The organism is Paenibacillus sp. JDR-2 (assembly GCF_000023585.1).
Taxonomy (GTDB): Bacteria; Bacillota; Bacilli; order Paenibacillales; family Paenibacillaceae; genus Pristimantibacillus.
In genome coordinates this window covers 6,290,542-6,405,884 of sequence record NC_012914.1, presented here as the reverse complement: position 1 = coordinate 6,405,884, position 115,343 = coordinate 6,290,542, and the positions used below count along the sequence as shown (strand labels likewise).

91 protein-coding genes and 1 pseudogene (2 of these 92 only partly in view) are annotated in these 115,343 nt (G+C 51.8%); 73 read left to right on the top strand and 19 right to left on the bottom strand.

From position 1 onward, the window contains the following. From PJDR2_RS28020 to PJDR2_RS27980, 9 genes are all read left to right on the top strand, one after another. Positions 1-1,528, top strand: partial view of a response regulator transcription factor gene (locus PJDR2_RS28020; protein WP_015847128.1) — the 3' portion only. The gene continues 14 nt to the left of window position 1, outside the view; only the last 1,528 of its 1,542 coding nucleotides appear in the window; its start codon lies beyond the left edge, outside the window; it ends in the stop codon at positions 1,526-1,528. A 151-nt stretch (positions 1,529-1,679) separates the two neighbouring features. Beyond that, complete coding sequence (locus PJDR2_RS28015; RefSeq protein WP_015847127.1) at positions 1,680-3,179, top strand: ABC transporter substrate-binding protein; 1,500 nt, start codon at positions 1,680-1,682, stop codon at positions 3,177-3,179. Positions 3,180-3,392: 213 nt separating this feature from the next. Continuing rightward, positions 3,393-4,328, top strand: a complete 936-nt coding sequence (locus tag PJDR2_RS28010; RefSeq protein WP_015847126.1) for an ABC transporter permease — start codon at positions 3,393-3,395, stop codon at positions 4,326-4,328. A gap of 18 nt (positions 4,329-4,346) precedes the next feature. Beyond that, positions 4,347-5,261: a carbohydrate ABC transporter permease gene (locus tag PJDR2_RS28005; protein ID WP_015847125.1), complete on the top strand. Its 915-nt coding sequence runs from the start codon at positions 4,347-4,349 to the stop codon at positions 5,259-5,261. Between the two features lie 162 nt (positions 5,262-5,423). Beyond that, positions 5,424-6,749, top strand: coding sequence for a glycoside hydrolase family 125 protein (locus PJDR2_RS28000; RefSeq protein WP_015847124.1), 1,326 nt, complete (start codon positions 5,424-5,426; stop codon positions 6,747-6,749). After that, positions 6,742-9,855, top strand: a complete 3,114-nt coding sequence (locus tag PJDR2_RS27995) for a beta-galactosidase (RefSeq protein ID WP_015847123.1) — start codon at positions 6,742-6,744, stop codon at positions 9,853-9,855. Before PJDR2_RS28000 ends, PJDR2_RS27995 begins: the two co-directional genes overlap by 8 nt. Before the next feature lie 28 nt (positions 9,856-9,883). Next, the gene (locus PJDR2_RS27990; protein ID WP_015847122.1) at positions 9,884-12,643 is read left to right on the top strand and encodes an alpha-mannosidase; all 2,760 of its coding nucleotides are present in this window, start codon (positions 9,884-9,886) and stop codon (positions 12,641-12,643) included. A 400-nt stretch (positions 12,644-13,043) separates the two neighbouring features. After that, positions 13,044-14,795 carry a methyl-accepting chemotaxis protein gene (locus PJDR2_RS27985; protein ID WP_015847121.1) on the top strand — a complete coding sequence of 584 codons (1,752 nt, stop codon included), beginning with the start codon at positions 13,044-13,046 and terminating at the stop codon, positions 14,793-14,795. Positions 14,796-14,867: 72 nt separating this feature from the next. Further along, on the top strand, positions 14,868-18,542 hold the full coding sequence (locus PJDR2_RS27980) for a non-ribosomal peptide synthetase (protein WP_015847120.1): 3,675 nt from the start codon (positions 14,868-14,870) through the stop codon (positions 18,540-18,542). Between the two features lie 265 nt (positions 18,543-18,807). Here PJDR2_RS27980 and PJDR2_RS27975 read toward each other — a convergent pair whose 3' ends face one another. Continuing rightward, positions 18,808-22,626 carry a fibronectin type III domain-containing protein gene (locus PJDR2_RS27975; RefSeq protein ID WP_015847119.1) on the bottom strand — a complete coding sequence of 1,273 codons (3,819 nt, stop codon included), beginning with the start codon at positions 22,624-22,626 and terminating at the stop codon, positions 18,808-18,810. 448 nt (positions 22,627-23,074) lie between these two features. On the opposite strand from PJDR2_RS27975, the gene PJDR2_RS32185 reads away from it, so the two are divergent. From PJDR2_RS32185 to PJDR2_RS27945, 6 genes are all read left to right on the top strand, one after another. Then, positions 23,075-27,613, top strand: coding sequence for an S-layer homology domain-containing protein (locus PJDR2_RS32185; protein WP_015847118.1), 4,539 nt, complete (start codon positions 23,075-23,077; stop codon positions 27,611-27,613). Positions 27,614-27,988: 375 nt separating this feature from the next. Then, positions 27,989-29,089 (top strand): Gfo/Idh/MocA family protein, encoded by a 1,101-nt coding sequence (locus PJDR2_RS27965; protein ID WP_015847117.1) that lies wholly within the window; start codon positions 27,989-27,991, stop codon positions 29,087-29,089. Positions 29,090-29,101: 12 nt separating this feature from the next. Beyond that, complete coding sequence (locus PJDR2_RS27960; RefSeq protein ID WP_015847116.1) at positions 29,102-29,995, top strand: carbohydrate ABC transporter permease; 894 nt, start codon at positions 29,102-29,104, stop codon at positions 29,993-29,995. A 14-nt stretch (positions 29,996-30,009) separates the two neighbouring features. Then, positions 30,010-30,849 carry a carbohydrate ABC transporter permease gene (locus PJDR2_RS27955; protein WP_015847115.1) on the top strand — a complete coding sequence of 280 codons (840 nt, stop codon included), beginning with the start codon at positions 30,010-30,012 and terminating at the stop codon, positions 30,847-30,849. Between the two features lie 80 nt (positions 30,850-30,929). Beyond that, positions 30,930-32,300, top strand: a complete 1,371-nt coding sequence (locus PJDR2_RS27950; protein ID WP_015847114.1) for an ABC transporter substrate-binding protein — start codon at positions 30,930-30,932, stop codon at positions 32,298-32,300. A 196-nt stretch (positions 32,301-32,496) separates the two neighbouring features. After that, the gene (locus PJDR2_RS27945; protein ID WP_015847113.1) at positions 32,497-33,546 is read left to right on the top strand and encodes a LacI family DNA-binding transcriptional regulator; all 1,050 of its coding nucleotides are present in this window, start codon (positions 32,497-32,499) and stop codon (positions 33,544-33,546) included. A gap of 434 nt (positions 33,547-33,980) precedes the next feature. On the opposite strand, the gene PJDR2_RS27940 is transcribed toward PJDR2_RS27945, so the two are convergent. Then, complete coding sequence (locus PJDR2_RS27940; RefSeq protein WP_015847112.1) at positions 33,981-34,880, bottom strand: helix-turn-helix domain-containing protein; 900 nt, start codon at positions 34,878-34,880, stop codon at positions 33,981-33,983. A 146-nt stretch (positions 34,881-35,026) separates the two neighbouring features. Here PJDR2_RS27940 and PJDR2_RS27935 point away from each other — a divergent pair, with 146 nt between their 5' ends. From PJDR2_RS27935 to PJDR2_RS27920, 4 genes are all read left to right on the top strand, one after another. Then, positions 35,027-35,875: a sugar phosphate isomerase/epimerase family protein gene (locus PJDR2_RS27935; protein ID WP_015847111.1), complete on the top strand. Its 849-nt coding sequence runs from the start codon at positions 35,027-35,029 to the stop codon at positions 35,873-35,875. Continuing rightward, positions 35,875-36,897 carry a Gfo/Idh/MocA family protein gene (locus PJDR2_RS27930; RefSeq protein ID WP_015847110.1) on the top strand — a complete coding sequence of 341 codons (1,023 nt, stop codon included), beginning with the start codon at positions 35,875-35,877 and terminating at the stop codon, positions 36,895-36,897. The genes PJDR2_RS27935 and PJDR2_RS27930 overlap by 1 nt, the downstream gene beginning before the upstream one ends. Positions 36,898-36,911: 14 nt before the next feature. Next, positions 36,912-37,559: a carbohydrate-binding family 9-like protein gene (locus PJDR2_RS27925; RefSeq protein WP_015847109.1), complete on the top strand. Its 648-nt coding sequence runs from the start codon at positions 36,912-36,914 to the stop codon at positions 37,557-37,559. Between the two features lie 656 nt (positions 37,560-38,215). Next, positions 38,216-39,163, top strand: coding sequence for a hypothetical protein (locus PJDR2_RS27920; protein ID WP_150106568.1), 948 nt, complete (start codon positions 38,216-38,218; stop codon positions 39,161-39,163). Between the two features lie 43 nt (positions 39,164-39,206). On the opposite strand, the gene PJDR2_RS27915 is transcribed toward PJDR2_RS27920, so the two are convergent. After that, positions 39,207-39,656, bottom strand: coding sequence for an SRPBCC family protein (locus PJDR2_RS27915; protein ID WP_015847107.1), 450 nt, complete (start codon positions 39,654-39,656; stop codon positions 39,207-39,209). 126 nt (positions 39,657-39,782) lie between these two features. On the opposite strand from PJDR2_RS27915, the gene PJDR2_RS27910 reads away from it, so the two are divergent. The 7 genes and pseudogenes from PJDR2_RS27910 to PJDR2_RS27885 all read left to right on the top strand — a co-directional run bounded on the left by PJDR2_RS27910 (position 39,783) and on the right by PJDR2_RS27885 (position 44,516). Continuing rightward, entirely contained in the window at positions 39,783-40,592 is an 810-nt protein-coding gene (locus tag PJDR2_RS27910) for an AraC family transcriptional regulator (RefSeq protein WP_015847106.1), read from the top strand. Between the two features lie 25 nt (positions 40,593-40,617). Continuing rightward, positions 40,618-42,042, top strand: a complete 1,425-nt coding sequence (locus PJDR2_RS27905) for an aldehyde dehydrogenase family protein (RefSeq protein ID WP_015847105.1) — start codon at positions 40,618-40,620, stop codon at positions 42,040-42,042. A gap of 265 nt (positions 42,043-42,307) precedes the next feature. Next, positions 42,308-42,442 (top strand): annotated as a pseudogene (locus tag PJDR2_RS32630) (zinc ribbon domain-containing protein); the annotation flags it as partial. A gap of 367 nt (positions 42,443-42,809) precedes the next feature. Then, positions 42,810-43,286: a DUF2975 domain-containing protein gene (locus tag PJDR2_RS27900; RefSeq protein ID WP_015847103.1), complete on the top strand. Its 477-nt coding sequence runs from the start codon at positions 42,810-42,812 to the stop codon at positions 43,284-43,286. 11 nt (positions 43,287-43,297) lie between these two features. After that, positions 43,298-43,531, top strand: a complete 234-nt coding sequence (locus PJDR2_RS27895; RefSeq protein ID WP_015847102.1) for a helix-turn-helix domain-containing protein — start codon at positions 43,298-43,300, stop codon at positions 43,529-43,531. A gap of 144 nt (positions 43,532-43,675) precedes the next feature. Next, positions 43,676-44,062 (top strand): hypothetical protein, encoded by a 387-nt coding sequence (locus PJDR2_RS27890; RefSeq protein WP_015847101.1) that lies wholly within the window; start codon positions 43,676-43,678, stop codon positions 44,060-44,062. A 4-nt stretch (positions 44,063-44,066) separates the two neighbouring features. Then, positions 44,067-44,516, top strand: a complete 450-nt coding sequence (locus tag PJDR2_RS27885; RefSeq protein ID WP_015847100.1) for a YdeI/OmpD-associated family protein — start codon at positions 44,067-44,069, stop codon at positions 44,514-44,516. A gap of 53 nt (positions 44,517-44,569) precedes the next feature. Here the strand turns inward: PJDR2_RS27885 and PJDR2_RS27880 are convergent, their stop codons facing one another. Further along, the gene (locus tag PJDR2_RS27880; protein ID WP_015847099.1) at positions 44,570-45,364 is read right to left on the bottom strand and encodes a hypothetical protein; all 795 of its coding nucleotides are present in this window, start codon (positions 45,362-45,364) and stop codon (positions 44,570-44,572) included. A gap of 140 nt (positions 45,365-45,504) precedes the next feature. Here PJDR2_RS27880 and PJDR2_RS27875 point away from each other — a divergent pair, with 140 nt between their 5' ends. Together PJDR2_RS27875 and PJDR2_RS27870 are read left to right on the top strand one after the other, a co-directional pair. Continuing rightward, positions 45,505-46,782, top strand: a complete 1,278-nt coding sequence (locus PJDR2_RS27875) for a hypothetical protein (RefSeq protein ID WP_015847098.1) — start codon at positions 45,505-45,507, stop codon at positions 46,780-46,782. Between the two features lie 81 nt (positions 46,783-46,863). Continuing rightward, positions 46,864-47,526 carry a copper amine oxidase N-terminal domain-containing protein gene (locus tag PJDR2_RS27870; protein WP_015847097.1) on the top strand — a complete coding sequence of 221 codons (663 nt, stop codon included), beginning with the start codon at positions 46,864-46,866 and terminating at the stop codon, positions 47,524-47,526. Between the two features lie 47 nt (positions 47,527-47,573). On the opposite strand, the gene PJDR2_RS27865 is transcribed toward PJDR2_RS27870, so the two are convergent. Further along, entirely contained in the window at positions 47,574-48,788 is a 1,215-nt protein-coding gene (locus PJDR2_RS27865) for a low temperature requirement protein A (RefSeq protein WP_015847096.1), read from the bottom strand. 148 nt (positions 48,789-48,936) lie between these two features. Here PJDR2_RS27865 and PJDR2_RS27860 point away from each other — a divergent pair, with 148 nt between their 5' ends. Together PJDR2_RS27860 and PJDR2_RS27855 are read left to right on the top strand one after the other, a co-directional pair. Continuing rightward, complete coding sequence (locus PJDR2_RS27860; RefSeq protein ID WP_041613672.1) at positions 48,937-49,629, top strand: hypothetical protein; 693 nt, start codon at positions 48,937-48,939, stop codon at positions 49,627-49,629. Positions 49,630-49,677: 48 nt separating this feature from the next. Beyond that, positions 49,678-50,097, top strand: coding sequence for an organic hydroperoxide resistance protein (locus PJDR2_RS27855; RefSeq protein WP_015847094.1), 420 nt, complete (start codon positions 49,678-49,680; stop codon positions 50,095-50,097). A 121-nt stretch (positions 50,098-50,218) separates the two neighbouring features. Here the strand turns inward: PJDR2_RS27855 and PJDR2_RS33675 are convergent, their stop codons facing one another. The 3 genes from PJDR2_RS33675 to PJDR2_RS27840 form a co-directional block, all read right to left on the bottom strand. Further along, positions 50,219-50,578, bottom strand: a complete 360-nt coding sequence (locus PJDR2_RS33675; protein ID WP_265525086.1) for a translation initiation factor 2 — start codon at positions 50,576-50,578, stop codon at positions 50,219-50,221. Positions 50,579-50,717: 139 nt separating this feature from the next. Continuing rightward, a complete protein-coding gene (locus PJDR2_RS27845) occupies positions 50,718-51,233 on the bottom strand; it encodes an SRPBCC family protein (protein WP_015847092.1) in 516 nt (171 codons plus the stop codon). Further along, the gene (locus tag PJDR2_RS27840; protein ID WP_015847091.1) at positions 51,230-51,610 is read right to left on the bottom strand and encodes an ArsR/SmtB family transcription factor; all 381 of its coding nucleotides are present in this window, start codon (positions 51,608-51,610) and stop codon (positions 51,230-51,232) included. Before PJDR2_RS27840 ends, PJDR2_RS27845 begins: the two co-directional genes overlap by 4 nt. A gap of 116 nt (positions 51,611-51,726) precedes the next feature. On the opposite strand from PJDR2_RS27840, the gene PJDR2_RS27835 reads away from it, so the two are divergent. From PJDR2_RS27835 to PJDR2_RS27825, 3 genes are all read left to right on the top strand, one after another. After that, the gene (locus PJDR2_RS27835; protein WP_015847090.1) at positions 51,727-52,068 is read left to right on the top strand and encodes a hypothetical protein; all 342 of its coding nucleotides are present in this window, start codon (positions 51,727-51,729) and stop codon (positions 52,066-52,068) included. Between the two features lie 428 nt (positions 52,069-52,496). After that, positions 52,497-58,427: a fibronectin type III domain-containing protein gene (locus PJDR2_RS33780; protein ID WP_322597429.1), complete on the top strand. Its 5,931-nt coding sequence runs from the start codon at positions 52,497-52,499 to the stop codon at positions 58,425-58,427. Positions 58,428-58,573: 146 nt separating this feature from the next. Next, the gene (locus PJDR2_RS27825; protein ID WP_015847088.1) at positions 58,574-59,281 is read left to right on the top strand and encodes a phosphatase PAP2 family protein; all 708 of its coding nucleotides are present in this window, start codon (positions 58,574-58,576) and stop codon (positions 59,279-59,281) included. Positions 59,282-59,310: 29 nt separating this feature from the next. Here PJDR2_RS27825 and PJDR2_RS27820 read toward each other — a convergent pair whose 3' ends face one another. After that, on the bottom strand, positions 59,311-59,499 hold the full coding sequence (locus PJDR2_RS27820; RefSeq protein ID WP_015847087.1) for a hypothetical protein: 189 nt from the start codon (positions 59,497-59,499) through the stop codon (positions 59,311-59,313). A 123-nt stretch (positions 59,500-59,622) separates the two neighbouring features. Between PJDR2_RS27820 and PJDR2_RS27815 the strand changes: the two genes are divergently transcribed. Continuing rightward, a complete protein-coding gene (locus PJDR2_RS27815; protein WP_015847086.1) occupies positions 59,623-61,407 on the top strand; it encodes an SgrR family transcriptional regulator in 1,785 nt (594 codons plus the stop codon). Positions 61,408-61,411: 4 nt separating this feature from the next. Here PJDR2_RS27815 and PJDR2_RS27810 read toward each other — a convergent pair whose 3' ends face one another. From PJDR2_RS27810 to PJDR2_RS27800, 3 genes are read right to left on the bottom strand one after another with little or no spacing between them, the layout of a single operon-like run. Further along, positions 61,412-61,870, bottom strand: a complete 459-nt coding sequence (locus tag PJDR2_RS27810) for a hypothetical protein (protein WP_015847085.1) — start codon at positions 61,868-61,870, stop codon at positions 61,412-61,414. After that, positions 61,867-62,640: a hypothetical protein gene (locus PJDR2_RS27805; protein WP_015847084.1), complete on the bottom strand. Its 774-nt coding sequence runs from the start codon at positions 62,638-62,640 to the stop codon at positions 61,867-61,869. The genes PJDR2_RS27810 and PJDR2_RS27805 overlap by 4 nt, the downstream gene beginning before the upstream one ends. A 4-nt stretch (positions 62,641-62,644) precedes the next feature. Then, entirely contained in the window at positions 62,645-63,457 is an 813-nt protein-coding gene (locus PJDR2_RS27800) for a hypothetical protein (protein WP_015847083.1), read from the bottom strand. A 247-nt stretch (positions 63,458-63,704) separates the two neighbouring features. Between PJDR2_RS27800 and PJDR2_RS27795 the strand changes: the two genes are divergently transcribed. The 31 genes from PJDR2_RS27795 to PJDR2_RS27645 all read left to right on the top strand — a co-directional run bounded on the left by PJDR2_RS27795 (position 63,705) and on the right by PJDR2_RS27645 (position 103,220). After that, a complete protein-coding gene (locus PJDR2_RS27795; RefSeq protein WP_015847082.1) occupies positions 63,705-65,357 on the top strand; it encodes a fibronectin type III domain-containing protein in 1,653 nt (550 codons plus the stop codon). 468 nt (positions 65,358-65,825) lie between these two features. Then, the gene (locus tag PJDR2_RS32180; protein WP_015847081.1) at positions 65,826-70,874 is read left to right on the top strand and encodes an S-layer homology domain-containing protein; all 5,049 of its coding nucleotides are present in this window, start codon (positions 65,826-65,828) and stop codon (positions 70,872-70,874) included. A gap of 611 nt (positions 70,875-71,485) precedes the next feature. Then, a complete protein-coding gene (locus PJDR2_RS27785) occupies positions 71,486-72,436 on the top strand; it encodes a carbohydrate ABC transporter permease (protein ID WP_015847080.1) in 951 nt (316 codons plus the stop codon). Beyond that, positions 72,436-73,284, top strand: a complete 849-nt coding sequence (locus PJDR2_RS27780; RefSeq protein WP_015847079.1) for a carbohydrate ABC transporter permease — start codon at positions 72,436-72,438, stop codon at positions 73,282-73,284. Before PJDR2_RS27785 ends, PJDR2_RS27780 begins: the two co-directional genes overlap by 1 nt. A gap of 74 nt (positions 73,285-73,358) precedes the next feature. After that, positions 73,359-75,113 (top strand): cache domain-containing sensor histidine kinase, encoded by a 1,755-nt coding sequence (locus tag PJDR2_RS27775; RefSeq protein ID WP_015847078.1) that lies wholly within the window; start codon positions 73,359-73,361, stop codon positions 75,111-75,113. After that, positions 75,088-76,353, top strand: coding sequence for a response regulator transcription factor (locus tag PJDR2_RS27770; RefSeq protein WP_015847077.1), 1,266 nt, complete (start codon positions 75,088-75,090; stop codon positions 76,351-76,353). Before PJDR2_RS27775 ends, PJDR2_RS27770 begins: the two co-directional genes overlap by 26 nt. A gap of 114 nt (positions 76,354-76,467) precedes the next feature. Continuing rightward, complete coding sequence (locus tag PJDR2_RS27765; RefSeq protein ID WP_015847076.1) at positions 76,468-77,817, top strand: ABC transporter substrate-binding protein; 1,350 nt, start codon at positions 76,468-76,470, stop codon at positions 77,815-77,817. Positions 77,818-77,921: 104 nt separating this feature from the next. Then, positions 77,922-79,997, top strand: a complete 2,076-nt coding sequence (locus PJDR2_RS27760; RefSeq protein ID WP_015847075.1) for a glycosyl hydrolase 115 family protein — start codon at positions 77,922-77,924, stop codon at positions 79,995-79,997. Between the two features lie 449 nt (positions 79,998-80,446). Then, complete coding sequence (ybaK, locus tag PJDR2_RS27755; RefSeq protein WP_015847074.1) at positions 80,447-80,920, top strand: Cys-tRNA(Pro) deacylase; 474 nt, start codon at positions 80,447-80,449, stop codon at positions 80,918-80,920. A 281-nt stretch (positions 80,921-81,201) separates the two neighbouring features. Next, the gene (locus PJDR2_RS27750; protein ID WP_015847073.1) at positions 81,202-82,008 is read left to right on the top strand and encodes an alpha/beta fold hydrolase; all 807 of its coding nucleotides are present in this window, start codon (positions 81,202-81,204) and stop codon (positions 82,006-82,008) included. Positions 82,009-82,079: 71 nt separating this feature from the next. Continuing rightward, a complete protein-coding gene (locus tag PJDR2_RS27745) occupies positions 82,080-82,514 on the top strand; it encodes a YciI family protein (RefSeq protein ID WP_015847072.1) in 435 nt (144 codons plus the stop codon). Then, a complete protein-coding gene (locus PJDR2_RS27740; RefSeq protein ID WP_015847071.1) occupies positions 82,511-83,779 on the top strand; it encodes an RNA polymerase sigma factor in 1,269 nt (422 codons plus the stop codon). The genes PJDR2_RS27745 and PJDR2_RS27740 overlap by 4 nt, the downstream gene beginning before the upstream one ends. Continuing rightward, complete coding sequence (locus PJDR2_RS27735; RefSeq protein ID WP_015847070.1) at positions 83,779-84,201, top strand: YciI family protein; 423 nt, start codon at positions 83,779-83,781, stop codon at positions 84,199-84,201. The genes PJDR2_RS27740 and PJDR2_RS27735 overlap by 1 nt, the downstream gene beginning before the upstream one ends. Positions 84,202-84,283: 82 nt before the next feature. Next, positions 84,284-84,658 (top strand): VOC family protein, encoded by a 375-nt coding sequence (locus PJDR2_RS27730; protein WP_015847069.1) that lies wholly within the window; start codon positions 84,284-84,286, stop codon positions 84,656-84,658. 115 nt (positions 84,659-84,773) lie between these two features. After that, the gene (locus PJDR2_RS27725; protein WP_015847068.1) at positions 84,774-85,211 is read left to right on the top strand and encodes a hypothetical protein; all 438 of its coding nucleotides are present in this window, start codon (positions 84,774-84,776) and stop codon (positions 85,209-85,211) included. Further along, on the top strand, positions 85,208-85,447 hold the full coding sequence (locus PJDR2_RS27720) for a hypothetical protein (RefSeq protein ID WP_015847067.1): 240 nt from the start codon (positions 85,208-85,210) through the stop codon (positions 85,445-85,447). Before PJDR2_RS27725 ends, PJDR2_RS27720 begins: the two co-directional genes overlap by 4 nt. A gap of 10 nt (positions 85,448-85,457) precedes the next feature. After that, positions 85,458-86,063 carry a hypothetical protein gene (locus PJDR2_RS27715; protein WP_015847066.1) on the top strand — a complete coding sequence of 202 codons (606 nt, stop codon included), beginning with the start codon at positions 85,458-85,460 and terminating at the stop codon, positions 86,061-86,063. A 103-nt stretch (positions 86,064-86,166) separates the two neighbouring features. Then, positions 86,167-87,717 (top strand): spore germination protein, encoded by a 1,551-nt coding sequence (locus tag PJDR2_RS27710; RefSeq protein ID WP_015847065.1) that lies wholly within the window; start codon positions 86,167-86,169, stop codon positions 87,715-87,717. 12 nt (positions 87,718-87,729) lie between these two features. Beyond that, positions 87,730-88,911, top strand: a complete 1,182-nt coding sequence (locus PJDR2_RS27705; RefSeq protein ID WP_015847064.1) for a Ger(x)C family spore germination protein — start codon at positions 87,730-87,732, stop codon at positions 88,909-88,911. 18 nt (positions 88,912-88,929) lie between these two features. Beyond that, a complete protein-coding gene (locus PJDR2_RS27700) occupies positions 88,930-89,154 on the top strand; it encodes a hypothetical protein (protein WP_015847063.1) in 225 nt (74 codons plus the stop codon). 28 nt (positions 89,155-89,182) lie between these two features. After that, a complete protein-coding gene (locus tag PJDR2_RS27695) occupies positions 89,183-90,361 on the top strand; it encodes a GerAB/ArcD/ProY family transporter (protein ID WP_015847062.1) in 1,179 nt (392 codons plus the stop codon). Between the two features lie 103 nt (positions 90,362-90,464). Further along, the gene (locus PJDR2_RS27690) at positions 90,465-91,256 is read left to right on the top strand and encodes an NUDIX domain-containing protein (protein WP_015847061.1); all 792 of its coding nucleotides are present in this window, start codon (positions 90,465-90,467) and stop codon (positions 91,254-91,256) included. A gap of 81 nt (positions 91,257-91,337) precedes the next feature. Further along, a complete protein-coding gene (locus PJDR2_RS27685) occupies positions 91,338-92,264 on the top strand; it encodes a hypothetical protein (protein ID WP_015847060.1) in 927 nt (308 codons plus the stop codon). Between the two features lie 26 nt (positions 92,265-92,290). Beyond that, positions 92,291-93,790 carry a nicotinate phosphoribosyltransferase gene (locus PJDR2_RS27680; protein ID WP_015847059.1) on the top strand — a complete coding sequence of 500 codons (1,500 nt, stop codon included), beginning with the start codon at positions 92,291-92,293 and terminating at the stop codon, positions 93,788-93,790. Beyond that, positions 93,787-94,413 carry a nicotinate-nucleotide adenylyltransferase gene (gene nadD / locus PJDR2_RS27675; protein ID WP_015847058.1) on the top strand — a complete coding sequence of 209 codons (627 nt, stop codon included), beginning with the start codon at positions 93,787-93,789 and terminating at the stop codon, positions 94,411-94,413. Before PJDR2_RS27680 ends, nadD begins: the two co-directional genes overlap by 4 nt. Positions 94,414-94,435: 22 nt before the next feature. Then, positions 94,436-95,275: an ammonia-dependent NAD(+) synthetase gene (gene nadE, locus PJDR2_RS27670; protein ID WP_015847057.1), complete on the top strand. Its 840-nt coding sequence runs from the start codon at positions 94,436-94,438 to the stop codon at positions 95,273-95,275. 187 nt (positions 95,276-95,462) lie between these two features. Then, positions 95,463-96,545: a LacI family DNA-binding transcriptional regulator gene (locus PJDR2_RS27665; protein WP_015847056.1), complete on the top strand. Its 1,083-nt coding sequence runs from the start codon at positions 95,463-95,465 to the stop codon at positions 96,543-96,545. 260 nt (positions 96,546-96,805) lie between these two features. After that, complete coding sequence (locus PJDR2_RS27660; protein ID WP_015847055.1) at positions 96,806-99,583, top strand: beta-galactosidase; 2,778 nt, start codon at positions 96,806-96,808, stop codon at positions 99,581-99,583. A gap of 52 nt (positions 99,584-99,635) precedes the next feature. Continuing rightward, positions 99,636-100,601 carry an ABC transporter permease gene (locus PJDR2_RS27655; RefSeq protein WP_015847054.1) on the top strand — a complete coding sequence of 322 codons (966 nt, stop codon included), beginning with the start codon at positions 99,636-99,638 and terminating at the stop codon, positions 100,599-100,601. Between the two features lie 11 nt (positions 100,602-100,612). After that, positions 100,613-101,527 carry a carbohydrate ABC transporter permease gene (locus tag PJDR2_RS27650; RefSeq protein WP_015847053.1) on the top strand — a complete coding sequence of 305 codons (915 nt, stop codon included), beginning with the start codon at positions 100,613-100,615 and terminating at the stop codon, positions 101,525-101,527. Between the two features lie 73 nt (positions 101,528-101,600). After that, entirely contained in the window at positions 101,601-103,220 is a 1,620-nt protein-coding gene (locus PJDR2_RS27645) for a DUF3502 domain-containing protein (RefSeq protein WP_015847052.1), read from the top strand. Positions 103,221-103,277: 57 nt separating this feature from the next. Here PJDR2_RS27645 and PJDR2_RS27640 read toward each other — a convergent pair whose 3' ends face one another. Continuing rightward, entirely contained in the window at positions 103,278-103,742 is a 465-nt protein-coding gene (locus tag PJDR2_RS27640; RefSeq protein ID WP_015847051.1) for a GyrI-like domain-containing protein, read from the bottom strand. Between the two features lie 206 nt (positions 103,743-103,948). Here PJDR2_RS27640 and PJDR2_RS27635 point away from each other — a divergent pair, with 206 nt between their 5' ends. Next, entirely contained in the window at positions 103,949-104,371 is a 423-nt protein-coding gene (locus PJDR2_RS27635; protein ID WP_015847050.1) for a universal stress protein, read from the top strand. 93 nt (positions 104,372-104,464) lie between these two features. Here PJDR2_RS27635 and PJDR2_RS27630 read toward each other — a convergent pair whose 3' ends face one another. Then, on the bottom strand, positions 104,465-105,259 hold the full coding sequence (locus PJDR2_RS27630) for a Nif3-like dinuclear metal center hexameric protein (RefSeq protein ID WP_015847049.1): 795 nt from the start codon (positions 105,257-105,259) through the stop codon (positions 104,465-104,467). A gap of 3 nt (positions 105,260-105,262) precedes the next feature. Then, positions 105,263-105,859: a YdeI/OmpD-associated family protein gene (locus PJDR2_RS27625; RefSeq protein ID WP_015847048.1), complete on the bottom strand. Its 597-nt coding sequence runs from the start codon at positions 105,857-105,859 to the stop codon at positions 105,263-105,265. A 146-nt stretch (positions 105,860-106,005) separates the two neighbouring features. Between PJDR2_RS27625 and PJDR2_RS27620 the strand changes: the two genes are divergently transcribed. Together PJDR2_RS27620 and PJDR2_RS27615 are read left to right on the top strand one after the other, a co-directional pair. After that, entirely contained in the window at positions 106,006-106,446 is a 441-nt protein-coding gene (locus PJDR2_RS27620) for a GNAT family N-acetyltransferase (RefSeq protein ID WP_015847047.1), read from the top strand. A 22-nt stretch (positions 106,447-106,468) separates the two neighbouring features. Beyond that, the gene (locus PJDR2_RS27615; protein WP_015847046.1) at positions 106,469-106,993 is read left to right on the top strand and encodes a hypothetical protein; all 525 of its coding nucleotides are present in this window, start codon (positions 106,469-106,471) and stop codon (positions 106,991-106,993) included. 89 nt (positions 106,994-107,082) lie between these two features. Here PJDR2_RS27615 and PJDR2_RS27610 read toward each other — a convergent pair whose 3' ends face one another. Next, positions 107,083-108,894 (bottom strand): DUF2201 family putative metallopeptidase, encoded by a 1,812-nt coding sequence (locus PJDR2_RS27610; protein ID WP_015847045.1) that lies wholly within the window; start codon positions 108,892-108,894, stop codon positions 107,083-107,085. A gap of 6 nt (positions 108,895-108,900) precedes the next feature. Beyond that, complete coding sequence (locus PJDR2_RS27605; protein WP_015847044.1) at positions 108,901-109,959, bottom strand: AAA family ATPase; 1,059 nt, start codon at positions 109,957-109,959, stop codon at positions 108,901-108,903. Between the two features lie 121 nt (positions 109,960-110,080). Here PJDR2_RS27605 and PJDR2_RS27600 point away from each other — a divergent pair, with 121 nt between their 5' ends. Beyond that, a complete protein-coding gene (locus PJDR2_RS27600; protein WP_015847043.1) occupies positions 110,081-110,491 on the top strand; it encodes a hypothetical protein in 411 nt (136 codons plus the stop codon). A 108-nt stretch (positions 110,492-110,599) separates the two neighbouring features. Beyond that, positions 110,600-111,838 (top strand): NO-inducible flavohemoprotein, encoded by a 1,239-nt coding sequence (gene hmpA, locus PJDR2_RS27595; RefSeq protein ID WP_015847042.1) that lies wholly within the window; start codon positions 110,600-110,602, stop codon positions 111,836-111,838. A gap of 14 nt (positions 111,839-111,852) precedes the next feature. Here the strand turns inward: hmpA and PJDR2_RS27590 are convergent, their stop codons facing one another. After that, the gene (locus PJDR2_RS27590) at positions 111,853-112,356 is read right to left on the bottom strand and encodes a Crp/Fnr family transcriptional regulator (protein WP_015847041.1); all 504 of its coding nucleotides are present in this window, start codon (positions 112,354-112,356) and stop codon (positions 111,853-111,855) included. A 153-nt stretch (positions 112,357-112,509) separates the two neighbouring features. On the opposite strand from PJDR2_RS27590, the gene PJDR2_RS32620 reads away from it, so the two are divergent. Further along, entirely contained in the window at positions 112,510-113,649 is a 1,140-nt protein-coding gene (locus tag PJDR2_RS32620) for a nucleotidyltransferase family protein (protein ID WP_015847040.1), read from the top strand. A 94-nt stretch (positions 113,650-113,743) separates the two neighbouring features. Then, positions 113,744-113,908 (top strand): hypothetical protein, encoded by a 165-nt coding sequence (locus PJDR2_RS33875; protein WP_416202252.1) that lies wholly within the window; start codon positions 113,744-113,746, stop codon positions 113,906-113,908. Positions 113,909-113,974: 66 nt separating this feature from the next. Here the strand turns inward: PJDR2_RS33875 and PJDR2_RS27575 are convergent, their stop codons facing one another. Beyond that, positions 113,975-114,424: a MarR family winged helix-turn-helix transcriptional regulator gene (locus PJDR2_RS27575; RefSeq protein WP_015847039.1), complete on the bottom strand. Its 450-nt coding sequence runs from the start codon at positions 114,422-114,424 to the stop codon at positions 113,975-113,977. Between the two features lie 122 nt (positions 114,425-114,546). On the opposite strand from PJDR2_RS27575, the gene PJDR2_RS27570 reads away from it, so the two are divergent. Beyond that, on the top strand, positions 114,547-115,343 hold the 5' portion of the coding sequence (locus PJDR2_RS27570) for a UDP-glucose dehydrogenase family protein (protein ID WP_015847038.1). The gene runs 562 nt beyond the window's last position; 797 of the gene's 1,359 nt are visible here — the first part of the coding sequence; its start codon is at positions 114,547-114,549; its stop codon lies beyond the right edge, outside the window.

The following is a 115,343-nucleotide window of genomic DNA, read 5'->3' as shown; positions in this document are numbered from 1 at the left end:
GCTTGTGGATGACGAACCGTTTATCACGGAAGGCTTAAGCGACGCCGTCGATTGGTCCGCCTTTGGCCTCGAGGTCGTCGGCAGCGCCGAAGACGGCGAGGAAGCGCTGGAGCGTCTGCGCGAGCTGCCGGTCGACTTGCTCATCACCGACATCTCGATGCCGATCATGACCGGGCTTGAACTGATCCGCAAAGCGCGGGAACTGCAGCCGCAATTGAAGGTGATCATCCTGAGCGGGTTCAACGAATTTAATTATCTCAAGGAAGGCATGCGCCTTGGCATCGAGAACTACCTGCTCAAGCCGATTAACTTCGGAGAGCTGGAGGCGACGCTGACGGATACGGTACGGAAGCTGGAGGCGGACAAGCCGGAAAAGCCGTTGGGGGAAGACGAGATCGGCATCCTGCGCGACAACGTCATGACCAGGTGGGTAAACGGGCGGATTGCATTGCCCGAGCTGACGGAACGGACGGCGCTCCTTGGCATCGATCTCTCGAAGCCGTTTGCGGCGCTGGCGATCATCCGTTTTCGCCCTGAACAGGGTGGTGTCGCGGGTTACGGCCTGGACAACTGTATCGCGGATCTCTTGTCCGAAGAGACGGACGGCTTGTCTCTTGTTCCCTTTATCAACGATGAAGGAGAGTTGGTCGCCGTCTGCTGCATAAACGAGGGCAAGCGGAATCAAGCTAAGGTAACGGAAGCTTTGGAAAGAGCAGCGGACAAATGGGAAAACAGGCAGCTTGGCCCGCAGATCGCACTCGGCGGGATCGTGGCAACGGCCGATGCCGACGCAAGCTACGCAGAGGCGCGTAAAGCGCAGCAATTTTTCCTGGTGCGGCATGACCGGCATTTGCTCGATTATGCGGACATTTCCGCGGAAACGGCGTCTCTTCCTTCGGGCTTGTTCGAATGGGAGGCGTATGCGAGGCCCATCCTCGCCAAGGACAAGGGTGAGCTGGCGGAGGTAATCGACCGTGATTTTGCGTCTATTCGGCTGGCGGAAGGCTTGCATCCCATCCGGGCGAGAGGGGCTGCCATTGAGCTCATGATCCTGATGAAGATCGAAGTCGACAAGCTCGGACGCGCGGATGCCGCGGAGGTGTTCCAAGACGCACTCGACCAAGCGGTAAGCGCGGCAACGCTCGAAGGCGTGGAAAATGCCGTACGGACGGCGGCTTTCTTCGCGGCCGATTCGTTCTCCGGGGAGGACATGAGTCCCGTCATCAAGCAGGCGTTGCGCTACATCCATGAGCATTATGCCGAGGCGCTGACGCTAAAGTCGCTTGGGCTGCAGTTCCACATTCACCCCAATTACCTCGGGCAGCTCTTCAACAAGCAGACGGGGGATACGTTCACGGATTACCTGAATAAATATCGTATCGACAAAGCGAAGGAACTGCTGGCGGACAGCCGGCTTAAGGTGAACGAGATCGCGAGACAGGTCGGGTACTGGGAGACAGGCTACTTCTACAAGCAGTTCAAGAAGCATGTCGGGATGGTGCCGGGCGATTTTAAGGAGCTGCTGTGACGCCTAGGCGCCATTAGCGGTTCCTTTCTTTATTTTGTACACTTAATCTTTGTTTTCTATTATTTTTGAAAATGTTTTCATCTTCTAAGATGAAGTAGCAAGAAGTCGCGACTACTGAATTTGCTACACAGACAAAAGGGAGGCAACACCAATGGGAATCCGTAAAAAGGCATCGATCGGCCTGACATCCGCGATGGCCGTCATGCTCTTGCTGAGCGCATGCGGAAGCAACGGCGGCAATACGGCCGCGAATAACAACACATCTTCGTCAGGCAACTCGGGCAGCAACGCAAAACCGGTTGAATTGAACTGGTACACAATCGGCACACCGCAAAAAGACGTCGACAAAGTCATGGAAGCGGTTAGCGAATACACGAAAGAAAAAATCGGCGCAACAGTAAAAATGACAATGATCGACTGGGGCGATTACAACCAGAAGATGCAGGTACTGACGGCTTCCGGCGCGGACATGGACATCATGTTCACCGCTGCATGGGCATTCGATTACGTGCAAAACGCGCGTAAAGGGGCTTTCGCTCCGATCGACGATCTGCTGACGCAATACGGCAAAGGCATTACCGATACGCTGAACCCTGCCTTCCTTAGCGGTTCCAAAGTCGACGGCAAAAACTACGGCGTACCGGCAAACAAAGAACTTCCGACATCCGAGGTATGGCGCTTCAACAAGAACATTCTTGACGAGAATAAGCTGAGCATCACGGACGTGCGTTCCCTGGAAAGCCTGGAGCCGCTGCTCAAGACAGTTAAACAAAACAACCCGGACGTGACTCCGCTGCAAGTGGACAAGACCTTCACGCCGTACATTCCATACGACTACCTGATCGAGAAATTCCCGCTGGCCGTGAAGCTCGACGACGCCAGCTACAAAATCGTAAACGTATTCGAAACGCCAGAAATGAAGCAAGCGCTCGAAACGATGCACAAATACTACCTGGCCGGCTACGTTCCGACGGAAGCCGCGACGCTGGAATCGTCCTCGGACGTGCAGGCGACGGGCAAATGGTTCGCCGACAAAGCGACAACGCAGCCGTTCGCGGACAACGTATGGTCGACCAGCTACGGCTATCCGATCGTATCGACGCCTATGAGCGACGCGCTGATCTACAACCAATCGGTTATGGGTTCCATGCAAGCGATCTCCGCGAACTCGAAGCATAAAGAGAAAGCGATGGAATTCCTGAACCTGCTGAACACCGATCCGGTTCTTCGCAACATGGTCGACTCCGGCATCGAAGGCACGCACTACAAAGTAACAGACGGCGACTACATGGAGAATCTTCCTGAGTCCAAGAACTACGACATGCCAACGTTCGCGCTTGGCAACATTATGATCACTCACCTGAACCCGGGCGATCCTGCAGACAAATGGGAGCAGTTCAAGAAATACAACGATGCAGGCAAACCTGCGGCTCTGCTCGGCTTCAACTTCGATCCGACGAAAGTGTCGAGCGAGATCGCAGCCGTGCAAAACGCGAAGGAATCCTTCTGGGCGCCGCTCATGACGGGTACCGTCGATCCGGAGAAATACTTGCCGCAAGCAATCAAGAAGCTGAACGACGCGGGTCTTGGCAAAATCATGGCCGAAGCGCAAACGCAGCTCGACGCTTGGAAAGCCGCTCAAGGCAAATAATCATTATAGCACCGAAGGGCGAATGCTCGGCATTCGCCCTTTTATGCAAAAAGAGAGAGACGAACGGGATAGGACATCCCGTACGTTGTTTCTCGTTCTAAGGGATGAAACTTGCGCCGCTGCCAATGGACGGCATCAGCCGTTTCACCTTGGGACGAATTGCCGCAGGCCCTTGGCGCTGCAAACCGACTTCTCTTGGAAAGGGTGAACCCCATGAAGGCCTTTGGGCGTTTCTTCAAAGACATCAACCGCAATAAAGCCCTGCTCCTGATGGTGCTTCCCGCAACCGTCTGGTTTCTTTTCTTCTCGTACCTGCCGATGCTCGGTACGGTCATTTCCTTCAAGGAATACCGCGTGCACGGCGGATTTCTATCCAGCATCATCCACAGCCGCTGGGTCGGCTTCGATAATTTCAAGTTCCTGTTCAGCACAAACGACGCGTACGTCATCACTCGCAATACTTTGCTGTACAATATCGTGTTCATTATCATTGGTCTAGTTCTGGCAGTGGCCTTGGCCATCGTCCTTTCCGAAATCGCAAACAAACGGCTGGCGAAATGGTACCAGACGGGCATGTTCCTGCCTTACTTCCTGTCCTGGGTCATCGTTGGTTATTTCGCATATAGCTTCCTCAGCTTCGACCGCGGCGTGATGAACAAGATCGTCTCGGCGTTCGGCATGGATCCGCAGCAATGGTATTCCGAGCCGAAATACTGGCCGTTCATCATCGTCATCGTGTTCCTATGGAAATCGCTCGGCTACAACAGCGTTGTCTATCTGGCCGCAATCATGGGCATCGACAAATCGCTGTACGAGGCGGCGATGATCGACGGCGCGAACAAATGGCAGCAGATCCGCAACGTTACGCTGCCGATGCTGGCGCCTCTCATGACCATTTTGACATTGCTGGCCATCGGCCGCATTTTCTACGCGGATTTCGGCTTGTTCTATCAAGTTACCCGCGATTCCGGCACGCTCTACAACGTCACGAACGTTATCGATACCTACGTGTACCGCGGTCTGAAGACGACCGGGGAGATCGGCATGAGCACAGCGGCCGGCCTGTACCAATCGTTCGTCGGCTTCGCGCTCGTCATCACGTCCAACTGGATCGTCCGTCGCTTCAATAAGGACAACGCGCTATTTTAGGAAGAAAGGAGCAACATCATGGCATCCCTTAGGAAAACCAAGGACTTTCACCGGCTGACGCCGGCCTGGAACGTCATCTTCAACCTCATTGCCGGACTGTTCGCGCTGGCTTGCGTGTTTCCGTTCCTGCTCGTCATGGTCATCTCTTTCACGGACGAGAAGACTCTTGCGCTGGACGGATACTCGTTGTTTCCGAAAAAATGGAGCACCGACGCCTACAGCTACCTGTTTAAGGCGGGCGACCAACTATTGCGCTCCTACGGCGTAACGATTCTCGTTACGGTTGTCGGCACGGTGATCAGTTTGATCTTCATCTCGCTCTTCGCGTACGCGATTTCCCGCAAAGGGTTCAAATACCGTAAATTTTTCTCGTTCCTTGCCTTCTTCACGATGCTGTTCAACGGCGGACTCGTGCCGACCTACATCGTGACGACGAAGCTGCTCGGCCTCGGGAATTCCCTGTGGGCGCTTATTCTGCCGCTCGCGGTTAATGCCTTCTACATCATGATCATGCGTACGTTCTTCTCGACCATGATCCCGGACGCAATCATCGAATCCGGCAAGATCGACGGCGCAGGAGAGTTCGGCATCTTCTTCCGGCTCATCGTTCCGCTCGCTCTGCCGGGTCTCGCGACAATCGCGCTGTTCAACGTGCTCGGCTACTGGAACGACTGGTTCAACGCCCTGCTGTACATCGAGAACCCCGACCTGGTGCCGCTGCAATCGATGCTGATGCGGATCGAGAACAGCATGCAGTTCATTCTCGCCAACAGCAACAATGCATCCTTGGGGACTTCCGTGCTGCAGTCGATGCCGCAGGATACGTCGCGGATGGCGATGGTCGTGCTCGCGACAGGGCCGATCGTGCTCGCTTATCCTTTCTTCCAGCGCTATTTCGTGCAAGGCCTGACTGTTGGCGCCGTGAAGGAGTAATACCCTTAAGCATCGAAGGTTAACGGAGCGAAAAATCAACAGCATGACGAACATTCACACCGCAAGCGGCCCGCGGCGCGGACATCCGCCGACGGGCCGTTTTTGCTGTGACGCATACGCAATAAGCAACGCGATAAAGTAACGACAAAGGGGAAAACTACCATGGAACAATTCAGATTGCCGAAAATTGAAATGCCGCACCTGCCGCTGCCGCAATCCGTGCAGGCCGTGCTGGCGGAGGCGGAGACGCGCCTCGCGCACCGTCCGAAGCTGCTGCAGCTGTTCAAGAACTGTTTCCCGAATACGCTGGAAACGACGACTAAGCTGCTGAACGACGGCACGACTTTTGTCATTACGGGAGATATCCCCGCGATGTGGCTGCGCGATTCCGTCGAGCAGGTTATGCACTACGTACCGTTCGCCAAGGACGACGCCGACCTGCAGCGCATTATCGGCGGCTTGATCAAGCTGCACATGCGCAACATCGTCATCGATCCGTACGCAAACGCGTTTAACGAGATGGCGAACGACTGGCACTGGAACACCGACGACAAGACGGATATGTCCCCTTGGGTATGGGAACGCAAATTCGAGCTCGACTCCATCTGCTTCTCGATGCGCCTTGCGTTCGCCTACTGGAAGGAAACTGGCCGCGCCGACATCTTTGACGCGGACTTCAAGGTTGCCATGCGTGCCGCGGTTGACCTGTGGAAGCGGGAGCAGCACCATTTCGAGCGTTCGCCGTACCGCTTCGAGCGGGACAACGGCATCATGACCGACTCGCTCATGAACGATGGCATCGGCATGCCGGTCAACTACACGGGCATGATCTGGTCCGGCTTCCGTCCGAGCGACGACGCCTGCGATTTCCATTACAACATCCCGGACAACATGTTCGCGGTCGTCACGCTGCGCCAGATGCGCGAAATTGCCGAATTCGTCTTCCGCGACCTGTCGTTCGAGAAGGAAATGGCGCAGCTGGAGCGCGAGATCAATCACGGCATCCAACTCTACGGCATCTACCGGCATCCGGAGTTCGGTCCGATCTACGCGTACGAGACGGATGGCTTCGGCAACTACTGCCTGATGGACGACGCAGGCACGCCGGGCTTGATCTCAATTCCGTATCTCGGCTATGTGGACGGAGACGATCCGATCTACCAGAATACGCGCCGTTTCGCGCTGAGCAAGGAAAACCCGTTCTATTACGAAGGCACGGCCGCCAAAGGCATCGGCAGCCCGCATACGCCGCCGGGGTATATCTGGCATATGGCCTTGTCCATGCAAGGGCTGACGGCCAAGACGGACGAGGAAATGCTGGATATGATCGCGGTTTTGGAAGCGACGGACGCCGACACCGGCTTCATGCATGAAGGCTTCCATTCGGACGATCCTGCCGTATTCACGCGCAAATGGTTCGCCTGGTCCAACAGCTTGTTCTCTCAGTTGGTCTATAAAGCGATGAAAGCGGGACTCCTCGATGCTTAATTCGACGATTATTTTCTATGATGGCGCCTTTCCGGGCGCCTCTGCCATTGACGGAGCGGAACTGGAACAGCTGCGGGGCGTCGGCGAGGTACACGGCGCCGATGCGCTGGCGGCAAGGCTGGAAGGGGCGGAAGGCGGCGTATTCGTGTCGCTGCACGCGCCTTATTTCCCGGTTGATGCATGGGAAGCGCTGCTCGGGTTTTTGAAACGGGGCGGCGGATTGATCAGCATGGGCGGCGCGCCGTTCCGCGTGCCGGTCCGCAAAGAAGCGGGCGAATGGCTTGCAGAGACGGAGCAAACCGCGTATCACCGGCAGCTGCGCGTTCACGAGATGCTGCCTGTAAAGGCGGAGCCCGTCCTGAAGCTGGCCGCTCTCGAAGAAATCCCTCTATTCGAGGGCAGAGAGGCGCTGCTTGACGTCGCCGATACGTGGAACCTCGTGCCGCATGTGACCAAATCAAGCGATCTGCCGCTGCAAATGGGGTCGGCGGGTCCGATGGACGCGCATATTTACCCCGTGCTGAAGGGCATCTCCGCCGAAGGGCGGGAAGTTGCCGCACCGGCCGTGCTGTGGGAGAACACGAAAGGCGATTTCGCCGGCGGACGATGGCTTTTCGTCAACCTGCCGATTGGCGCGGATTTCTTCGCGCGCGGCGGAGCCGAGGCGCTAGAGGCGTGGGCGGCGTTCTGCGCGGCCGGCGTAACCGAGCTGTGGCTGAAGCCGGCATATGCTTCCTACGAGCTGCATGAGCGGCCGTTGCTGACGCTCCAGGCGCAGAAGCTGGGCCGCGGTGCCGTAGGCAAGACGAACTGGTCGTTCGACGTTAAAGTCCGCCGCGCGGAAGGATCGGGCGACGTGTCCACCTACCGCCACGAAGCAGAAATCGGCCCCGGGCTGGAGCTGAAGCGCATTCCGCTGCTTGGCGACATCCAAGCGGGTTATTATCTTGTGGATTGCGTTGCCAAGTCCTCGGACGGCGAGACGCGCCTGCTTCGCCAAGGCTTCTGGGGCATGGACGCCGATTTGCTGAACACCGGCGGGCTGCTCGCGCGCGGCCGGGATTATTTCGAGAAGGATGGCCGGCCGATGCCTGTCGTCGGCATGACGTACATGACCTCGGACGTAGCGCGCAAGTTCCTGTTCCTGCCGAACGTATCGGTATGGGATCGCGATATGGCGCAGATGCGCAAAGCGGGCATTAACTGGATCCGCACCGGCATCTGGACGGCATACCGCAATATCATGCAGGTGGACGGGCATGCGTCCGAAGAAGTGCTGCGCTCGATCGACGCGTTCTTCATGACCGCGAAACGGCATGGCCTGCAAGTGACGTTTACGTTCTTCTCCTTTACGCCGGAGACGTGGGAAGGCACGAACCCGTACCTCGATCCGCGCAGCGTGGAAGCGCAGAAGCGGTTCATCCGTTCCATCGTCAGCCGTCACCGCGAGACGACAAACGTCGATTGGGACCTGATCAACGAGCCGTCGATGTTCGATCCGCCGCGGATCTTCTCCGACGGTCCGCGCTCGAGCCGCGACCGGTTCGAGAAGGCGGCTTACGCGGAATGGCTGGCTGAGCGACACGGTTCAATCGAAAAGCTGCAGGGGCGCTGGGGCATGACCCCGGGCGAGCTGCCGGATTTCGCGTCCGCTGTTATACCTGAGCCGGAGGACATCAACTTCGACGTGCAGGACATGCATCAAGGCAAAAGAGGTACGCGTTGGCTGGATTACGCGCTGTTCTCCATGGATATGCACAACCGCTGGGCGAAGCAGCTCGTCGATGCGATCAAGGAAAGCAATCCGTCGCAGCTCGTGACGGTCGGCCAGGACGAAGCGCTTGGCGCGCAGCGGCCTTCGCCGTTCTTTTACGGGGAAGCGGTTGATTACACGACCGTGCATTCCTGGTGGCTGAACGACCATCTGTTGTGGGATGGCATCTTTGCAAAGACGGCCGACAAGCCAAACGTCGTGCAGGAGACGGGGATCATGTACGTGGAAACGCCGGCCGGATTCGCCAAGCGGTCCGAGGAAGAATTGCGGGCGATGCTGGAGCGCAAGTACGCGTATGCCTTCGCGGCAGGCGGGGCTGGCGCCGTGCAGTGGATCTGGAACACCAACTTCTACATGGACAACGCGAATGAATCCCATATCGGCGCGCTGCGGGCTGACGGAACCGAGAAGCCGGAGGCGGACGTCTCCTACCGGTTCGGCAGCTTCATGGAACGGATCCGCGATCTGTTCCGGGACCGCGAGCTGGAAGAGGTCGCTGCCGTATTCCCTTACTCCAACGACTTCTCCAACCGCAAGCTGGCATTCGACGCGACGACGCGCCTGACGCGCGTGCTCGGCTACGAGCTTAAGACGCCGTTCCGCGGCGTGTCTGAATACCATATGGACGCGCTGGAGGCGGCGCCGGCCAAGCTGATCATCGTGCCGTCCGCGCATAACTTCGCCGACGAGGCGTTCACGCGACTGCTGGACATCGTGGACCGGACGGCTGCCACTCTCTTGTTCACGGGCCCGCTTGGGCTCGACGCTTACTGGCGGGAAGCAGACCGGCTGTCGGATACGTTCGGTCAGCGGAAGCCGGCCAACGTCGTTCGGGAAGAACGGCTCGCGATCGGGGACAAGGCGTATCCGGTATCGTACGGTCACCGGAGAATCGCCGAAGTGTTCAAGGAAGCCGGTTACGGCTCCGCTGCGGGAGCGGACCAGGTAATGGAGGCCGCTTACGGGCAAGGACGCCTGATCTGGTGTCCGCTGCCGGTGGAGCTGAACGAACGCGCCGAGCCGGTCGCGGCGCTTTATGCGCACGCGCTGGAGGCATCCGGCGCTCGCCGCGAAATCGAATGGCTGAGGGGCGGCGACCTGGCCGGCGTGTACGGCCGGAGCCTGCAATTCAAGGACGGCGAACTCTTCGTGTTCGTGTCCGAGTACGCGCATGACGCGCATATTGAAGTGAAGTCCGCCGCGACGGGAACGAGGTATTCGTTCGTTCTGGAACGGGAGCGAGCGGTGTTGTTTGCCGTCGACAGGACCGGCCGCGTAACGGAGGTTTATCGCCCGGACGAAGTGGAAGTGCTGGCGCAGCCGGCAGAATAAGGCTTGAAATCGAAAGGAGACGATCGCCATGGCGAACGCTGATCATAGAAAAACGGCGCATATCATCTCGCACACGCATTGGGACCGCGAATGGTATCTGCCTTACGAGAAACACCACGTGCGGCTTATCGCGCTTATGGATACGCTGATGGACACGCTGGAGAACGACACGGAATACCGCAGCTTTTATCTTGACGGACAGACGATCATTATCGAAGACTACCTGCAAGTTCGCCCGGACCAAAGGGAGCGCCTGGAGAAATGGATCCGCGAGGGCCGCATTCATATCGGTCCATGGTACGTGCTGCAGGATGCGTTCCTGACAAGCAGCGAAGCGAACGTCCGCAATCTGCAGATCGGGCATCAGGATGCCGCGCAGTACGGCACGATCGCGAAGGTCGGGTATTTCCCCGATACCTTCGGCAACATCGGCCAAGCGCCGCAGCTCATGAAGCAGGCGGGTATCGACAACGCGGTATTCGGCCGCGGCGTCAAGCCGACTGGCTTCAATAACATGGTTTCAGACTCCGCGTACGAGTCTTCCTTCTCGGAGCTCGTATGGGAAGGGCCGGACGGCTCGCAGGTGCTCGGCATTTTGTTTGCCAACTGGTACAGCAACGGCAACGAGGTTCCCGTGGATGAAGCGGAAGCCAAGGAATACTGGGACCGCAAACTGGCCGATGCGGGCAAATACGCATCGACGGGGCAGCTGCTCTTCATGAACGGCTGCGATCATCAGCCGATCCAGACGGATCTGGCCGAAGCCATTCGCGTTGCTCGCAAGCTATACCCGGATACGGATTTCGTTCATTCGAATTTCCCGGATTATCTGGCGTCGCTGAAGTCGTCGCTCGAAAACAAGCAACTGTCGGTTGTGCGCGGCGAGCTGCGCAGCCAGCGGACGGACGGCTGGTCGACGCTCGTGAATACGGCGTCCGCCCGCGTCTACCTGAAACAGATGAACCAGGTTGGCCAGACGATCCTCGAGAAGGTCGCCGAGCCGCTCGCCTCGTTCGCGCATATGACGGGCAAGGCCAAGTATCCGCATCATCTGCTGAAGTACGCTTGGAAAACGCTCATGCAGAACCATCCGCACGACAGCATCTGCGGCTGCAGCGTCGACGAGGTGCACCGCGAAATGGTCACCCGGTTCGATAAGAGCCGCCATGTGGCGGAGACGATCGTCGACGATAGCAAGCATGCGGTTGCCGGCGCCGTCGATACGAGCGCGTTCGCGGGCTGCGGCCAGGATGCGCTGCCGCTTGTCGCGTTTAATACGACGGGATGGACGCGAAGCGGCGTCGTGGAAATCGAGCTGGACGTTGCGCGCGTGTATTACCGCGAAGGCATTGCCCCGAATGACATGATGCGCATGATGAAGGAAATTTCTCTCGAGGGCCGCACGCTTGTGGATGCGGACGGCAATGCCGTCGAGCATACATTCGAGGATCTAGGCTTGCAGTTCGGCTACGACCTGCCGGATGACAAATTCCGTCAGCCGTATTGGACGCGCCGCGTGAAGCTGACGTTCGAAGCGACCGCCGTGCCGGCGCTTGGCTTGAAAACTTACGCTTGGGTGCTCGGAGCCGCAAGCGACGCTCCGTCGCAGTCGCTCGTGACCGGTGACCGTACGCTTGCGAACGAAAACCTGAGCATCGAGATCGCCGAGGACGGAACCTTGGCGGTAACGGATATCGCCAGCGGACGCACGTACCGCGATCTGCTCATCTATGAAGATGCCGGAGATATCGGCAACGAGTACATGTTCAAGCAGCCGGACGGCGAGCCGGCGCTCACGACTAAGGGTCTTAAAGCCGAAATCCGCGTCATCGAAGACAACGCGTACCGCGCATCGTTCGAGATCGTGCATCATTGGTCGATCCCGGCATCCGCCGACGAGCTGTTCGAGCAGGAGAAGCAGGAAGCCGTTTATTATCCCGAGCGCAAAGCCGGCCGTTCGACGGACTACGTGCCGTTCACGATCCGAACCGTTGTCAGCCTGGAGCGCTCCGGGCGCGGCGTAGGCATCCGTACGACGTTTAATAACCAAGCGAAGGACCATCGCGTACGCGCCTTGTTCCCGACAGACTTGGCCGCGTCCGTCCACCGGGCCGACGCGATCTTCGAAGTGGCGGTTCGGGACAACGACCCGGCCGCCGAATGGGAGAACCCAAGCAACGCGCAGCATCAGCAAGCTTTTGCCGATGTCAGCGACGGCACGCAGGGCCTCACCATCGCGAACCTTGGCTTAAACGAATACGAAGTGCTGCGCGACGGCCGCAATACGATTGCCGTTACGCTGCTTCGCTCCGTCTCCGAACTGGGCGACTGGGGCGTCTTCCCGACGCCGGAAGCGCAATGCCTCGGCGAGCAAACGGTCGAGCTTTTGATCCTTCCGCATGGCGGCGACGGCGCGGCAACGGGCGCGTATGCGTCCGCGTATCAGTTCCAAGCGCCGTGGACCATCGCGCAAACCGGCGTGCACGGCGGAACGCTTTCGCCGGTGCACACGTTCCTGGCATGGGAAGGCGAAGGCATCGCGTTCTCCTCGGTTAAGATTGCGGAAGCAACGGGCGACCTCATGCTGCGCTGGTTCAACATGCGGCCGGAAGCAGCGAATCTGCAGGCGCAGCCGAACGTCGGCTCTGCCGCGGCGGCTTACGCGAGCGATGTGCTTGAGCAGGCGGGCGAACGCCTGCAGCCGTCCGGCGAAGACGCGAACGGCTCGTTCGCGGCGGAACTCGGACCGTGCGAGATCTATACGGTAGGCATCAAGGCAGAGCAATAACGCCCTGACAAAAGAACAGAAAAAAAGCAGCATTTCCTTTATGGAAATGCTGCTTTTTTTAGTATCAAAAATAAGGACTGAAGGATACAGGAGTTGAAAGATCATCCTGATATTTCCTGTAAATTAGTTCAAAAGTACTATTAATGCGATTATTTTCACGAAATTATTACAAATTGTATAAAGTATTTACACAGTTTTTTTAATTTTGCTATTCAACTTATAGTTATTTAGTACGATACTATATAAATAGTCTATGTCGAAATTTGGCAGCATTACGAGATTGAATTTATTTTTTTCAGAAATTATTCCATATCATCATTCAAAAGAAGGGGGTTTATTACGCTTCGATTTGATAATGCAGCCAAATAGACAATTAAATCATAATAGGAGCGTTTTACAGATGTTGTTGATCAGACGGATGTCCTTTTTCACCAAGATGTTGCTGTTAGCCTTTATTAACATTATTTTAATCGGCACGATTCTAATCTCCTCCAGCTATATGACCCAAAAAGACATTCTGATTGAGCAGCTTCGCGGTCAGATTATTGCCATTACGCAGGAGTGGGCAAACGAAATCGAACCGGAGGTTGTTGCCCAAGCGATCGAGCAGAAGAGCTACAAGGGCTCGGCGCAAGCCCAGCTTCAGGTTCTATTCGATCAAATTCATAAATACAACCCGAATATTGCGCAAGCCTACATATTTGGCACCGAGCTTGCGGATGGCAATAAAACCTCGCTGGTCGCCATGCCTACGAGTCTCGTAGAAGCATTCTCGGCTGAAAACGTCAATATCGGCGACATGTACGAGCAGCCGGCCGCTATGGCTAACGCCGTTGCCAAGATGCTGAAGACCGGCAAGCCAACGTTTACAAGCTTCTATTCGGACAGCTTCGGAACATGGACGTCGGTTCTTTATCCGATCGTTGACAGCCAAGGCAACAGTCTAGGGTTCTTTGCCGCCGACGTGGATGCCAGCGCGGTTCCCGAGGGGCTGCATAAGCTTCTAGTAAACGGCATTACCATTATGGTTATTTTCATGCTGATCATTTTCCTGATCCAATTCTTTGTGTCTCGCCGTACGTTGAAGCCTATTCAAGAGCTGGTGCGCGGCATTGAAGAGGTCAGCAAAGGCAATCTGAACGTGGAATTAAAGACCGGTCTGGACGATTTGGGGACGGTTAACAAGAAGTTTAACGGAATGGTTAGCCAGATTAACGATATGATGCTTCAAGTTCAGCACACCTCGCATGCCGTTACGAACTCTGCCAAGAATCTGCATGAAATTTCGGAGCTGAACAGTAAAAATACAAACCTGATTACAACAAGCGTACAGGAAATTTCGGGAGGCATCGGGGAGCAGAAGCAGGCGACCTTGGATACCGCCAGAGCGATGACCGAGCTTGCGGCCGTTATTCAGACGATCGCGGAGAACTCTTCGAAGGTCGCTCACGAGGCTTACGACATGGAGCAAAAATCCATTGAGGGCAACTCGGCCGTTAAGCAGGTCATGACGCAGATGGAGCAAATCCAGGCTGTGGTCAGCAAGTCTACGAGTGCCATTAAGCTGCTGGACAGCCGTTCGCAGGAGATCGAAAATATCGTTTCGATGATTATGAGCATCTCCGGCCAGACGAACCTGCTCGCCTTAAACGCCGCGATCGAGGCCGCGCGTGTAGGCGAGCATGGCAAAGGCTTTGCCGTTGTTGCCGGCGAAGTCCGGAAGCTTGCGGAGCAGTCCGATCAGTCCGCGAAGCAAATCTCGGAGCTGGTTAAGGAGATTCAGGACGTCATCCGGATTGCCGTAGAGGCGCTGGAGCAAGGGACTTACGAGGTTAATGACGGTCTTCAGATTACGAACACAACGGAGCAGCTGTTGAACGAGATTCTGCAGGCAACGCAAAACGTAACGATGCAAATTCAAGAGGTGTCGAGTTCGACAGAGGAGCTGTCGGCAGGTACGGAGGAGCTTACGGCAACATCCGAAAGCCTGTCGTCGGCGGTAAGCGTTACGGCCGTAAACAGCGCCAAAATATCCGATTCCGTCGAAGAGCAGAAGGAAAGCATGTCCGCCATCGTGGACTCTTCAACGGAGCTTACCGCTCTGTCGGAAAAACTTCAGAAGCTCCTTAACCAGTTCCAAGTGAAAGGTTAAGGCTAACCTGTTCCATCCTCGCATCGGATTCGATGCGGGGACATTTTTACTGCTCGGAAGGAGTAAAGAGATATGACGGAGATTAATCATCACACTAAGGTAACAGAGAATTTGCTGCTATTTATCCCGCTCGATTCATCACGTCACAGCCGCACTTATTCCTACTTAACAGTAGAAGCAGCTATCGAAGAACGCTTAAACGCGAAGCTGCAGGCTTTGAAGGATGGCAGAGAGCAAATGGCGGCCGCAGCCTTTATGGCATTGCTGTATCGATTGTCCGGGGAAACCGACATTATGGCGGAGTGGATTACGGGCGGCGGGACGCCGGTACCCCTTCTTCTAAGCTTCGAACAGAAGCAGACTTTCGCTAGTTTAAAAGAGATGCTTATCAGTCAAGCAGCTGCCGGGGCTGTCGCTTCGCCGGAGCTTCAATTCGATACCCGGTTCTCGTGCGGCCGGCCGATCAGCACGGTGCAGGAGCTGCTCAACTGGCAGCTGCTTCATGAGGGCGGACGCTGGACGCTGCGCGTGGATTACGACAGCTCGGTGCTCACGGACTCCACGATCCGCAGGTATGCGCAATATTTCTTTACCTTGCTGGAGGCGGCTCTTTCGGATGAGAACAGCCTGATTGCCGAGGTTGATATTCTGCTGGATACAGACCGTGCGGTCTATGATCGCATGAACGATACGTCCTATCCTTACGATAGAACAAAGACGATTCACGGCATGTTCGAGCAGGCGGCGGCAGCTTATCCGGACCGTATCGCTGTATCTTCCATTTACGGTCAGTTGACTTACCGGGAATTAAACGGGAGAGCGAACAGCACCGCAAGAATGCTGCTAAACCGCGGTCTCGGCAAAGGAGATTTCGTCACCATCTTTATGGAGCGGAGCCTGGAGCTGATCGTCAGCCTGCTTGGCATCCTTAAGGCGGGCGGCGTATACGTTCCGGTTGACCCGGAGCATCCGGAGGACCGCAACCGCTATATTTTGTCGGATACGGCATCGGCTTTTATCCTGACCAAATCCGCTTATGAAGCACAGGCGGCCTTGCTCTGCGAAGGCGTGGATACGGTTAAGGAAATCATTGCGCTAGACTCCGGCATGACGGAAGTCTATGAAGGTATCTACAATGTCGAGAATGGGGTTACCCCGGAGGATCTCGCCTATATTATCTATACATCCGGTTCGACGGGAAGGCCGAAGGGCGCTCTGATCGCGCACGAGGGTGTCGTCAACCTGGGCGAAACGGTTCGCACGGATTGCCGGATTGGCCCTGAAGACGTGCTTACGCAGTTCGCGACCTACAGCTTTGACGCTTCGGTGTGGGATACGATTGGCGCTTTATTTTACGGGGCGCATCTGTACTTGCTGTCTTCGGAGGAGAGAGTATCCGTCGAGGAGTTCGCAGGCGCGATTGAGAGAACGGGAACAACTATTATTACCATTCTCCCAACGGTGTTCTTTAACCAGCTGTCCGCGTACTTATCGGAGGAAGGCTACCGCAAGCTGTCGGGCGTCAAGCTTATCACCGTTGCGGGTGAGGCGCTGTACGGCGAGCAAGTCCGGGCCTTCCAGCGCAAATTCCATGACGCGATCGATATCGTTAACGTGTACGGTCCAACCGAATGCACGGTTTGCACAACAACGTTTACGGTAAAAGGCTTTATTCCGGATGAGGTAACAAGCATTCCGATTGGCAAGCCGATTCATAATTACAAGGTTTATATTGTGAACGAGGAAAATCAGCTGTGTCCGGTGAACGTGCATGGCGAGGTATACATTTCAACGGTAGGTCTCGCGAAAGGGTATTTGAACCAACCCGAGAAAACGGCCGAAGCCTTTATCGATAATCCGTTTGGCGAAGGGAAGATCTACAAGTCCGGCGATATCGCCAAGCTGCTGCCGGGCGGAACGGTCGAATATGTAGGTCGCCGCGACTCCCAGATCAAAATCCGCGGTCACCGCATTGAAATCGGGGAAATCGAGGACAGCTTCGCCAAAATTCCAAACGTACAGGACGTTGCGGTCATCTGCAAGAAGGATACGGACGGCCAAAATATGCTTGTCGGTTATTTCACGACCCAAGACGGCGACCAGCTGCAGTCGGCGGTTATCAAGCGGATGCTGGGAGCTAAGCTGCCTTCCTATTTTGTTCCGAAATGGATCGTTCAGCTGGATGCGATGCCAATCTCGCCAACGGGCAAAATCGACCGTAAAGGTCTGCAGCGCTTCGATCATATGGAGACAACGGCCGCCGATGAAGGCTTTGTGCCGCCGGATACGTCTATTGAGCGGGACGTTGCAGCATCCTGGCAGGAAGCTCTGCGTCTGGAACAGGTTGGCCGGTATGATGATTTCTTCTCGATTGGCGGCGATTCGCTGGCGATTATTCATGTGCTCGTTCTGCTGAAGCCGCAATATCCGGAGCTGAAAATCAATGATTTCTTCTCGTTCCGGACGGTGGAAGCTTTGTCCCTGCGGATTGAGCAGCTGCAGGCGGAACAGCCTCAGGCGGAGGAACGCGCAGCTAAGCTGACCGGACCCCTTGTACCGCTTAATGAGGAACCGCCATTCCCTGATCCGAAAGCGGAATTGCCGCAAGGCAGCAACGTTGAGCCCAAAGCCTTCTTGCTAACGGGAGCTACGGGTTATCTTGGCGCTTATCTGCTCCATGAGCTGCTTGAGCAGAGCGATGCGAAGGTCTATTGCCTCGTCCGTCCGGGTATCGATTCCGGCCTGGTCCGCATTCAGGCGCATATGGAATACTTCTTTGGCCAAGCTGCCAAGGAGCGCATCGAGGAGCGGGTGATCGCGGTAGAAGGCGACTTGGAGCAAGAGGATCTGGGGATTTCCGCCGAGATCCGGCAGGAGCTTCTGGGTACGCTGGATGCCATTATTCACAGCGCTGCCGATGTAAGGCATTTTGGCGAGGAAGAGCAATTCGCGAAGACGAATATCGCGGGCACGCTTGCTTTGATCAATCTTGCCAAGGCATGCGGGAAGCCAGTTCGTTTCCACCATATTTCCACGCTTGGCATTCCGGAGGATTTGGCCTTAAGCGGGCAATGGGAACAAGTGTTAAACGAGCAGACGTTATGGCCTGATCTGAAGGTAGAGAATTTGTATACGAACAGCAAGATGGAGGCGGAAAAAGCGCTGATGTCCGCAGCGGAGGAAGGGCTGAGCGTAAACATTTACCGGGCAGGCAATCTGTCCTCCCATTCCGAGAGCGGCTTGTTCCAGCGGAATATCGACAGCAATTCGTTCTACCGCATGCTGAAGGCGATGCTGCTGCTCGGCAAGGCGCCGAAGGTGCAATGGGAGGTAGACTTTACCCCAATTGATTACGCGGGTAAATCAATCGTAACGCTTGCGCTGCAGCCAGCTTACTCAGGGCGATTGTTCCACATTTGCAATCCGGAGACCATCCCGTATGCCAAATGGGTGGATCTCATCCGCAATTACGGTTATGCAGTGGAACTTATAGAGCCGGACGCTTATGCCAAATGGCTGTTTGACGCATCCATTCCGAAAAACGCGGAAGGCGTCAAGCTGGCGATTGCCCAGCTGGAAGGGGACGGCGCGAAGGATTCCGGCTACCGCTACGGATGCGAATACACGTATGAAGTACTGCAGGAGCTTAACGTTACATGCGCTGCGCCGGACAGCCGCTTTATGGGGGCTATGCTGGATCATGCCGTGAAAATCGGGTACTTCCCGAAAGCGCTGGTAACGGTTTGATAGGTAGTCATCAAGAGATGGCTACTTTAATCGCTTAGGTTGGAATTCCTCTAATAAAAAGCGGCTGAAAGGGTAGGACGTAGCCCTTCGCACCGCTAAGGATGACCCTGAGAGGGATCGTATGTAGTGGTTATATTTAGCTTTAATCTAAGGGGAAATTCCATCGTCATAAATGACTAATGGAATTTCCCCTTTTTTTGTTTGTTCGGGATGGTTGCCTCCATGCCCGAGATGCTGTTACGGCGGCGGTCGTTTAAGCCAACTGTTACGACAACGTATAGCTTAACAACGTTCCGTTTGCGGCCGGAAGCCGGTTCACGGTCGAATCGTTAGTGATGAAGCCTAGGCGAATGTTGCTGCCAGCGGTTAATCCAAGAGAAGAAAGCGGAACCGCGATTTCAATAACCGTATCGTTGCGGACATATTGGGCGGCGCTGAGCGTAGAAGCCAGGCTCCAGGTCCAGCTGTTGCCGGTACCGCTGTAAGCGAACAGATTCTGATTCTCCAGCAGGGTATCCACGCCGCTTGTTGCCCAGTTCGCCGGATTATAACCGGAAGATGCGTTATTGTCCGTGTTCAGATAGAACTGGCTTTTTGTGTTTAAGCCGCTGCCTTGAATAAGAAGATACAGGTTGGTACCGTCGTTTTTCGCTTTCATTGCGGTAATGGTGCCGCCTGCGCTGCCGTTTAGTGCCGGGACCGATCCCCAATCGCTTGCGCTGCCGTCGATTGCAATCGTAGTAGCTGCCTGAGGAGTTGCGCTCACGGCGGTTGATTTGGCAGATTCATTGCCGCTTGTATCCAAGGCGCTGATCTGGAACGAATACGAGTTACCGTTGGTTAGTCCAGTAGCGGTATAAGTCGTTCCTGTCACGGGAGCAGTGTTTAGCTTCGTTGTTCCCCGGTAGACGTTGTAGCCTTGCAGATCGGATTCGGTGTTGGCCGACCAGGATAACGTGACCTGGCCGCTGCCTGCGGAAGCGGTTAAGCCCGACGGAACGGCAGGCGCTGTCGTATCAGGCGTTGTCCCGCCTCCGCCGGTTCCGCCGCTGCCAAGCGTATAGCCGGGCAGAACGCCGCTGCTGCCAGGCAGCCGGTTAACCGCCGAGTCGTTGCTGATATAGCCGGCCCGGATGGTGTTTCCGTTTGCAAGGTTAAGCGTACTCAGCGGAATCGACAGCTCAAGGACATTGCTATTACGCTGGAATTCAGCGGTGCTGAGCGTGAGTGCTGACGTCCACGACCAGCCTGCGCCGTTGTTACGGTACACGATATTGTTCTCAATCATATATTCGGCGCCGCTTTCCGCGCCGGAGGTGTTCCAGCCTGCCGCGTTATAACCGGTCAGCCGGTTGTTGTCCGTATCGAGGAACAACTGGCCTTTGACATTCAGGTTATTGCCTTGAACAAGCAGATACAGCTGACTTGCGGTATTGGACGCCTTAAGTACCTGTACATCGGAGGTGCCGGTCGCAAGCGCGGGGATGCCGCTCCATTCCGAGGCTGCTCCGTCGATTGTAATTGTCGTTTGCGCAGTACCGTTAGGCGTTACGGATACGGCAGGACTCAGCGGAGACTCCTGCCCCGCATTGTTCACCGCGGATACCTGGAAGCTGTAGGCCGTGCCGTTTGTCAGACCGGTATTGGTATAAGAAGTTCCGGTTACCGGTGAGCTGTTTGTTTTCGTGCCGTTCCTGTATACGTTATACCCCGAGAGGTTCGCTTCCGTATTGGCGGTCCAGCTTAAGACGGCCTGCCCGTTGCCGGCGGCTGCGGTCAGTCCTGCAGGAGCAGCCGGCGCAACAGGGGCGGCGGGAGTGGCGGATACCGCTGAACTGAGTGTCGATTGGACTCCGTTTGCATTCACGGCTGCAACCTGGAAGCTGTAGCTGGTGCCGTTTGTCAGTCCCGTTGCGGTATAGGATGGGCTGGTCACAAGGGTGCTGTTCAGCTTTGTTCCGCCGCGATAGACGTTATAGCCTGCCAGGTTAGACTCGGAATTCGGGCTCCAGCTTAAGGCCGCCTGGCCGTTGCCCGGTGAAGCCGTCAGTCCGGTTGGAGCGCTTGGCACCGCGGGCGAGCCCGGAACGGTGAATTTAACGGAAGAGCCGCCAAAGTTGGCTGTCCGGAACCACATCCAAACATCCTGCCCGGCAAGCGAATCCGGGAAAATATAGTCCGCGTCAAACATCAGCTCAACCGAATTGCCGGATTGCTTCGCAATGACCGGCCATCCGTTGTTGCCGACGGTAGTGGACGGGAACTTGAACACGTCGGCCTGCCCGCTAACATGCGGGGCGAGGTACACCTTGTTCATGTTCTCGAAATAGATGCGGGAATCCGGCGTAATGGGCCAAGCGACGCCTTGCCAGCCGGCTGCGCCTTTTTTGTCATAATCGAAGTAGAGCATTTCCCCTTGCATGTTTATCGCGGATAAGGCATCAATCTTCATCAGGAACTTGTCGCCGGCGAATTTGGCGTACACCTTCGTAATGCCTTTGGCATTGCTTCCCGCCGGATCGCTGTAGATTGGCGTTTCGCTGGCCCAGTCCGAGAACTGCCCGTCGATATTGAAGCCGCCCTGCAGATCGGTCGGATGCGTGCCGGCAAGCGAGGAAGAAGGATGGCCGCTCGCATCCAGCCAGTTTTTCGCATCCTGATACATATTGGTGAAATTGGTGGCGCCGCTCACGTCGTAACCCATGTAGTGGCTGTTATTCACGATTTCGTTCATCCATTTGTTCGTGCTTGCCGAAGGGATCGTAAAGTCGCAGATGATGATGTTGAAGCCGTCCGGCTGATTTGCTTGGGCGTTCATGTAGTCTTTCCAGAAGCCTCCGAAGTTGTCGCGGCTGCGGTAGGTGGGGGAGGCGGAGTTGGTGTTCCAGTTGTCCGCGAATGCCGCGTTCTCGTCATAGAACTTGGAGCCTGAAGTGATGTAGGGGTTGTAATACCAGGATTCGGTCAGGAAAATGTTAATCGCATGCCGGTAGCGCTCGGCAAATTGGGAGGTGCCTTCGTCCGGATTGAAATACCAGTACCCCCGGTTCGCCGCAACAATCTTGGTCGGGTCAACGGCTTTGACCGCTTCGACCAGCTCAACCATGCCTTTGGCCGTAAAACCGAAGTTGCCGCGCGGTCCCCAGGAGGTTGTTGGACCCGCGCCGCCAATAGGATCCGGCGTATCGACGGTATCCAGGAAGACGCCGTCGTACCCGGCATCATGCTCCAGCTTGTCGGTCATGAAGGTGATGAGCTTTTTCCACGTTGGATCACCGCCGTTTATATAACCGCCGCCGTAGGTTTTGTTCTTGTCGGCAACGCCGTCCCCGGATTTCCAATACCCTCCGTACATGTAGCGGGTGTCGCTTACCCATGTCCCTTGCTGATCCAGATACCAAGGCATCAGACCGTTATTGCTCCAGCTGAGCAGATTGCCGGTAGAGGAGTAGTCGTTGGCAATCGAGATGCCCGTGTAGCCGTTGTAACCGGAATTATAAGTGCCGTCCGGCGTTGCGCCGCCTTCAACGTTTATGTAAGTGCCAGAGCTGTTGTAGTTCCAAGGGTTTGGACCGTGCAGCGGTCCGCTTGGCCCGCTGTAATCCGCCGGAAGCAGCCCGACGTCCTTGCCGTTCTGAATCGTCATATCGCCGGTAAAGCCGGTAAATACGCTGGAAGTAGCCAGCTCGCCAACCGACATATAGGCCAGCACGATAACATCGTCGGCCGTACCTAGAATGCCGTCAACGCCCCGTTTTACTTCGTTAACCTGATTGGGAGTAAACGTCTCGAAGTAGAATTGGTTCTTCGCGACGTTAATAATGCGGATGGTAGGCTCGAGGATAACAAGATCGTAGGTCTTTAAAGAATCGAGCTGAGTCTGGGTTGCGGTATTTGTGCCGTACCAGATCATAACCCGGCTGTATTCGCTGAGGCCGGGTACTTTGCCGTACAACGGATCTTTGCCGATGGCGGCGTGGGCTGACGGCGCGAGGCCGGGAGCGCGGAAGGTCGGAAACAGCAGCAGCAGGACAAGGGATGCGGTGAGCATTCGGCGAGCCAAACGATGGAAGGCTGTAAGCAAAATAGTCACTCCTCTTTTTTATTGGGTTGTTCTACGTCTGAAAATTCGGACAAATCACCTCCTGTATGAACAAATATATTTGGCGCAAAAAAATCAGGAAATTAACAGAGTAAATGAGATGCTCATGCACCAACGAGGCCATTATAATCGAGCATTTACAGGAATACAACAAATAAATTCACGGTTTCTCAAGAGACGACCCCTCTGTTTCAACGTTTAATGCCCTTAAAGGATGAAGGCATTAGTTATAAGTCAGGCGAAATATTTGCCGCAAAATAAATAAATTTTTTCCTAAAAATGATTGAAATTTGTGTAAATATTTACTAGAATGAGGGGCAACAAGCGTCAAACCGCTTACAGGAGAAAAGGAGGCTGCATGATCGGGGCATAGGTCTAGGGGGAGTTTGTCGAAATCGCTTCAACCACAAACCGAAGGGATGGGGAAACGATGAGCAAGGTAGGCAAAAGACTAGCTTTAACGGCATTGGCGGCAATGATGGGGGCTCTTCCGGCTGCAGGACTGCCAGCGGCAGCTGCGAAAGCGGCGGAAGCGGGTTCCGGGACCGCGCCGTTGTACGGCAATTTCGAGGATTGGAATGGCGGGCGCACGGATCAGGCAACGGCAAGCAACCGGATGGAATCGATTAAGGCGGTTAACCAGGATGGCAAGCTCTATGTCATGACGAAGGGAAGCGGGATGAACCGCGACAAGACGCTGTACATAAATGCCGACAATAATGCGGCGACGGGAGCGAATATAGCCGGGTGGAAGGATTCGGCCGGTATTGATTACAAGATTGAAGGCAATGCGGCGTATGCCTACGAGAATGGAGATTGGGTGCGGCAGGGGCAGGTTGTGCTAAAGGATAACGACACCATTGCGGAATACGAGATTGATTTGACGGCGCTTCCGGCTGCGGATCCTGCGGGCAAGATTAAGGTTGGTCTGTTGTCGGAAGGCTCGATGCTGCCGGAGCTCGGCGAGTTAATGGTCCCGGTGCAGCCTTCCTCCTCCGGCAGTGCAGCGCAAGCAGCTCCTCCGCCGCCAACCGATCTGGCCGTTGACGGCAATGGTGCCGAATGGGCTGATGTGCCTGAGCTGCTCCGCAGCGCTGACGGGAAAACAACGGTGAAATACGCGGTATCGGCGGATGCCCTGCATATGCTGATTGAGGGGCGCATCGACAATGGCGAATTCCCGGATTTGTGGGAGCACTTGTTGATCGACGTTGACCGCAAGCCTTCGACGGGTAATGCGATGTGGGCATGGGCGAGCACGCTGGGCTCGGAATACCTCGTACAATCCGGTCTTCTCTATGAGGCGACCGGAAGCGGCGGCTGGCAGGAGGCGGCGACCGGACTGAGCTATGCCCGTTCCGGAACGGGGGATGCAAAGACGATCGAATGGACGCTGCCTCTTGCCGACCTGCATGCCGGCGATGCAAAGTCGGTTCATGTGGCTTTTCTGAGCAATAACTATGCCATGCCGGACCCTGCCGGCGATCCCGCGGAGATTAGCCTTGTGGCGGAGCCGCAGTTAACGGTGGACGGCGATCCCTCGGATTGGGCGGGTATTCAGCCGCTGACGGTTACGGCAGACGGGCTGACAACGGTGAAGACTTACGTGACGGACGGAAAATTATTTGCACTCATTGATGGCCGAATCGATAATGCCGAGTTTCCTAATCTGTGGGAGCATCTGTTCCTGGATACGGACAAAAACCCTTCCACCGGCACCTCCAGCTGGGCATGGGCAGGCAAGCTCGGCGCTGAGTACTTGGTTCAGACAGCTATTCTGTATGCTTCGAACGGGAGCGGCGGCTGGGACCAGACGCCTGCGGTATTCCCTTATGTCAGCGCGGGCACCGGCGATCATAAAGTGATTGAATGGTCCATGCCGCTAAGCGAGCTGGGGATTACGAGCGAGCAGTCCATTCATGCCGGATTCCTGAGCAACAGCTATGCCGCGCCAGACGCAAGCGGCGATCCGGCCGTTATTCAGCTTCGCAGCAGCGGTTCTTCGATTACCGTAGACGGGGACGACAGCGATTGGAGCGGGGTGGAGCTTGGCGCTTCGGCAGGCGGTTCCCCTTACGTGCTGGACGCGGTGCAGGACGAGCGCAAGCTGTACGTTCGGGTGAAGGGGAAGAATCTCGATCTGCGTAACGTCTATTATTTGAATACGGACGGCGATTCGGCTACAGGGGCATCAACCGGCCTATGGACGGAGGAGGGCTTCGATTACAAAATCGACCGGGGAACGTTGTACGAATACCGACAGCAGGAGGGCGATTGGACAGAGAAGGGGCCGGTTTATCTGGCCGTAACGGACGATTCGCTAGAGATGAACGTCTATCTGGATGAGCTTGGCCTTCATGGACGGAAGCCAATCCAGCTTGGGTTTGTCAATCGAGGCATGCTGCAGCTGCCGATGGGCGGCAGCGCGCCGCTGACCGTGGATGATGCGGTGCAGACGCAGGAGGCGGCTGGCGTATTTTACCCGCGCCAAAGCTTTGAGCTGCTGAACAATCCTTTTATGGGTTGGGTGGCTTGGGCGAAGGATTCTTCCAAGGCGGACGGCACTCCGTATCCGCAGCAGCACAGTTTGGTGTATGCGGGGATTTCGTGGCGAGAGCTGGAGCCGGTTAAAGGGCAGTTCGACTGGGCGGGCATCGAGCAGAAATATCAGTTCGCTTATTGGGCTTCGCAGGGCAAACGAATCAATCTGCGGATTGTGATGGATACGCCTACGGCCGACCCGTCCCATAAGGATATTCCGGATTGGCTGTACGAGGAGCTTGCCGCGGAAGGGAATGCCGGCACCTGGTACGATACGCAGGAGGTTGGCTCAGGCTTTAGTCCGAATTACAACAGCGAGACGCTGCTGGCCGAGCATGAGCGGATGATCGCCAAGGTGGCCGAGCGCTACGACAACGATCCGCGGATTGCTTTTGTGCAATTGGGAAGTCTGGGTCACTGGGGAGAGTGGCATACGTGGCCAAGCGGCTCCGGCGTGTTTCCGAAGCTGAGTATTTCAGACCGGTATGTTCAGAATTACCTGGACGCGTTCAAGCATAAGCAGATCGGCATGAGAAAACCGTTCCCGATCGCAAGCGAGCAGCGGACCGGATTGTTTAACGACGTGTTCGGCATCAAATCCAGCACGGACGAGTGGGTAGGCTGGACGCAAAACGGCTGGTCGGGGATTGGAGAGTTCGTGGATAATCCTTCGGATGCTTCATCCGCGCAAGCGGCTTCCGCGATGCCGGACTTTTGGAAGTACGCGTACTCCGGCGGTGAGTTTGCCAACGGCAACCCGGAAAGCTGGCTGACCGATGACGCCATCATGGAATCCCTGCGCCAGTTGCGGGTCAGCCATACCTCATGGCTTGGACCTTCTTCCCCGGCGCGTACAGCATACGGAACCAATATTCAGTCCAACATCGAGACGATGCAGAAAATGATGGGCTACCGCTATGTTGTTGAGGCGGTTAAACATTCAGACTCCGCGGCGCGCGGAACATCCGCCTCCGTCGAGACAGTTCTGAATAATAAAGGAGTTGCTCCGTTCTATCAGGATTGGAAGCTGGAATACAGCCTCGCTGACGCCAACGGAACAATCGTGTACAAAGAGCGGCAGGATACCGATCTGCGTACGCTTCTGCCTGGCCGGCATGTGCTGGAGCACCGGCTGAATTTGCCAAATACGCTGGCGACAGGCAGCTACAAGCTGCTTATTGCCGTCATTGATCCGGCAACGGATTCTCCGGGCATGGAGTTGGCGATCGACGGGAAACATCCGGACGGAAGATACGAGGTTGGCAGTCTGACGGTGACCGGCTCGTCCGGCAATGCGGGCAGCGGAAACGGCTCGACCCCGGCGGCGGATGACGCTAAAGTTCAACGCCTCGGCAATCCGGTTCTGACGGATGGCAAGCTTGCTGTCACACTGCTTGCAGGCAAGGAAAAAATCGAGGTGCCTCTTCAGGCATCGGCTCTCGCGGGCAATCCGTCCATCGTTGTTTCGGACGGGGAAGTAAGCTGGGAGTTGCCGGGTTCCCTGCTGGCCAAGGCGAAGGAGCAGGCTGGAAGCGGCGCGGCTTGGCTGACGATTACCGTTAAGCCCGGGTTGGATCTGGCTTCCTACGCAATGAAGGATAACGCTGCGGCACAAGGCATCGGGCAGGCTGTTTCCTTTGGGCTTGCCGTAAGGACCGCAGCAGGTGAGAAGACCCTTGATTTTGCTGCATCGCCTGTAAAGGTAACCTTGAAGCCCGATTCGACGGATGTAAATACCATTAATCTTTACGGTATTCAGAATGAACGTTTAAAAGCAGTGTCCGCGAGCTTCCGTAACGGATTGTTAACGGCGCAAATAACAGCTCCGGGAACCTATCAATGGCTGAATTACGAGAAGGCCTTCCGTGATGTTGCTGCCGGACATTGGGCGGCGAACGCGATTGAAGCGCTGGCGGCCAAGCAAGTGATGCGGGGAGTAGACGGCGACAGGTTTGCGCCTAACCGCTCCATTACCCGCGTAGAGCTTGCCGCCATGCTTGCAAGAATACTGGGGCTTGAAACGGTGCCGGACGATGGAACGCAAACATCGTTCCGCGATGTTCCGGCGCAGGCTTGGTATACAGGGGAGTTGAAGGGAGTATTGGCAGCGGGATTAATGAATGGTTACGGCGATACGTTCCGGCCAAATGCGGAAATTACCCGGGAGGAGCTGGCGGTTCTGGCTATTCGCGCAGCAGCGAAGGTTTCCGGGGAAGCAGCTTCGGGAACGTCGTCTCCGGATCATGAAGAAGTGAGCTATCGGGATATGGAGCAGATTAGCGATTGGGCATCCGATAGCGTATTGAGGGCAAAGCAGCTTGGTCTTATGATTGGCGATGAAGACGGCTCTTTCCGTCCTCGGGAAGGCGTGTCGCGTGCGGAAGCGGCGGTTATTACGCTTCGTTTGATGGAAATGCTGTTGAAATAAGAGTGTGCGCAAGAGACTGTCCGAAAAGCCGGGCAGTCTTTTTTTGCCCCAAGAACACTTGAGGGAAAATTGTTGGCGAAATTTGCTTAACTAACAGTTAATTTGGCGCAAATATAAAAGTAATACCTGACTTATCGGTGTCATATTTCCAAATTTTATGGAGCAATAAGTTTAAACATTTAGCGAAAAACCCGCGTATTTACTGAGAAAATTAAATAAAATAATTTTGGCGCAAACATGTCAGGTATTTTACCCAAAAATTGTTGACTTGTCGTGAAGGCTGCGTTATGATCAGAACATGAAAGCGAATACTCGCCATGAATTGTAAGGATCCGGATCATATTTGGCGCAAAATTATCGATGGAGAGTGTAGACATGGAAAAACTGAGAATGGCATTTATCGGCGTAGGAGATATGGGCTCGCATCATTGCATCGGTTTTGATCTGCTGCCGGAGTGCAAGGTGAATTATATTTGCGATATGAACCAGGCAAACGTTGACCGTACGCTTGCGGAGTTGACGAACAGCAAGCCGGTTATCGTAACCGACTATAAAGAGCTCTTACATAAAGAAGACATCGATGCGGTTGTCATCAGCGTTCCGAACTATTTGCACCGTGAAGTAGCAGTCGCTTTTCTCGAAGCCGGCAAGCATGTCTTTCTGGAAAAACCCGTTGCTCATACCCTTGAGGACTGCAACGCGATTATTGAAGCAGCCGAGAGTCATAACCGGATTCTGCAGATTGGTCTCGTGTACCGTTACTCTAATGTATACCGGAGAATGGCCGAGGAGCTGGAGCGAGGCCGCCTTGGCGACGTAAAGCTGATGTGGTGCAAAGAGTTCCGCGATCCGTTCCCTCCGACGGAGTGGTTCTATGACAAGAACAAATCGGGCGGCGCGCTGGTCGAGAAGGACTGCCATCACTTTGATATTTTCAACTGGATGATCGGCTCGAAGCCGGTACGGGTATTCGCAACCGGCGGGCAACACGTGATGAAGCAAGGGCAGCCGAACCTGATTACGAACTCCTACAGCCACTACCCTGCTAAGCCAATCGAAGATGTCTCGATCATCGATCATGCCTGGGTAACGATTGAATACGAGAACGGAAGCAAGGCGAATCTTGGCCTTTGCATGTACCTGAAACCTCGCAATTTGATGGGTGACGGACTTGAGATCGGGCTGATCGGCGAGAACGGCGGCCAGATGGTGGCGAAGAACGACAAGACGATCGACATCGTAGGCGGACAAAACTTCACCCGCGATCATCTCGATATCGACGTTACCTCGGACTCGATTATGGGCGGACATACCGGCGGACAAACGCAGCGAATTGAATTCGTGAAGAGCGTGAAGGAAGGCAAGCAGCCTTTTGCCTCCGCTTATATCGGCAGAGACGCGCTTCTGATTGCGCTGGCGGCGGAGAAATCCATCGTGGAAGAACGCTATGTTTACGTGAACGAACTAATGAAGTAAGGGGGTGCCTAGATGAAAAGCAAGCTGAGAAGATACGACACACTTATTTTCTTCTTATTTATTTCCCCTTGGATAATCGGATTCTCGCTCTTTTTCCTTGTTCCTTTTGGTACTTCCGTGTTTTACGCGTTTACCGATGCCCGCCTGCCTGGTGCGGCGAACTATAATTTTGTCGGGTTATCGAATTTCGTAGACATGTTTAATAATCCGATCTTTAGCAAAAGCCTTGGGAACACCGCCTACTTCGTTATCATTGGCGTTCCCATCGTAACGGCGGGCATGCTGCTGCTGGCTATGCTGCTCAATATGAACGTCAAGGGCATCGCCCTTTACCGGACCTTTTATTACTTGCCGACGCTTGTGCCGATTGTGGCGACCGTCATCATCTGGCGATTGGTATTCAACTCGGAATTCGGCATTCTGAATGCGGGATTGTCCGTGTTTGGGATCGGCAAGATCGACTGGATGGGCAGCGAAGGCTTGATCAAGCCGGTCATTATCCTGCTGCAGGTATGGATTTCGGGGAGCGGGGTGCTTATCTTCCTGGCCGCTCTCAAGAACGTGCCGAAGCATCTGTATGAAGCGGTTCTCATTGACGGGGCGGGCAAGGTTCAATCGTTCTTCCGCGTGACGCTCCCGATGATCAGTCCTTCCATTCTGTTTGTTGTCATTATCCAGACAATGTACAACTTTCAGATGTTTACGGAAGCGCTGCTGCTGACGAAGGGCGGACCCAATTACGCGGCTTACACCTTTGTCTATAACATCTACAAGTCGGCGTTTACGGATTTGAAATTCAGTATGGCGATGACGCAGTCCATCTTCCTGTTCGCGCTGATCTCGCTTGTTACGTTTGTTCTTATGAAGCTGTCGAAGCGGTTTGTTTATTATGAAGGTGAGAAATAAAGGGGGGAAACAAGATGACGACGTCTAACAAACGAATTGTGAAGCAAACCGGCAAATACGTGATTTTAACCGCTGCGCTGGTGCTGTTCGCCGGGCCGCTCGTATGGATGCTGTCGACGATGATGAAAACGAAGGCGGAAACGTACAAGGTTCCTCCCAGTTTGCTGCCGGAATCACTGAACTTCGAAGCATTCAACAGGCTGTTTGATGTACAGCCGCTGATGTGGAGATGGATCCAGAACTCCTTCACCATCTCCGCGCTTGTTGTGCTGGGGGCCGTATTGTCCAGCTCGATTGTAGCTTACGGCTTCTCGCGTTTTTCAACCAAATACAAGGACCGGCTGTTCCCGATCGTCCTTATGACGCTGATGATCCCGCCGTCCATTCTGATGATTCCTTCCTATGTGCTCTTTACGAAGCTGCACTGGGTGGATACGTGGCTGCCGCTGATCGTTCCGGCGTGGCTGGGCGGCGCGTACTACATCTTCCTGTTCCGGCAATTTTTCATGACGATCCCTCAAGAGCTTGACGAAGCGACTTATCTCGACGGAGGGAATCGTTGGACCGTGTTTACGAAGGTTATCATGCCGCTGTCCAAACCGATTGTCGTCACGACCGTAATCTTTGCTTTTGTGAACTCATGGCTCGATTTCCTCGGACCATTCCTTTACATCAAAAGCAACAACATGTTTACCCTCAGCGTTGGTCTGCAGATGCTCATCGGCCAGACGAGTCAGGATTTCCCGGCGCTTGCCGCCGGCGCTTTTATCAGCATTGTGCCAATCGGTCTGCTGTTCCTGTTCGCGCAGCGCTATATTGTCGAGGGGGTGGTGCTCACGGGTTCGAAGGGGTAAGGACAATAGGGAGAACAACACGGGCAGGCATAAGATTTTCAATACTGCTGTTTTCAAAATAATCTAAAGGGGAACTGGATATGAAAACAAACAGAAAGTGGTTATTGGGTCTTTTTACGCTGGTATTATCCATGACGATTATCATCTCCGGCTGTGGCAGCAACAATAATGGCGGTTCGAATTCGGCTTCAAACGGCGGGCAAAGCGATAACGGCAGTGCGGAGCAGACAGAGAAACCAGCCGAGCCGGTTACGATTACGTATTCGCAATGGGGAACGGCGGAAGAGCTGCAGCGTACGCAAGAGCTTCTCAATAAGTTCATGGAAGCCAATCCGAATATTACCGTTAAGCTGGAAGGCAAGGACTGGGGCAGCTATTGGGACGGTCTGACGGCTAACGCTGCGGGCGGCACGCTTCCCGACGTATTCAAAACCAGCTATGCCTTTATTGAGAAATACGCTGAGCTTGGCATTTTCAAAGAGCTGGACGGTCCGCTTGCGGACAATGGCTTCGACTTGAACAATATTGACCAAAGCCTGCTCGGTCTACATAAATACAACGGCAAGCAGGTATCGCTTCCGATCGACGCGAACGTTATCGTCTGGTACTACGACAAAGCGATCTTCGCGGATCCGAAGAAGAATCCCAAGAACGCGCCGGTTCCTTCCCTTGAACCAACCTGGGATGAGATTATCGATATCGCAACCAAGCTGACGATCGACAAGAACGGCAAGAACCCTGGCGAAGCCGGCTTTGACGGCAACAACATCGTGCAATGGGGCATGTCCGTATCGCCTGGCTCCACAATGGATTGGTTCCTGGAGCCGGAGCTGTGGTCCAACGGCGCGAAGCTTGTGAACGATGACGGATCGCTTGCCCTGAATACCCCTGAAGCACGTGAAGTACTGAACTTCTTTATTGACGCAACGAAGAAAAAAATCAATACGACACCAGCGCAAATTGAAGGTCTCGGCGGCCAGGTGAACCTCGGCATTACAACCGGCAAGGTTGCAATGAACCCGGGCGGCAACTGGAATACAACCAACTTCAAGGAAGCTAACGTAGATTACGGCATTACGTATCTCCCGAAATTCAAAGAAAACAAAACGGTTGTACAACCGGCTGGTATAGCGATTTCGAGCAACACGAAGCATGAAGACGCGGCTTATAAGCTGCTTGCATGGCTGGCAGGTCCTGAAGGTCAAACGGAGCTGGCGAAGCAAGGCTACTCGATTCCGGCGAATAAAGCGGCATCCGACGCTTATATCGCAACCGCAGGCGAAGCGAATAAAATCTTCCTCGACGCGCAGCAGTTCGGCATTATCTCGCCGTTCACGGTGAAGAAGACGGATCTGGTATGGACATACGGCGAGCAATCGCTTAAGAATCCGCTTGCCGGCGACGGCGACGTGGATGCGGCCATTAAGGATCTGGAATCCAAGCTGAAATAAGAGGGTTAAGGAAAGAGCGGGGAAAAGAGGCGTTTGGTCGCTTCTTTTCCCTTTTTTGCTTAGGCCTGAAAGCCTGAAATGACGGTGTTTCTTGACTATTGATGAATAGGGCTATACAATAGAATTTGCCGCAACTTTTGCGTTGTTGCCGCAATTATAGAGAGCATATATTCGATATAGGAACAGAGAGGAACGTATGATGGCCAAGTTGAAGGATATTGCAGAGCAGGTCGGGGTATCGATCTCGACGGTATCGCGGGTCATGAAGAATGACTCCACCCGTTCCGTCAGCGAAGAGACCCGTAAGAAAATTTGGGAAGTTGCGGAGAAGCTCGGCTACAAGGCGAACCGTGCGGAGAAGCTGGGCAAATCCGATAACAAGCTGATGGTTCATATCGGCTGTGTCGTTGCCATTCCTCAGAACAAATATAATAATCCTTACTTCTCCGTTATTTTGGAGGGTATCGAGAAAGCATTGACAGAGTCCGGTCTACGGCTGGATTTTGTATACAGCATCGAGAATCAGCAGGATATCCAGCAGCTGCAGTCCCTCGTGAAGGAGCACCGGATTGACGGGATGATTATTGTCGAGCGGATTGACGCGGATGCGTACCAATGGATCAAGCAGAATGTGAAGGCTGTTGTTGGCGTGGATTTGGCGGACAGAACGATTCCGGTCGTCTGCTATGACCGCGAAGCCGCGGCGAAGGAAGCCGTGCAGCATCTCATCAAGCAGGGACATAAGCAGATTGGCTATATTGGCGGTCCGGAGCTGAACGATCCTTTCCGCCAGGAGAAACGGTTCCTCGGCTATCAAAGCGCGATGCGCGAAGCGGGGCTCGAGCTGAACGACAATTGGATTATCGACGTGAAATGGGATGTATCCCTAAGCTACGAACTGACCAAGCAGGCATTCGAGAAAAAAGGCTATTCGCCAACCGCCATATTCGCGGCCAGCGATATGATGGCGATTGCGGCGATGCGCGCCGCTTCGGAGCGCGGTCTTCGCATTCCGGAGGATATTGCGGTTGCTGGCGTCGATAATATCGAAATCTCCGAGTTTACTTCGCCGCCGCTTACGACCATTCATGTACCTAAAATCGAGATGGGAATGTACGCGGTGAAGCTGCTGCTCGATTATTTGAATCATCAATATTCGCTGCCGGTGCGCATGACGATTCCGTACCGGATGATATACCGCCGCTCTTCCGAGTCCCAGCAACCGGCCATTAGCAGCGTGCAATAAAAGAGAAGAGGCGCCCCACAAGTCATTCTTGATGACTTGTGGGGCGCCTTTTTTGTTCACGGCGTAGCACTCTACCGATAGACTCGCGCTCCGCCTTGCATTGGATTTCGTCGTTAACCGGAACACATTCTGGTTTCAATGAATTCCTAATTGCTGGAAGCTGACCAACGGTACAGCACCGCGGTGTTACGTTGCACGAAGTGCAGGGTATTTGCTCAAAATAGTGGCTGCAGGAGAGATATGTTGCATGAAATGCAGCATATTGCCCGTAATGAGCCCGGATTAACCGTTATTCTCCTGATATCCTGCATTCTGTGCAATATATAGTTATTGAGGGCCTTAAATGTACGATTACGCTGCATAATGTGCAGCCTGGAAGAAGGGATGGATCAACAGCAAGCTTCGAAAGCCGCCATTAAGGGCTATGGGCTTTCTCATCCCTGCGCCCTTGCCTTGGCAGTTCGGGCGTAATCGGACGGCGGCATGCCCGTCGCTTTCTTGAAATCGCGCGAGAAATAATGAATGCTGCTGTAGCCGAGCATGGCGGCAATCTCGGTCATATTGTATTGCTGCTCGCGGATCATCGTTTTTGCTTCTTCGATCTTGAGCTGCTTGAAGTAGTCCATCGGGCTAATGCCGGCCTGCGCGTGAAACACTTCCTTGAGCCGGCTTTTCCCCAAATGAAGCTCCTTGCATAGCCTGTCCAAAGTCAGCTGTTCGGCTAGATGTCCGCGCATGAAGGAGATAATCCGGTCGGCCGTCCGCTGCTCGGCTTTCTCCGTTTGGAAGGAGGCAGGCTTGCGCACGGATTGCCGGTCGGCATCTTCTTGCTGCCGGATCAGCTGAATAAGCAGAGTCTCCAAGTAATTGCGCATCGCCTGCTCGCTGGCGAAAGGGGCGTCCTCCCGGGTAACAAGCTCGTGGATATCCGACTTGTCGTAAGGCGGTTCAAAGGAATAGAAGCCCTCCTGCATGAGCAATGACAGCAGATTCCGGTCTTTCGTCCCGAGCTGCAGGATCCGGTTCTCGAAGCTTTCCATGCATGGGGATGCACACTCGAAAGAGAGTACAAACAGGTTAGGCGGCTTATGCTGGCTGCCAACCTTCACCGTATGAAACTCTCCGGGCTTATGGAAGATAATCATGCCTTGCCCGAGCTGATGCGTCTGCTCATCCGCCCTTACCTCTACGGTACCCTTGTCCACGTAAAGCAGCTCCCAGAAGTCGTGCTGCTCCCCTTCGAACACGTAACCTTTAGCGAATTCAAAGTAATGGAACGAAATCAGCTTGCGTACCGCAAGCATTTCTTTCAGCGTATGGCGAATGAATTCCACCTTTTGTTCTCTCCCTTTTTTGCACCTGTTTGCACTAATTATAAATCCTTTTTGCCCTGTGCAAAAGGTCCGGCTGATTTGCTAAAGAAGGGCTTCGCGGAGGTCTTTATAATGGGAATATAAAGAGCTAAAGGAGGCTGCCTCACTTGAAAAAAGGGATTAATATTTGGTCTTTTCCGGCAGGCATGAGTATAGAGGAAAGTATTGAACTGGCGAAGGCTGCAGGCTTTGACGGCATCGAGCTGTCGCTGAACGAGACAGGCCCGCTGAGCCTGGAAAGCACAACGGAAGAAGTACGCGCAGTCCGTCAATTTGCGGATAACACCGGTATCGAGCTGTCGAGCCTGGCAAGCGGCCTGTATTGGGACTACCCGCCAACCAGCGAGAATGAGCAAGTGAGCACCAAAGCATTTGACGTTGCTAGAAAGCAGCTTGAGCACGCGGCCGCACTAGGCGTGGATTCGGTGCTGATCGTACCTGGAGCGGTAGGCGTTGATTTTATCCCGAATGCGCCGGTGGTGCCTTATGACCGGGCGTACGACAATGCGCTGGCCTTCTTCACGAAGCTGGCGAAGGAAGCGGAAGCGGTGAAAGTATCCGTCGGCATCGAAAACGTATGGAACAAGTTCCTGCTGTCTCCGCTTGAAATGCGCGGATTTATTGACGCGGTTGGTTCCGAGTATGTCGGTTCTTACTTCGACGTAGGCAATGTTGTTTACTCCGGCTATCCTGAGCATTGGATCTCGATCCTGAACAAGCGGATCAAGAAGGTGCATTTCAAGGATTACCGCAGACAAGCGGGCGGACTTCACGGCTTTGTGGACTTGCTTGCGGGTGACGTGGATTATCCGGAAGTTATTCGCGCGCTGGAAGCAATCGGTTATAACGATTACGTAACGGCGGAGATGATCCCGCCATACACCCATCATACGAAACAAATCGTGTATAACACGTCGGCTGCAATGGATGCGATTTTAGGGAGGACGGAACGCTAATGCTGAAAATTGGACTGATTGGACTTGGATTCATGGGCAAGACCCATCTCGAGAACTACCTGCGTCTCGAAAGAGAAGGAGCGCCGATTCGCGTCGTAGCGCTTTGCGATGTAGACGAAGTGAAGCTGAACGGCGGGGGCAGCGGCGGTAATATCGATACTTCCTCGGAGAATGCGATCGATTACGGCCGGTTCAACAAATATACGTCGGTACAAGCGATGCTGGAGAGCGAGCAGCTTGATGCGGTAGATATTACGCTTCCTACCTTCCTTCACCGCGATGTCACTACTCAATGTCTGAGCAGCGGCGTTCATGTGCTCTGCGAAAAGCCGATGGCGATGAATGCGGAAGAGTGTGACGTTATGATCGCAGCCGCGGAAGCAAGCGGCAAGCAGCTGATGATCGGACAATGCCTGCGCTTCTGGCCGGCTTATGTCTACCTCCGGGAGCTCGTCAGCAGCGGCAAGTTCGGCAATGTAACTAGCGCATACTTCTACCGTGGCGGCGGCACGCCTTCCTGGGGACCTTGGGTGCTGGTGAACGAAAAGGGCGGCGGCGCTTTGCTCGATATGCACGTGCATGATACCGATGTCGTGAACTGGCTGTTCGGGAAACCGGAGGCGGTATCGTGCTATGGCAGAAACGTAATCGCGGGAAGCGGCTACGATATCGTGTCCACGCATTATCGTTATGCGGATAACAAGATTGTATCCGCTCAAGTGGATTGGACGTTAAATGGCGATTTTGGCTTTGAGATGGGCTACAAAGTTAACTTTGAGCATGGCAACGTGCAGTTCGACGGCGCTTCCGTCAAAATGAATCCGAATGATGAAGCAGGCTTCACTGTCGAGCTGCCGGCTGATCAGGGCTATTACTATCAGCAAAAATATTTCATCGAAGCGCTTATTCAAGGCTTGCCGCTGGATACGGCTACTCCGGAGAGTACAAAGGGCAGCATCGAGATCGTAACGGCGGAGCGGGAATCGGCGGATCAACGCGGCGCATGGATTGCCGTACCGTAAAGGATCGCCAAGTTATGAGCAAATTGTATGAGTTGTCATTTGCGGCGGGCGCTGCCGGCTATTCGGATAAAGAATGGCGGGAGCTGCCGCCCGCGGAGGTTGCTTATCAGCAGTGGCTTGAAGTAGAGCAACCGCCCGAGACGGAGGTTCGCGGCGTATACGATGAAGAGGCGCTGCACCTGCAGTTCCGGGTCTACGAGGAATCGCCGGTTATGCGCCACAGGCGGCATGGCGACCCGGTCTATCAGGACAGCTGCGTGGAATTTTTCGTTCAGCCGCTTCCCGCCCGGGATTCGCGTTATCTTAACTTCGAGCTGAACGCCGCCGGGGTGCTGCTCTTGGAGATTGGCGAAAGCGGCGGCTCGAAACGCAAGCGGATTCTGCCTGAAGCCGCAAGCCAGTTCGGCATACGCACGGCCCTTGGTTTATGGAATCCCGAATGCCGCAGGATGTACTGGGAGCTTAACCTGCGTATTCCGTTTACTTTCCTTAAATACTGGTTTCCTGATTTCCGGGCGGAACCCGGTGCCGTGATGAAGGGCAATTTCTATAAATGCGGCGATTTGACGCAGGCCCCTCATTACTTGAGCTGGTCGCCGGTTCAGTCGGATACCCCTAATTTTCATCGCAGCGACAGCTTTGGAACGCTGTTATTTAGATAAGTCCGGCATCGGTAAAACGAAGAAGCGTATTCATGAAAAAGCGTTGCAGAGGGTGAGCTGGCCCCGCAACGCTTTTTTTGATTTTGATTCATTCCAGCTTTCATTAGCAAATTGTATGCAAGAGAAAGCCATCCGCGCTTGGGCGGATAGAGAGCGAAATGCCTCACTAATTAGTGAGGCATCCTGCCGTAAAACCGCGCACGCAGCTACTATCGGGCGAATTAGTAAGTATCTCCGCCGTCCGCGTACGTTGTTCCTCACTAACAGTGAGTCTAGCCTCACAGTCGCACGAAATCGCCGTCCCCGAGCACATTTGAGCGCGAAATTATTATGCCATTCCAAGAAGGTATGCGTGTTTTCTTCCTGCAATAGAGTGGCAAGGCTTATTAAGATCTCGTAAAGTTATTCACATAGTTACCCACATATCAACGGGCTGATTACGCGGGGAAATTAGACTTCCAACAGCTTTCGTCCACATATCCACAGGATGTTTTATCCACACGTGATTAATTATTAAGGCTCCTAATTTTTTAGTTAACCATCTTAAAGACCAGGGAGAATACGCCTGATAAACCAATAAGGGGCAGCCGTTTTCTATATTTTCCAAGGTGTGGTAAGGTAGTCATAAGAACGGGGTCATTATGAACAGGAGGGAAATGATGAGAAAGAAGGGCATGTGGATTGGTGGGGCTATTGGCTTGCTGCTGCTGGCCGGATGCACGAATTCGGAATCAAAAGAACCCACGCCAACACCAACACCAGTGGTAAGTGAACTTGCTGAAACGCCGGTGCCCAGCATAGAAACGCCAGAAGAACAGCCTGCGGAATCGGATGATGGGGCGGTTAACGGACAACTGGAGCTGAGTCGTCTGGAGAACGAATTTGCATTCGCGGACGAAACCGGGCAGCAGTTGATCACCATTCCAAGCGAAACCGGAGACGAAGTCGAGGATCCCGAGCAGTTCGTCACGGCTATCGGAAATGGCGGAGACCGGATTGAGATCGAGTATGTCCGACGCCAAGAGGCCAATGATCAGGATAACAACAGACAGTCGATCAATAATTTCAATAATATGGCGGGGTACATTTACAAGATAAAAGGCGACGGGATTCTCCTGCCGAATAAATCCTATCTGCTAGCAAGGGAAGGCGTCGTTAGTCAAGGCTCCCTGGTCGATATAACCAGCGCCGAAGACGGGCAATACGAACAGGCGGATGCCGATACGATAGCCCGCGTGGAAGGATTAAAGGCCAGAAAAGCAACGTCGAGCAGCATACTCTCCGAATCGGATCAAGAGAAGATAGCCTTGTTTGTATTCGAGCGTGATGGAGACGACATGCTGGCTAGCATTGCTTACATCAATAACGATAAAGTGCTGTTCAAGGATTTCCCCGCAACCTATAACGAATCCGGTACTTGGCGGGTAGACGGCGGCGACGATCCTGGAAGGTTCGAGGTGCTGTTCCTGGCCCACTCGGATGAAGGGGTGCTGCTGGGGATCGCGTGGGCGGGTGCCGAAGGCGAGAACTTGTTTGTCTTGCAGGAAGCGGACGGTGCCCTTCAGGATACGGAGCTTAAGGGGGGCAGATATTGGTCTCCTTAAAGGGAAAAGGCAGACGGTCGGAATGACCGTCTGCCTTTTTATTTTACCAGCCGAAGTCGAGCGTTTTACCCGTTTCCGTATATGTCTTAATGTTGCTGAGCATCATCCACCAGTGCTCTTTGGAATTCGCGAAGGATGGGTGATCCAGCGTCCATTGATCATTAACCAGCGTCAGCTTTGTGCATGAGCCTACTGTCTCCAGAGTGAAGGTCACGCGGGATTCAAGCTCGGCATGGTTGTCCCTGTAAGAGGGACCCGGGTGCTCCAGATAGCTGAGCATTTTGCCAGGGTCAGCCTTCAGTATAGTGCCGTATACATGGACCGTATTCTCTCCTTCCGCTCCGGGGCCGACGTACTCGAAGGATGCGTCAGGCTCCAGGGTAGAGTTCAGGACGGTTCCGAAAAAGGTGCTCCGCGTTCCTTCCGGGCTGACAAGCGTCTGCCACACCTGCTCGGGCGAGGCACCAATATAGAATACATAATTGAGTTCCATCTTTAATTTATCCTCCTAGAAAAGAATTACCACTTAAATAGATTAGCTAAAGCTTGTGGTAAACTCATTATAGTTGGAGCCTTTTTCTAAGTATTGTAAAAACGCGACAGGAACAGGAGTGAAGGGATGAGCCAACCGCAAACCCGACCCAGCATGGGCGTTCTCGGACTAAACGGAGCAGGGGACCAATTCCGGCTGGAGCGGTATCCGGCTTCGGAGGTATTGTCGCCTTTTATTAAGCATTACTGGATTGTTCAGTGGAATCTGGAACAGGAAGACTCTTATTGGCAGCATGTTGTTCCCAATCCTTGTGCCAATCTGGTGGTGGAGCAGGGAAAAACCTTTTTCTACGGGCCTGGCAAGGAAAAATTCTCTTATTTGCTTAACGGTAGAGGAATTGTTTTTGGCGTTAAGTTCCGGCCGGGCGGACTATATCCATTTGTGAATAGAGAGCTGTCCGAGTTGACGGGAAGACCTATAGAGGTGGAGACCGTGCTTGGGATACAAGGTTCAGAGCTTGAAGAGCTTGTGCTTGCCCATCAGGATAATGACCAGCGGATGATTCAAGTAGTAGAGCAGCTGCTGGCAGAGAAGCTTCCGCCTTATGACGACCAAATTACGTTAGTCAATCAGATTATCGATTATGCGGCACGCAACCAGGGTATAACCAAGGTAGAGCAGGTCTGCGAGTATTTTGATATAAACATCCGGCGGCTTCAGCGCTTATTCGCCAAATACGTTGGAGTGAATCCGAAGTCGGTTATCCGGTTGTTCCGGCTGCAAAATGCCGCGGAAGCGATGGACCTTGGACAAGCTCAGGATTTGGCCGGGTTATCGGTTGAACTGGGTTATCACGATCAGGCGCATTTCAGCAAAGACTTCAAGGCCGTGATAGGCCGTTCACCCGAGCAATATTTATCGAATGTTAACCTGTAAGGTTTAGAGCAAAGGGGTGCTGGCAATGAAGAGACAAAATCTGCTGATCGGCGGACAAGAGGCCGAGACAGCAAGCTATACGACGCTTTATGCGCCGTATTCAAAGGAACCGATCGCCGAGATTGCGGATGCCGGTTTGGCGGAAGCGAATCTGGCTATTGAAGCTGCGGTAGAGGCCAAGGCAACTATGCGTAAAATGCCGGCCCACAAGCGTGCCGCTATTCTGGAGAAGCTCGTGCAGCTGCTGGCCGAGCGCCGGGAAGAGGCTGCACGGCTTGTCGCGCTGGAGGCGGCTAAGCCGCTCAAGGCTGCTTATGCCGAAGTAGACCGTACGATTCAGACTTATCAAATAGCCGCCGAAGAAGCGAAACGTATACATGGAGAGACGATTCCTATGGATGCGGTGCCGGGCGGCGAAGGCCGCTTTGGATATACCGTTCGCGAGCCCATTGGTGTCGTTGGCGCCATAACGCCATTCAACTTTCCTCTCAATCTGGTTGCCCACAAGCTTGGGCCGGCGATTGCGTCGGGGAATACTATCGTGCTGAAGCCCGCGCCGCAAACGCCGCTGTCCGCGTATTTTATCGCGGAGCTGCTTCAAGAAGCGGGTCTGCCGGAGGGGGCGCTCAACGTGATTAGCGGCGATGGCCGTCTGCTGGGAGAGGCTATCGTGAAGGATCCAAAGGTGAACATGGTTACCTTTACGGGTAGTGCGGCGGTTGGTGCAAGCATTCGCGCTATGGCGGGCATCAAGCGGGTAACGCTTGAGCTAGGTTCGAACTCTGCGGTAATTATCGATAAGGGCGTTAATATCGAAGCCGTCGCTGCCCGCGCCGCAGTGGGCGCATTCTCCTACCAGGGACAGGTATGTATTTCGCTGCAGCGAGTTTATGTGCTGGCAGAAGTATTCGAAGAATTTGTGGAACGTTTTACGGCAGAGGTTCAAAAGCTTCAAGTCGGCGATCCGCTTGATCCGGCAACAGACGTATCGGCACTGATCTCGGAGCGGGATGTCACGCGGGCGCTGGAATGGATGGAGGAGGCTCGTGAGCTTGGCGCAGCCATCGCCTGCGGCGGTACGGCGGAAGGCGGCATCGTGATGCCAACCGTATTGCTGAATGTCCCTCCCCATGCGCAAGTATCCTGCAAGGAAGTGTTCGCCCCGGTTGTTATTGTGAACAAAGTGGATACCCTGGAGGAAGCGGTCGAGAAGGTGAATGATTCCGAATTCGGGCTGCAGGCCGGCCTCTATACGAATGATTTGAAAACGGCGCTTGATCTGTCCGAGCAGCTGCAGGTTGGCGGAGTGATGATTAACGATATTCCAACGTTCCGTGTTGATCAAATGCCGTATGGCGGCATTAAGCAAAGCGGCCTTGGCCGCGAAGGCATTAAGTATGCCATTGAGGATATGACCGAGCTGAAGCTGGTCGTCTTTAATCGCAGTTAGATGTTGATAGGCGCTGTCCTCTATGACGAGGGCAGTGCTTTTTTTGTATGCTCGTTATTCTAATGAAACTAGGTATTCTTATTTAGCTCAAAATAACCTATTTAAGAATCTAACGAAACGTCGTATCGTTATTTGGTTGTTTCGAGGCGAAAAGATGGGGAAATAAGAGAAATAGTGATATGACGTTTCCTTAGAAATTGAAAACCGCTATTTTGGAGCAAATAGCGATATGTAGTTTCGTTATAGTCTAACGGTGAAACCCTTCCAGTTTCTCGTAGTGTACTGCGCAAGCTGCGGATACTCCGAATTTTACAATAAAGAGTCCTCAGCCGGCTCCAACATTTTGGATTTGTTTTTTTGGGTAAGGGGTATGATTGTCGTCGATAAGGATGTGTTTTAGTGAGACGGCACATAATTGGTTTGTTAGTGTCGATTTGGTTCATCATATATGGTCTTTGGAAGCTGCATCATTTTTTTGAGCCCAAAATCGGTCCTGTCGGCAATGGTCCAAGTGATACGCTCGTAACTATCATTTGGGTGTTATTCAGTATTAATATGGTGTTGGGTGCAATCGGTGTCTTTTACTTTTGTTATCGAATCATTAGTTATAAAAGGTAAACGCGGCCATCAATCCGATGGCTGCTTTTTTGTGCGGAAATATCGCTTAGCAATCATCATGATTTCATTCAAAACGAGTAAAATATATTGTAAAACGATAAATCATGTGGTACATTCAAAACGACAATAATGAAGTGAGGTGCATGTTTGTGGAACGGGGAACAACGCTCTTTTTGAAGGTGACCGTGTTTCTGATGGGGCTTCCGGTTCTTGCATTGTGTATTTTAGGGTTGCCTGCAATAATGAAAGAGGCTAGGGAAGCTTGGCCGGACAATTGGGTATATCCGATTATCATTGCGATGTATCTTTCGGCGATACCTTTTTATATGGCTTTGTATCAGGCATTTAAGCTGCTTGGCTATATCGACAAGAACCAGGCATTCTCCGAATTATCCGTGAAGGCGTTGAAAAATATTAAGTACTGCGCGATTGCGATTAGCATTTTGTATGCGGCAGCGGAACCTTTCGTTTATCTCATTGCGGAAAAGGATGACGCTCCCGGTCTGATCGTTATCGGTTTGGTCGTTATCTTCGCGTCTCTCGTAATTGCAGTCTTTGCGGCTGTTCTTCAGAAGCTTCTCAAAAATGCCATCGATATAAAATCAGAAAATGATTTAACGATCTGAGGTGAAATAACATGGCGATCATAATTAACGTTGACGTAATGCTGGCCAAGAGGAAGATGAGCGTGACAGAGCTCTCGGAGCGGGTTGGAATAACGATGGCGAACCTGTCGATTCTGAAGAACGGCAAAGCTAAAGCCATTCGGATTTCAACTTTAAATGCCATTTGCAAGGCGCTGGATTGCCAGCCGGGAGATGTTTTGGAATACAGAATGAGTGAAGACAACGAGGAAGATAAAGAGGAATAGAATACAGCAAGAAGCTCGGCTGCCGGGATTGAGGTGGCTTTTTTGTTTTTTCTCCCGAAAAGTAATGCAACCAACAGGAGGATTAAACGTTATAGGAATGGAAGAAATAGATAAGTAAATTTCCGTTTTAAGGAGGAGAATCTATTGATTCATGACAATGTCATTTTATCGTATACGGTGGATCTGCAGAATGAACAAATAGTGATTCATACAAGAGACGAGTCGTCCTTAAAGGAAGTCGATATTGTATTAAAAGAAGTGAGTTGTCATCATTTTGAGCATCAGCTTAAGGGCAGCATTATTCTAGCTATGACCGTATCGAACATTTCCAGTTTTATAGCAGGGAACAGTGAAATACTGCGAAATGGGAAAGATCACAGCTGGCCTACTGTTTATGAATCGTTAGATGAGCTAGAACAAAAACTGACTGAGGGCGGATATAAATATTTTAATCTTTATTCCTCTTACGGGATGAATGGCTGGATTGTGGCCAAGGATTTGGAAGTCGTTAAAAAGGGCGAGGAGGAATAGAAGCATGAAGTTTCGCGCTACGATCGAACTCAGCAAAAAGACAGCCACGGGCATCGAAGTTCCTGTGGAGGTTATAGAGAATCTTGGATCAGGTAAGCGTCCGGCTGTTTGCGTAACGCTAGGTGATTTTACCTACCGGACAACCGTGGGATCCATGGGCGGAAAATACATGATTCCGGTAAGCGCGGAAGTAAGAGCAGCAGCTGGAGTTGCGGCAGGCGACGAGGTTGATGTGAATATTGAGTTGGATAATGAACCTAGAGAGCTTGTTATTCCGGAGGATTTCTCCGGGGCGCTTGATCAGAAGCAAGAGGCAAGGCAATTTTTTGAGGGATTGTCGTACAGCAACAAGCGGCGCTTCATACTTAACATTGAGGACGCAAAGACCGCCGAGACGCGGCAGCGGCGTATGGATAAAGCCATTAGCTTGCTAAGCGAAGGACGAATCCAATAGAAAACAGATTTAAGCCCCGTTATCACCGAGATGATAGCGGGGCTTTTTGTTCATTAAGCGTTGGTCTCAGAAGTTGTCGAACTGTCCGTACTTGCTTGATCCTTCGGTTTAGCTGCACCGCCACGGTGGCCGCCATCGCCTTTAGGCTGGAACTCGCCGTTTACGATGCTTTGAGCCTGTGCGGCAGTATCTTCTTTCTTCGTTGCGGCTTCATCGGCTGTCAGCTTGCCGTCAGTGACGGCTTGATCGATTTGAGCGTTAATCGCAGTTTCAAGCGCGTTAACTACGGAATCCGTGCTAACTCCTTTCGCTTCAGCGATATCGGCGATTGTTTTACCTGCCTGCAGCTCTGTTTTCAGTTCATCCTCCGTCATATTTAAAGCCGTAGCAACGGTATCCAGGTTTTGTCCAAAACCGCGTCCTCCTCTGCGTCCTTCACGTCCTTGAGCAAGTTGATCGGAGTTGATCAGGTTGTCCAGGTTTGCGGTGAACTGGGACTTTTCGTCCGACTGGCGCTGTTCAAAGGCGGTGGTCAGCGATGCTTTCAAATCATCATTTGAAACGCCCTGCTCCTTGGCGATATCCGCAAGCGTGCTGCCTGCAGCAAGCTTTTCATTAAACGTGTCACGGTCAAGATTGAGAAGCGTAAGTACGGAGTCGGAGACGTAGTTGCCGCCGAAACCGCCGCGGCCATGTTTGCCGTCCATTTGCTTCGTGGTATCCGTTTGAACCTGCGCGGTATTTGAAGGACTTGTGGTCGAAGTTGTACCCGATGCTGCAAATGCGCTTAGCGGAACCATGACCGCCAAAGTAGCTGTAATCCCGATTGTCTTTAAGTATTTGTTCATTTCCATTGCCTCCTTAGGGCTTGTAGGTTGTCTTACAGGACCCATTATGGACACGGTACCTTAAATGGAACTGAAATGAAGGTTAGTTGATTTTAAAAAGCGAATTAGTATGCAGACTGAACTTGTTTGGAGTGAATAAATTGAGTGAACGCTTGCCTTGCAATACCCCTGGATGCTCGGGAAGAATTCTGCCTGCTACAGCTTTGAAAACAGGCGGGATTTGCATGCCGTGTGTTCAGAAAAATTTTCGACTAGAAGAAGAGGCTTATATTAAACAACACCGTAAAGATGTGGATTTATATACAGGTATAACTAAACCGGTTGAAATTTTGAAGATTATGCATGCACCGAAGGAATACAACCCGCTTGAGAACTTAATTCCGTATCCCATTAGTTCGCAAAAGCTTTATCATCAACTTTCCGTAGATGAGCAGGAGCAAATGGAGCTATACGCTATTACTTTGATGGATGATGGAGATTTCAATCAAGCCGAACAAATTCTTACGTCACTGATTTGTTTTGCAAATGCCCGAGTAGAACGGGGCATGGAGGAACTTTTTCTTAGAGAGGTATATTATCCTGGCATTTTGTATAAAAATGCCGGATCGGTTATTCGTGACAAATTAATTCGTCGGGTAAAGCGTGATTCGGAGAACCGTAACCATATCTTATCCGCACTCGCTTGGATCGGGGATAAGGAGGTTGTTCGTTTATTCGCGAAGTGGAAGAAAAAGCCGCCTCGATGGGCTTCGGAACTCTATGTATCTCCTGAAAATTATTCTTATGCGGCAGGCTGGGAGTTAGATCAGAATGGTGGAAAAAGAGGTTTGTTCTATCCTGATAGTTATTATCTTGAGGTATCCCAGGAGATAGAGGCTGATTTAGTTGGAGCGCCTGTGGTCTCCTTGCAGTCTGATGAGCAAGAGTGCTTATGGTGTAAATTTAAATTAACGGTTTTGTTTGATTGCCAATTACAAGATCCTTTGCTGGAATTCCTTACCTTAGAAGGGGACAGGTTAAAAATTGCGGCTTGCTTGCATTGCAATTGTTACGGAACGGTATTTATGAAGGTAAATGCTGATGGTTCTTTTTCTTGGAGTGAATATAATCAAGTGTTTGATTTTTTACCGGAACCCGTACAGGACGATGAGTTTACTTGGAAAACAATGATACTATCTAATGAACAAAGGGGGCCTTATGAAGCGGCCGAGTGGACACTAGAAGCACCCGCCTCTCAAATAGGCGGCCATCCTAGCTGGATTCAGGATGCGGAGTATCCATCATGTCCTTGCTGTTCGGAAACAATGATGTTTATCGGGCAAGTAGATATGGAACAGGCTGCCGACAGCGAAGGAATTTACTATGCATTCTTGTGCGGTACATGCATGATTTCTGCCGTTAATTATCAGCAGACATAAGGTGATGAAAGTTGCTTTAACATCAAAGTTTCGTTTTGGGTAAGAACAATAGGTCAGAACAATCTATTCTTAGGAGGCGCTATGAAAAAAACAAAAATCAAGATTCTAGCCGGATTGGCGGGAATCACTCTGTTACTTAACCCTATTGCTACTTACGCTGAAGATACGGGAATTCAATTAACGGTACTGGATGGCAAGCTGGTTAGCGGGAGAGTGTTTATGCCGCTTAGGGCAGCCGGCGACGCCATCGGCGCGAAGATCGGCTGGAATCAGAAGACGCAAACCGCAACGGTTGAGAAGGACGGGGAAGTATTCGAGGCAAAAGTCGGCCCGTTGGTGAAGCTGTTTAATAATCGGGTGTATGTTCAGTTCAGAGAATTTAACGAGACTTTTTTTGAGCAAGATACCATCTTGTGGGAGAAGCAGTATTTGCAGGCATCATCGGCGCATTTTCTTGTTCAGACCGCCCCTTTAAAGAATGCTGAGGCTTTGAAAATAGCTGCCGATGCGGTTGCCGGGAAGAAGGAAAGAAAGCAGTTTCTGAAGGAGACGGCAGGATTTTTTGTCAATGAGTACGTAACCTGGAACGGGTCAAATCAATTTACAGCCCGCTATAATTCGGAATGGAATGATAGTCGCGACTACTACGCTTCGACAATAGAAGCGGTGATGACAAAGTCGGGCGACCGCTGGACTGCTGGCTCTTTCCGGTATGATAAGGAGCAGATATTGCCTCCCCATTGAGCAAACAAAGAAAGGAGCTGTCGCTGACAGCTCCTTTTCCTATTCATTTAATGCGTCTCGGTCTTATGCTGTCCAGGCAGCGGCGCCTGACAAAGCCGGTCGGTAAAGGCGGAGCCCCATAAAGCGACGCCAACAAGCGTAAGCGTTGCAAGGACAGATAAGAACAACGGAGGAACGATGCTGTAGAGCAGGAACAAAGCAGCAAGAACGATGATTCCAACCGTATACGGTGCCGATACAACGCCGGCTACGATCCGCATAAACAGCATATTGCCAAGCAAATAAAGAGCAGGGCCCGCCATAATAACAAGCGCGGTCTTGAGCTCGATATGCCCCGTCGGGTGAGCGAGCACCAATTCATCCGCTACGGCCGACAGGATGATGCCGGCAACCAGAAGCAGATGCGTATACGTATAAGCCGAACGGGCAACTCTGCCCGGATCTTCGGAATGAGCGATAAAATGATGGCCGGTTTTGGACGTCATATTGAAATAAATCCACCACATCGTGACCGAGCTGACAAAAGCGGCGACAAAAGACCCGAAGGTGAGCAAATCCCATTCAAGCTCCGCGAAGGTCGCCCCCGTAACCAGAATGGATTCGCCAAGCGCGATAATAATAAACAATCCGCACCGCTCCGCCATATGGGAGCCTTCGACATCCCAGACGGTAGTTGGGGTTTTTCCAAGCTTAGGCGTCCAGAAGCCCATCGACGGAGAGAGGTATTCAATGAGTAGCGCGATGCACCATAAAGCGAGACGATTCTCTTCATGCGCAATTCCTCCGGCAATCCAGAAGATTCCCGAAAAGGCCAGCCAGCTGAATATCCGGATAAAATTAATCCGCAGCTCGGTTGAGCCATGCTGGAGAACCCAGACGGTATAGGCGGTCCTTCCCACCTGGAACAAGGTATAGGCACATGCAAAATAAATTCCCGTTTTCTCAAAGGCTTCCGGCAGCGACGACGACATAATAAGTCCCACCAGCATTAGCGCGATAAGCATAAATCTTACGCGTTTCGTTTCCGGATTGAGCCAGTTCATGACCCAAGCGGTAAAGATCCAGACCCACCAGATCGCCATCGTCAGAATACCGAGATGAATGGCTCCTTCCAGAGTGAAATTTTTCAGAAAGGAATGGGATAACTGGGTCACGGCGAAAACAAAAATCAAGTCAAAAAACAATTCGATAAAAGATACTTTCCCGGAATCAATACTGCCCCTGCTTCGGAACAGCATCGAATCTGCTACCAACCTCTTCATTCGTTCTCTCCTTCGCCCTGTATTTCCATAGTTTTCGTCGATTGTATCACGGGAGGCTTGAAATGTCTTGCGTTAAACGTTGCTTAGTGCTTGCGTCATATCTAATATGAGGTTAGGGGCGAATGACTAAAGGATAAGGATGATTCTAATGGACTTTTGGAGGAATAACACGATTTGGTTTGATGAAGTTCCACGGCATCTTTTTCGTCACATCGATTTAAAAGAAGAGAAGGTTAAAGAAATATCGGAACAAGATTTGAAATACTTGGTGCTCTGGTATCACAGGCAAAGCAAAGCAGGCCGCTTTGCGGGGATACCGGAAAATCTGGATTATTTAGAATTCAACTGGTCTAACATAAATAACTTTCTTGGAATCGAGAAGCTTAACCGTTTAAAGCGATTGGAGCTGCATTATTGTACCAAGCTGCAAAGCGACAGCGGTCTATCCTCTTTGGCGGATACCTTAGAGTATTTACATATCAATCATTCAAAAAAATTCGTTCCGACGAAGGAGCTGCTCTCGCTAAAAAAACTGCGAGGGCTTCGCCTTAATGCCTGCGGCGAGCTTGAGAGCTTGAGCTTTCTGTATGAGTTCCCTCATTTAATATCATTTACCTTTGTTAATACAAACGTAGTGGACGGCGATTTGACGCCTATTCTTATTCATCCCTCAATTAGAGAAGTCGGTTTCTTGAATAAACGGCATTATAATATCAGCGATACGAAAATGAACGCTCTTTTAGAAGAAAAAAACGCCAGTGTGAAATATAAGACTACGGTTTATAAAAAGGAAAACAAAAACTATTCTACCTTTAGATACAACAATGAAGAAAATGGGTAATTTTATCCTGAATAGGCAACACTACCGCATGGACAGGAGGGAATGCCAATGATATCAAAAGAGTTGTACAAAACAAGCGTAAAAGCGGTTGGAGGCCGTAACGGCCGGCTTGAATCGGATGATGGCCTGCTGGCCGTCAACGTGCTTCATCCGAAGGAGCTTGGAGGACCGGGAGGCGCGACCAATCCGGAGCAGCTGTTTGCGGGCGGTTATGCCGCATGCTTCGAGAGCGCGCTGAATCTGGTGTGCCGGGAAAGAAAAATCAAACCGGAAAGCACATCCGTGACGGCGCAAGTGACGCTTGGCAAGGATGCGGAGGACAATTTCGAGCTTGCGGTTGTACTTCAGATTACTTTGGCTGGCGTGGAAAACGCAGTGGCTCAGGAGCTTGCCGAAGCGGCGCATAATGTGTGCCCGTATTCAAGAGCAACCCGGGGCAACATCAACGTTCAATTAAACGTAGTTTGATCTTGCTTTGTTAACGAAAAGCCCATCCGATCAATCGGATGGGCTTTTTAATGTACCGCTGAGGCGAGCATGCCATCAGGGAAAAGCTGGATGAAAAATGCGAATTTTTTTATGAGAATAATCATTTAATCATTTTCCGAATCTGAATCAATTCATTGATATAGAAATCAACCTGCTGCTGGATGTTTTCGGTTTGCCTGAATTGATCTACTTCGGCCCGTGTTGCGGCTAAGCTCTGCTCTTCAAGCTGCCGAAGGGCAATACCCGCTGCGATTGCGGCTATTCCATCTCCTATGGTTGCGATAATGGCGCCGATATAGCCAAGCCGGGCGGCGATAAGATCCACGGAGTCACTAACCTGAGTGCCGTTAGCATTGCTGTTACTGTTATTTTTATTACTGTTATTTTTATTGTTGTTATTGTTATTACTGTTGCCTTTGCTGTTTCCGTTACTTCCGGTTTGACCGTTGTTATTCCCCATGAATTGTCTCACCCCGCCCAAGCGTTTCATATCTTCCCTGATATTAGCCTATGCAGGAGGGGAGGGCGGGGTATGGGCGGCATCGAGACAAAAGAAAAAGCGTTGAACCAACGGTTCAACGCTTTTTCCTCTATACAGCTTATTTCGCTGCTTGCAATGCTTCTTCCAGACGGTCCCAAGTTTCCGAAATGCCTTGCAGCATCCCCATGTCCATAACCGTCTTCAGAGCGTCGCCCGAAGCATACACGGCACGGTTGATCAGCTTTGTCGTGCCGTCTCCCAGATCAACAAATTCCAAAACGATATCGGTAGAAGGCAATTCCTCATTAATATTGCCTTCCGCATCGGAGAAGTAATCCGTGTAGCTGAAGCTGTTCGGCTCATCGATTTCTTTGTAAACGCCTTTGCCCCACGATTCCATACCGTAGAAATCGCCTTGGCTTTGATCCATGCACTTCATGCAATAATGCCAAATGCCGCCCGGACGGAAATCGATTGTACATACGGGCACTTCCCAGCCGCGTGGTCCCCACCAGTTCTTCAGATGCTCAGGCTCCTTAAACATCTTGAACACCAGCTCGCGCGGCGCTGTGAATACGCGCTCCAACACCAGTACATTTTCGTTCTCTACTCTTGATACGATTGCGTTTGTCATTTTAATTCCTCCTCATTATGGTTGTTGGGACTTGGTAACTGTTCTTTGCTTTGCAGCTCCCGCAGGTAGTTCTCCAGATTATCGTAACGCTCTTCCCAGATCCGGCGGAAGGAGTTAATCCACGATTCCAGCGAGTGGAAGGGCTCTGGCCGGAGCTTGTAGAACCTGCGGTTAGCTTCGGCCTTCACTTCCACAATGCCATTGTCGCTAAGCACTTTCAAATGCTTCGAAGCCTGGGGCTGCCTGATCCCCAGCTTGTCGGCGATTTCTCCTACTGTCAGGGGACCGTCACGCAGCAGCTCAACAATATGCTTCCGATTAGGTTCAGAGAGTGCGCTTAACGTCGTCATATCCAAGCCCGGATTATGTCCTGACATGTCTTTCACCTCTTTATGCGTCAGTCTCTCCGGTTGTTGATTCAAATATACATTATAGGGAATATTCCTGTAAAGGAATATTTAAAAGTTTTTTTCGAAATCGTTCCTGCAACATAATGCCGGCAGAGCCTGACCTGATTCTTCATCTCAGCAGTTCTGAAGGCAAAGAATATACGCTTTATAAAAAAATCGAAGATGAAAAAACGGTAACGATGGTGATGGATCTTTTATCTCAAGCCGATTGGGAAAACGCGGAAGTATCCATGTCCCGGCAGCCGGATTACAAAATTCGTACCATTAATCGGGATCCAGCCGTTCGTTATGAACAAGCCACATACGCGATATGGCTTTCGCCGCAAAAAGATCGTTTAGAAGCAGTGATTGAAGGGCAGTCCAAATACGGAAAAATGACAAAAGAGAATACGAAAAAACGGCTTCCTATTCTGGAATCCTCCTGACACTTAATGGACCGCCATATTCATAAATACCCTGTACCGAATGGAATAAACAAACCGCTTTTCCCATACAAAGCAGCTGATTCTCCAGAATCGGCTGCTTTTTTCTTTTCAACCTCTGATTTTTGATGAAAAACATCGGATTTTTAAATAGGAATCCGGATCTTGTTAGCAGTATGATCTTTGTGCACTCAAGTTTTGGTAATGACTGCCATGCTTGTCAGAACCCGAAGGGAGGAATGGAGTAGCGTCAGATATGGAGCAAGAGTCAGCAATCCGATTGCTGGCATCGGCTTGAACGGTAGTTTTGAAAGCGGTTGCAATACTGAATGCGTAATGCGTATTGTAAGGCATCTCAAGAACCTACTGACGAATGAAAATAGGGAAGCGGGGATATCCATTATATGCGAATAAGAAGAAGACCGTTGTACATGTCATTGCTAGCTTTTGTCCTGCTCTGCACAACCTTGCTGCCTGGCCTTCAGTTTGGCGCAAAGCCCGCTCATGCAAGCGCGGCAGAACCCGTGGTGCGGAAATTTGATTTCGGTACAGCCTCAAGCCCGGTAATGGCCGGGTATACGAGGGTTCATGAATCGCTGTTGTATACAGCGGAGACCGGATACGGCTTAAGCGTGGCGGTGGCGTCCCGCAACCGTTCGGGCGGCGATGAGCTGACGAATGATTTTGTACTCGGCTTGTCGTATTCTTTCCTTGTTGATCTGCCTAACGGCGACTATAATGTCACGGCCTATTCGGGCGATATCACGGGGAGCGGAACGACCAAGACCAACTTTGTTCTTGAAGGCGTGACGACGGGATCGATCAGCGGCAAAGCGGTCGTGAACTCGGCTACATACCAAACGACGGTAAGCGACGGGCAATTGACGGTAGACATTACGGGCTCCGGCGCGGGCGGTTATTTGAACGGTCTTGTTATTGAGGAAGCGGTGGAAGCAGCTCCGATCGCTCCGGCTTCCCTTGCTGTGACCGGACTGACCTCCTCCGGCGTAACGCTGGCCTGGAATAGTGTTGATGGAGCGGCGAAATATTCGTTATACCGTGCAAACAGCGCTGACGCAGCGCCAACGTTAATCGGGCAGACTCAAGCTGCAGAAACGACGTACTCGGATACTTCGGTTACGGTTGGCAGCAGCTACACATATTACGTATCCGTTACTAGCGCGAGCGGTTTGGAATCCCGGCGGAGCGCACCGGTGACCGTAAGCGAAATCCCGGCTCCGCAGCCTCCGGCCGCGCCGACGGGTGTTTCGGTAGATGAAGTTAACCCCAATTCGGTGAGGCTGAGCTGGAACGTAACGGAAGGGGCGGCCAGCTACAAGATCATGCGCTCCGAAGCGGCGGAGGGGCCTTTTTCCCAGATTGGCCAATCCACGAATCCTTCTTATACAGACAACACGGCAGATACATCGAAGCGTTATTATTATCGGATCATTGCGGTGAATGAGGCGGGCGAATCTCCTGTATCCGGCACTGTATCGAGCCCGGAATACGTACCGCCGGCCGAGCTGCCTGAGGGTGGGGTTCAGCGGTTTGATTTTGGCCCGGGTGCCGTTGCTGCTGGCTATATCGGAGTTGCGGCAACAACCAAATACTCGACATCGCTGAAATACGGCTTTGCGGATCCCGCAAAGGTAACGTCCGTTGACCGGGGCACAAGCGATGCGGTTAAATCCGATTTTGCCGTGCCGCAGGACACCTCCTTTATCGTAGATCTTCCGAACGGGGATTACACGGTTTCGCTAGTAGCTGGAGACGATCAAGGAGCAACGGATATTGCGATTAAGGTGGAAAATATGCAGAAGGTGCAGCAGACGGCGAAGACGGCCGGTCAATACCTGGAGATGGAATTCCCGATTGCGCTGGTTGACGGGCAATTGAATTTCGAGTTTACGGGTACTGAGCCAAACATCAATTCCATCGTTATTACCAAGCAGGTTGACCGTCAGCCGGGCGAGATTCCAACCGTCTATATTGCGGGTGACTCTACCGTACAGACCTATGATCCGTATTGGGAGCCGCAAGCCGGCTGGGGTCAAATGCTGCCTCGCTTCTTCAATAACGGCGTAGCGATTGTGAACAACGCGATTGGCGGACGCAGCACCAAAAACTTCATAACGGAAGGCCGTCTCGACGAGATTTTGCGCGCGATTAAGCCAGGCGATTACTTCCTCGTTCAATTCGGTCACAACGACGCGACGATCAGCATTCCTGAACGTTACGCCTCTCCGGCCGACTATAAGAATTATCTAGAGAACTACTATATTGAAGGCGCTATTCAGCGCGGCGCAACGCCAATTCTCGTAACGCCGATGGGCCGCCGCGACTTTAATGCCGAGTCAGGCAAATTTAACGTCAGCTTCCCGGAATACGTGCAGGCGATGAAGGAAGCCGCAGCGGAAAAACACGTAGGTTTGGTTGATCTCAGCGCGTTAAGTATCGCTTATTACGATTCGATTGGATTTGAAGCGACAACTTCGGTGTTCCTCTATACCGATCCGGGTATCTATCAGGCCTTCCCGAACGGTTCGGCGGATAATACGCACTTCCAGGAATACGGCGCCATTCAGCTTGCCCGCCTGCTGGCAGGAGGCATTAAGGAACTGGATCTTCCGCTTGCAAACTCGGTGAAAGAAATTGAGCTTCCGGCAGATGCTCCGGCCAAGATAAGCGGCCTGATTGCGGGCAGCGTGAGCAACGCGGGGGCTGTACTCAAATGGAATGCTGACGAGACAGCGGATATTTACAAGGTATACCGCAAGCTGGCTTCCGATCCGGAATCGGCTTACAAAATGGTAGGAACGGCTACCGTTCCAAGCTTTACGATGGGCGGCATGGCGGAAGGGCTGACCTATACGGTCCGCGTAACGGCCGTCAACGGCCGTGGCGAATCCACGCCTTCCGATGAAGCGACGATTACAACGAAGTCGGCGAAATACCGGTACGATTTTGGCCCGGTTGGCGCTCCGGTTGCGGAAGGTTATACCGAAGTGACGCGCAGCGTCTTGTACACGCCGGAGCGAGGATACGGCCTGACGGACAGCACGGGAATGATCGACCGCGACCGCGGCTCGGCAACGGATGCTTTACGCCGAGACTTTGTAGCTTACTTCGGCAATTCGTATGAGTTCAAGGTGGATCTTCCGAATGGTTTTTACTCCGTGAAGACCTATACGGGCGACTGGATTGGTTCAACCAAAACAAACGTTGCTATTGAAGGCAAAGACTACGGAACCGTCTCGTCCGGCAAGGAAAATATCGCGGAGAAAGTATACAACAACATCGCGGTAAAAGACGGCCAGATGAATCTCGTGTTCAGCGGCCAGACGGCGCATTTGAACGGCCTTGAAATTACGCCGATTCTGCTTGCGCCAACGGGACTTAAGCTGGATGAACTGCAGCTTTCAACCGATCCGGTTGAGGCCCAGCTATCCTGGACGCCAGCGGAAAGCGCGGCAACCTACCGCGTATACCGCAAATCGGCGGATGCGGCTAATGCGGAGCTTCTTGGCGAGGTGACGGGTGCATCCTTCCGCGATACGACAGCGGACGTGGGTCAGCAATATGCGTATACGGTTACGGCGGTAGACGGCGCAGGATTTGAATCCGTTTCTTCGAATGAGCTGACGATCTCCACCATTGATCCAAGCGTACCGCTTGCTCCCGTACCGCAGCATCTGGCTGTCGCCACCATCAGCAAGAATAGCGTAAGCCTTACTTGGACCGGTTCATCGGAGGCTCGTGCCTACAACGTTTACCGCGCGTCCAAAGCAAACGGTACCTTCAAGCTGCTTGGAAAAACAAAAGAACCTTCCTACACCGATTCCACCGTATTAACAACGGTTCCTTATTACTACAAGGTAGCGGCGGTGAACGCGGGCGGTATTTCCGCTTTGTCGGAGGTGCTGGCAACGGAAGCGGTAACCACGCTGTACCGCAACATGGAATACTTGGACCGCGCACCGGTAGCGGTTAAGCAAGCAGGCGGTATTTATATCGGCTGGCGGATGCTGGGCCTTGATCCGGATACGATTGCTTTTAACGTTTACCGCGACGGAGTGAAGCTGAATAAGACTGCTATTACGGGCAGCACGAATTACTTCGACGCAGCAGGCACGGATCAGTCGCAATACCGTATCACGTTAATCATTAACGGCGTTGAAAGACCCGCAACAAAAACGTTTAACGTATGGAAGCAGCAGTATCTGTCCATCCCGCTGCAAAAACCGGCAGACGCTTATACGAAGGACGGCCAGCCGTATACGTATAGCGCGGGGGACGCAAGCGTTGGCGATTTGGACGGCGACGGACAGTATGAGATCGTAATGCTGTGGTCCCCTTCGAATGCGAAGGACAATTCGCAGGCAGGCTATACGGGTATCGTGTATATGGATGCTTACGAAATGGATGGAACGCGTCTATGGCGCATTAATCTAGGACCAAACATCCGGGCGGGGGCGCATTACTCGCCATTTATGGTCTATGATCTGGACGGGGACGGCAAAGCGGAGGTCGTGCTCAAAACCGCGGACGGCACCATTGACGGTCAAGGCAAAGTGATCGGCGACGCGTCCAAGGATAACCGCAACAGCTCGGGTTACGTGCTGCTGGGCGATGAATTCCTGACGGTATTTAACGGGCAGACCGGCGGAGCCGTATCCACCGTCAGCTATGATCCGCCTCGCGGCGATGTTGGCGCATGGGGAGACACGTACGGCAACCGCGTTGACCGCTTCCTGGCTTCCGTCGCTTACCTGGACGGCGAGCACCCAAGCGTGATCTTCAGCCGCGGCTACTATACCCGCACCGTCATTGTTGCGTATGACTTCAAAGACGGCAAGCTGGCAAAACGCTGGCGTTTCGATACGAACGATGAAGGCAACGGCGGTTATACGGGCCAAGGCAACCATAACATGTCGGTCGGCGATGTGGATCAGGATGGCAAGGACGAAATTCTGTTCGGCGCGCTCGCTATCGACGATAACGGCGAAGCATTGTACAGCACGGGCCTTGGTCATGGAGACGCGATGCATTTCGGCGATCTTGATCCAACCCGTCCGGGGCTTGAAGTATTTGGGGTGCACGAGCATACGGATGCGGAATACGGCATCGAAATGCATGACGCGGCAACCGGCGAGATCGTGTGGGGCGTCCGTACCGGCATCGATACAGGCCGCGGATTAACCGCGGATCTGGATCCGAACTATCCGGGTGAAGAAATGTGGTCCTCGACGATCACGAACGAACAGCAGATTCAAATTACCGGATTGTTTAGCGCAAAAGGCGAGCTGATCGGCACAAGCATTCCTTCGTCAACAAACAACGCCATTTGGTGGGATGCCGATCCGCTTAGAGAGCTGCTTGATCATAAGTGGGATACAACGCTTAAATCGGGCACCGGCAAAATCGACAAGTGGAATTACGAGACGAAGACCACGGAAAATCTGCTGACTGCGGAAGGCACCTTGTCCAACAACTCAACAAAAGGCAACCCTTCGCTCCAGGCCGATTTGTTTGGCGACTGGCGGGAGGAAGTGATGTGGCGTTCCGCGGACAGCTCGGAGCTGCGCATCTATACGACAACGGATGTAACGGATTACCGTATCCGGACGCTGATGCAGGATCCGGTCTACCGACTTGGCGTTGCGTGGCAGAACAGCGGCTACAACCAGCCACCGCACACAAGCTTTTTCCTTGGAGCGGGCATGGAAATGCCTTCGGCTCCGCGCATCCAATATGCAGCGCCGCAGCCGGAAGAGAAAGCGATGGGTGTGCCCGGCAAGCCGGTGCTCGCCAGCGATAACGGCTACGATACCGGATTGCTGGATGGCAGCTACAAAATTACGATGAACATGTGGTACGGCTACAACGGTACAACTTACAAGCTGTACGAGAACGGCGTGCTTGTCGATACGAAGCAGCTGACGGACAATTCTCCAACGGCTCAAACCGCTTCAACCGCGATCAGCGGCAAAGCGAACGGCACGTACACGTATACATGCGAGCTGATCAACTCGTTTGGCACAACGTCCTGCTCGCCTCTTACCGTAACGGTCAAGGACGCATCGCCCGGCAAGCCGGTGCTGTCGAATGATAACTGGGATAACAACGGAGATTATAAAGTGACGATGAATATGTGGTGGGGCACCAACGCGACCGTCTACAAGCTGTACGAGAACGGCGTATTAATCGATACCCAATCGCTCCCGGCTCATACACCAAACGCGCAGACTGCGGTTACGACGATCACGGGCCGCGCCAAGGGCACTTATGAATACCGCGTGGAATGGATTAATGATGCTGGCGTAACGGAAAGCTCCGTGATGAAGGTAACGGTAAAATAACAAATGATTAGACAGGGCAGGCAGCTGACTTAAGGCTGTCTGTCTTTTTTTTGTGCAACGAAGCCGGTTCACCGCGCTACCCGGCTCTTGATCCTGACGTATAAGGGTATACTAGGAATAAAAGGGAAGGGAGCAGAGCGATTGGGATGAGTTCAAGTTCAATCAAGGAGCAGAACAAGGTACTATTGCGGTCATTTGTATTCACGGTTCTGATTCTGTTCGTGTTCGGGTGGATCGCGCAGCTCGTGAGCGGTAAGAGGATTGCGGCTTTTGATAATAAAATTACGGATGCCATTCGAAGTGTGCGTTCCGACGCCATGACGGTTATCATGAGAGTATTTACCGAGCTGGGGTCGGAATTTCTGGTCGTCCTTATCGTTATTGCCTTTTCATCGCTATTTGCGTTTATCGGCTACCGGAGAGAGCTTATCTTCTATTTAGGCGTGATCGGGAGCTCGGCGCTGCTGAATCTGGTGCTCAAGACGTTCTTTCATCGGGCAAGACCGGACATTAACCGGATTATTGAGGCGTCGGGGTTCAGCTTTCCAAGCGGGCATTCCATGTCGGCCTTTACGCTATACGGCATTTCGATTTATTTCCTGTGGAAGCATTTGAAGTATAGATGGATGCGGGCGGCTGTGATCCTTATTGGCATCGTGATTATTGCCATGATCGGGATCAGCAGAATTTATCTTGGCGTACATTATCCAAGCGATGTGATAGGCGGTTATTTGGTCAGCGCGGCGTGGCTGATGATGAGTATCGGGTTATATGAACGATTTCTGGAGCAGCGTTGGCTGTCCCGGAAGCTTCGGCTTCGCGGCGGCAAAAGTGAAGGACCTTCCTCGGTATAGGATGGTCCTTTTTCATTTGCGGCAGCGAATCATCTCTTCCTCCAGGCGAGCGGCTTCATCACATGCAGCAACGGAGTAAGGAAGCCTTTGCGGCGGTTTTTTTTCAAATCGGTGTCGTGTTTGACGTAACGTCCCGAACGGATGGCCCGGTCAAGCTCGGCCTGGCGCAATTTATGCAGCTGGTCGACGGTGTGATAATCATTGTAATTGTACGGCATGGTAACATCCCCTTTTATCGGTTGGAGTATTTGTTTTCTTGTTTTCATTATGCAGGTGAAACAAAGAGGTAAAAAGTGTAGAATAGTTGCAATAGATTTCCCCTTTTAGCGAGGTGAGGAAAATTGCTGGCATTGGAACGTTATTTGACCTTATATAACCGGTTTGCCGGTGCGCCCGGAGCAGGAGCTACGGCAGAGGCGTCCTTGGAACAGGTGGCGGAGGCTTTATTTTGCACGGAGCGCAATGCCAAGCTGGTACTCCGGAAGCTGACGGAAGAAGGACTGATCGATTGGCAGGCGGGACGGGGCCGAGGCAACCGTTCGCAAATTACGTTCCGGGAAGACCGGGAGAAGTTGCTGCTTGATTTGTCGAGGCGGTATGCGGAGGACGGCGAATACAATAAGGCGTTCCATCTCCTCCAATCCTATGGGGAAGGGACAGGCGCGAACGAGAAGTTTATGGAATGGATGAGCGGCAGCTTTGGCTTCCGAAGGCAGCCGGGAAAGGAAGCGGATGTGCTCCGTCTCCCGATTTTCAAAACGATTATGACGCTTGATCCGGCCGATTTTGTCTATTCCTTATGCTCGCATATGATTCAGCAGATTTTCGACCGGCTTGTCCTGCTGGATGAGTCGACCGGACAGATTAAGCCCGGTATCGCGCATTATTGGGAGCATAATGAAGACGCAACCGTATGGACCTTCCATCTGCGGAAGGGTATCCTTTTTCATGGCGGACATGAGCTGGCGGCAGCGGATGTTGTATTTACGGCGGAACGCCTGAGGAACGGAGGCAAACGAAACAGCTGGATTATGCGTTCCCTGGAGCAGGTGGAAGCCGTATCGGAGCGGATTGTAAGGTTTCATCTGAGCCGGCCCAACTGGCTGTTTTTAAAATATGCGGCTTCTAACGTGATGGCGATTCTGCCGGCCAATATGCTGGGATTAAGCGAAGAGCAGTTCTGGAAGCTGCCTTCCGGTACCGGACCATTCCAGATTGAGGAGTGGAAGGACGGCAAGCTGCTGCTTGGAGCAAACCCGCATTATTATCTATCCCGTGCCCACTTGGATCAGGTGGAGATCGTTCATGTGCCGCAGGAAGAAGCGATAAAAGCCGGAATGACCAGCTGGCAGCAGCTGATTTGCGATCCGACGCTTAGAGATGTAACGGTGGAGAACGGCTGGATTCAAATCGAATCGAGGAGCTTATGCACCAGTCTGCTTAGCTGGAATATGAAGAAGGCTGGTCCGCAGCGGTCGGAGACATTCCGCCGTATCGTGAACCGGCTTATTGACCGCCATGCCATGATCCGGGAATTATCAGGGTACAGGGATTTTCCGGCAAGAGGATTTTTCCCCGAGCTAATGACCGTTCATGAACCGGATAAGGATAGTCTGGAGCCGGAGGAAGCAAGCAGGCTGCTGGTTGAAGCTGGGTATGCCGGAGAGCCGATGTCCTTATGCGCTCATCCGGGTCATGCCGAGGACGTGGACTGGATTGCGAATCGCTGCCGCCGTGCGGGTATTCTAGTCGAGGTCCGTATTGAAGCGCCTTATAGGATTCATCATGTCTTGGATGAGATTGATCTGCTGTTCCATGCGCTTGTATTTCCGGAGGAGGATGTAAGTCTCATTGAGGGCTGCGAGCAGGATGGAAGCTTTCTGAAGGAGCTGATGAGCGCGGAACTGTCGCGCTGGACGATGGAAAGCTTCGATCAGGCGTTGGCAAGCGAAGATCCGGCTAGCCGGAAAGCGATTTACACGGCTATTGAGGAGAGACTTAAAGGCGAAGCACAGGTGCATTTTGTCCTTCATATGAAATTTCATACCGATTATCATCCATCGTTAAAAGGTGTCCGGATCAATTCGCTTGGCTGGATAGATTTCAAGGATATTTTCCGTACCTAGCCGGCTATTCGGCGGAAGCATAAGCTTGCCCGACGGCTAAAGCGCCGTTCTCCCACATGAGCTGTTGCACGTCTTCTGCATGATTGCCCTGACATTGCACGATTACGGTAACGTCTTCAATATGCTTTGTATGCCTCTTGTGCCTCTTAACGGCTAGAGCATGAATGCCGAATCCAAGGCCGAAGCCGGCAAAGGCCGCGACCATCCCCCATATAATCGGTCCCCAGGTCCATATAAACCCTAGGCTTGTGCCAATAACGGATAATGCCGTTGCGCTTGCCAGACCAATCTCGACTCCCTTGGAATGGGAGTTTTCTTTTTTTTGCTGATCCGATTGAAGCTCCTTGGCTGTATGATCCATGCATACAATCAGCAGCCGCTCCTTGGCGATTCCGATACTCTCCAGCTTGGTGAGCGCGTATTCAAGCTCAATGGAATGCTTGAAGGTGCCAATGATGATCATGGGTGTTCACCCGGCCTTCCAAAGATTTGCACGGTAGAAGAGCTATAGCGGCTAATCAAATACTGGCGTTGCTCCAGTCTGAACAGCATATTATGCTCCTTGGCTTTGCTATAGGCATGATAAATGGATCCGCCTATTACAGATGGCATGAATAACAGCCAATGCGAACGCAAGACGGAGACAGACTCGGTTAATCTTCCGGTCAGAAGATCAACAAGCGATTCATGGGCATGCGACATCACGACGTAGACCCACCACCAGAACATTCCGTAGAAAGCCAGACCTATCCGATGATTATACAGCTGGCCCATGCCGGGGAAGAAAAAGGAGAATAATGCGGCAACAATAGGGCTTTTTGGCTGAACATAATGTACCTCGGATGCAAAAAGCTTCAGGCTGGGCAGCGGTTCGTTCTCCAGTTGGGCAATGCGGTACAGCTTATTCTGATAGATTGCGGACCGGTAGCTGTCCCATATGGTGACGAAATAGATAATGATATAGCCCAGAACAAATTGCGGGGCCAGAATTGCTTTGGCTGCGGCAAAATTTCCGCAAAGACTATAAACGATAGCTTCGTTAACATGGCCAAGCGTGTTAAATATCACTTCCGACAACGTAAGGAAGGTCCCTCTTAAAAACTGGTTCAGCAAAAAATGCCCGAAGCCGGGGAACGCGGCCGACCACCACATCACCATGTAGGGATTGCGTATATTCAAAGAAGTTATGCCAAACAGGCTTATCTTGGCCATAGGCCGCCGTGAGGGGTTCATGGAATTAGCGCTCCCTTCGCAATAGCACAGCAGATTTTTCGGCAATAATCCGGTGAAGCCCGCCAAGCAGTTGAAGAACTACGATTTGCAGCAAGAGCAGGAGGAGTACCAGCCCAATGCCGGACGTGTATAAAATATTCCTCAGGCTGAGCCACGAGTAGGCACAGCCAAGTGCAACGATCAACAGAGTCTTCCAGACCCAATTGCCCCGCAAGGAAATTAATAAGGCAAACAAGACGGAATCGATATGGACGATTAAGGTAGCGAATGCCAGGTTATCTCTTGCAGGGTTCTCAAACCATCCGGGTCTGAAGCCAAGCTGGTGAAAAAGGAGCAGAAAACCGGACATGATCGTTCCCTGCAGCGATACGTTAACGATATAAAGTATAACTAAGCGGAACAGGTAGGGCTGGTCCGCTTGGCATAGCTTTTTCCAGAGCCATTTCCCTATAGCAGGCAGCAAAGTTAACCCTATTCCCGTATAGATGATTTTCCACCAATGATGCTCGAAAATCCCTAAATAAATAAAGGATTGTTCAACCCCCATAAACCCCGCTGCAATAAGCAGAATCCACCGGAAGCGAATGCCGGAAACGGCAATTAAAGTACAGGTAGACGGGACGATAAATCCATTCGATACAATAGCGCCTATCGCGCTGTCATAAAACGAATTATGGAGTATTCCGGGCTTATAAGTGTAGCTGTTAAGAAGTACAAAGATGACTAACTCCAGAATGTAGACCGCCCCGGCAATGCAAATATAGAAGGGGATGATTTTTAAGCTTTTTGTTCTGAACCAGGAGAGTGCGATAAACACTAAGCTAGCAATAACAAGGAGCAGATACGGGATAAACGATGGAATAAAATCATCTCCGGTCGGCAGGATAAGAAGCTGGAATTATTTTTCCATTTTTGTTCTAATTTATTCCATCGATATTTTCTTAGCAGGCAAAGATGGAATGAAAGCATTCACATCAAACCTTCAACTGTACGGAACACTCCCTTAATGTTCATCAATAAAAATAGGCTTGTACCACATTTTACCTAATTGGGAGAGTGAATTAATGTACACGTCACCAATGAAGCGTATGGTGAAAACAGCTCTAGCCGGAACGATGGCAGCGGCAATGCTTGCGGCCCCGTTCCTGTATTCGCAGTCGGCTTTTGCCGCGGTTGGCACGCCTAACTATGAGGTGAAGCTGACGCTCGATCCGGCTCTTGTCTTGGATTCGAGCCACAATCTGGTCAGCTCCGTGCGTAGCGAGTTCGACACGGGCAGCTCGTACAAATCTTACAAAGTACAGTACATGGATACGGCAACGCAAAGCATGCAAGGGCAAGGCTGGAGCGAGCGGATCCGCAAGCGGGACGATCAAAGCAAGCATGAGATTCAATACAAAAAGCGCTACGACGTAGCAAATGGGGATATTAACGCCGCATTGACGCAAGCAGCAAGCGAGGGGCTTGATTCGTCCTCCGGCTTTGACTTCCAGGTGGATTGGGGTTATTCGAAGCAGACGCTCAGCATTGATTACGAGAAAGAGGTATCGGTTTCGGGTTCAAGCGGCAGCGGGCTCAAGATGCCGAACGAAGCAACCTCCCGCACGATATCGGCTGCCAATGAGCCAAGCAAATTTGCGAACTGGACAAGCACGGGCTGGGGAACAACGCAGCTGAATAATGCGGTTGTGTATGGCCCGGTGGATTTCAAGCGATACGAGGGTACATTTAACAGCCTGGATTTGGACATTGAAGTATGGACGGTTATTAATGAAGCAAAGACGGGCAACGAATATTGGGTAGAAGCCTCCTTCAAGACGGACAGCTACAGCGAAGCAAACTCGACCCGCACGGCGTTGATTAACGAGCTGAGCAGCAAAGGCTGGCTGATCCCTCAGGATCTGCTCCGGACTAGCCAAATCATTTCGCGTTATGCGCCGGCTCCGGTTACACCGGACACCACGGCACCTACAGCTCCGTCAAATGCGGCAGCAACAGCCGTATCCGGCAGTCAGATCAATCTGAGCTGGACGGCTTCGACGGACAATGCAGGCGTAACCGGCTACAACGTTTACCGCAATGGAGTGCTGGCCGGTACGGCATCCGGCACTTCGTACAGCGACACTGGGCTGTCTGCATCAACAAGCTATTCCTACACGGTGAAGGCGAAGGATGCGGCGGGCAACGAGTCCGCGGCAAGCAGCACGGTCAGCGCAACAACGCTGGCAGCCGGCAGCGGCGGTACAACAGGCGGTACTTATAATGTGAACGGCAGCACGGGCACTTATATCGAAGCGGAGAATTACACGTCGAAAAACGGTACTTTCGTCAGCGCGGCTTGCTCGGCCTGTTCGAACGGCTTAAACATGGAGACGCCTAACGGCTCCGGCGACAGCAATGCGAACTATATCGCGTATACGATTAACGTGACGAACGGCGGCTCCTTCTACGTTCATTTGCTGAGCAGCGGCGTCGACAGCAGCTCGGACAGCTTTACCGTTGCGCTTGACAGCGCCTCCGGCTCGCAGCTGACAACAACGTCAAACGGCACTTGGGCGTGGAAAAAGCCAAGCAGTTCCATCTCGATCGCAAACGGCACGCACACGCTTTATATTAAAGTAAGGGAAGACGGCGCAAAGGTAGATAAAATCTACCTGTCGAAGTCGAGCACATCCCCAACCGGGCTTGGCGGAACAGCCGCCGTGCCGGCGAGCTAAACGATAGGCACCTCGTTATCAGTTACACCTAGTCCGTTATGCCGTTCCCGGCATTACGTTGGATTTTGTCCAGCAAAATAGCAGTAATAAGAGGCTCGCAGAGAAATACGTTGGAATTTAGCCAACGTATTTCTCTCTGCTCGCCTTTTTTTCATGCTCTTGGACTTAAACTTCTCTAATTATGTTGGAGCAAATCCAACGTAGCTGCTGTGAACTCTTAATTATGGTGGAGTTTACTGTATAGAATCCAATCTGGCTTATTCATGTATCCGCATATGCAAGATTGATAGATCGTGAAAGGCCTTTGTTCATTATCCGCTGCTCTCGAGGCACAAAATGCTGAAATAGTGAAAGAATTGTGTTCATTCCCCTCCTATCATCCTTATAAGGGCGCTCTATAATAGGAGTTGCCTGAAAATTGAAAGCGTATTCGCTACGGTTAGGGAGCCGCTTGAAGGAGGAAGGAAATTGAGTACAGCCATGTTGAAGCAGCACAGCATCAGAAATATCTCTTTTACAATGGTACTGGTTATTGTCCTGAGCATATTCAGTGCGATAGTACCGCCATCTGTATTTGCCTCTGCCGGAGCGGCAGGGACAACGTATTACGTCGATTCCGCGGGAGGGGATGACGGTAATGACGGATTAAGCGAGGAAGCGGCGTGGAAGTCGCTGACGAAGGTTAGCGTTGCAACGTTCCAGCCGGGTGACCGCATTTTGCTCAAAGCGGGCAGCGAGTGGACGGGAGAGCAGCTGCATCCGCTGGGCTCCGGGGTGGAAGGAAGCCCGATCACCATTGATAGTTACGGTGGAGCAGGTTCAAAACCAAAGCTGAACGGCGCGGGCGTTATCGATTCCGTCGTCGAATTTTATAATCAGCAATATTGGGATATTCATAATCTTGAAATTACGAACACCGCGGCGGGCGCTCCGCAGGATCCTTCCAAGCTGGCGGATCTGCGGGGGATGCATGTAACCGGCCAGGATGCCGGGGTGCTGAAGCATTTCTATATCAGCGGCGTGAACATTCATGACGTGACCGGCTGGAATATGTGGATCAGCGGCAGCACGGCCGATGATGAACCGGGAAGCGGGATCATTCACGGTGCGGGCTGGGACGGCTCGAAGCGGACAGGCGGAATTTTGTTCGAAATTTTGAAGCCGGGCGCGAACCCTGTACCAACGAAGTTTGATGACGTTGTGATCGAAAACAGCGTGTTCCAGGATAACTCGTTTGGCGGCATTATTTTCAAGCAATACGAAGGGGATGTGCATTGGGCCTCCCGCGATGACGGCAAGAATCACTCTTCGCCTACCGACCCGCTTGGCCAATGGTACGATCCGGAATGGTATCCGCACACGAACATTACGATCCGCGGCAATTATTTCAGCCAATACGATTCGAATTTCGCCTGCGACACCATTTACTTAACAAGCGTAAAAGATGCTTTGGTCGAGCATAACGTATCTGCCGGCGCAGGCACGAGCGCGATCGAGATGTACTACACCGACAATATTACGGTTCAGTACAATGAAGTGTACGACACGCTGGCCAAAGCCGGCGGCGCTGATTCGAATGCCATCGACCCCGATAAGGAATCGACGAACATTCTGATTCAATACAACTACATTCACAATACCGGTGACGGCATTCTGCTCTGCGGTTTTGTATTTGGTACCGCAACGGTCCGTTACAATATCATTCAGGACGCGGCCCCGGCCAAGCGATTCCTGAATCCGCACGGTGACAAGGGGATGCAGCTTGTTTACAACAACATTTTCTATAATACGCAGGCGGGCTCCAATGTTACGTTCGTCAATTCATCGGGGGGCAGCGCGTACCTGAATGATTCGGACTACGCCGTGAAGATGTTCAACAACATTTTCTATAATGCGGCGGGAGGACCGATCAAACCGGTTACCATCGCTTCGGGTACGGGCGTAACTTACGATCGCAATCTGTATTTCGGGCAAAATGTAACGCCTGCAGCCAATGAAGCCCATGCGATCGCAGGCGATCCGAAGTTTGCCGGTCCGGTTCCAACCACACGCGGCGATGCTTCGACAGGTCCCATTCTTGATTTTACGGGCTTTAAGCTGCTGCCAGGATCTCTTGCGATCGGCAATGCTCTGGATGAGATCGGCATGAACCTAAGCAACTCGACCATGAACATTACGGATAACGGCGGCAAGGATTTTGCCGGACAGCCTTTGTACAACGGCAAGCCGGATATCGGCGCGTTTGAGTATTACGGCGATGCGAACAGCGGGACGGAGTCCGTTACCGGACAGGTCAAAGACGCTGCGGGCACGCTGATTGACGGGGCGGAAGTCAACCTGACGGTTAACGGCACGAAATATTCGGCGCTGACCAATGCGTATGGCTTCTACAGCATAGCTGACGTACCCATTGGAAAAGACTACACGGTTACAGCGACAAAGGAATTCTATACAACGGGCACGATTGAGCATGTTAATGTGACAGCCGGAGATACCACTTCGGGCGTAAATCTGTCGGTTGTTTCAACGAATCCGACGGGGACCATTGAAGGTACAGTCAAAGACACCTCGGATGTAACCAATCCGCCAGCCGTGGAAGGAGCCGAGGTACGCGTCAGCAACGGATCTACGGTATACGAGACGGTTACAACGGATGCAGCGGGCCATTTCTCGCTGGACGATCTGCCCGCGAAATCCGGTTATACCGTGACGGTATCGAAGCCCGGTTATCAATCCTGGACGGTAACGGCAAAAGCCGGTGCGGCGCTCGAAGTGAAACCCGGTATTACCTTAACGCTTGCGGATGTTTACTTGTCGCCGGGTAAACCAACGGTTGTTTTTGACGACAGCTTTGATTCCAGCGCAACAGGATCCGTGCCGGCAGGCTGGACGGTTACGGCAACGGTTGCGGGCGGCAGCGTCGCGGTAGCCGAGACACCTAGCGCGACCAATAAGAGCGTACTGATCTCCCAGCCGATTGCCGGGAAGAACGGCAATAAGACTTCGCTTTATAAAGCACTGGATAACCTGAGCGGTATCGTTACGGTCGAGTATTCGCTCAGCAAGAGCAATACGAATCAATATTTTACGGTGCCAATGGTTTATGGCGATAATTCCTCGCATATGGCGGCAGCCGTCGGGATGGATGGCACGGGCATCCTGTACAAGGATAACGGCTCGTCCGGTACGGCCCATGTCGTGCAGCCTTACACGGCTAACACCTGGTATGACTTCAAGCTGGTTATGAACACGATTACGAAGAAATTCGATATGTACATTGACGGAGTTAAAAAGGTGGATCAAGGCAATTTCCGATTCGCGGACTCCACGACGGATTATTTAACGGGTATAGATTTTAACTCTAATTACAATGTAACGGGTACCGTAAACGTGGATAACGTAAGGGTCAGCATGGGGATTTCCTACCCGAAAAACGATGCGAACCTATCCGGTCTGACGGCAAGCGCCGGAGCATTAACGAAGGTTGACCAGACGAGTTATACGATGGACGTGCCGAACAGCGTAAGCCAACTGACGTTGACGCCTACGGCCGAAAGCGAATTTGCGAGAGAAATTACGGTAAACGGCAATAAGGTGGCAAGCGGCGAGGCTTCGCCAAGTCTGTCTCTGGTTGACGGAGAAAATGCCATTACGGTTGTTGTTACCGCGGAAGACGGCGTAACGACGGCGACCTACCAAGTGACGGTGAATCGTACGCCAGCCGCTGTTGATAACACTTTGCAAAGCTTGACGGTAAGCGAAGGAACGCTTGCTCCGGCGTTCTCGCCGGAAGTAACCGAATATACGGTAAGCGTGCCGTTTAGCGTAAGCGAGCTTTCCGTTACGCCAACGTCAAGCGCGGCTAGCGCCACGCTGAAGCTGAATAACTTTAGCACGCCTAATGGCCAGCCTTCGGCAAACGTACCGCTTCAAGTCGGCGAGAATACAATCACGGTTAACGTTGCTTCCGCTGACGGAACCAACTTCCTGGATTATACGCTTGTCGTAACGAGGGAACCGGGGCCAGCGCCTCAATTAACCGCTGTTTCGGTAACGGGAACGATTCCTACGTTAACCGCCGGCGGCGCGGGTTACGATCTCAGCCAGCTGACGTTGACGGGAACCGATCAATACGATAATCCTTACAGCCTGAAAGATCTGACGGTTACTTGGGCGGTAGCATCCGGCGAAGCTTATGCCACCGTATCCGGCAGCGCGCTGACACCGGTAAGTTCCGGGACAGGCACCGTAACCGCAACAGTGAACGGGATAACCGGCAGTCCGGTTGCCTTCACGGTTGAAGCAGCCAATAACGGCGGCGGGGACAATGGAAACGGCAACGGCAACGGAAATGGAAACAACGGCAATGGCAGTACGGGCAATAACAACGGCAACGGAAGCGGTAATACGAATCAAGGGACAGTTGAGTTGTCTGCCAACAGCCAAGGAACGGCAACGCTGTCGGAATCCGATTTCGCGGCGGCCTTGAATGCAGCGGCAGCGGATGCTTCCGGACACAAGACCGTTACGGTAAAAGTGACTAACGGAACCAATCTTGTTATCCCGGTTTCCCTGCTGCAAGCGAAGGATCGTACCTTCGATATCCAGCTTCAAACCGGTAATGGCACGGTACTAATTCCATCATCTATGCTTAATACCTCCAATCTTCAGGCAGGTACAGTTGAGCTTCGCCTGACTAAGGAGAGCAGCCCGGATGGTCATCCGGTTGTAGATTTGTCTCTTGTTCGCGACGGGAACGTTATTCCGTGGAGCAACCCGGATGCGCCGGTAACGGTAAGCATTCCGTATACGCCAACCGCGGATGAACTGAAAGCACCGGAGCATATCGTTGTCTTCTACATCGATGCGGAAGGCAATCGCATTCCGGTACCAAACGGCCATTACGATGCGAAGACAGGTCAGGTTATCTTTACAACCAAGCATTTCAGCAAGTATGCGGTACAGTTTAACCAGGTCTCGTTTAACGATTTGTCCGGCGTAGCCTGGGCCAGCGAAGCAATTGACGCTCTTGCAGCCAAAGGGGTTATCCAAGGCAAAGCGGAGGGTGTATTCGATCCGCGGAGTAGCATTACCCGCGCGGAATTTATCACGCTTCTGATGCGCGCCTTGGAGCTTCCTCAAGCAGCGGCAGCGGCGGGGTTCGGCGATGTTAGCGAGTCTGCATACTACTACAATGCACTTGCGAGCGCCAAAGCCTACGGGATCGTAACCGGAACGGGAGACAACCGTTTCGAGCCTAACAAGCAGATCACCCGCGAGGATACGTTTGTGATGACGGCAAGAGCCCTCGATGCTCTTCATCAGCTTGATGCTTCCTCAAACGGCGATCTGTCTTCATTCAAAGACGCGGACGCTATTTCAAGCTACGCGCAGGCCAGCATCTCCGCTCTATCGGCGGCAGGTATTGTCCAAGGCGACGCAACGGGCATCCACCCGAAATCCAATCTGACCCGCGCAGAAGCGGCGGTAATGATCTACAGGGTTTTGAACAACTAATTACGAATCTTTCACCTGCGGCTGAACCTCAAGTTTAGCCTCGACCAATAAGACCCCCTGAGGGTCTTATTGGCGTTTGTATCCCTTGCTTCGATGCCAATAAAGCCCTGTCAGGTCCTTATGGACCGCGTAACTGGCTATTTGGAGGGTTGTAATCTTTAATTGCTGTAAGAATAAGACCCTGGGAGGGCTTTATTCTTTGTTTTACTTTCAGTTGGGCTCTCGATAAGACCCTAAGAGGGTCCTATCATATAAAGATAAAAGGTTGAGCAGATGAATGCTCAACCTTTTTGTCCCCAAAAAAGTCCGGGCAAAACGGAGCAAGTGAATGAAGCTGAGAAACGTAGTATTCGCCTTTGTATTTGGATTCCAACTACTAAACCTTGTTCAAGGAATCCAAATACAACAGCGATCGAAGCTCATTCACTTGCGCAGTGGTGCCATAGCGACTGCAACATATCATTCATTTGCGCAATGCCATCACTGCGACAGAGTGCAAAGTTTTGTTAGATACTGAAAGAATCCGATTCATTACTCTCCTTCAAGCATCCCAAGCCCGATTCTATAATGAAACTATAGGTTCACAAGAATGAAAGATAGGAGTAACCAACATGAATAATGCTGCTGTAAACTCCGGCGCCGCGCAGCTGGAGCAGGTTAAGAAAATACGCTCGAAGCGTTGGGAAACCCCTATTACCGGGTATCTGTTCCTGTCGCCTTGGTTAATCGGCTTCCTGCTGCTCACGTTAGGCCCTATGATCATGTCCTTGTATTATTCCTTCACCGACTATTCGCTGCTTGAAGCTCCGAACTGGGTCGGCTTCGACAACTACAAACAGATTTTCACGAATGACGATGTCTTCCCCAAATCGCTCAAAATTACGATCACCTTCGTTTTGTTTACGGTTCCGCTTCGCCTGCTGTTCGCGTTATGCATTGCGATGCTGCTGAACCGCAAGATGAAGGGGATGTCGTTCTACCGCACGATGGTATACTTCCCGTCGCTCATTGGTACAAGCATCGCGGTATCGATCCTGTGGAAAAACATTTTCAGCCGCAACGGCTTTATTAATGATTTCCTTGCGATCTTCGGAATCAAAGGTCCGGCATGGATCGCCGATCCGAAATACGCGCTAGGCACGCTGATCATCCTGATGGTATGGCAGTTTGGTTCATCGATGATTATTTTCCTCGCGGGCCTGAAGCAGATTCCGACCGATCTGTACGAAGCATCGTCCGTGGACGGTGCGGGCAAGTTCCGCCAGTTCATCTCGGTTACGCTTCCGATGCTGTCGCCGATTATCCTGTTTAACGCGGTGCAAACGATGATTAATACGTTCCAGATGTTTACGCAAGCCTTTGTCATTACAAACGGCGGTCCGGTCAAATCGACATATGTCTACGTCATGTACCTGTATGAAGAAGCGTTTACGAAGTTCCATATGGGCTATGCTTCGGCGCTTGCCTGGATCCTGCTTATCCTGATCGGATTGTTTGCGGGCGTACTGTTCGGCACTTCGAAATATTGGGTGTTCTATGAAAACCAAGGAGGGAAGAAATAATGAAAGCAGCCAGATTATACAACCGTTTCTTTAACCATGCTTCTCTCCTGATTATCAGCTTGATTATGATGTATCCGATCTTCTGGTGGGTTGGAGCATCCTTGAAAACAAACGAAGAGATGAGATCGGCTAATCTTTTCCCGAAGGTGCCGCATTGGGCCAACTTCTCGGATGGCTGGGTCTCGACGCCAAACTTTACGTTTACCCATTTTTACGTCAACACCTTCGAATTGATTATCGGGATCCTGTTCACGAGCGTGGTAGCCTGCAGCCTTGTTGCGTTTGCCTTTGCCCGTCTGGATTTTCCGCTTCGGAAAATGTGGTTTGCCATTATGCTCGTAACGCTGATGCTGCCAACGCAGGTTACGGTTGTACCGCAGTATGTCATGTTCAGCAAATGGGGCTGGATCAACACGTACCTGCCATTCTACATTCCCCATCTGCTTGCCGGCGGGATTGGCGGTCCTTTCTTTATTTACCTGCTCGTCCAATTTATGCGGTCCGTTCCGAAGGAGCTGGATGAAGCGGCCAAAATCGACGGATGCTCGTGGTTTGGCATCTACTGGCGCATTATGATCCCGCTCGTTAAGCCGGCGCTGGTCACGGTTATGATCTATTGCTTCCTCTGGAACTGGGATGATTTCTTTGGACAGATGTTATATATTAATAGCATTAATCATTACACCATCAACCTTGCTTTGAAGCTGTTTATTGATTCGCAGGGCTCCGTGCCTTGGGGACAATTGCTGGCCATGTCTTTGTGCTCGATTGTGCCGTCCGTCGTGATCTTCTTCCTCGCGCAGCGCCACTTCGTCGAAGGGATGTCCGCAGGGGCTCTCAAAGGATAATATTGTTGCCCATATAAGCATTGAGCTGCGTTTTTCGCAGCTCTCTTTGCATTCCAAGGCCGGGAGGAATAGGCTTGCGACTTAATCCGTTCAAGACCATGCGAATCGAATACGTATTCTTTTTTGGTTTTGCCCTTATCGTTACGATTCTCGTAGCCATTGTCGTATCGTTCAGCTACTATAACGGCTCCAAAGAGATCGCCGATAACACGTCCTACTATCAGCAGAAGGTGCTGGTGGAGATTCATAAGAAGCTGACGACCAATCTGAAGGATATTGAGCAGAGCTCCAATACGGCTTCGCTCAACTTTACCAATATGTACGAGGAAATGTCCGGCGGCAATAAATATGACCAGGTTCGCGGACAGGCGGGCATCCGGGCACAGCTCAACAACTTTGTTTTTGGCATGCCGATTGTGCATTCCATCCATGTCTATTCCGATCTGACTCCATCCTATAACGTGCAGGAATTTGTACAGTTTCTGCCGCTGGACGGAATCGAAAAGGAAGCTTGGTATAAGGATCTGGAGCATTCGGATGAAGCGTGGGTAAGCGAGCGTATTATTAAGACCAATAACGGCGATACGCCTGTCATCAGCTATGCTCGCAAGGTCTATAACCGGTTCAACCGGGCGTTTGCCGTTATGGTCTTTAACGTCAAGGTTCCGGACTTCCAATCCCTTATAACAACCGAGGACAGCAGGTCGAATCTGGCGCTGCTTGACGCAACCGGCAAGCTGATTACCTATATCGGCAAAGCGGATTTCTTCACGAGTCACCAAGCGGAAATCAAGGAGCAGCTGGAGCAAAAGAACTCCGGCGCGAAGCGGACCGGAGACGAGTTCCTTGTCTGGACCTCCTCGCTTGATTCCAAATGGTCGCTGCTGGAGGTGACCTCCTGGAGGCAGATTACGGCCGGCAGTCTGAAGCAGACAAGGACGATTCTTGCTTTTGGCATCGTGACGATTATTCTGATCTTGCTGCTTGCCGTGTTCCTGTCGCGTCAATTCATCAAGCCAATCGGGCTTTTGCTGAAGGCGATGAGCAATTTCTCCCTGAACAAAAGGGTTCCGCTGCCGGCGGATTACAAGAACGAATTCGGCACGCTTTTCCAAGGGTATGACAAGCTTCTTTCCCGGATCGAGCAGCTGTACGGTACGCTGGAGGAGAAGCATGAGCAGCAGCGAGCGGCGGAGATTAAAGCCTTGCAGATGATGATTAATCCTCATTTTTTATATAACTCGCTTGATCAGGTGAACTGGATGGCCATTGAGGCCGATCAACCGCAGATTAGCAGCATGCTGTCGCATTTGGGGCAGTTTTTCCGGTTGTCGTTGACGAATACGAATAGTCTGGTTCCCTTAACGGAGGAGCTGACTCATATCGAGAGCTACCTGCAATTCCAGAAAATCCGCTGGGAGGACCGGCTTACGTACACGCTGAACGTGCCGGAGGAAGCGGGCAAGCTGTATGTGCCCAAGGTTATTTTGCAGCCGTTTGTCGAGAATGCGTTTGTGCACGGCTTTCACGGGAAGCAGCAGGCTTCGCTCGATATTGTCGTAAGCGTCGGCTTTGATCAGCTGCTTATTGTCATCCGGGACGACGGGCGTAAGCTGCGCGAGGACTGGCAGGAGAAGCGGAGCGCAAAAGGCGGCTACGGGCTCCGCAATGTGCGGGAGAGGATCGAAGCTCTGTTTGGCAACAAGTACGGCTTTACGTTAAGCAATTCGCCGGAGGGCGGAACCGAAGCGAGCATTCGTCTTCCGAGGCTGGAGACGCTTAAGCAGAAAGGGGAACGGCTGCATGTGGAAAATAGTGATCATCGATGACGATTTTCAGGTTGTAAGAGGACTCCGCAAAGCGATTCCGTGGGAGGAGCTTGATGCGGAATTTGCCGGCGACGCAATAGACGGGGAAGCGGGTCTTAAGCTGATCGAAGAGGTTAATCCGGATATCGTGCTGACCGATATTTACATGCCCGAGATGAACGGGATTCAAATGATCGAAGCGTTGAAGCATCAATCGTTCACGGGACGGTTCGTCATCTTGAGCGGCTACAATGATTTTGAATATGCCCGCACGGCTCTGCGCCTTGGGGTAGACGATTATTTGACGAAGCCGGTTACGGTGGATCAGATCCGGCAGGTGCTTGCGGAGACGATTCACAAGCTGGAGGAGACGTATTTGCAGCGGCTTGAGCAGACCGAAGAGCCAAGCTATCCGGCGAAGAACTGGAGGCAGGAGGAATGGACGGCGTCGATTCTGAACGGCTTGACCCAGCCGGAGGAGCTGCCGGCAGCGTTATCGGAATGGCGGGATAAGCAGTTTACCGTTATGGTTCTTGAAGTGGCGTGGACGGAACGGACCCGCAACATATCGATTGCGGACTGGAACCTGTTCCGGTTTGCCGTCGCCAATATAAGCGAGGAAGTGCTTTTAGGGGAGTGGCGCACCGCAAGCTTTGTATGGCTGTTCGGCAATTATGCGGCCGTGCTGCTTCGCTCGGAGCCGGGTACGGATGCTCTGCATACAGCGTCGGCTGCTGAACGGCTAGGCGGGTTAATTATTAACTACCTCAAGAGCTATATTGGCCTCGACGCAAGATTTGGCCTCGGCCGGACCAAGGACTCCTGGCAGGAGATCAAGGCTTCCTGCGATGAAGCCCTGCAAGGGCTGCTGGAGGATCCGGATCGGGAGCAGCAGGCGGAAGAGCCGCAGGCAACCGAGCTGTCTTTTAACACCATTCACGAGAAGCACCGTAAAGCCGTTCAGTACATGATCGAATATGTGCATACCCATTATGCGGAGGATATTACGCTCGAGCAGCTTGCCTCCCAGCTGTATATCTCGAAGAACTACTTGAATCAATTGTTCAAAAAAGTGACAGGCGAGACGTTCACCAACTATGTCATCCGGGTCCGAATCGAGAAAGCCAAGGTGCTTCTGCTCGAAGGCAAACACCTGATTTACGAGGTTTCGGAGATGGTGGGCTACCAGAATGTTCCTTATTTCACCACGTTATTTAAAAAGTACTGCGGCGTTACGCCAAGCGAATTAATGAAGCAATAAATTGTAATGAATACTGAAAGTTTTGTGTTCATTACTCTTCTATACGGTCAATTTGACGGGTGGTAAGATTCAGTTATCACCGCTAGATCAGTCTAGCGCAAGGGGGTATATATAGTGAAGAAGGCTACTAAAAAAGGGATTCTTGCAACCGCTTTAACTCTTATGATGGTTACATCCGCAGCTTGCGGCAGCAATGGAGGCAACTCCAACAATACGCCAACGGACAGCGCGGCGCCAAGCGACGCCGCAGCGAGCAATAACGGCGGAGCGGCAAGCAATGACGAGCCGGTAACGCTGACGATTGCATGGTGGGGCTCGCAGCCGCGTCATGACGCAACGCTTAAAGCGCTTGATCAATATAAGGCTCTTCATCCAAACGTTACGTTCCAGACTCAATTCTCCGGCTGGGACGGCTACTACGATAAGCTGGCTGTTCAATATTCGGCGAAAAACGCGCCGGACATTATTCAGATGGATGCCGCTTACGTAAATGATTATGCCGGCCGCAGCCTGCTCGCGGACCTGAAGGATCTGAACGTAGCGGATATTGATCCGGCTACCGTAGACGGCGGTAAAGTAAACGGTACGCTGTATGCCATTCCGCTGGGTGTTGCCGCTCTGGGCATGGTATACGATAAGACGGTTGTCGAGAAGCTTGGATTGACCGCGCCAACCTTCGGCTGGAGCTGGGACGAATTCTTTGCCTTTGGCGAAGCGGCTAAAGCAAAGCTTGGCAAAGACAAATACGTATTCGTAGACCAAAGCGCCGATCTGGTTGATTATACTTCCTACCAATACAGCCAAGGCAAAGGCTATATCTTTGACGCGCAAGGCAACTTGGCTATCGATAAAGCCACTTGGATCGATTACATGACCAAGATGGGCGAGCTTCGCAAGAAGGGCATTCTGACGCCGGCCGATATTACGACTACGGATAAAGAGCTTGATCCGCAGCTGGACAGCGTCATTAACGGCAGCGCGGTTGCGCGTCACTTGTTCTCCAACCAGGTCAGCGCGATTGAAGCTTTGAAGCCGGGTGCATTTGGTTACGCTTCGATGCCTAAAGGCACGGAGTCCGGCGGCTGGCTGAAGCCTAGCATGTTCTGGAGCGTTAACGCGCAGTCCAAGCATCAGGCCGCAGCGACTGAGTTCGTGGATTGGTTCATCAACAATGAAGAAGCAGGCAAAACGCTTGGTTTGACGCGCGGCACGCCGGTAAACTCCAAGGTCGTTACGGCAATTGAGCCAACCTTTAGCGACGCGGATAAAGTATCCCTCGATTTCTTGAGCAAAGTAACGCCTGACGCTCAAACGTTTATTAACGACCCTAAAGGCTGGGGCAGCTTCAAGAATGATTACAAAACGGTTGTCGAGAAGCTGCAATACGACCAGTCGACACCGGACGAAGCGTATGACGAGTTGATGAAGGTTGCCGCTAAATATGCGGAAGAAGCTAAGAAATAAGAAATAAGAAATAAGCAATAAGAATATAGAGGATTGGCCGATACTTTGGCCGGTCCTCTTGGTTTTAAGGGGAGTTTTTTAAGACGGGGATTGGAGATGGAGAGATGAGAGATCGGTTAGGCGGGTTAACGGTTCATGCGGCAACGGAATATGACGTTCGTACCGGCTGGAGTACGCCAATTCAGCATGTCTGGAACATGATTGCGCGAGACCATGAGGCGGTGTTTGGAGCGGCGCCTAAGCTTGGCGGAGGAGACCGGGCAGCCATTGTTGTCCGTTACGCGGAAGAGGGAGATAGCTGTCCGGCGTGGGCGGAGGGCTTTAGCTTTCAGTTCGCAGACGGAGAAAAGGGAGGCCAATTGCACATTGTCGGCCGGGATGAACTAGGTATCGTTTACGGGCTTTTGCATTACAGTAAGCAGGTGCTGGGCGTCGATCCGTTCTGGTTCTGGGCGGAACTGCCTCCGGTGAGGCGCGATGCCATCGAGATACAGGCTGCTCCTTATGCGAGCCTTAAGCCAAAGGTTCGCTACCGCGGCTGGTTTGTGAATGACGAGGTATGCCTGATCGGCTGGAAGGAAGAATATCCTCCCGGGGCGGAAGTATGGGCGCCGGTGTTTGAAGCTTTGCTCCGTTGCGGCGGCAATATGGTTATTCCGGGCACCGACCTGCCGAAGTCCGGCATTCATGCCAAGCTTGCGGCGGAGATGGGGCTATGGCTGACGCATCATCATGCGGAGCCGCTTGGCGCGGAGATGTTCCTGCGGGCTTTTCCGGGCAAGCAGGCAAGCTATAAGGAGCATCCGGAGCTATTCGAGCAGCTGTGGCGGGAAGCAATTGAGCATCAGAAAAACGACAAGATCGTGTGGGTGCTCTCATTCCGGGGCCAAGGCGACAAGCCGTTCTGGGAAAACGATCCGGCCTTCGATACGCCGGAGAAGCGCGGGAAGCTGATCTCCTCCGTTGTTCAGCGGCAATACGATATGATTGCCGGGCAGGTCGAGCAGCCGGTCTGTTCCATGGCGATGTACGGAGAGATCGCCGAGCTGTACAAGCAGGGCCATATTGAGGTGCCGGAAGGGGTTATCAAGATTTGGGCGGATAACGGCTACGGCAAGATGGTATCGCGGCGTCACGGCAATCTGAATCTGCGGGTACGGGCGCTGCCGGATAGCGGGGATGAAGGGAAGAACGGCGTCTATTACCATGTGACGTTCCATGATCTTCAGGCCTCGAACCATCTGACGATGTTTCCCGCGCCAGCCGAACTTATTGCGGATGAACTTGGGCAAGCCTTTGACGCGGGCGCGGACGAGTATCTGCTCGTCAATTCCGGCAACATTCTGCCGCATCTCTATACGCTTGATCTTTGCGCGAAGTTATGGCGGGACGGTGTGGGGGACGCGGATGCGGAGCTGCGCTTGTTTGTGGAACGGTATTATGCGGATGAACGGGAGGTTATTGGTCAGCTGTACAAGAATTATGCCGCCAATACGATCCCTTACGGACCAAATACGGATGATAAGGCTGGAGATGAATTCTATCATCATCCGGCACGTTTGATTGTGGGACATTGGCTTCAAGGACGAACGGATACCAACACCCGCCTCATCTGGGCGGCAGGGGATATTCCGTTCCTCGAGCAGGTACGCTGGTTCAGGGGGAAAGCGAAGCAGGCAATACCGGGCTGGACGCAGCTTTACGAGGAGGGCTGCTTAATTGCGGCGCGATTGCCGGAAGAGCAACGCCATCGGCTGGAGGTACAGCTGCTTGTCCAGATCGAGCTGCATCTTAGCGGATGCAAAGGGCTTGCCGCGATTTGTGCCGCTTACGAGAGCTATCACGCGGGACGATTTCCACAGGCATTTATCCATGCCTCCCATGCGGTATGGGATTTCTCGGCGGGAAGAGCAGCGCTTGACCGCGCGGCGGCAGGCCGGTGGGAGAACTTCTATCGCGCGGACTGGTTAACCAACATTGCCAATACGGTTGACCACTGCGAGACGGCCCGCAAGTTCCTGCGGCTGCACGGTGACAGCCCGGACATGTTCCTCTGGTACAAGGAGTATCTGATGCCGGAAACCGAGAAGCATATCTACCTGGAAAATACCCATCGCAATCCGCTCCCGGACGACGAGCTCGCCCGGCGGCTGGAGGAGAAGTTCAGCCAAGAAGGCTAAGAGCAGACAGGTCCATTGCGAGTTTAAGGCCCCTAAGAGACCTTAACGGCAGAAAAATTCGAGGCAGCAAGAAGCTTAAGGCCCTCTAGGGGCCTTAAGCTTAGAAAAAAGCCTCGACAAGGCTTGAATCCGGCACTCGTCGCAAGTTTAAGGTCCCTAAGGGACCTTAACGGCAGATAAATTCGAGGCAGCAAGAAGCTTAAGGACCTCTAGGGACCTTAAGCTTCTTTTGTTGGAGGGTAGCTGGTTGGTTAGTGATAAGACCCTTGGAGGGTCTTATTTGCAAGGAAAGTAGCTAGTTGGTTAGTGATAAGGCCCTGGCAAGGTCTTATCGGTTATGGATGGTGCGCGGACGTGCGGAGTTGGTGGGTTATACTCGTATTGGTCTCAACTTCAATTCCTTGGTATAGTCAATCTATGACTATACCAAGGAATTGAGGTTTTTTATTATGTCTAACAAAACAAATGCCTGCCGTAAGCTGGACGCTTTACATATCAAATACACGCTTCACGAATACGAGTGGGACGAGGAACATTTGGACGTCGATACCGTTGCGGACAAGGTTGGTCTTCCTTCTAACCAGCTTTACAAGACTCTTGTGCTGAAGGGAGATAAGACCGGCGTTATTGCTGCCTGCATCCCGGGAGATAAGGAACTGAATCTGAAAAGCTTGGCGCAGGCAAGCGGCAACAAGAAAGTAGAGATGGTCGCGGTAAAGGAGATTCAAGCTTTAACGGGGTACATCCGCGGCGGTGTATCTCCGCTTGGAATGAAGAAGAGCTATCCGTTTTATTTGCACGAAACCGTGACGGGTATGGAACTCATCAGTATTAGCGCGGGAAAACGCGGATTGCAGATCTTCCTCAGCGGCGCAGATCTGGCCATCGCGTCTGAAGGCAAGTTGGTTGATATCGCGCATTAAGACGGGTTGAAGCTTCTTTCATCCGGCAAGTATCCAGCGATTGCTAGACACATAAGCGGCTTCGTTCCCATACATTACCCCAATCTCAAGCTGGTCCGTGTCGAGTAGAGCGGCCAGCTCCCCATCATCACTATATTCCCCTTTGAAAACCATCCGTGAACTACCCCAATTTCCCTGCCGAAAAACTTTTTTCGAATTTTTTATAACCGATGTCGATTATCCCGTCTAGCGTTCGTTGTTATAGTAAGAAGCACAAAAAACAACGGTTAGGAGAGAACGACATGAACACAGTGATCTCGAAGGACGGCACCAAAATTGCTTACGATAAAACAGGGCGCGGCCCGGCGCTCGTATTGGTAGCGGGAGCGTTCAGCTACCGGAAGTTCCCGGGGCAGGTGGAGCTTGCGAAAGCGTTGTCCAGCCGGTACACCGTCTATAACTATGACCGGCGCGGACGCGGCGACAGCGGAGATGCTTCCTCTTATGCGATTGAACGGGAGATCGAGGATCTGAACGCGATTATTGAAGCAGCAGGCGGCTCCGCATATGTCTGGGGATTATCCTCCGGCGCTGTGCTTGCTCTCGAAGCGGCAGCAAGCGGCTCTAACATTACAAGGCTGGCGCTGCATGAGCCGCCGTTTATCGTGAAGGCGGAGGATCGGAAGCCGCCAAGCGATTTTACCGAGCATGTTGGCAAGCTGATTGCAGCAGACCAACGGGCGGAAGCGATCAAATATTTTATGACTAAAGGCATGGGAGCCCCTTTCTTCGTTATTCCGATGATGAGAATGATGCCGGGCGTATGGTCGAGGCTGATGGCGGTAGCGCACACGCTTCCTTATGATGCGGCTTTGCTCAAAGGCTACATGAACGGCCATTCGCTGCCGAGGGACAAATGGAGAGGCGTTGCTGTTCCCACCGTCGTGCTGGAAGGCACGGAAAGCCCGGTATCCCTGCGGCACGCCGCGCAGCAGACGGCAGAGGTATTGCCTAATGCGAAGCTGATCAGCAAGAAAGGCCTTGGGCATACGAAAAAACTGCAAACGGACAAAATCGCCCACGAGCTTACTTCTTTCTTTGCGGTTTAAATGATTAGCAGGTAATGGCAATGAGGCAAGAGAACAGTTAAGAACAATACCAATACCAGGAGGGAATTACAATGAGATTCATGATGATCGTAAAAGCTACTTCGGATTCGGAGGCAGGCGTTCTGCCAAGCCAGGAGCTGATTGACGCTATGCAAAAGTACAACGAGGAGCTTGTGAAAGCAGGCGTCTTGCTCGCCGCCGACGGTCTGCATTCCAGTTCCAACGCGGTCCGGATTTCGTATCCGGAGCCAGGGGGCAAGCCAAAGGTAGTCGACGGTCCATTTACGGAAGCAAAAGAAATGATCGCCGGTTATACGCTGATCGAAGTGAAATCAAGAGAAGAAGCGATCGAGTGGGCGCTCCGCATGCCGGATCCGCATGGTTACGGCCAAGGCGAGATTGAGCTCCGCCAGGTGTTCGAGGTGGAAGAGCTGATGGAGGATCCGGAATCGCGTGCCAGAGAGGAAGAGCTGCGCAAGCAGATCGAGGAGACCAAAAACGCGTGAGCGTCTCCCAAACGCATCGCACCATCGAAACGATATGGCGAATGGAGTCGCCCAAGCTGATTGCAGGCGTAACGCGGATCGTTCGGGATGTCGGACTGGCGGAGGATATTGCCCAGGATGCGCTTGTCATCGCGCTTGATCGCTGGCCCGAAACGGGCATTCCGGAGAAACCCGGTGCCTGGCTAATGACTACGGCGAAGCGCCGGGCACTGGATCTGCTGCGGCGCAACAAGCTGCAGGATCAGAAATACGTCGAAATAGCCCGGGAAATAGATACGTATACCGAGGATGATGTAGAACGTGCTCTAGACGGGGAGATTGAAGACGATCTGCTGCGGTTGATCTTTATGACCTGCCATCCGGTATTGTCGCAGGACGCAAGAGTCGCGCTGACGCTGCGTTTGTTATGCGGCCTGACAACCGACGAGATTGCCCGTTCCTTTCTTATCGCAGAGTCAACGGTTGCCCAGCGGATTGTCCGGGCGAAGCGTACGCTGAATGCGGAGAAGGTCCCTTTTGAGGTGCCGGTCGGCAAAGAGCTTGAAGAGCGGTTGTCCGCTGTTCTCGAAGTGATCTATCTGATGTTTAACGAGGGGTACTCGGCTACCTCCGGGCAGAACTGGACGCGCCCGCTTTTATGTCAGGAGGCGCTTAGGCTGGGACGTGTCCTTGCCGCTATTGTACCGGGAGAACCGGAGGTTCATGGGCTGGTCGCCTTGATGGAAATTCAATCCTCAAGGCTAAAAACCCGCGTGAATGCGCAAGGCGAGCCGATCCTTCTGATGGATCAAAACCGGGCGTTATGGGATCAGCTGCTGATCCGCCGCGGGCTTGCTGCCCTGGAGCGCGGGCAAAAGCTGGGGCGGACGTTAGGTCCGTATGCGCTTCAGGCATCTATCTCCGCTTGCCATGCGGTGGCGCGTACCCCGGAGGATACGAATTGGATTCGGATTGCCGCGCTTTACGAAGCGCTATCGAGGCAGACGCCTTCTCCTATTGTGGAGCTGAACCGCGCTGTTGCTATCGGAATGGCTTTTGGCCCGACCTATGGGCTGCAGCTTGTGGATGCCCTTTACACCGAACCTGCACTCTCGGAATACCATCTGCTGCCTAGCGTTCGGGGTGATTTGCTGGAGAAGCTTGGCCGTTATGAAGAAGCCGCTGCAGAGTTTGAACGGGCAGCCACGATGACCCGCAATGAAAAGGAGCAGGCGTTATTGCTGAAGCGGGCGGCAGCATGCAGGCAGGAAGGAGGGCAGGCATAATGCGATACTTAATGATGGTGAAGGCGTCCGGCTTTACCGAAGCGGGAATTGGTACAGGCAGGGATTACGCGGCAAAACTGCTATCATACCGGAATGACCTGAAACAGGCTGGTGTGCTTCTTGCTTATGAAGAGCTGCAGCCAAGCTCGGCCGGGTTAAGAGTCGATTATCCGACAGGCGGCGGCGAGGCGGAGGTTTGGCCGGGACCTTTTTCAATAGACCAGGGGCTTATCGCAGGGTTTACCTTAATTGATGTCGACACGGAAGAAGAGGCGCTGCAATGGGCGCTGCGCATGCCGGTTCCGGCTGGACAAGGAGCATATGGCATTGAGCTTCGCAGGCTTGAGGACCGGTTAGTGCAATCGCATAATCCAAGACAGGCCGCCATGGAGCTGGATCTGAAAAATTACCTGCAGCTGTAGGACCTGGACGGCATGTTAGCAGACCGTCGTTTGTGGTAATATAAGGCTTGGCAATTACTCTAATCTAAGGAGTGTAGAATCAATGATTAATCAGCTTGGACAAGTGATGCTGTACGTGAACGATCAGGAGAAAGCACGGGTGTTTTGGACGGAAAAAGCAGGGTTTAAAGTTGTGGCAGAGGAAGAAGCCATGGGCCAAAAGTGGATCGAGCTTGCTCCGGAAGGCGCGCAGACCTCCATCATTTTGCATGATAAAGAAGTAGTTGCCAAAATGTCGCTCGGAGTAAACCTTGGCACGCCGTCGTTAATGTTCTTCTCCGACAAGCTGGATGAGCTGTACAGCGAATTCAAGAACAAGAATGTAACGGTAGGCGAGCTTGTTGAGCTGCCTTTCGGCCGGGTATTTAACTTCGCGGATGAAGAAGACAATTATTTCGCCGTAATGGAAAGAAAATAAACGATATGCCAGCCTTGGTGGTCTCCGATCATCAAGGCTTTTATTTTGCCGGAACAAGCAACATCTCGCTCCCCGTTGACGTTGTAGCTATATGTGGATAAGGGAGGAATTTCTAATGAAATTAGGTATAATTCTTATGCTGGTATTTGTTTTATTGCTAGGGGGCTGCGGAACCGAAAACGGGAGCGGGAATGGGAAGTTGACTCAAGCCCGGCAGGAGAATACAGCGAAGAGCGCTCCTCCCGAAGAGACAACGGTAAGCTCGGCCAGCTGGGTGACGGACCGGATGATTAGCTTCCGGAATCATGTTTATACCGGCACGGAAGAGAAGGTAGATTCGGTTGACGGGAAGTTGGGAGAAATCAAACATCATCTGACTGAAGAAATGGTTAATGAGCCCGACGAGTCCTCCAACTATTACAAGGAAGGGACCGCACTCTATCAGATTACAGGGGTTCCCGTAGAGTCCGGTATTGCCGTTGAGACCGGCCCCGGTCATTACGTCAAAGCCGTACCCGTGGAAGAGATATTGGGAGGAAGCAGTCAGGAATGAGTTATATAGCAAAATACGCGGTACTGTTTGTGGTCACCGTTGCGGCGGGAATGGGGTATGGAATGTATGAATCGGGATTAAATGTTCCGCCAGCAGTGTTTTACGTTGTATGTATTATTGTCTTTTTTGCATTCATCTTGTTCCCTATCCTCTACGTTACTTACTTCACCAAAAATATGTACCGGGTAGAAAAGTTTTTGATGCGCTACTCTAATAAGCCTTATTATGGCATCTAGGGGGATGCGTTTGATTACCAAACGGAATATGGTTTTGCTAGCTTTATTGCTTGCTGCTCTTTATCTGGCCTTTAAGCCATCCGGCTTGTGGTTCCTAACAACGGAAGGCATGGCTGCAATCGCAAACAATACGGAGGATTACACTGATCAGACCGGGTATGTATTGCCCGAAGCCTATAAAGTATCTATCGATTTGTCGGATTTGGACAGCAATATCGGGAAAGAGCTGTATAACGACGGAACTTATAAAATCTATGTATCATCGCTAGATAACACGGGCAGCATGAGATCCGGAGGATATCGGATCGGCTTCAGATCGAAAGGGACTTATTCTCATCATGGAGCCTCTTTAATATCGGGTGTCCAGCACAAAACGATAGATGAACATTCCTTTACAACGATAATGTCGTCTAAGATGGCAGCTTCATATAACAACAAGAGTTATACCAGTTCCCAGTTTGCCTTAAGCGGCCTTAATTACAAAGACGGAGACGACTTTGGCTTCTATATCTTCCCGTCCGAAGCTTACGATAAGGATATCTCTTTCCAGGAAACCGGGACGGTAGAGCTGACCGTTACGGATCTGTACAAAAATATTTGGAGCAAGAAAAGCTGATTGCTTTTCCTGCTCTTTTTTTCTGCCCGCGTCCAAGTTTAGCCACCCTTCGCGGATGGTCATAATGGGAAGGATAGACTTTCATCCTGGAGGTAGCTCGCTTATGCACCGGCAACCATTCACGAATCGTTCGAGCTCCAATGACAACCAAATGCTGCCCGAGTACGCCAATATTCCGATCGATCCTTCGGTTGAAAATAATTTATTGAGGATCAAGCGCGATATGGGCGGCAGCGATGATCTCATTATGCGGCAAATTCACAATGAGGGAATAAATACGGCAGCGGCGGCGGTCGTCTATATCGACGGACTGTCCAACGCAATGGCCATTAATCAATACATATTTGACGTGCTGGATTATTCCTTGCCCCGATATGACGGGGAGGACATGATGACGCTTGATGCGGGAACGCTTGCGAGAAAGCTGCTGAACGGCATGGGGCCGGTCCGCACCGTATCCGACCTGGGCTCCCTTTACAAAAATCTGTTGTCCGGCGAAGCGATTATATTGCTGCGGGGACATCAGTACGCTTATTGTGCGGACATTCGGGAATGGAAAGGCCGGGACGTTACGGAATCCACAAACCAGACGTCCATTCGGGGACCCCGGGAAAGCTTTACGGAGACTCTCCGAACCAATACTTCGCTCATTCGGCGGAAGATCAAGGATCCACGGTTATGGCTTGAAACGGTCACCATCGGTCATATAACCAAAACCGACGTGACACTCATGTACATTAACGGGTTAGTGAAGCCGGATGTTCTTCAGTTGGTCCGAGATCGGTTAAGCGAAATCAAGATCGACGGTATTCTGGACAGCGGTTATATCGAGGAATTAATCGAGGACAATAAATGGTCACTGTTTCCTACCGTGTATAATACGGAGCTGCCGGATAATGCGGCCAGTCAGCTGCTAGAAGGCAAAGTAGCCATTCTCGTGGAAGGTACGCCCAATGTCTTGATAGCGCCTACCCAGATGGTTACTTTTTTTCAATCCACGGAGGACTATTACCAGCGTTCTTTCTATGCAAGTTTGTTGCGTATTTTGAGGTTCGGGAGCGTTTTTATCTCGCTTCTTTTCCCGTCTCTGTATATCGCGATTACGACGTTTCACCGCGATATGCTGCCTGCCTCGCTGCTGATTTCCCTTGCCGCACAACGGGAAGGCGTACCGTTTCCGGCCTTTTTCGAAGCGCTGATTATGGAAATTACGTTCGAGATCCTGCGGGAAGCGGGTCTTCGAATGCCGCGCGCGATTGGTCAAGCCGTATCTGTCGTGGGTACGCTTGTAATCGGCCAGGCGGCTGTGGAGGCGGGAATCGTGTCCGCGGCAATGGTTATCGTGGTGTCTATTACGGCGATCTCCACGTTTACGCTTCCGGCCTACAGCATGTCGATACCGGTGCGCATTCTCCGGTTTGCCTTTATGGGCGTGGCGGCGAGCTTTGGACTCTTTGGCATCATAATGGGCTTCTTTGTCCTTATGCTCCATCTGTGCGCGCTGCGTTCCTTCGGAGAGCCGTTTATGGCCCCGTTGTCGCCATTTATCAAAACGGATATGCAGGATGCCTTATTCCGTTTGCCCAGATGGCTAATGTTCAAAAGACCGGATACATCAATGGGGACGAATTCCAGCAGAATTCGCAAAAATTAGGGAGGCATCATCATGCTCTACAAATTTGCCATTTCGATGTTATGCCTTCTGATGTTGACAGGCTGCTGGAGCAGACGGGAGTTGAATGAGCTCCTGATTGTTCTTGGAATTGGAGTGGACTGGGAAGACGGGCATTATCTCGTGTCGTTTCAAGTCGTTAACCCAAGCGAAATTTCCAATCAGCAAAAAAGAGGCGACCGTCCCCCAAGCACATTGTTTCAGGGGAGAGGGAAAACGCTGTTCGAAGCGGCAAGAGCGGTTACGGCGGAAGCGCCGCGCAAAGTATACGCCGGGCATTTGCAGATTTACGTGATTGGAGAAGAAGCGGCAAGAAGAGGCATAAACGAAATCATTGACAATGTTGCCCGCGATAACGAAGCAAGAATGGATTTTAATATTATCGTGGCCAAAGGAAATAAAGCGGAGGATGTTCTTAAGCTATATACGCCCGTAGAGAAGCTGCCTAGCTACAGCATGCAGCAGTCGCTGCAGACCTCGGAGAAAAACTGGGCGCCTACGATTGCCGTAACGCTGGACGAAGCGATAAACAAGCTTTCTTCGCAAGGAAGCGAGATTGCGTTAACCGGCATACGGGTCATCGGCAGCCCCGCAATTGGGGAAACGAAACAAAACGTAGAAAAGTTTTTGCCGCCAAGCCGCTTCCGATATTCGGGCATTGCGGCTTTTAAGGAAGACAGGCTGATTGGCTGGCTGAACGAGAAGGAGAGCAGGGGCTATACCGATATTACGAATAATCTGGATAGTACTTCGATCGCTGTACCATGCGGGGAACAGCGATATTTAGGGGTTGAAGTGACATCCTCGGATTCCAAAATCAAAACCAAGGTTGTAAACGGAAATCCGGAGGTTGAGGTATCTATCCGAACGGAAGGAAATATCGTTGAAAGAACGTGTACGGACGTTGATTTATCCGATCCCGCCACCATCAAGAAGCTGGAAGGACAGACTAAGCAAGCCATCCAAGGAAATGTTGAAGCGGCCGTGCTGCGGGCTAAGGAATTGAAGTCGGACATTTTCGGCTTCGGCACCCAGATGGAGAAGGAGCATCCCGCCTACTGGAATAAGGTTAAGGATCAGTGGCGCGAGGAGTATTTTCCTCAGCTTAAGGTAACGTACAAGATCAAGATGTTTATTCGGGATACCGGCACGATAGAGAACAGTACGATCAGATAAGAGAGGGAGGGGGATCGAATGACATCCGTATTGGCTGTTCTGGCTTTGGCGGCAGGCGCTTTTTGGTTGGAAGCTCCAGGGCTTATTCGCCGTCAGCAATTCCGGGAGCTTTCTGCATTCCTTGTCCTTCTGCTGATCGGAACGGTTTTGTACAGTCTTTTGATGCTTCAACTTTCGCTCCCTAACCCGTTTATGCTTGTCAAATGGATGTTCCGCTGGATGGGGACTGCAAAATCATTCTAGAGGAAAAGTAGGGAGGAGGGGGTTCGAAATGTCTATTTACTTGAATGCGAAAATATCGGTTAGACAGTTCGCGATTTTGATTATGATCGGTACCGTTGGCGACTCGATTCTGATCATGCCGACGATTACGGCCGCCTCCTCCAAACAGGATGCCTGGTTGTCGATGCTGCTTGCTTTTATTGCCGGAATTCTCACGGGAGGAATATTTGCGGCTATTGCCAACCGGCTGCAGCGGGTAAGCTTGTATGAAGCCATCCGGCAACGATTAGGCTTATGGTTCGGAGGCTTCTTTTTTCTTCTCTTTATATTCTCGTCATTTATGTGCATCCTGACGCTGCTTAGCGAAATGAGCCAATTCATGACGACGCAATTAATGCCGGAAACGCCGGTTAACGCGATTATTTTGTTTTTCGGGGCTGTCATTATAATTGCTTACCGCTATGGTATTGAGGCTTATGCGAGAATGGGAGAAATACTGTTTCCGGTCATGATGGGACTGTTTGTGCTTCTTGTCGTTTTGCTGATGCCACAGATTAAATGGCCCAATATGCTTCCTATTATGGCGAGGGGGTTCTTGCCTATTATCAACGGGGCGCTTCCCGCGTATTGTACGGGTTTTGTCGAAATGGCTGTACTGCTCATGCTGGTTCCTTACGTTGAAGGCAACGGCAAGCTCACGAAACATGTACTGAAAGGATTTATAGTCGGTGGCATCATCCTGTTTCTTATTGTTCTCCTTAGCGTACTCGTATTAGGTCCGGCTCTTATGGAGACCAAATATTATCCGACCTTTGTGCTTGCCCAGAAAATTATGATTGGCCATTTCTTCGAGCGGATCGAAGCGGTTATGGCCTTTTTGTGGATTATTACGGTATTCTACAAAACGCTGCTTCATTTCTTTACGCTTACAACAGGTCTGGCGCAAGTGTTTCAGTTGAAGGAAAGCAAGATGCTGACCATTCCGCTTGGCATGATTCTGCTTGTCTGCACGGTGGTGGGGACGCCGAATATTACAACCTACAATCAGATACTGATTAATTACTATCCCTGGTTTGATTTGACCTTTTTCCTTGCGCTGCCGGTCATCATGCTATTTCTTATCATAGCTATCAAAAAGAAGCCGCCGAAGGTGCAGGGACAGCAGCCGCAAGGGCAGCAGCAAGGCCAACAAAATCCACAACAGCCGCAGCAGCAACAGAAAAATTAGGCGAATTATTTTCCGAAAAACACTTGTTCCTTTCGTGGGATCATGTTAATATGACATTATAAATAATAAAACATGAAATATGAAATATTATTGAGGTGATGAAATGGCCCGTTACAACTCCGAAGAAGAAGTTCTCGCCAATTACGATCCGAAGAAATACCGGACACCGGATGGCTATACAAGCGATATTGCGGTATTTACGATCATTAGCGAGCCAATCGCACCAAATAAACCGCCGAAACGGACGATGAAGCTGATGCTGATCCGCCGGGCACGGCATGACCGTGAAGGAAGTCCAAATATTGAAGGCGGGAAGTGGGCACTGCCGGGAGGTTTTATCGACCCCGAGGAGGTTGCCTACGAAGCGGCGAAGCGCGAATTGTCCGAAGAGACCGGCGTACAGGGCATTCATATCCGGCATTACGGGGTCTATGACAAGCTGGGCCGGGATAAGCGGGGATGGATCATCTCAAATGCCCATTACGCGATTGTGCCGGAGGATTATCTCGAGAAACGCAAGGCGGCCGACGATGCGGAGGAGGTGGCGCTCTTTACGATCGAGGAGATTAAAGAGCTGGAGCTTGCCTTTGACCATCGCGAAGTGATTGCGGACGCTTACGAAATGATCCGGAAGGATATGCTGCTCTCGACGGTTGCGCGCAGCTTCCTGCCGCAGGAATTCACGTTAAGCGAGCTGCAAAGCGTGCTCTTAACCGTTACGGACAGCCCGAAGGTAGCGAAGTATTCGACATTCCGGAACCGTGCCGAACGCCTCCCGTTTATCGAGGTCGTTCGAATCGACGGCGAAGCCAAAACCACATCAAGAAACTCCAAGCGACCATCGATTTTGTACCGTTTCAAAGAGGGAGAACCTCTGGAGTCGATCTACTTCTAAAGGTATTGTCACAATACCTGTTCTTTTTACGATTAATATTTCATAAAACATGAAATAAGGAATAAGAGGAGATGGCTAGCGATGACTTCGAATAATCAGCTTGTTACCCCGTTTGACCGTTTGTTCCGGGAGGCCGAGATTGGCGGCAAAAGCAGCGCCACAATGAATGTTGTGCTAGCAGAAGCAGCAAAAGAGCAGCTGCCGCCAGCTGAAGAAGATCAAGAGAAAATCCTGCTCCTCGTCATCGATGAGCAGAACAGCTTCATTGAAGGCGGGGACCTGGGGGTTCCAGGCTCGGTACAGGATACCATTCGGCTTGGAAAATTTATGTATAGAAATTTGCATAAAATCACACAATTCGCATTGACCAAAGACGTCCATACGCCGCTGCAGATTTTTCATCCTTGCTGGTGGATAGACCGCAATGGCAAGCATCCCGCACCTGTTGAAACGGTCATTACGGTTGATTCGGTCATGAATGGGGAGTGGACGCCGGTCTTTTCGCCGGCGAGAAGCCTTGCTTATCTTCATGAGCTTAAGGCGGGCGGGAAGCGGGAGCTTCGTATCTGGCCCTACCATTGCCTGGAAGGAACAAACGGCGTGGAATTCGAAGGACAATTTATGAATCTGGTCTACTTCCATACGGTAGCGAGAAGAAGCACGCCGATTATTTTGGAGAAAGGACAGGATCCTTTAAGCGAAATGTACGGCGCGTTCTACCGGGAGGATGGCGTGGCGAGCGACGCGAACCGGGCTTTTCTGGACAGTCTCACGGAATACAACAAAATTTATGTCGCCGGTCAGGCACTCTCGCATTGCGTACTCGATACGCTGAAGCATATTTTGGAGCATCATGCGGAGAATCGGGCATTGACCGAAAGCATTCATTTGCTGACGGATTGCTCGAGCCCGATACCGGGTACGGAAGCTTTGACGGATACGGCGATTGAGGGGTTAGTTAAGCGATACGGCATTCGGCTTGCGACAGCGGAAGGCCTGACGATATAAGGATAAGGATACGGAGGTAACGGGAGATGGACAACGTACAGCAAACCAAGAAATATGCGGACGACAGCCTTGCGCTGCACACTGACTTATACCAGGTTAATATGGTGGAGACTTATTGGGCGGAAGGAATGAGCGAGCGGCGAGCGGTATTCGAACTCTTTTTCCGAAAGCTGCCTTTCGGGAACGGCTATGCGATCTTTGCGGGATTGGAGCGGATTATCGAATATGTGCAAAGCTTTGGATTCACGGATTCGGACCTGGCCTACCTGAATGAAGAGCTTGGTTACGAAGAGGACTTCCTCGCTTACCTGAAGCAGCTTCGCTTCACCGGCAAAATTACCGCCATGCGCGAAGGAGAGCTGGTCTTCGGCAATGAAGCGATACTCCGGGTAGAAGGTACGCTGGCTGAAGCCCAGTTTATCGAGACGGCGCTGCTTAATATCGTAAATTACCAGACGCTGATCGCGACAAAAGCTTCGAGAATCCGCAATGCCGTTGGAGATGCACCGCTTCTCGAATTCGGCACGCGCCGTGCCCATGAAATGGATGCCGCGCTATGGGGTTCGCGGGCTGCTATAATCGGCGGCTGCGATGCGACCTCGAACGTGCGCTGCGGCAAACGGTTTGGCGCAAAGGTGTCGGGCACGCATGCCCATGCGATGGTGCAGGCGATGCTGGACGAATACGAAGCGTTCCTCCGCTATGCGGAGCGGCAGAAGAAGATGAACCGCAAATGCGTCTTCCTTATCGATACGTACGATACGCTCAAATCGGGCATTCATAACGCCATCCGAGTCGTGAAGGAGCTTGGCATCAAGGATTTGTTCGAAGGCGTCCGGCTTGATTCGGGCGATCTTGCTTATCTCTCGAAGGAAGTCCGCAAGCTGCTGAACAAAGCGGGTTTTCAAGACACTAAGATCTATGCCTCGAATGATCTAGATGAATATACGGTCCTGAATTTGAAGTCGCAAGGCGCGGTTATCGATGCATGGGGTATTGGAACAAAGCTTATTACGGCGTATGATCAGCCGGCTTTAGGTGCAGTCTATAAAATTGTGGCGATTGAAGATGATAATGGAAAAATGGTCGATACGATCAAAATTTCGGGCAATCCCGAGAAAGTGACAACTCCGGGAAGGAAGAAGCTGTACCGGATCATTAATCTGGTGAATCACCGCTCGGAGGGCGATTATATCGCGCTGGAAGAGGAGAAGCCGCAGGAGGAAGGTCGTCTCAAGATGTTCCATCCGGTGTACACCTACATCAGCAAATTCGTAACGAATTATGAAGCGAGAGAGCTTCATGCGGATATTTTTTTGGGCGGCAAGCTGGTATACGAGATGCCACAGCTCTATGAGGTGCAAGCTTTTGCCAAAGGAAATCTGGAGCTGCTGTGGGACGAATACAAACGGAATCAGAATCCGGAGGATTATCCGGTTGACCTAAGCCAGCGCTGCTGGGACAACAAGATGAATCTCATCCATGCGATGAAGGAGAAAGCGGAAGGAGTGGCCAAAGAGACATGACGACAACCCCCCGGAAAATCGGCATATACGGATCTTCTTTTGACCCGGTAACGAATGTGCATTTATGGACGGCTTCGACGGTTGCGCACCGCAAAAACCTGGATTTAGTGATCTTTCTTCCTTCATCCAGCATGAGACATGACAAGAAAACCAATACGGGCGACGAGCACCGGGTTAATATGATTAAGCTTGCGATTCAGGATAATCCGAAGTTTGTGTTGGATCCCTACGAGCTTACGGTCCTTGCGGGCATGCAATATACGTTCCATACGATGAGGCATTTCCGCGAGCAATATCCGGAGGATGAGCTGTATTTTATTATGGGCGCCGATCTTCTGGTCGATATCGCGGACGGCAAATGGTCGCATGAGAAGGAATTGATTGAGGAAAATAAGTTTATCATAATGGCACGTAATGGAATCGACATGACGGAAGCGATCTCCCGTTCGCCGCTGCTCCGCAATCATGACGACGGCCGGTTCCAGCTAATGAGCAAAGGGCTGGCCATGGAGATCAGCTCGACCTACATTCGGGATGAATTCAGCCGGGGCGGGGAACCGAAATATTTGCTGCCGGATTCGTGTTATGACTATATCAAGCAAAACGGCTTGTACCGTATTTAACGTTTAAAGGAGGCGCATGGTAATGACCTTGCAACAGCAGATTATTGAGAAATTGGGAGTAAAACCGCAGATTGACGCGCAGGAGGAAATCCGAAGAACGATTGATTTTATAAAGGATTACATGACTTTTGCGCGAAAAACCGCCTTGGTTCTTGGTATTTCGGGCGGACAGGATTCGACGCTTGCCGGCAAGCTTTGCCAAATGGCGGTGAATGAATTAAACGACGAAGAGGGAGTAAAGACCTACCGTTTCATCCCCGTCCGGCTGCCTTACGGCAACCAAAAGGATGAGCAGGATGCGCAGGATGCGATTGCTTTTATCGGGGCGGAAGGCTTTATCACGATTAACATTAAAGCGGCCGTTGACGCCGGAGCAGCGGAATACGAAGCCCGGACAGGGAAGAAGCTGAGCGATTTCACGAAGGGCAACCGGAAGGCAAGAGAGCGGATGATCGCGCAGTTCGAGATTGCGGCGGAAGAGAACGGGCTGGTTGTCGGAACGGACCATGCGGCCGAGGCGATCACGGGCTTTTACACGAAATTTGGCGACGGCGCTGCGGATCTGACTCCGTTATACCGGCTGAACAAACGGCAGGGGAGACAGATTCTGAAGGAGCTTAACTGCCCGGAGCATCTGTATCTGAAGGCCCCTACCGCAGACCTTGAGGAGGATAAGCCGCAGCTTGCCGACGAAGTTGCTCTAGGCGTAACTTACGACGATATCGACAACTATCTGGAAGGCAAGGAAATTGGCGAGGACGAGCGGCAAAAAATCGAAAATTGGTATATCCGGACCATTCATAAACGGGAGCAGCCGGTGACCGTATTCGACCGTTGGTGGAAAAAGGTTGACGGAAAATAGGAGCTTCCAGGCATGAAGCCTACCCGGCATTCGCTAAAATGACGGGTAGGTTTTTTGTCATGTTGGGCGGCGTTAAAGGTATAGGTCGTTAATACTAAATCCAAATAATTGCAAGAGATTGTTTTTATTTTCGAAAAAATCTGCTATTCTACTGGTGATCAGCTAATGGATTGGGGAGTGATAACTTTTGAAACCGGTTACAGTGTATGATATTGCGAAGGAAGCGAATGTATCGGTTGCAACGGTATCGCGGGTTTTGAACAACACAGCCCCCGTAAAAAAGTCAACGAGAGATCGCGTCGTAGAATTGATGAACAAGTACCAGTTTCAGCCTAATGCATTAGCTCGAAGCCTGTCCAAGAAGGAGACGGGGATGATCGGCATTATTTTGCCGGACATCACCAACCCGTTCTTTCCGACAGTTCTGGCCGGGTTTGAGCAAGAGGCGAGAATCAAAGGCTACACGTTCTTTCTATGCGATACCGTTTCGACAAACGGGGATTCGAAGGAGCAATACGAGCGTGAATCGCAGTATCTCAGCCTGCTGATGGAGAAGCAGGTAGACGGCATCGTTATGATCGGCGGCCGGATTAACCTGGCTAAACCTAGCGAAGCGATGGTCAGCGAAGTTGTTGATATTAGCAAACGCGTACCGACTTTGCTTATTAACGGCAATTTGCCCGGGCAAAATATTCATTCCGTTTGCGTTGACGAGCGGGAAGGGGCCGAGCTTGCAACGCAGCATCTGATCGATCTCGGTCATCGGGATATCGCATTTGCCGGGGGCTATCAGAGCATGGCCAATACGCTTCAGCGTGTTCAAGGCTTTGTGAAGACCATGCAGAAAAACGGGCTTAAAGTCCGGAAGGAATGGATGCTGGATGGCGGCTTTACGGTAGAGAAGGGCAAGCTGTTCATGAATTATTTGCTTAGCCTGCCGGAGAGGCCAACGGCGGTATTTTGCGCGAATGATCTAGTGGCGATTGGCGCTCTTAAAGCTGCCTATAATGCCGGTCTTCGGGTTCCGGAGGATCTGTCGCTGGTTGGTTTTGACGATGTTCCGTACGCGTCCAACAGTATACCGGAGCTGACGACGGTGTCTCTCAAATGCTATGACATCGGGAAATATGCGGCCGAGCAGCTGCATAAGATGATTACCAAAAGCAAAGTAAGCAAGAAGGCAAAGCTGAGACCAGAGTTGGTCATTCGGGAATCAACGGCTCCGCCAATAGGCTCAAGGCCAAATGGGCCAAATGGAATATTTAGATAAATATTTCAAAAAACTTTCTTGACAACGCTTTCATGTCTGATTTATTATCAAGGTGTCAAAGCAATACACGGTTCGAACAAAAATGAAACCCGTTTCAATGCAATCGGCTATCATCATATTTTCCACATGAAATGCACGTAAGAATACCGTAAATATGACAGTTAATGTTGTTTCGGATCGAATGTGTATTTTATTTTTACCAAAAAATGAAACGGGTTTCATGAAACGGGATACATGTTATCGATCGGGGGTCGTCTAGAATGGGTTTGGATACACAGGCGATATCGGCAGTTCAGTTCGAGGCCGATGCAGTACGTATACACGGAGAACCCAAGCTGCTCTTAAGTGCCTCGCTCTTTTACTTCCGGATTCCGAGGCTGCTATGGAAGGAACGGATGGAGCAGCTGAAAGCTTATGGCTATAACAGTATCGATGTCTACTTCCCTTGGAACTATCATGAACTGCGGGAAGGGGAATGGGATTTCAGCGGAGAGCGTGATGTCGAAGCCTTCCTCGAAGCGGCAAGAGATGCAGGATTATGGGTGATCGCAAGACCGGGACCTTACATTTGTTCCGAATGGGACGGAGGCGCGCTTCCCGCTTATCTGCTGGCGCAAGGCATCGAGATTCGGCAGAATGATCCGGTATTTCTATCCCGGGTCGCCAGCTGGTTCGACCGGATAATCCCTCTTCTGAAAGCTTACCAGGCTGACGAAGGCGGAACGGTTATCGCGGTACAGCTGGAAAACGAGCTCGACTTCTATGATTGCAAGGATCCGAAAGGGTATATCGGCGCATTAAGAGATTTGGTGCTGGCGCATGGGATTTCGGTTCCGCTGTTCGCTTGTGCGGGTCAAGGCGGCTTGCTTCAAGCAGCAGGAATTGCAGAGGGAGTAGCCCCAACCTGCAACTTCTATCCGAATGACCGGGATCCCGAATTCGAGCAGAAGGTGCTCCATTACGGCGGGCTTATGGAGGAGCTTGGTTATCCTCTCCTCGTAACCGAGACAAACCGCGCGCATTACCTGCTTCGAAGATTACTCGGCTGCGGCGCCAAGCTTCTCGGACCTTACCTTCAGGTATCGGGTACGGATTTTGGCTTTACGAACGCCACGAACAACTGGGGTAAACCGCTTGCGTTTATGACATCGGATTATGATTTTGGCGGAATGATCTCGCCGGAAGGGCATATCCGGGAGGAAGCTTACGAAGGCAGGTTGCTCGGCAGACTGATTGAAGCTTACGGAAGCAAGCTGGCAGAAGCGAAAGCAACCGGAGCAGCGGATGAAGATCTCATTCTGAGCGGTCAATGGAATAACATTGCCGGCCCGTATGTGCTAGATCTGAAGGACGGCGGCCAATTGTTGTTCCTGACGAATCTGGATGATGAGGATAAGGAAATTGCAATAGCCGGTTCTGATTCGTTTGTCTTACGGGGAGGCCGATCGCTGGCTCTGCCGTATCAGATTCCGTTATCGGGCTGGGGATTGGAAGGGATTCTGGAGCAATCAACAGCGGAGCTTTATTATGCGAAGCAGACGGCAAGCTGCCAAGTACTTGCTTTCCATACCGAAAGCGCCGGTCAAATTCAGTTAAGCAGTGGGGAGATTGCTGCCGTTGAAGCCGAGAACTGTGTGACAGACATTCAAGATGGACGGTTAAGCATCAAGTTCGATGGAACATCGGATGCCGTATGCCGGATAAATACCCGCAGCGGAGCCGTTTTGACGATTGCGATCCACGATAAAGTAAAAGCGCTTTATATGGATGATCTGGATGAAGAAGGGTTATTGCACAGCTGTTCATCAGAGATTCAACCTACTGATAAAGAGCAAACGGAGGTCACCAATTGGCAGCTTAGCTCCTTGAATGGAGCGGAGCCGATGACCTTGCCAGGGTCAAGGCAATCGAGATCTCAAGCCGCATACCTGGAACAAAACGAGATTTATCGAGGGTATGGCTGGTATGAAGCAGATGTTCCGGTTGATCGGGCGGTTACGGCAGAGGGTGTACTGATCCAAAACGGCAGTGATGTGATTTCGCTTTATGCGGATGGTCATTACGTTGGAACTACGGTTCCGGGCGGCAGCAGCAGCTATCTCGCGTTAAAAGAAGGGCTGGCGCAGGGTAAGCTGGTTGCCCGAACGGAAATTTGGGGACATTCCAACTTCGATGATTCCAGGCTGCCGGGCTTAAAGCTTAACGCATTAAAAGGACTTACAGGCATGACGCTTGTAACAGGGCAGCATGAACTAAGTCGTAATTGGAGCGTGTACCGCGCTGCGGACCGAACTATTCGACCGGAGCTTACGGCAGAAGCCGACCGGAAGCTGTGGCCGGTTGTGAACTTGGGCGGCTGGCTGTCGCCGGATCATCCTGCCTTTGAATACTACCGGAAAAGCTTTATTCCCGGAGAACGGGCAGACAGCTGGATTCTTCACTTTGAAGGGATGCAATCGACGGCGAAGGTGTTTGTTGATGGCCAGTGGGCTGGGGATGTTGGACCATTTGATCCTTATCTTGACCTCTCCAATCTTCTCACAGCCGGGCAATCAGCAGAACTCGCGATCTTCCTGGAGAGAGTAATTGGCCTTCCTGCTGGAAGAAGAGCTGTCATGTATGAAGGAATCAAGGCAGTGAACTGGGTGATTAGCGGGGCGGAAGAGCCTGAGCTATCGGCCCATGCGAATGCAGCACGTTCACAGTCTCAGGTTACGGAGCTTCCCGTGCAGCTCGAGGCGGGTCAGACGGCATGGCTGTACAACACCATTCAGAATTCAGATAACGGCAAGGGTTGGCGCGCAATAGTTTCCGGATCGGGGCTTAAGCTGACGGTGTTTCTCGAAGGACAAATCGTTGGACGGATCTGGACACCTGGCGAAGAAGGACGGCCGGTTATTACCGGAGGCAGTCAGCAGTCGGTTTACTTGCCGGGCGTTTGGTTTAACAAGAAGGAAGGCGAGATTGCTATCCTCTTGGAAGCCGTTGATCAAGCAACACCTTGCAGGCTGGAAGCCATCAGGCTTCAACCGGTCTAGCCGGAAGAAAAAAGGCTAGAAATTAATTAGTAATTGGTAAGGAGGTCTTCACATGGAAAAGGTTATACAACCAGCCATCCAGAGCAAGCCGCGTACGGAAAGCTCAGGCAGGCTGAGACGATTCTGGAACAATAAAACTTTGCTTCTGATGTGTTTGCCGGCAATTGCGTTCTTCATTGTATTTGCTTATCTGCCGATGCCAGGCGTGTATCTGGCGTTCATTCAGTACAATTACGCGGACGGCATATTCAAAAGTCCGTTTGTTGCCTTCGACAACTTCCGCTTCCTCGTTATGAACGGCGACCTGTGGCGGCTGACTTTTAATACCGTAGCTTATAACGTTGCTTTTATCTTGCTGGGGAATTTGCTGCAAATATTCGTAGCTATCCTGCTTAACGAGCTGCGCCGCAAATGGTTTAAGAAAGTAGCTCAAACCTTATTGTTCCTTCCGCACTTTATCTCGGCCGTACTGATCGGTCTGATCGCTTACAACATTCTGAGCTATGATTACGGCCTGCTGAACCATTTGCTTGCATCTATCGGCATGGATCCGGTAAAAGTCTACTCCAATTCTCATGTATGGCCATTCATTATCGTAATAACCTACTTATGGCAGTCAACAGGTTATGGCTCTATCGTATACTTCGCAGCTATCATGGGTCTTGATAATGAGATCATTGAAGCTTCTGAAATCGATGGTGCAAACGCTTTCCAACGGATTATCTATATCGTTATCCCATGGCTTAAGCCAACGTTCATTATTTTGTTGCTGTTCTCGCTTGGCGGCATTATGAAAGGCAACTTCGGTTTGTTCTACAACTTGGTTGGAGCAAACAATACGGCATTGTACTCGTCGACGGATATTATCGAAACTTACGTATTCCGTTCGCTTATGACGAATTTCAACTTCTCTATCGGTAGTGCAGTTAGCTTATATCAATCGGTGTTCGGCTTCGTGATCGTTATAACGGCCAACTGGCTCGTTAAAAAGGCGTCGCCAGAAAACTCGTTATTCTAGGGGGTGCTGACATGGAAGAGAATATCGTAGAATCCAGAAGCATTCGGACAGATGCGAGCGAAGTCATTGTCAGAACGTTTGGTTACGTTGTGATTTCCATCTTTGCGCTTTGCTGTTTGCTGCCATTCCTTCTCATCTTGGGTACATCGTTTACTTCGGAGTCGGCTATCAAGAAATTTGGCTTTAACTTCTGGCCGAAGGAATTTAGTACCTTTGCTTACAAAATCGTATTCGAGAATCCTGATATCATCGTTGGTTCTTATATTGTAACGATTCTGCTTACCGTGGCGGGTACGGCAATTGGCTTGTTCCTTGTCGCGATGACCGGTTACGCGCTGCAACGCCCGGACTTTGGTTACCGGAACGGCATCTCGTTCTTTATCTACTTTACGACTTTGTTCTCCGGCGGTCTTGTTCCTTTCTACCTGCTCGTGACGCAGTATTTGAGCCTGAAGGACAATTATTTGGCCGTCTTGCTGCCAGGGCTTCTCAGCCCGTTCCTGATCATCATGATGAAAAGCTTTGTTCGCTCCATCCCGCATGCCATCACGGAATCGGCTAAAATCGACGGAGCAGGGGATTTTACGATTTTCCTGCGGCTCATTCTTCCGATGACGACTCCGGCTCTTGCAACAATCGGTTTGTTTATCGCGCTTGGTTACTGGAATGAATGGTATAACTCGATGCTGTTCCTGTCGCCGAATATGGAATACCGTCCACTCCAGCTTTTCCTATATAACGTCGTTACTAGCGCCGACTTTGTCCGCAACTCTGCAGCAGCCTCCAATGTCTCGCTTCGGGATGTTCCGCTCGAGTCCATGAAGATGGCAACGGCTGTTGTTGCAACTGGACCTGTTATTATGTTCTATCCATTCGTACAACGCTACTTCATTAAAGGTATTACCGTAGGCGCAGTTAAAGGTTGATGTGCCGAAGGCCAAAAGGCCTCATCACATAACGGGCAAAGCCCAAATTATTAAAAACAAAGGGGAGACGTGCATGTTTAAGAAAAGTTCCGCAATCTTGCTCTCTATTTTGATGGCTTCCAGCTTGGCAGCCTGCTCCGGTAACAACAACAAAGAGAATAAACCAGCAGACACAGCTAAACCAAGCAACAATGCAAGCACAAACACAGAAGGATCAACAAACACTGGCGGCGATGCGGCTGTTGACACCTCTAAGTTCGTCAAAATCACCTATATGGTGCTTGGTAACAAGCCAACTAACGGACAATTCGAGAAGGTGCTTGCAGAAGTTAACAAAATCATGAAGGAAAAAATCAATGCCGAGCTGGAATGGAAATGGATTGAATGGACGGACTGGCAAACGAAATACAACCTTGCGCTTGCTTCCGGCGAACCGGTTGACCTGATCACAATCGGTACGGACTGGCTCGATACTTGGGGCAATGCTCAACGCGGCGCCTTTATGAACCTGGATGATCTGCTTCCTAAATATGCGCCTCAAACCTATAATTCGATTCCGCAAGAGGATTGGGCGGAGTCTAAATACAACGGTAAAATCGTCCTTATCCCTGAAGATCAATATACGCAATGGGTTAACCATGGCTTCTTCTACCGCGGTGACTGGGCGAAAGAAGCAGGCATTACAGAGCCAATTAAAGACTGGGAAGGCATTGGCAAATATCTTCAATACATTAAGGACAACAAGCCTGACGTAATCCCTTGGGATGCGGTTTCAGGAACAAGTACATTCGGCGGATTCGATACTTCCTACACGGATAACCTTGAGCTGCCAATCTCTACAGGTTACCTGCCGGTATTCACGACCAAATCGTATGACGAGAAATACACCGTTAACAGCCCTGTCTTCGAAGATACAATGGTGAAATACGCAACCATGATGAAAGAATGGGCAGACAAAGGCTTCTGGCGTGAAGACGTACTGAACAACAAAAACGATACACGCGCTTCGCTGCGTGCGGGCCTGACAGGTATGGACCAGCACCATACGCAAACCTTTGGCGGTCTCCGCGTTCAAATGGATAAAGACCAGCCAGGATCCGATCTGCAAATGTTCCCGTTTGCCCGCCAAGGCGGCAACAACCTGCTTGAGCTGTCCATCACTCACGGCGGTACTTCCGTAGGCGCACACAGCAAAAACCCTGAGCGCGCTCTGATGGCTTACGACCTGATCCGCAACGATGAGCAAATTTACCACCTGCTCAACTACGGTATCGAAGGCGTACAGTACGAAGTAAAAGACGGCAAACGTCAACAACCAGCTGGCTATGACGAGACAAAAGACGGCTTCTACTCCGACTTCTGGGGCGGCCGTGTCGACAAATTCGAGATTCCAAGCGTAACGGTATGGGATCAACTCGAAGAAACTTATTACGCTGAGTATGACAAAATCAAAAAAGCGTATCCTTACGGTCAATTCGTATTCGACAAAACTCCTGTTGAAGCAGAGCTGACAGCGATTACGCAAGTAACCGGCGAGATGGGTCCAGCTATCGCTTACGGTAAAGCAGGCGACCCTGTCAAAGCGGTTGAACAATTCCGCAGCAAGCTGAAAACAGCCGGCTACGATAAAGTTCTTGCAGAGCTGCAAAAACAAATGGATGCATACAAAGCAAAAATGGAATCCGGTCAATAAGCAAGGAAGGAAGCCGGGATTTGACGCCAAGCGTCAGATCCCGGCTTTTCACTTTGTTTAGCCGGGGATCAGAATATCAATCCGGGAATCTTGCCGGTCTAAGGAGTAGACGTCATTCCAATATTCGATATCGATAGGTCTAACGCCAAACGCGTTGTTTATATAATCATACGTATTGCCAATCTCTGGCTCCGGGCCTTCATGAACGATCTTGATATAAGTTCCTGAAGGTAAAGTATAGGTGGTCATGTCGGCAGGTATATTCTCAAAAGCACTTACTTCGAAAGCGATCACATGCTGGTAGGGGGTATCATGCGTCCATTGGCCATCCTGGTTATAAATTTGAATCAAATAAATGCCTTCATTGTTCCGGTTCGGCAGCTCATTCCTGCGGTCAGCCAGCTGCTCGCGCAATACGCCAACAATTCGCGATTGCAGAACGTTGTTAAGGCTTTCCCTAATCGAATAGCCAACCAGCTTGAGCTCTTCCCGATCAATCCTGTCGACCTGATAAGTACGCATTATTTATAACCCTCCAGACATGGTAAATATAACCATAAATAGGATAACGAATATACGTTCGCTTGTAAAGGGGTAATTTTGAATTATAACGTTTACGTTGACGTTAACATTATTGAGGAGTATGCTAATTATAGAAAGAATGTTTGAACAAGCTTGGAAGTGGGTATTAAAAGGTTAGGGATTACATTTTGAAGGAGGCATCTCTTATGTACAATCATATCCTTGTTCCCGTCGACGGTTCGCAGCAGTCCAGCAAAGCTCTTGATCACGCGATCAATTTGGTGAAGGCGATCAATGCGCCTATACGGCTGTCTGTTATCCACGTTACGGGACGCGTCGCGATGAATCAGGCTTTTGTTTATGTGGATGTGGGGGAGATGCTGGAGAAGGAAGAGAATGAAGTGCTCTCCGCAGCAGCTGCACAGCTGAGAGACTCCGGAGTAGATTACACGCTGCTTAGAGCAGACGGCGATCCGTCCATTCTCATCTGCAATACCGCGAAGGAGCGCAGCTGTGACCTGATCGTCATGGGCAGCCGCGGCGTGGGACTTGTCTCGGAAATTCTGCTTGGCAGCGTCAGCCATGGGGTATCCCAGCATGCTCACTGTCCGGTCCTGCTTGTAAAATAAATAGATGTTAAGTTAAAAAGGCTGCCCGCGGGCAGCCTTTTTTCGCATTCTGATTCCTTAACGATGCCGTGTATCGTTAAGCTTTATCCTCCACTACACGATCCGGAAAATCGGCTGAATCGGGAAAAACTCCACCGGGATTTCCGGATACCGCAGCTTCAATTCATCGCTTAACGCGCGCATGCCCGGCTCTTCGCTTTCCGCGTGGCCCAGAGTCAGCAATGCTTTTGACCGGCCCTGATACGAGGCATCCCGGATATATTCCGGCGTTTCCCATTCCGGACCTTCCCCAACGATAAGCAGATCCAGGTTAAAATCGCGCATAAACGGAATAGCGGTTGAAGCGCCTCCCCGGTAACCGACCAGAATTCCCGCACGGCTGATTGGAGTGGAAAGATCGCCCGTAATCCGGAGGAAGGGCATGCCAAGCTTTTGCTTCACATGCGCGGCAACCTCCGCGACCGTCATAGACGGAAGCTCGAGAAGGGCGGCGATCGGCAGCATTTCCGCCAAGCGTGATTCCCATTCCAACGCGGACAATAAGCCCGTCATGATAATGTCCGGCTGCTTCCGATGGCAGTAATCATGGTACCGAAAGATCGCGATTCCGCTCTCTTCAATAAGTTTCAGCTTTTGCGCGAAAACCGGATCGTTCCCGATCAGCTGTTCCTCATGCCGATGGTTGTAGGAGAGGGGCTCATGCGTAATAAGGAAATTAGCTCCCGCTGCGAGAGCTTTTTCAATCACTTGCTGGGTTGGCATGAAAGACACGGCCATTCCGGTTACTTCGGTATCGGGATGGCCGGCCATCAGAACATCCACCGTGTCAGGAATCGGGGGAACCGACGATCGTAAGGCATCTATTATAGTCTGAACCGTTATCGGCATAAATTACTTTCCTTCCTTTTTGCCGGGATAAATTTTTTCGCCTTTCTCCAGCATCTCTATAAATTGCTGAATCTTCTTCACCCGCGTCTCCTGCTTTTTGACATTGTGAATGCGGAACAAAATCGCGTACCTGTTCTGCTTGTCCAACGTCTCAAAAAACTGCCCAGCCTTCTCGTTTCGCGCCAGCTCAAGGGCGAAATCTTCCGGAATGGCAGCGTTAGACTGCGATTCGTACGCTTTGTCCCATAATCCGTTCTGCTTGGCTATTTCGATGGCCTTAAGGCCGCTTGGCTGCATTTTGCCCGCGGCGATAAGCGCTTCGGCTTTATCTTTATTAATCTGCGACCAGATGCTTTTTGGTCCTCTTGGCGAAAAACGCTGAATCCAGCTTTCATCGTCATGCTTTCTTTTATGGCTGTCGATCCAGCCGTAGCATAGAGAGATGTCCAACGCTTCATGGTAGGTGACTGAGGCGCGGGACGCATTTTTTTTCGCAATCTGCAGCCAGATGCCGGATGATTGGTCGTATTGCTCGGCAAGCCATTGCTCGAAAGCCGGCTGATCCGGGAAGTGGAGAATAGGCAGCTCTATTTTGCTCATTGTAAAAATCTCCTTTATACCGTTTCCTTCCATCATTATAGCATTGTCGCATCAACCGTATAAGTCTTGAGTTTACAAACTTTTCCTATAAAATGAGGGTACCGCCCGCATATACGGCGGAGATGACGAGAATGGGGAGCGGACCAATGAGCCAAGTTAGAGCTATTCGGGAACATGAACTGCAGGAGCTTCTGGATTTATACCGTCATTTGATTCCGAATGATCCGGAGCTTCAAGCGGCGGATGTACAAGAACTATGGAGTCAGATTCGGCAGGATCGCAACATGCATTATCTGGTTGTAGAAGTGAGCGGCCGGATAGCGGCAGCCTGCGTACTGATTATTATTCCGAATTTAACGAGAGGAGCAAGGCCGTACGGACTGATCGAAAACGTGGTTACCCATTCCGATTTCCGCAGAAAAGGTTACGGAACCAGCGTATTGCGGGAGGCGCTTGCTATCGCCTGGAAGCAGAATTGCTACAAAGTGATGCTGCTGACAAGCTCCAAAGAGGAGGGCACCCTTACTTTTTACGAAAAGGCCGGTTTTGTAAAGGGCATTAAAACGGGGTTTATCGCGAAGCCGTAACCAGAAGGTTAGGAGGGTTAAATTGAAACCCGCTAAACGATTAACGAGCATAATCGTGTATGGCTGCCTGATCATCATAATCGGGATAACCGCCGCAGCTGGTATATGGTATCAGCAAACGGAACCATTAAATACCGACGGGCTGGCCACCTTTACGCCCCCTGACGGGAAACCTCCGGAGTATGTTGTTGGTCTGGTGAACAAGGGCCTCCGGAAAATCGATATCGTTAGCGTAACGATTAACGGAACTTCCCCATCCGGTCCCGTGCAGCTTGGCGTTAGTTATGATTCCGGACAGTTTGTGCAGGTGATGCCTGAGCCTTCTCCGGAAATCGAATTTATGGGAATACACGATTCATCCATTTACCCGGCTCTTACCGGTGACGAGTTTAAGAAGGCTATTATGAAAAAAGCCCATACGCCTATTCTCTACGGAATCCGTTTTTCCGCTGACGAGGGGTCGGTTCAAAGCGTTACGGTTAAATATAAGTATCTGGGCTTTACGAAAAAACTCACGGTTACGAGATGGTTTAATAGCAACCACTAAGCTTATCCAAGGTACGTTGGATTTCATGCAGCGTAATGCAACGTTTTGGCCAGGCAACACAGTCTGCGTTGGAATTTCTGCAGTTAACGTTAATCAACCCGGAATACAGGACCTTTCGGATAAAAGGGCAGATGCTTGCCTTTCGGCAGCAGATAAGCATGATCCCGCTTAACGCGCAGCCGGTCGCATTCGCCGTCGGTGATGATCAGGATCGGACCGTGCTTCGGAAAATCCTCCGCATGCTCCAGCAGATCGATAGCCGGCTGCAGAATGGTGCCTCCGCGTCCTTTTACCTTCACTCGGTCGCCGATAAGATCCGGGGACATATAGCCGGCATCGTAGGTGGCGGCATCGCAAAAGATAATGCGGGCCATCGGCACGTCGCGGGCTGCGGAATAACTGGCAATGGCGCCAAGGCATTTGGCAAGCAGCTTTTTATCCATGGATCCCGATGTGTCCAGAATAACGCCAAACGTCCGCCCGTCCTCGGCGCTGCCCGAGTCGACCCATTGCGGCCTTGGAATATCCGGCGTAGAGGATTGGCGCCTCGAGACGCGGGAGTAGGTCCGCTTCTTCTCGAGCGGCGTGAAATAGCGGTCAAACCATCTGGCGAGTTCAACATCCCATTTGATCGGGGGCTGGCCTAAGGCGCGGATCTCTTCAACCAGACCGGACGGAAGATAACCGCGGCTCTGTTCTTCGTGATAGATCAGGCCTTGCTGCATCGCATTGCGGCAGAAATCATCGAGACGTTGTCCTTCGCGGACATCCCGGAATCCGGGCGACCCGACATCTAAAATATCGCCTAATCCGTTTCCGCGCAGCGTCGCTAGTTTGCGGTAGACCCGTATGTCGGCGACCATCCGGTCATAGATCGATTCGGCGCTCAGCCCCTTCAGCTCAGGATCCAGCATTAAACCTACGCGCGGATATTCTCCGATCTTCATCTCGACAAGCCAGAGATTAATAACATAATCGCAGGCGATATTCCATAAATAATGGTCGCGCCCCATACAGCGTTCATGATGCTGGAGTCCGGCGTGCAGAAGCTCATGCGCCATGACGAACAGCGTTTCATCATCGGTTAGTCCGGCGGAAGGGTTCATATAGATAACTTGGTCGATGACGTTAATCGCGGCAATCGAGATCTGGAGCCGCTGGCAAATCTGTACGTCTTCAATAAGCTTAAATCCGGCGGCAAGCGCCCCAAGCAGCGGATAGTGATCGATAAACCAGCGCTTGGCTCTAGCCGCCGCGGTAAGCGAAGCCGATTCCGAGGTGATCGAATCCAGGTGTCCGCCCGCCACGCTGACCGCTCTCGTCACGGCGTTGGCTAGACCTTTGGCCAAATAAGCTTCCCAATCCGGTTCCTTGCCGGAGTAATGATAGGGATAGGATTCTTTATCGTTATAATCCATATCGCTGACAGAGGGGCCGGCTGTGCCAACGAAGTTAAGCGCCGGAGGCAATCCGCGCTCCATGAAATAGGAGTATAGCTGCTGCTCATCCCGTACCGGAAGATCAAATCGCGTCTCCATGTCGGCAGGCGGAGCTCCTATTTTCAAATCTTGAAGAAAACGCGCCACATAGACATCGCAGGCTGCATTCCAGTAATGCTGTTTTTCGTGTTTGACCTTGAAATGCCCCAGCCCAAGATGCAAAAGACAATGGGCGAGCACATAGATCCACTCCGAGGTTTCTCCGCGTCTTTTGGGATGAAGGTAGATCGTTCCATGGAGAGTAACTCTAGCCCAACCTGTCTCCGGGTAAGGGGAGCTTTCTTGACGGATAATGCGGACGCGGGAAGAGAGCGGCGAGAAAATCGGATGATCGGATATGAAATGAATAGCCTCGTTTACATGTTTAGTGGCCGGATCCGCTATTTTAGTTTTTTTGGGCATCGGCAATCACCGGTCTTTCACGGCAAGTCTAGGCAAGTCGCGAACGATCTCAACCATCAGCCAATCCGGAATATTGTCCTCCTGCTCATGCTTTGCTACGACCATTTGGGCAATTTCAAACGAGATCATGCTCAAATCCTTGATCAGCTTCTTGGCATTATGCGCAAATTGACGATGAGGCTCTCGAATTTGTTCCTTAAGAGCCGGCAGCTCTTTGACGATCTGGGAGCGGAATGCCTGGGCGAGGAAATAGAGAACATCGCGGTCCTCCGGATCAGCAGGGAACCCTACTTTTCCTTCTATAATCTGATTGAGCTGATATTTGCTGCTCCGGTTTTTGTAAAAGGCTTTAAACTGGACGGCGTGCGCGGGAGTAAGCGCTCCGTTTGCCAGAATGCCGACAAGCTCCGGCGTAATGGCATCTCCGAATTCATGCAGCGCATCCGAGAGCATATGCCAGGAGCGTGGCGTCGAGAAGGTCTCTTCGCTCTTGGGCGGAGCGCTCCATAGATGATCGGGTCTAGTCTCCAAGTACTCGATCACGGTTGGATGCAGGGATGCTTCATAAGCCCAGCCGATCCAATCTTTGAACGAGACATTTAACTGAATATGGAACATCCGGTTAATCAGGGCGGAGCTCATCGGTTTGACGATTGCGCTGTCCTGGGCGCGGTTGCCGGCACCGATGACGATCGAGCCTGCGGGCAGGCGGTAGTCTCCAATCCGGCGCTCGTGGATCAGACTGTAGAAGGCTTTTTGTACTTCCTGCGAGCAAGCGTTAAGTTCATCGAGGAACAAGCAATAGGGTTCATCGCGGGCAATCATGGCCGGAGGACAGAATTGGCTTTTGCCGTCTCTGATTTGAGGAACGCCGATAATATCTTCAGGTGCAAGCTGGGAACCAAGAAGGGATACGCAAGGGAGGCCAACTTGCTTTGCGAATTTTTCGACAAGCGAGGATTTTCCGATACCGGGTGCTCCCCAGATAAAGACAGGGCGGATAACGGAGACATTAAGCAAAACATCCATCAACTGCGTTGCAGTTACGGGTGAGGCAATATTCATAGACAACTCCTTGCAGCGTTTATTTTCTAAACCGATTATAGCAAAGAGGGGTTGTACCCATAAGAGAAGATACAGTTATACTTGTATGTTATTTAATGCCAATAGGGAGGTTAATTAGAAGTTGAGAGGAATCATTGTTTTATTTGCCGTATCATTCATGCTGTTAAGCGGCTGCTCGAACGGGGGAGCGGGAGATTCTTCGTTAATGGATGAGATTAAGCGCAGCATGGACAAAGCTAAGGTGAAGGCTGACGAGATCGTTCATGTGGAAGTCGTGAAGGACGGGTTTCAAGTTTTTTATCGCGATGGCGAGGGGCTTAACACGGGATTCGCGGAAAATGACGCTGTCGCAAAATGGACGCCACTTTCACAGGAATCAAACAACCTAAACCCTGAAACCGGCCTATCCTGGAGTGCAATCAATAAAGAAAACCTTCATTTGTACTTTTTCTATGGTGCTATCACGAATTCGGATATTGCCCGGGTGATCACGAAGAAACCGGACGGACCGCTTGAGAAATATCCTGAGTGATTAATTTCACATATCGTTCTGATTTGGTGTGATTGGAATCACATCGGCGGGAGGCCACTCTTCCGTATACTTAGATCATAACAAGTCGAAGAAAGCGGGGAGAGCATTATGCTGAATGAAAAAACGATAGCCATTATTAAATCGACTGTACCGGTGCTTGAGGTTCACGGGACGGCCATTACAAAAAGGTTCTATCAATTATTGTTTACCAGTCATCCCGAGCTTATGAATGTATTTAACCATGCCAACCAAAGACAGGGCAAACAGCAGACCGCGCTTGCGAATACCGTTTATGCCGCTGCCCTGTATATCGATAAACTTGAAACCATCCTGCCGGCTGTGAAGCAGATCGCTCACAAACATCGCAGCCTTGGCATTACGGCAGACCAATATCCGATTGTCGGCCAAAATCTGCTGCAGGCTATTAAAGAGGTGCTTGGCGATGCCGCAACCGAAGAGATTCTGAATGCATGGGCCGAGGCATACGGCGTTATCGCGAATGTATTTATCAGCGTCGAAGCGGAGATGTACAAGGAAGCCGAAGAGCAGCAGGGAGGCTGGGCGGGTTACCGCGCATTCCGCATCCAGCGCAAGGTTCAGGAGAGCAATGTCATTACCTCCTTCTACCTGGTGCCGGAGGATGGCGGAGCGATTGCAACGTTTGAACCGGGGCAATACGTGAGCGTGAAGATGAGCATTCCGAATCAGAAGAACACTCATATCCGCCAATACAGTCTGTCGGATGCGCCTGGCAAGCCGTACTACCGGATCTCGGTCAAAAGAGAGGATTCGCAGCAAGACAAGGATGCCGGCGTTGTCTCGGTTTACCTGCATGAGCAGGTGAAGGAAGGCGATGTGCTCTGGCTGTCCGCACCGGCCGGAGATTTCACGCTTGATCTGAAGGATACGCGCCCAGTGGTGCTGATCAGCGGCGGAGTTGGCTTGACGCCGATGGTCAGCATGCTGAATACGCTTGTAGATGCAAACACAGACCGTCCAATTACATTTATTCATGCGGCTCAAAACGGGCGGTTCCATGCCCTTAAGCAGCAGGTAGAAGAGAAGGTCGATCAGGCAGCGCAAGCAAAAGCATACTGGTGCTATGCGCAGCCAACAGAGCAGGATACAGGATCGTACCACAAAGAAGGTTATGTGGATCTTCCATGGCTGCAGGAGATTATTCCGTCCAAGGATGCCGCGTTCTACTTCTGCGGACCAACGCCGTTTATGGCTCATATCAACCGCCAGCTTCTCGAATGGGGAGTTCCTGCGGAAGATATTCATTACGAATTCTTTGGACCAAAAGGCAGCCTGGACGAGGCGGAAAAAGAAGCGGTAGCCAAGTAATCGGCTGCTTTCAATCAGCTTTCCTTCTTGGCCCGCAGCAGCCGGTTGATCGTCTCCCGGCGCAGACCGATAAATTGCCCGATCTCGTCCTGGGTCAGGACATCGGTCAGCTTCTCCGGTGAGATGTATTGATCGAACCAAGCTTCAAGCTTCCGCAGCTTGTCCGCCGGCGCAATCGCGGTCAACTGATCGATCCGCTGCTGCATCATGCGAAGCTTGTCCTGCAGCTGCAGCCCGATTGAACGATACCGGTCGGGATGCAGCTCAAGCTCCTCATACCAGGCGGCGGCGGGAAGAATATCCACTTCGCATGTGACGATTGCGATAGACGTACCGAAGTAAGGGTTCGGACTTATGAGAGAATGATGCGGGATGATTTCGTCCGGCACGATAATATTGACCAGAATCTGCGAGCCGTCAGGGTGAACGCGCACAATTTTGAGCAGTCCGCTGCGCAGATGAAAGAGCGGTCCCGACTGGCCCTGCAGAAATAAAGTTTCGCCTTTATGCAAAATCATAAGCGGTGAAGCCTCCATATGAACAAGCGAAGCCTGAAGCCGGGCTTCGCTTTTTTTTGTTTTCATTATACGACAGTTTGGATTTACATGTTGCATTGCCTTCCAGTTATTGTATTCTAGTAGGAGAACTTGCGTTCGATAGGAGGGACGGCTTTGCGGCAGTTGGAGAATGAACAGGACGTTAAAGCTCTCGTGCTTGAAGACGAGTGGATGATGAAGGTGCTGCATACGGCGGGATCAATGAACCTGCCGGACTGGTGGGTATGCGCGGGTTTCGTAAGGTCGAAGGTGTGGGATTATCTGCATGGTTATCCGGAGCGGTTCGCGTTGCCGGATGTGGATCTGATTTATTATGATCCTTCCCAAACGGATGAAGCGGCAGAGAAAGCGCTCGAACAAAAGCTAAGAGACGTCATGCCGGATGTGCCTTGGTCGGTGAAAAACGAAGCGAGAATGCATCTGGTGAACGAAATTGAGCCGTACGCATCCGCCGTTGATGCCATGTCCAAGTTTCCGGAGACGGTTACCGCCTTAGGCCTGACCTTGGATGAGCAGAACGGCGTAGTGCTGTCGGCACCTCACGGAATTCAGGATTTGCTGGACTTCCTAGTCCGGCCTACACCGCATTTTAAGCAGTCGCCGGCTCTTATGCCGATTTACGAGAAGCGTCTTCTTCAGAAAAACTGGAAAAGCAGATGGAATAAGGTTGATGCTGCGCTTACTCAGGTTTACATGGTTCGGCATGCGCATTCCGTTTATAGGGCAGACGACGAGCTGTACCGGCCGTTGTCTTCTCAAGGAGAGGAAGCGGCGAGAAGAGTCGCCGATCTTCTGGCGGACGAGCGCATTTCGGCGGTCATCACCAGTCCGTACAAGCGGGCGCTTCAAACGGTTGAGCCGTTAGCGGCACGACAGGGTCTTGTTATCCAATTGGAGGAAGGCTTCCGGGAGCGGTTATTAGCGGACCGGCCGCAGGATGAATTTGATTATGCCATCCGGAAGGTATGGGAAGAGGAAGCCTTCTCCTGGCCGGGAGGGGAATCCAATCTTGTCGCTCAGCATAGAGGAATACAGGCTCTACAGAGCGTGCTCCGGCGTTTTCAGGGAGATACAATCGCTATCGGGACGCATGGCAACCTTATGGCATTAATGATTAAGGCCTTTAAGCCGGAATACGGTTTTGCATTCTGGCAGCGGCTGAGCATGCCGGATATATATAAGCTTAGCTTTAATGGCCTTGCGCTCACGCATATCGAACGGATTTGGACAGACTCCGAGAAAGAGGTCCAGTAACACTGAGTAATCTGCTGCAGGTCAGGGTGACCGGAATTCTGCTGGAAGAAGGCCGCCTTTTATTAGTAAAACAGAAAGTATCGGACAGCTTCGTATGCCAACCAATGAATTCGATCATAATCCGATTCACGATCTTGCGTTTATTCCGGTCTCGGAGCTCACGGAGTACGGATTCTCCGCACTTTTTCGGCAGCTAGCGCAGGATGGCTTTCCGGATGCCGGGAGCTACAAAGGGCTGAAGAATAATATCGGATTGTAAATCAAAGTCATACTCTATGAAAAATCTTAATAATATGTAAGTAAGAGAGGGATAGCCCTCTCTTTTTCATTCTTTTTCGTTAAAGTAGTTGTAAGCTTTCGTTAATAATTCGGAGAGCATTAATGTCTGCTCCTCGCCCAGGTGCTCGACCAGGCCGCTGAGATGCTGGTTCAACTGTTCGTCCGCTTCCTTCGCAATCTGCTCTCCTTTAGGAGTAAGCTCAATTCCCACGGAACGCCTGTCATCCGGATCTACGGTACGTTCAACAAGCCCGTCGGCTATCAGTTTCTTAAGAAGCTGTGTGACGGTTGGGGTAGTGACAAGCAGCTTGTTGCTGATTTCGGATACTCTGATTTTAGGATTATCGACATCGGTATTCATCATGATGCAGAACAAAATGCGAAGCTCGCTCTTATTAAGACCGTTAACCGACCTCTGTCTCCACTCGGCTTTCGCAAAACGGGTAAACGATTCCCTCAAACGTTGGATGGTCTCCTGATGGTTGTCTTTGTTCATACCTACTCCCAATTCCTAAGTTGTTAATTGTTTATACTTGAAATATATCACACTTCTCATTATTATGATTATAGTTAAGTTGGTAAACTAATTATTTAACGCCAAAATAATGGGGTGGAACGATGGTTAACGTAGGAGTAATGGGTACGGGTTACGTTGGGCTTGTCCATGGTGCTGTACTATCCAGTTACGGTTTCCGGGTTACCTGCATGGACGTAGACGAAAAGAAAATCGAGCGTCTGAACCAGGGCATTTCTCCAATCTACGAGCCGGGGCTCGAAGAGCTGCTCCAAAACGGCCTTCGCGCCGGTAATCTCGTCTTTACGGCAAGCGCGCAGCAAGTCATTCAGACAAGCGACGTTCTGTTTATCGCAGTGGGAACGCCTGCCAAGGCAGACGGCAGCGCGGATCTTACGCATGTCTGGGATGTGGTGCAGCAGATCGGCAAACATATTAACGGTTATAAAGTGATTGTCAGCAAATCAACGATGCCGGTTGGAACAAGCAGAAGCATTGCCATGTATCTTGAGGGTATGCTGAGAGGCACCCCGTACCGGGCTCACGTCGCTTCTAATCCGGAATTCCTGAGACAAGGCAAGGCTGTCAGCGATTCGTTGTCTCCATCCCGGGTTGTGATCGGCACGGAGAGCGACGAGGCGGTGCAAACGCTGAAGAAGGTTTACGCTACTCATCTTGAGCAGGATGTCCCGTTTCTATTCACGAACTGGGAAACTGCCGAGATGATCAAATACGCTTCGAATTCGTTCCTGGCGGTCAAAATTTCGTTTATTAACGAATTGGCGCTGTTATCCGAAAAGGTAGGCGCAAAAATTCAGGATATTGCGACGGGCATGGGCATGGACGACAGGATTTCGCCGCATTTCCTGCAGGCAGGCCCCGGTTACGGAGGCAGCTGCTT

Excerpts from the sequence above, each read along its gene's own strand:
- PJDR2_RS27750 (WP_015847073.1), top strand. The coding sequence starts at position 81,202 with ATGAACACAGTGATCTCGAAGGACGGCACCAAAATTGCTTACGATAAA.
- PJDR2_RS27820 (WP_015847087.1), bottom strand. The coding sequence starts at position 59,499 with ATGCCGTACAATTACAATGATTATCACACCGTCGACCAGCTGCATAAA.
- PJDR2_RS27610 (WP_015847045.1), bottom strand. The coding sequence starts at position 108,894 with ATGCCCAAAAAAACTAAAATAGCGGATCCGGCCACTAAACATGTAAAC.
- PJDR2_RS28005 (WP_015847125.1), top strand. The coding sequence starts at position 4,347 with ATGGCATCCCTTAGGAAAACCAAGGACTTTCACCGGCTGACGCCGGCC.
- PJDR2_RS27655 (WP_015847054.1), top strand. The coding sequence starts at position 99,636 with ATGGAAAAGGTTATACAACCAGCCATCCAGAGCAAGCCGCGTACGGAA.
- PJDR2_RS27770 (WP_015847077.1), top strand. The coding sequence starts at position 75,088 with ATGTGGAAAATAGTGATCATCGATGACGATTTTCAGGTTGTAAGAGGA.
- hmpA (WP_015847042.1), top strand. The coding sequence starts at position 110,600 with ATGCTGAATGAAAAAACGATAGCCATTATTAAATCGACTGTACCGGTG.
- PJDR2_RS27950 (WP_015847114.1), top strand. The coding sequence starts at position 30,930 with ATGAAAACAAACAGAAAGTGGTTATTGGGTCTTTTTACGCTGGTATTA.
- PJDR2_RS27605 (WP_015847044.1), bottom strand. The coding sequence starts at position 109,959 with ATGAATATTGCCTCACCCGTAACTGCAACGCAGTTGATGGATGTTTTG.
- PJDR2_RS27840 (WP_015847091.1), bottom strand. The coding sequence starts at position 51,610 with ATGTCAGGACATAATCCGGGCTTGGATATGACGACGTTAAGCGCACTC.
- PJDR2_RS27725 (WP_015847068.1), top strand. The coding sequence starts at position 84,774 with ATGAAATTAGGTATAATTCTTATGCTGGTATTTGTTTTATTGCTAGGG.
- PJDR2_RS27805 (WP_015847084.1), bottom strand. The coding sequence starts at position 62,640 with ATGAACCCCTCACGGCGGCCTATGGCCAAGATAAGCCTGTTTGGCATA.
- PJDR2_RS27955 (WP_015847115.1), top strand. The coding sequence starts at position 30,010 with ATGACGACGTCTAACAAACGAATTGTGAAGCAAACCGGCAAATACGTG.
- PJDR2_RS27795 (WP_015847082.1), top strand. The coding sequence starts at position 63,705 with ATGTACACGTCACCAATGAAGCGTATGGTGAAAACAGCTCTAGCCGGA.
- PJDR2_RS32185 (WP_015847118.1), top strand. The coding sequence starts at position 23,075 with ATGAGCAAGGTAGGCAAAAGACTAGCTTTAACGGCATTGGCGGCAATG.
- PJDR2_RS27965 (WP_015847117.1), top strand. The coding sequence starts at position 27,989 with ATGGAAAAACTGAGAATGGCATTTATCGGCGTAGGAGATATGGGCTCG.
- PJDR2_RS27710 (WP_015847065.1), top strand. The coding sequence starts at position 86,167 with ATGCACCGGCAACCATTCACGAATCGTTCGAGCTCCAATGACAACCAA.
- PJDR2_RS27825 (WP_015847088.1), top strand. The coding sequence starts at position 58,574 with ATGAGTTCAAGTTCAATCAAGGAGCAGAACAAGGTACTATTGCGGTCA.
- PJDR2_RS28010 (WP_015847126.1), top strand. The coding sequence starts at position 3,393 with ATGAAGGCCTTTGGGCGTTTCTTCAAAGACATCAACCGCAATAAAGCC.
- nadE (WP_015847057.1), top strand. The coding sequence starts at position 94,436 with ATGACCTTGCAACAGCAGATTATTGAGAAATTGGGAGTAAAACCGCAG.
- PJDR2_RS27865 (WP_015847096.1), bottom strand. The coding sequence starts at position 48,788 with ATGAAGAGGTTGGTAGCAGATTCGATGCTGTTCCGAAGCAGGGGCAGT.
- PJDR2_RS27920 (WP_150106568.1), top strand. The coding sequence starts at position 38,216 with ATGATGAGAAAGAAGGGCATGTGGATTGGTGGGGCTATTGGCTTGCTG.
- PJDR2_RS27930 (WP_015847110.1), top strand. The coding sequence starts at position 35,875 with ATGCTGAAAATTGGACTGATTGGACTTGGATTCATGGGCAAGACCCAT.
- PJDR2_RS27915 (WP_015847107.1), bottom strand. The coding sequence starts at position 39,656 with ATGGAACTCAATTATGTATTCTATATTGGTGCCTCGCCCGAGCAGGTG.
- PJDR2_RS27745 (WP_015847072.1), top strand. The coding sequence starts at position 82,080 with ATGAGATTCATGATGATCGTAAAAGCTACTTCGGATTCGGAGGCAGGC.
- PJDR2_RS27855 (WP_015847094.1), top strand. The coding sequence starts at position 49,678 with ATGATATCAAAAGAGTTGTACAAAACAAGCGTAAAAGCGGTTGGAGGC.
- PJDR2_RS27910 (WP_015847106.1), top strand. The coding sequence starts at position 39,783 with ATGAGCCAACCGCAAACCCGACCCAGCATGGGCGTTCTCGGACTAAAC.
- PJDR2_RS27880 (WP_015847099.1), bottom strand. The coding sequence starts at position 45,364 with ATGAACAAATACTTAAAGACAATCGGGATTACAGCTACTTTGGCGGTC.
- PJDR2_RS27730 (WP_015847069.1), top strand. The coding sequence starts at position 84,284 with ATGATTAATCAGCTTGGACAAGTGATGCTGTACGTGAACGATCAGGAG.
- PJDR2_RS27895 (WP_015847102.1), top strand. The coding sequence starts at position 43,298 with ATGGCGATCATAATTAACGTTGACGTAATGCTGGCCAAGAGGAAGATG.
- PJDR2_RS27660 (WP_015847055.1), top strand. The coding sequence starts at position 96,806 with ATGGGTTTGGATACACAGGCGATATCGGCAGTTCAGTTCGAGGCCGAT.
- PJDR2_RS27640 (WP_015847051.1), bottom strand. The coding sequence starts at position 103,742 with ATGCGTACTTATCAGGTCGACAGGATTGATCGGGAAGAGCTCAAGCTG.
- PJDR2_RS27860 (WP_041613672.1), top strand. The coding sequence starts at position 48,937 with ATGGACTTTTGGAGGAATAACACGATTTGGTTTGATGAAGTTCCACGG.
- PJDR2_RS28000 (WP_015847124.1), top strand. The coding sequence starts at position 5,424 with ATGGAACAATTCAGATTGCCGAAAATTGAAATGCCGCACCTGCCGCTG.
- PJDR2_RS27870 (WP_015847097.1), top strand. The coding sequence starts at position 46,864 with ATGAAAAAAACAAAAATCAAGATTCTAGCCGGATTGGCGGGAATCACT.
- PJDR2_RS28015 (WP_015847127.1), top strand. The coding sequence starts at position 1,680 with ATGGGAATCCGTAAAAAGGCATCGATCGGCCTGACATCCGCGATGGCC.
- PJDR2_RS27680 (WP_015847059.1), top strand. The coding sequence starts at position 92,291 with ATGGACAACGTACAGCAAACCAAGAAATATGCGGACGACAGCCTTGCG.
- nadD (WP_015847058.1), top strand. The coding sequence starts at position 93,787 with ATGACGACAACCCCCCGGAAAATCGGCATATACGGATCTTCTTTTGAC.
- PJDR2_RS27695 (WP_015847062.1), top strand. The coding sequence starts at position 89,183 with ATGTCTATTTACTTGAATGCGAAAATATCGGTTAGACAGTTCGCGATT.
- PJDR2_RS27575 (WP_015847039.1), bottom strand. The coding sequence starts at position 114,424 with ATGAACAAAGACAACCATCAGGAGACCATCCAACGTTTGAGGGAATCG.
- PJDR2_RS27785 (WP_015847080.1), top strand. The coding sequence starts at position 71,486 with ATGAATAATGCTGCTGTAAACTCCGGCGCCGCGCAGCTGGAGCAGGTT.
- ybaK (WP_015847074.1), top strand. The coding sequence starts at position 80,447 with ATGTCTAACAAAACAAATGCCTGCCGTAAGCTGGACGCTTTACATATC.
- PJDR2_RS27645 (WP_015847052.1), top strand. The coding sequence starts at position 101,601 with ATGTTTAAGAAAAGTTCCGCAATCTTGCTCTCTATTTTGATGGCTTCC.
- PJDR2_RS27720 (WP_015847067.1), top strand. The coding sequence starts at position 85,208 with ATGAGTTATATAGCAAAATACGCGGTACTGTTTGTGGTCACCGTTGCG.
- PJDR2_RS27590 (WP_015847041.1), bottom strand. The coding sequence starts at position 112,356 with ATGATTTTGCATAAAGGCGAAACTTTATTTCTGCAGGGCCAGTCGGGA.
- PJDR2_RS33875 (WP_416202252.1), top strand. The coding sequence starts at position 113,744 with ATGCCAACCAATGAATTCGATCATAATCCGATTCACGATCTTGCGTTT.
- PJDR2_RS27685 (WP_015847060.1), top strand. The coding sequence starts at position 91,338 with ATGACTTCGAATAATCAGCTTGTTACCCCGTTTGACCGTTTGTTCCGG.
- PJDR2_RS27620 (WP_015847047.1), top strand. The coding sequence starts at position 106,006 with ATGAGCCAAGTTAGAGCTATTCGGGAACATGAACTGCAGGAGCTTCTG.
- PJDR2_RS27960 (WP_015847116.1), top strand. The coding sequence starts at position 29,102 with ATGAAAAGCAAGCTGAGAAGATACGACACACTTATTTTCTTCTTATTT.
- PJDR2_RS27780 (WP_015847079.1), top strand. The coding sequence starts at position 72,436 with ATGAAAGCAGCCAGATTATACAACCGTTTCTTTAACCATGCTTCTCTC.
- PJDR2_RS27925 (WP_015847109.1), top strand. The coding sequence starts at position 36,912 with ATGAGCAAATTGTATGAGTTGTCATTTGCGGCGGGCGCTGCCGGCTAT.
- PJDR2_RS27945 (WP_015847113.1), top strand. The coding sequence starts at position 32,497 with ATGATGGCCAAGTTGAAGGATATTGCAGAGCAGGTCGGGGTATCGATC.
- PJDR2_RS27700 (WP_015847063.1), top strand. The coding sequence starts at position 88,930 with ATGACATCCGTATTGGCTGTTCTGGCTTTGGCGGCAGGCGCTTTTTGG.
- PJDR2_RS27705 (WP_015847064.1), top strand. The coding sequence starts at position 87,730 with ATGCTCTACAAATTTGCCATTTCGATGTTATGCCTTCTGATGTTGACA.
- PJDR2_RS27635 (WP_015847050.1), top strand. The coding sequence starts at position 103,949 with ATGTACAATCATATCCTTGTTCCCGTCGACGGTTCGCAGCAGTCCAGC.
- PJDR2_RS27835 (WP_015847090.1), top strand. The coding sequence starts at position 51,727 with ATGCCGGCAGAGCCTGACCTGATTCTTCATCTCAGCAGTTCTGAAGGC.
- PJDR2_RS27990 (WP_015847122.1), top strand. The coding sequence starts at position 9,884 with ATGGCGAACGCTGATCATAGAAAAACGGCGCATATCATCTCGCACACG.
- PJDR2_RS33675 (WP_265525086.1), bottom strand. The coding sequence starts at position 50,578 with ATGGGGAATAACAACGGTCAAACCGGAAGTAACGGAAACAGCAAAGGC.
- PJDR2_RS27985 (WP_015847121.1), top strand. The coding sequence starts at position 13,044 with ATGTTGTTGATCAGACGGATGTCCTTTTTCACCAAGATGTTGCTGTTA.
- PJDR2_RS27735 (WP_015847070.1), top strand. The coding sequence starts at position 83,779 with ATGCGATACTTAATGATGGTGAAGGCGTCCGGCTTTACCGAAGCGGGA.
- PJDR2_RS27980 (WP_015847120.1), top strand. The coding sequence starts at position 14,868 with ATGACGGAGATTAATCATCACACTAAGGTAACAGAGAATTTGCTGCTA.
- PJDR2_RS27690 (WP_015847061.1), top strand. The coding sequence starts at position 90,465 with ATGGCCCGTTACAACTCCGAAGAAGAAGTTCTCGCCAATTACGATCCG.
- PJDR2_RS27885 (WP_015847100.1), top strand. The coding sequence starts at position 44,067 with ATGAAGTTTCGCGCTACGATCGAACTCAGCAAAAAGACAGCCACGGGC.
- PJDR2_RS27760 (WP_015847075.1), top strand. The coding sequence starts at position 77,922 with ATGAGAGATCGGTTAGGCGGGTTAACGGTTCATGCGGCAACGGAATAT.
- PJDR2_RS27630 (WP_015847049.1), bottom strand. The coding sequence starts at position 105,259 with ATGCCGATAACGGTTCAGACTATAATAGATGCCTTACGATCGTCGGTT.
- PJDR2_RS27845 (WP_015847092.1), bottom strand. The coding sequence starts at position 51,233 with ATGACAAACGCAATCGTATCAAGAGTAGAGAACGAAAATGTACTGGTG.
- PJDR2_RS27625 (WP_015847048.1), bottom strand. The coding sequence starts at position 105,859 with ATGAGCAAAATAGAGCTGCCTATTCTCCACTTCCCGGATCAGCCGGCT.
- PJDR2_RS27995 (WP_015847123.1), top strand. The coding sequence starts at position 6,742 with ATGCTTAATTCGACGATTATTTTCTATGATGGCGCCTTTCCGGGCGCC.
- PJDR2_RS27810 (WP_015847085.1), bottom strand. The coding sequence starts at position 61,870 with ATGATCATCATTGGCACCTTCAAGCATTCCATTGAGCTTGAATACGCG.
- PJDR2_RS27905 (WP_015847105.1), top strand. The coding sequence starts at position 40,618 with ATGAAGAGACAAAATCTGCTGATCGGCGGACAAGAGGCCGAGACAGCA.
- PJDR2_RS27650 (WP_015847053.1), top strand. The coding sequence starts at position 100,613 with ATGGAAGAGAATATCGTAGAATCCAGAAGCATTCGGACAGATGCGAGC.
- PJDR2_RS33780 (WP_322597429.1), top strand. The coding sequence starts at position 52,497 with ATGTCATTGCTAGCTTTTGTCCTGCTCTGCACAACCTTGCTGCCTGGC.